The sequence below is a fragment of the Pseudomonas gessardii genome (genome assembly GCF_001983165.1).
GTDB classification, from domain to species: Bacteria; Pseudomonadota; Gammaproteobacteria; order Pseudomonadales; family Pseudomonadaceae; genus Aquipseudomonas; species Aquipseudomonas gessardii.
On record NZ_MNPU01000004.1, the window covers coordinates 115,344 to 230,686 of the forward strand.

The window sequence follows — 115,343 nt, forward strand, 5'->3', positions numbered from 1 at the left end:
CCCTGGGCAGCATGCGCTACGACATCGAAGACACCGGCGGTATCGACCGCCTGTTCAAGTTGATCGAACAACGCGCCGGGCACTGGCTGGCCATGGAAGTGGAAGAGACCAAGATCCACCTCACCCACGACGACAGCCGCCATGTGCCGCTGGACCGGGTAGAACCGGGCCTGAGCGTGGAACTGAGCCGCGCCTTGTTCGAGTCGTCCATCGACAACCTGCTGGAACGGGTGCGCAATAGCGTGACCCAACTGCTCGACGACGCCTCGGTGGACGTGGTCCAGGTCGACACGGTGTTCTTCACCGGTGGCTCCAGCGGCATCCCGGCCCTGCGCCAGAGTGTTTCGGCGATGCTGCCCAATGCCCGGCATGTAGAAGGCAACATCTTCGGCAGCATTGGTAGCGGGTTGGCGATCGAGGCAAGCAAGCGTTACGGCTACTGAGTATTAGCTGAAACCGCGGCGCGCTCTTTCGCGAGCAAGCCCATACACATTTGGACCGCATTCCCAAGGCGGAACTCGGTCGAAATGTGGGAGCGGGCTTGCCCGCGATAGGGCCAGCCTAGATGCTCTCAATCTTCAGACCATCCCACCCAGCTTCAACTCACTCTTCAAATACGCATAGTAAATCGGCCCTGCCACCACCCCAGGCAGGCCGAATGCGGCTTCAAACACCAGCATCGCCAACAACAATTCCCACGATTTGGCGCTGATCTGCCCACCGACAATGCGTGCATTGAGGAAGTACTCGACCTTGTGGATCACGATCAGGTAGCCCAGCGCCGCCACGGCCACCCAGATCGACAGCGACAGGGCGACGATGGTGATCAGGGTGTTGGACATCAGGTTGCCGATCACCGGCAGCAGGCCCAGCAGGAAGGTCAGGACAATCAGGGTCTTGGTCAGCGGCAGGTGGATCCCCATCAGCGGCAGCACCACCGCGAGGAAGATCCCGGTGAAGACGGTGTTGAGGGCGGCGATTTTGATTTGCGCAAAGACAATGTTGCGAAAGGCCTGGACCAGCAGGTGCAGGCGGTCGAACAGCGCGGCGGCCAGGGGTTTGCGCTTGGTCAGGTCGGGCACCCGTTGCAGGGCGATGATCGCCCCCAGGACCATGCCGATCAGCAGGGTCACGAACATATGGGCCGCGTCCTTGCCCACCAGTTGCAATTCGCTCAGGTGCTTGCTCAGCCACTCGCCGATGGCCACGCGAAACTCGGCGGCGCTGGCTGGCAGGTAGGCGTCGAGGAAAGGCGGCAACTGGCCGCGTGCGCGGTCGACCACGCCCATGAATTTATCGAGGGAGGCCCCGGGGTTTTCCGCTTCGTGCAGCAAAAAGCTGATGGCGCCGGCGAAGATCAGGGCCAGTGCGCTGACGATCACAGTGCCGAGCAACGCCACTGCCAGCCAGCGCGCGCGCCGGCCTTCGATCAAGCGCTGCAGTTGTGGGGTGAGCATGTTGACCAGTTCAAAGACCAACAGGCCGGCCAACAGGCTGGGCAACAGCTTCAACGGCAGAACCAGCAACAACCCGCCGAAAATGATGATGTAGCTGGCCAGCAACAACACATGACGCTGAGAAAACGTTGGCATACAGCCTCTAAACGAACGGCGTTAAAGGATGGGCAGTCTGCCAGCCTTGGGGCAATCAAGCGAGAAGTCTGATGGCTGTGAACACCGCAAAATGTGGGGGCGGGCTTGCCCGCGATAGCGCAGGTTCAGTCAATATCTCGCGGGCTGACACACCGCAATCGCGGGCAAGCCCGCTCCCACAGGGGTATTTAAGCGGCTCAGCCTTTGAGGCAGGTGCTCATAAAGGTTTTGCGCGCATCGCCGGTCAGCGCCTTGGTTTTTGCCGACGCGTTGCAGTCCTTCATTTTTTGCTGCTGCGGGGTCAGGGTCTTGGCGTCGTTGGCGGCCGGGGCCGAGAGGCAGGTTTTCATGAAGGCCTTGCGCTCGTCGCCCTTCAAGGTCTTGGTGGAAGCTTCGGCATTGCAGCTGGTCATTTTGTTTTGCTGGGCAGTGGCCGCAAACCCTTGGGAACAGAGCAGCAGACCGATCATCAACAACGGAATACGCAACATCTTCATGGAGTTTTCTCCCTGTTACCACGCCGATGGGCGCGGCCTCCCCTGCAGTGTAGACAAAGCTTGTTACACCTTCACCTGTTACGTAGGTTCGTCCGTCGGTACTGCTCCGGTGTACAGCCGGCCTGGCGCTGGAACATCGCAATAAACGCCGAGGCAGTGCTGTAGCCCAGGTCAAACGCCACTTCCTGCACGCTGCGAATACTTTCCAGCGCCTCAATGGCCGCCAAAAAACGCAGGCGCTGGCGCCACTCGCCAAAGCTCATGCCCAGTTCGCGCACAAATTGCCGGGCCAGGGTGCGCTCGCTGACATGCACCTGCTGCGCCCACTGCGCCAGCGCGCGGTTGTCCCCAGGCTCGGCCTGCATGCCTTCAAGCACGCTGAGCAGGCCGGGGCTGCTGGCATACGGCAGGAAACACTCATGCTCCGGCGCCTGGCGCAGTTGGTCCACCAGCACCTGGGCCAGGCGCACGTCGGCCTCGTTGGCCGGGATATTCACGTCGCGCTCGGCAAAATCACTGAGGATGGCCTTGAGGATGTCGCTGATGGTCAAGGTGCAGGGCTGTGCGGGCAATTGCTCGCACAAAGACGGCGCCAGGTACACCGAACGGTAGACAATCGCCTGGGCGTTGTAGGAGCTGTGCTGGGTATTGGGTGGGATCCACACCGCGTATTGCGGCGGCGACATAAACCGCTTGCCGCCCACTTCAAAGCGCATCACGCCACGGGCCGAGTAATCCAGGGAACCCCAGGCATGCTGATGGCGGGAGGCACGGCTGTCGGCGGCAAATTCCGAGTAGCGAAAATACACCGGGGCCGGCAGTACATCGAAATCGGGCAGGTTGATATAGGCTTGGGACATAGTTGTCTGGATGTAACGGCGGTTTGTCTGGATCGAAGTATAGGCTTCGATCCAGACAAAGGATAATCAAGCCTCACTAACGTTCTCGGTTCCTTGCGATGCAATACGCTTATCCCCTGCTGGCCATTTTTATCTGGGCTGGCAATACCGTGGTCAACAAACTCGCCGTGGGCTCGATATTCCCGGCCGAAATCGGCTTTTATCGCTGGTTGCTGGCGGCCATCCTGTTTACCCCGTTCATGCTCAAGCCGGTGATTGCCAACTGGGCGCTGATCCGCCCCAACCTGGGCAAGATCGCTGTACTCGGCGTGCTTGGCATGGCGGTCTACCAGAGCCTGGCGTACTACGCCGCGAGCCTGACCAGCGCCACCAACATGGGGATCATCCTGTCGCTGATGCCCTTGATGGCCCTGACCGCGGCCATTATCAGCCTGGGCCAGCGCCTGACCTTCGGCGCCCTGACCGGTGCGCTGCTGTCGTTTGCCGGGGTGGCGGTGGTGGTGTCGGCCGGCAGCCTCGGCGCGCTGCTACAACATGGGGTGAACCTGGGTGACGCGATGATGCTGGTGGCCACCCTGGCCTATGCGATCTACAGCACCCTGCTGAAAAAATGGCAACTGCGCCTGCCGCCCCTGGTGTTGCTGTATTTGCAGGTGCTGGTGGCGGTGGTGGTGCTGTTCCCGCTGTTCCTGGCCTCGGACAAGGTCGGCCTGGGCCCGTCGAATATTGGCCTGGTGGTGTACGCCTGCCTGCTGGCCTCGATGATCGCGCCGCTGGCGTGGATGCATTCGGTCAAACAGTTGGGGCCAAGCCGCACCACGCTGTTTTTCAACCTGCTGCCGTTGATCACCGCACTGATTGCCGCGGTGGTGCTCAAGGAACAGTTGGCGCTGTATCACCTGGTCGGCGGCGTGCTGACATTGGGTGGGGTGATTTTGTCGGAGCGCTGGACGACGCCGGTAAGACGTTAAAGCCCGGCCGCCTTCAACCGCTGCGCATGCTCGACAAACAGGCGAATCGGCTCGGCGCCCTTGCCCACCAGGCCCAGTGACTGGTTGACGATATCGAAATGGTCCAGCGCATAGTCATCGCCGATCACCGTGCCCAGGTGTGAGCTGTAGCGCCCGACCATGCCGTCGCACTGCCCCTTCTCCTTGACGAAGGTGCGCGCAAACAACCGGCAACTGCGGTTTGTACCGTCCAGCAGGTTGCGCCCGCGATCGGTCTTGCCCGGCTGCAGGGTGCCGGACCAGGAGTAATAGCGCACACCATTCACTTCCTCGGCGCCCTGCCCGCCCCAGGTGTCTGGCAAGCCTTGGGGGTATTGGCGATTGAACAGCGCCACGCCCTCGCAGGTCAGCGACTGATGGGACGCGTGGATATCCACCGCAAAGCGCGGGCCGCGATAGCCGGTTTCCAGAAGGCCCATCAGCATGCCCACCAGACGCAGCAGCGCGCTCATGATCCGGCCCTTGGCGCTGTCGGCCGGGTAGTGGGTGTGCAGGTAGTCTGCCAATTCCGAACCGTGGTTGGGCCCCGCCACCGAGGTCACCGAAGCCACCCATTCCGGGCGTTTGGCCGCCGCATAACGAGCGGTGAGCGAGCCCTGGCTATGGCCGATCAGGTTGACCTTATCGGCGCCGGTCTGGCGGCGTATCTGCTCGATCTGCTCCAGCAACTGCTCGCCGCGCACCTCACTGGAGTTGAGCGGCGCCACCTGCACCGCAAACACCTGCGCCCCACCGGCACGCAGGGCCGGGACAATGCCGTACCAGTACGAGTACAGCACCAGCCGTACAAACCCGAGCATGCCCGGCACCAGGACCAGGGGATAACGTGTAGCCAATGTCTGGGCCATGGTGGCGAACATCCTTGAAGGGGCGATTGGGCTGATCCTAGACCAGCCCTATGGCAATCGATATGACACCCGGCAATATCCAATAAAACGTTCTCAACGGCCTGTAGGCCTTTTAGCGCGCGAACTAATGTGGGAGCGGGCTTGCCCGCGAAGACGTCGGCCCAGCAAACATTGATGTTGACTGACCCACTGCTATCGCGGGCAAGCCCGCTCCCACACAAGCCCGCTCCCACATTGGGTTGTGGGTTTCTTCAGTCAGCCTTTCACCGTTTTCGGTGCCTTGCCTTCCTTCATCTGCTGCAACAGCGGCACACACTGGTTCGGTACATCACCGCTCGGCGCCACCAGTGCCAGCAGGCCTGCCGCAGGTGCAACGATCACACCCAGCGCCACCATCCCCGCGCCACGCAATAACAGCGGCACGGTCTTGACCCCGGCATTGGGTTTGATAAACGGCCCGTTGACGTACAACGGCGAGCGCAGCGAGAACAGGCGGAACCCCTTGGACTCTGGGGTAATCGTCAGGTCCAGTTGTTCGCTGGCCATGTTTACGGTGCCGTCGATGTAGATGATCGCGTTCTCGGTGTCGAACACAAACAGCCGGCTGGTGGCCAGGCCGGTCTTGATGCCGAAGTCCGCCGCCGCACAGTTGATCTTCACGTCCTTGTCGCCAAACAGCTTGCCGATCACGTAGTTGCCGACATTCAACCCGGCGATTTCCATCAGGCCACGGCTGATGGCGCCGTCGTTGATAAGCATTTTCAGATCGCCATTGGCACTGCCCAAGAGCGCCGCCACCGAGTTACCGCGCCCGGCGATATCGGCATCGCCGTTGAGCTCGCCAAAGCTGGTCTTCATCGGTTCAAAGGTGGGGAACAGTTGCTTGAGCTTGAAGTTGCGCGCCGTCAGTTTCGCCCGGCCTTCCAGCGGGGTAATGCGGCCATTGAGGCGGATCTGCGCATCCAGCTTGCCGCCCGCCACGCCGAAGCGCAGGGGTTCGAGGCTCAGTTGGCCGTCGTTGAGTACCAGGTGCGTATAAAGGTCGGTGAACGGCAGGTCGGTGCTGTGGACAATGCGCTTGCCGGTAAACTCGACATCGGCGTCCATATCGCGCCAGCGCTCGGTGCGGAACTCTTCCACCGGCAGCACCTTGGTCGCCGGTTGCTTGCTCGCCCCGCCACGGGCCTTTTGCTTGGCATTGGAGTCAGCACCGATCAGCGGCGCCAGGTCGGCCAGCAGCAGTTGGTTGGACACCAGTGCGCCACTGAGCTTGGGCCGTGGCTGGCTGGCGACGTAGGCCAGGTCGCCGTGAATATCACTGTTGCCGATCTTGCCGTTGAACTGCTCATAGCGGAACGACGCACCGCCGGCTTCATGCAGCTTGGCAATCAGGCGACCGTCGGTGGAGTAGGCCGGCGAGTCCGGTAGGGTCACGCCGGTCAGTGGGTAAAGATTGCCCAGGCTGGTGCCGGACAGTTTCAGGCGCAGGTCCAGGGCGCCGAGGTTCAGGGGGTCGGTCAGGGTGCCGGCCAGGGCGATGCGGGTATCGCCGATCTTCGCCTGGGCTTGCAGGGGGAATGGCCTGGCCGCGTCTTGCAGGGCCAGCAACCCGCCGATCTTGCCGCTGCCCGCGAGTTTCTGGCCGTGGTACTGGCCGCTGACCTTGAGGCCGAAGGCATAGTCCTGGGGTGTCGCGCCCTGCTCCAGGGCCTTTTTGGCATCGCGCTCGCCGACGATTTCGCTGAATGCGATGGGTTTGCCCAGGAGGTCGATCAGCACATCGAGGCGGGTCTTGAGGGTCTGGTCGTCGAGGGTCACGTGGCCCTTGTCAAAGCCGATGGCACCGATATCCACCACCCAGTTGGACGGTTCGGCATTCGGGTCCTTGGGGTCAAAGGTGAAGGTCCAGTTGGCGCGGCCATCGGCCAGGCGCTGCAACTCGGCACTCGGTTCGGTCAGGTCGATGCGCGGGATCACCACGCGCTGGGCCAGTAAGGCCAAGGGCGAGATGCGCAATTCGACGCGTTTGAGGGTGACCATCTGCGGTTTTTTCGACCACTCGGGGTTGCCCAGACTCAGGTCTTCGGCCACCACATGGGGCCACGGCACCCAGGCGCGCCAACCGCCTTCGTCTGGCTCGCGCTGCCAGACCACAGCCAGGTTGCCATTGATGGCAAAGGCGCGATGCAGCTCTTCGGAGACTTTGGCATTGAGTGGCGGCTTGATCCGGTTCCAGTCGAAGAACACCAGGATCAGTACGACGGCGGCGATCAGCAGAACGAAGCAAGCACTGCTCCAGGCGAGAATTTTACGAGTGCGCGTCATTGCACAGGGCTCCTGATTACGACTGCGCGTGCCACTGGCAACGCGCGCAAGGGCTAAAGCTTATATGGCTACGACTGGCAAATGGCCTGGGGGTTTAACCGCAGCGGGGAATTAGCGGTGAAAAGTACTTTTTCTGACTAATCCGACAGCTTCTTTCATCGATCGCGCACTGTTGTTACCCACGCCCGTGTCGAAAATACCCACCCCGGTGCAAAAGCGCGTGCTTGAGAGGTACGGTCTAGAGCCTCGGCGCAGAACAATCAATTCCGTTGATTATTACCATTGTGTTTATGAACTTTTATATCGAGATATCGAGAGTAGCATGAGCCCTGTACCCACTTTATCGCCCTCCCAAGGAGCAACTCATCATGAAACGCCAATTACTGCTCAGTGTTGCACTCTCTGTCCTGGCCACCAGTGCTTTTGCCCTGCCAGCAACAGAGCAAACCATCCCACAAGCCAAGGCCGACGCCTCGCACATCAGCCAGACCGTTGCCGAAGGTGGTCGTGATCGCCTGGAGCAGAAAGGCCTGGTCGAAGGTGGCTCGGACCGTCTGCAAGAGCGTAACGCCGTAGCCGAAGGCGGCCGTGATCGCCTGGAACAGAAAGGCCTGGTCGAAGGTGGTTCGGACCGTCTGCAAAAACGCGAATTTGTCGCCGAGGGCGGCCGTGATCGCCTGGAGGAGAAAGGTCTGGTTGAAGGTGGCTCGGACCGTCTGCAACAACGCGAATTTGTCGCCGAGGGCGGTTCCGACCGTCTGGCTGAAATGCATAAAGCCACGAGCTAAGCCCGTGCCGGCCCTGAAAAAAGCCCGATCCCCAGTGATCGGGCTTTGACTTTGTGTGACCCGCGCCACCTTTGTCCTGTTTCAAGTTCGACGCCGGTAAAGTTGTTTTGCTAGAGTGCGTCGCTGTCCTTGTCTACAAAGCCCACCCGCCAATGCTCCCCCGCGCCGAACAGAAGCAACAGACCCGCCTTGCCTTGATGGACGCAGCCCGCCATCTGATGGAGGGTGGCCGAGGGTTTGGCAGCCTGAGCCTGCGGGAAGTGGCCAAGAGCGCCGGCATCGTGCCCACCGGTTTTTACCGTCACTTTGCCGATATGGACCAACTGGGCCTGGTGCTCGTCAGTGAGGTCGGCCAGACCTTCCGCGCTACCATCCGCCTGGTACGCCACAACGAATTCGTCATGGGCGGCATCATCGATGCCTCGGTGCGGATCTTTCTCGATGTGGTGGCAGCCAACCGTTCACAGTTTTTATTCCTGGCCCGCGAGCAGTACGGTGGTTGCCTGGCCGTGCGCCAAGCCATCGGCGCGCTGCGCGAAGACATCACCTCGGACCTGGCGGCCGACCTGACCCTGATGCCCAAGCTCCAGCACCTGGATGCCGACGGCCTGCATGTGATGGCCGACCTGATCGTCAAGAGTGTGTTCGCCACCCTGCCCGACATCATCGACCCACCCGCCGCCGCCCTGCCGGCGCACCTCACGCCCCAGGCCAAGATCACCCAGCAACTGCGCTTTATCTTTATTGGCCTCAAGCACTGGCAAGGCCTGGGCAGCACCGAGTAGAGCGATCAACGCACCGCATGGAAACGCTTGGCGGTGGTGTAGTTCTTCTTCCAGTAGGCGTTGGCCAGGGAGTCGATGCGGATATTCTTGCCCTGGCGCGGCGAGTGAATGAACTTGCCCTCGCCGACATACAGGCCGACATGGCCGATCTGGCTGCTGCCATTGGCCTTGAAAAACACCGCATCGCCGGGTTGCAGTGCATCCGCCTTGATCGTCGCCGCCGTTGAGCGGTGCATCGCCGCCGTGGTGCGCGGGATAACAATATTGGCTTCGGTCTTGAACAGATAGACCAGCAGCCCGCTGCAATCGAACCCCTGCTCCAGCGATGTGCCGCCCGATTTATAAGGTTTGCCCAGCAACTCATGGGCGCGGTCGACCACATTGGCGATGGTCGGTTGTGGCAGGGCCTGTAACGCTGAACTGAACGGAGCCGGTGAAACGTAACGCTGGCTGAAACTGGCCGAGGCAGATGGCGCCATGCCAAAAAAACCGGCCATGACCACACATAAAAAAGACTTGAACATGATGAACGTCGCACTGGATTAAAGACGGTGCGAAATCCTAGAGAAACAACGCGTGGCGAGATGAGCGGGAAATCTATGGTGTGAGTAGGATGATTCCCAAAATGCATTACAGATAAATAACCGAAGGCAAGCACCTACAAAATATCGTGGGACGCCCGCCAAAATCGCCCAATTCAGGTGCCAGAACGACCCATGGCGCACCATAATGGGTCAAGTCGTCTCCGCGCCTGCGGCCTGTTTAGTGGCGAAACATCCTACATCCACGGTGTTTTCCTACACCACGCCTGATTGGCAAGCCCCTTGCTCTAGCCTGTTTATCGCTCATAGCTGGAAGCTTCCCGATGCTGGTGATCCACCGCCGAATTGCGCCCCAACCCATCTGGGCTGCGGAGTTGCTGCTGAACTTCGACGCCCGCAGCAAAAGCCGCCTGCGCTGTTTCAGTGCCGAGGGTGAAGACGTCGGCCTGTTTCTGGAGCGCGGCCAGCCGCCGCTGTACGACGGCGAATGCCTACAGGCTGAAGACGGACGTGTCGTACGCGTCTGCGCACGCCCTGAACAACTGCTGCACGTGACCTGCAGCAGCGCCTTTGAACTGACCCGTGCGGCCTATCACCTGGGCAACCGCCATGTGGCCCTGCAAGTGGGGGATGGCTGGCTGCGCCTGCTCGATGACTACGTGCTCAAGGCCATGCTGGAGCAGTTGGGGGCCCACACCCAAACCCTCGAAGCACCGTTCCAGCCCGAACACGGCGCCTACGGTGGCGGTCACCATCACTCGCGCCACGGGGATGAAGACTTCAACTACCCGCCCAAACTGCATCAGTTCGGCGTGCGCCTGTGAACCCGGCCTGGGCGCTGCTGCGTCTGGCCAGTCCGCAATTGCCGATTGGCGGCTACAGCTATTCCCAGGGCCTGGAAATGGCCGTGGACAATGCCCGTGTCCGCGATGCCGACAGCGCCCGCCGCTGGATCAGCGACCAACTGCTGCTCAACCTCGCACGCTTCGAGGCGCCACTGTTGCTTGCCCATTGCCAGGCCGCTGCGGACCAGGATTGGGAACGCCTGCGCCAATGGTGTGAAGAACACCGCGCCAGCCGCGAAACCCGCGAACTGTTCCAGGAGAGCCGGCAAATGGGCTACTCCCTGCAACAACTGCTCAACGGCCTGCCGGAATTGGATGACGCGGCACGGCGTTTTCTCGACGCCACCCACGAACCCCATCTGGCCCTGGGCTGGGCACTGGCGGCCCGTGCCTGGGCGATTAGCCCCGACGACGCCCTGGCCGCCTGGCTGTGGAGCTGGCTGGAAAACCAATTGGCGGTGTTGATGAAAACCCTGCCCCTGGGCCAGCAAGCCGCCCAACGCCTGACCAGCGAACTGCTGCCCTTGCTGCAACAGGCCCAGCAGGATGCCAGCCAGCGCGCCCCTCATCACTTTGGCAGCGCCGCCTTCGGCCTGTCCCTGGCATGCATGGCCCATGAGCGCCAGTACAGCCGCCTGTTCCGTTCCTAGGAGAACCCCATGAACACACAACCTTTGCGCGTCGGCATCGGCGGCCCCGTCGGCTCCGGCAAGACCGCCCTGACCCTGGCGCTGTGCCTGGCCCTGCGCGATCGCTACAACCTGGCGGTGGTCACCAACGATATCTATACCCGCGAAGACGCCGACTTCCTGGTGCGCAACCAGGCCCTGGCGCCCGAGCGCATTATCGGTGTGGAAACCGGCGGCTGCCCGCACACGGCGATTCGCGAAGATGCCTCGATCAACCTCGAAGCGGTGGATCAACTGAACCGGCGTTTTCCCGGCCTCGACCTGATCCTGGTGGAGTCCGGCGGCGACAACCTGTCGGCCACCTTCAGCCCCGAGCTGTCGGACCTGACGATCTACGTGATCGATGTGTCGGCCGGCGACAAGCTGCCGCGCAAAGGTGGGCCGGGGATCTGCAAATCGGACCTGCTGGTGATCAACAAGATCGACCTGGCGCCGCTGGTCGGCGCCTCGCTGGAACTGATGAACAGCGACACCCAGCGCATGCGTGGCGGCAAGCCGTTTGTGTTCAGTAACCAGAAAACCGGCGTTGGCCTGGAAGCAATCGTCGCCTTTATCGAACGCCAGGGCCTGCTGACCGCAGCCTGAGCCCTCTTACCAAGGAGCTGTTTATGAGCCTCAACACCCTGTTTGCCGCCGCCCTCCTGCTACTGGCCCCGACCCTGGCCCTGGCCCACCCGGGTCATGGCGACAATGGCCTGGTGGCCGGTATCAGCCATCCCCTCGGCGGGCTGGACCATTTGCTGGCGATGCTGGCCGTCGGCCTGTGGGCGGCGCAGCAACAAGGCGCGGCGCGCTGGGTGCTGCCGTGTACGTTTGTCGGCACCATGCTGCTGGGTGGCGTGCTGGGTTTTGAAGGGTTGGCCTTGCCGGCCCTGGAAAGCGGGATTGCCGCGTCGGTATTGGCCCTGGGCCTGGCGGTGGCCTTGGCGATTCGCCCACCGCTGGCGGTGGCCGTGGCCGCAACAGCCGTGTTTGCGCTGTTCCATGGCGTGGCCCATGGCCTGGAGCTGCCGGATATGACCAGCCCGTGGGCGTATGCGGCCGGGTTTGTCGGGGCGACGGCGGTGCTGCATGCGGCCGGGTATGCACTGGTGCGTTGCCTGCCGGCTGCGGCGGCGCCGCTGGTGCGGGTGGCGGGGGCGGCTTCGGCGGCGACTGGAGTCTGGTTGCTGGCAGGCTGAGTGATGCAGTGCTGTTGAGGGCCTCATCGCGAGCAAGCCCGCTCCCACATTTGACCGAGTTGTACCTTTGGAATGGGGTCGAATGTGGGAGCGGGCTTGCTCGCGATAGCGGTAGCAAAACCACCGCAGCCCCCAAGCCTGCTAACATGCGCGGCAAACACCCCTGCCGTGACGACGCCAGCCGATGCCCATCGCTCCAAGCTCTGCCCTCAAACCTCAATTGAACGCGGTGCTCGCGCACTTCAACGACCTGATCGTGCCGCTCTGGCAGGGCCCGGGCTGGAATGCCGAGTTGGCGCTGCCCTATGAGGCGCTGGACGCCGACCATCGCCCTTTGCCCCCACAACGCTACCGCGCCATGGCCTGTGCCCGGCAGTTGTATGTGTTTGCCAGCCTGATCGGCGAGCCAGGCAAAGAGTTTGCGCAAGAACGCGCCGCAGCGTTGTTTCGCTCGCTGCAACGGCACTTCCACGACGCCGAACACGGTGGCTGGTTCTACAGCATCGACCCCCACGGCAATCCGCTGGACCAGCGCAAAGACCTGTATACCCACGCCTTTATCATCTTCGCCTGCGCCCATTACTGGGCCAAGGTCCGCGAGCCGTTGGTGGAGTCGGTGCTCAATGCCGCCCTGGAGGTGGTCGCCGAGCGCTTTGCCACGGGTGACGGCCTGTATGAGGCGGTACTGGAGCGCAACTGGTCGTCCCTCAAGTCCGGCCCGCTGCAGAACCCGCTGATGCATCTGGCCGAAGGCTTGCTTGCCACCCTCGCCGTGCGGGAAGACGCGGCGGTGCAACAGGCCCTGCTGGCACTGGCGACGGCCATGCAGCAGCGCTTTATCGAACGCCAGCATGGGGTGATGATGGAAAAGCCCCTGGGCGCTGTGGATAACTGGTTCGAGCCGGGGCATCAGTTTGAATGGTTTTTCCTGCTGGAATCCTCGCCCGTACTGCGTGGCACGCCCCTGCATACGTCGCTGAGCCGGGCCTTTGCCTATGCCGAGCAGACGGGTGTGGATAACCTGAGCGGTGCGGTCAGTGGCATGTTGGCGCTGGACGGCAGCGTGCGTGACGCCACCCAGCGGATCTGGGCCCAGGCCGAGTACCTGCGGGCATTGACCTTGCGCCCGGGCAGCGCGGCGGTGCTGGAGCGCCAGTTGCTGGCGTTGCAGCAACATTTTTTGCATGCCAGGGGCTGGAATGAATGCCTGGATGCCAAGGGTGAGGTGAGCCGGCGGGATATGCCGTCGACGACGCCCTACCATTTGGCGACCTGCTATCAGGGGTTGAGCGAGTTTCTCGGCTGATCTTTCCGGCCCCATCGCAGGCAAGCCCGCTCCCACATTTTTGAATGTGTGAACCCATTCAACTGTGGGAGCTGGCTTGCCTGCGATAGCCTCACCTCGGTCTACCTGACTATCAGGCAATCCACTTGCGATCCCCCGTAAAGCTGATCGTCAACCACCGTGCCTTGTCCGCCGCGCCCAGCCCTGTGGATATCTCTTCACGCAGCCCGTCGAGCGTCGCGACCTTATCCACCGGGTAATCGGCCGGCAGCACCACATGAATCTCGATAAACCGCGCCCGCCCGTGTTTCTGCACGTAGGACACGTAGTCCTCGAAACCATGCCGGGCCTGGGCCGCGTCCATCACTTCGCGCACCTTGTCGTCCAACTGGTCCGGGGCAATCCCCAGCACATCGCGCAAGGCCGGGCGCAGGATCTTCAAGGCCGGCGCCAGCATGCTCAGGGCCAGCAGGATCAGGATCAAGGGGTCGACATACACCGCCCACTCGCCATAGCCCTGGGACTTGAGCAGCAGCGCGGCGAGGAAGCTCACCAGCAGGCCCACAGAGAGCATCGCGTCTACCAGCCAACTGATGTTGTCGAACTGGATCAGCGACGACTGCAGCGTGCGGTTGCGGTAGCGCACATAGAAGAAGTAGGCGAACTCGACCACGGTAAACACCGCAGCGTAGATGATCACCAGCCCCAACTCGATTTCACGCCCGCCATTGATAATGCCGAACACCCCGTTGAGAAACGCGTAGATGGCGATCAACAGCAGGAAACTGCCTTCGATCAGCAACACCATCGGTTCCAGGTGCCAGTAGCCGAACTGGAAACGGTCGTTGCTTTTCTTGGCGATCAGCTTGGCCGTGATCAGCATCAGCACCTTGATAAAGGTCGCGATCAGCGAGAAAAAGCCGTCGAATAAAATGGATTGGGCGCCTGATATCACACCCGTGACAATCCCGGCGATCGCCACGGCGAACATCAGGATCGTCGATTGTTTGAGCAGTGCCTGCTCACCTCGGTTACTCACATATCCTCCTGTCAAAACCTTTAAACCGCTGGGTGCGGTGGGGTTTCCAGGAGGAGAGTGTACCTTATGCCCTGTTTTGACCGATTTGACGCCTTTGCGAGCCTTACTTGGCCCCACGCTCAATCGCAAACCCAGCCCAGGTCTGGCTCACCGGCATCAGCTCCAGGCGGTTGATGTTCACGTGCGCCGGGGTGTTCAGCACCCAGAAGATGGTGTCGGCAATGTCCTGCGGCTGGATCGGCTCGGCGCCGGCGTAGGTGGCGTCGTAACGCGCCTGGTCACCGCCGAAGCGCACCAGGGAGAACTCGCTCTCGCACAGGCCCGGTTCGATGTTGGTCACACGCACGCCGGTGCCTTGCAGGTCACAGCGCAGGTTCAGGGAGAACTGTTTGACGAACGCCTTGGAGCCGCCATACACGTGGCTGCCCGGGTACGGGTAGTTGCCGGCGATGGAGCCCAGGTTGACGATCCCGGCGCCACGGCCATGGGCGATCAGGCGCGGCAGCAACAGGCTGGTGGTGGTCAGCAGGCCCTTGATGTTGGTGTCGACCATGGTCTCCCAATCGTCGAGGCTGCACTTGGGCGCCGGGTCGGTGCCCACGGCCAGGCCCGCGTTGTTGATCAGCCCGCGCAGCTTGCTGAACGACGCCGGCAGGTTGGCAATCGCCTCTTCCATGCCCTTGCGGTCACGCACGTCCACCACCAGGCCATGCACCTCGGTTTGCTTGGAAAGCTCTTCGACCAGGGCATTCAAGCGCTCGGCACGTCGACCGGTGAGCACCAGTTTCCAGCCAGCCTCGGCAAAGCGACGGGCACAGGCTTCGCCGAAACCTGAGGTGGCGCCAGTAATAAACAGCGTGTCGGACATGGTGTTCTCCTTGTGGGCATCGGGAAAAATCAGCCAGCAGGATGCCCTTACGCCGCCGCCGCGGCAACCGCTATGCACACCCGCCACCCCATACCTGATCATTTTTTAACCGCTTGACGTAGAGCCTTATGAACCGTGACTTGCAGCCATGTGCGCGCAGGTTATCCACAGCTGCGCCCACAGTCTTTGGGGGCAAGTACAAAACCCTCCAGGCCGCTGTGTACAAGGCTTTCAGGGCGATTCAAAAAGTTTTTTGCTTGACCTTGGGCGGGGCATATGTAGGCCCATGCAGGAGGGCACGCCAGGAGGCATGGCTCCAGGCCAGTAAATCCGGCCCCTACACAGGTCTTTCCAGAGTTTAACCACAGACTTATCCACAGGCCTGGAGGTCATGTTTCGGTCATATACCTGTGTCTATGAACAGGTTGACAAAACCTGCGACACCTCATGAAAAAGCCCCTGATCAAAAAACAACCACCATGCTGCAAGCCACGTAAATAAAGGCTTTCAGCCAGCTACTCCCATGTTACCCACAGCCGGTTCCACAGTGGATGGGGACAAGTCATTTGCGTGACAAAACAGGGATTTGCGGCGGCTATATGTCGCGCTTTGGAGGGTGTGTGGATTTGTTTTCCACAATTTGCCGGAAGGCCTGTGGACGATGATCGTTCCCACGCCCCGCGTGGGAATGCCGCCAAGGACGCTCTGCGTCCCAAAGCGTGATGCGCAGCGTCACAGGATGCGCTCCCACGCAGAGCGTGGGAGCGATCAGCGCGGGTTAGTGCCCACCGAGGTAGGCGTTGCGCACTTCCTCGTTCACCAGCAGCTCCTTGCCCGTACCGGTCAGGCGGATTTCGCCGTTGACCATCACATACGCCCGGTCAGACAGGCGCAACGCATGGTTGGCGTTCTGCTCCACCAGAAAGATGGTCATCCCGGTAGCCGCCAGTTCGCGCAAGGTGGCGAAGATCTGCTTCACCACGATCGGCGCCAACCCCAGGCTCGGTTCATCGAGCAGCAACAGCTTGGGCCGGCTCATCAACGCCCGGGCGATGGCGAGCATTTGCTGCTCGCCACCGGACATGGTCATCGCCCGCTGGTTACGCCGCTCCTTGAGCCGTGGAAACAGCTCGAACATGCGCTGCATATCCTCGCTGGCGTGCTTGTCGCCAATGGGGATGGTGCCCATCAGCAGGTTTTCCTCGACGGTCATGTCAGGGAACACCCGCCGCCCTTCCGGGGACTGGGCGATGCCGTTGGAGGCGATGTAGTGGGACGACTTGTGGGTAATGTCCACGCCCTGGTAGAGGATCTGCCCGGACTCGGCCCGTGGCTGGCCGAAGATCGACATCAGCAGCGTGGACTTGCCCGCGCCGTTGGAGCCGATCAGGCTCACGGTCTCGCCCTCGTCGATGTGCAGCGAGACTTTTTTCAGGGCCTGGATCGGGCCATAAAACACATCCAGGTCCTTCATTTCGAGGATAGGCGTACTCATACCAACTCCTCTTCATCGGCGCCCAGGTAGGCCGCGATCACTTTCGGGTCGTTGCGGATCGCTTCCGGCCCGCCCTCGGCGATGACGTTGCCGTGGTCCAGCACCACAATATGGTCGGAAATACTCATCACCATGCCCATGTCATGTTCAATCAGCACCACGGTGAGGTCGTGTTCATCGCGCAGCAGGCGAATCATTGCACTGAGGGCTTCGGTTTCCTGGGGGTTGAGGCCCGCCGCCGGTTCGTCCAGGCAAATGATCTGCGGCCGGGTGCACATGGCGCGGGCGATTTCCAGGCGGCGCTGCTGGCCGTAGGACAGCTCGCCAGCCAGGCGGTTGGCGCAGTCCACCAGGTCCACCACTTCCAGCCAGTAAAAGGCGTGGTCCAGCGCATCGCTTTCTGCCTTGCGGTAGCCCTTGGTGTTGAGGATGCCCGCCAGCATGTTGCGGTTGACCCACATGTGCTGGGCCACCAGCAGGTTTTCCACCACTGACATTTCCTTGAACAGGCGAATGTTCTGGAACGTACGGGCCAGGCCGGCGCGGTTCACCAGGTGGGTGCCGCCGAACATCTTGTAGTACACCCGGCTGAAAAAGCTTTTGGGCGATACGAAGTCGGTAGGCTTGAAGCGCTCGCCAAGCAACTGGATCACGTTGGTCTGCTTGCCACGGATGTTGAGTTCGATCTTGCCGCCGCTGGCCGTGTAGAAGCCGGTCAGGCAGTTGAACACCGTGGTCTTGCCCGCGCCGTTGGGGCCGATCAGAGCGAAGATCGAGTTGCGTTCGACCTTGAGGCTCACATCGCTCAAGGCCTTGATGCCACCGAAGTGCATCATCAGGTGTTCCACGTTGAGGACCACTTCCTTGCTCATGGCGCCACCCCCTTGCGTGGTGTCACACCGCTACGGCTGATCCGGATCAGGCCCCGTGGCCGCCAGATCATCATCACCACCATCAACACGCCAAACAGCAGCACCCGGTACTCGGAGAAGCTGCGCAGCAACTCAGGCGCCACGGTCAGCACGAACGCGGCAATCACCACGCCCACCGTCGAGCCCATGCCGCCCAGTACCACGATGGCCAGGATCAACGCCGACTCGAAGAAGGTGAACGAAGACGGATTGACGAAGCCCTGGTAGCTGGCAAAGAACACCCCGGCCAGGCCGGCCGTCGAGGCGCCGATGGTGAAGGCCGAGAGCTTGACCAACACATGGTTCAGGCCCATGGAGCGGCAGGCGATCTCATCCTCACGCAGGGCTTCCCAGGCGCGGCCCACCGGCATGCGGGTCAGGCGGTGCTTGATGTACAGCACGGCCAGCACCACCAGGAACAGCACGATGTAGATAAACAGGAACTTCACGTTGGGGTTGTAGGCAATGCCAAAGAACTCATGGAACGGCACCCCGCCTTCCTTGGCGCGCCGGCCAAATTCCAGGCCGAGGAAGGTCGGCGATGGCACCGGCATGCCATTGGGCCCACCGGTAAACGACAGCCAGTTATTGAGCACCAGGCGGATGATTTCACCAAAGCCCAGGGTCACGATGGCCAGGTAGTCACCGTGCATGCGTAACACCGGGAATCCGAGAATACATCCGGCCAACGCCGCCGCGATGGCCGCCAGTGGCAGCACCGTCCAGAACCCCAGCCCGAGGTACTGGTAACCCAGGGCCAGGCCATAGGCGCCGATGGCGTAGAACGCCACGTAGCCCAGGTCGAGCAGCCCGGCCAGGCCGACCACGATGTTCAGGCCCAGCCCGAGCAACACGTAGATCAGCCCGAGGATCACCACGGTCAGCAGGTACTTGTTGGCGAAAAACGGAAAGACAATGGCGATCACGATCAGCGCCGGGATGATCCAGCGCAGCCGTGACTTGTAGTCCGGCGCCAGCACATGCACCCCGGAGCCCGAGCTTTCAAAACCCTGGAGGATCTTCAAGCCCTTGGGGGTTTGCAGGAACAGGCTCATGACCAGGCGCCCGGCCATGACAATGGCCACCAGCAAGCCGACGCGGGCCGGTTCCAGGTTGAAGCTGTAGCCGTCCAGGACCACACCGACGATGGGCCCGAACACGATCAGCGAAATCAGCCCGGCAAGGACCGCATCGACCACACTTTTCTTGATATCGATAGATTTGGCAGCAGACATGTTTACACCTTCGCCACGAGCGGGCGACCAAGCAGGCCCTGGGGACGGAAAATCAGAATCACCACCAGCAGGGAGAAACTGAACACGTCTTTGTAGTCAGAGTTGATCAACCCCGAGAACAGCGACTCGGAAATCCCCAGGATGATCCCGCCCAGCATCGCCCCAGGCAGGGAGCCGATGCCGCCGAGTACCGCTGCGGTAAATGCCTTGATGCCGATGATAAAGCCGGCATAGAAGTCGAACGTGCCGTAGTTGAGGGTGATCAGCACACCGGCCAGGGCCGCCATGGCAGCACCGATGACAAACACGTAGGAGATCACGCGGTCGGTGTTGATCCCCAGGATCGAGGCCATCTTGCGGTCTTGCTGGGTCGCGCGGCACATGCGGCCCAGCTTGGTGTACTTGATGATGTAGGTCAGCAGCGCCATGCCGGCAAAGGCCGCGACCAGGATGAAGACCTTGGTGTAGGTCAACTGCACGAACCCGGTGCCGATATCGACGCGCCAGGCGCCGGCCAGTAGGGTGGGAATACCTTGTTGCTTGGCGCCCTGGGCGATCTGCGCGTAGTTCTGCAGGATCAGCGAAATGCCGATGGCGCTGATCAGCGGGGCCAGGCGCGTGGAGTTACGCAACGGTTTGTAGGCGACACGCTCGATGACCCAACCATAGACGCCGGTGACGACGACGGTAAATATCAGAGTGCCGAGAATGAGCAGCGGGAAGGATTCGAGGCCGAAGTAAGCCAGCAGTGCCAGACTGATCGCCGCGAGGTAAGCGGAAATCATATAAACCTCGCCGTGGGCGAAGTTGATCATGCCAATGATGCCATAGACCATTGTGTAGCCGATGGCGATCAGGCCATAGACCGACCCGAGGGTCAGGCCGTTGACCAGTTGCTGCAGGAAAATACCATCCATAACGCAATCTCACGCGGTGAGAACCTGCACACCCTTGGGCGTGCGGCCCTTCTGGAGGAAAAGACAGATTGGGTGCCGAACGCAATGGCCCGGGCAACCGCGATCCAGTGTGGGAGCTGGCTTGCCGGCGATAGCGGTCTCACATTCAACACAGGTGCTGGCTGTCAGTCCGTCATCGCGGGCAAGCCCGGCTCCCACAAGGGGTCGGTGGTGGCTGGTTGATTACTTCTGCTTTTCCAACTGGTGGTATTTGCCGTTCTTGTCCCACTGGTAAACCACGTAGTCGGAGACTTTCAGGTCACCCTTGGCATCCCATTCCTTCTTGCCCATCACGGTTTGCACCGGGTTGGCCTTGAGCCACTTGGCCGCGTCTTCGCCCTTGTTGGACTTGGCGCCGTTGAAGCCGGCCGCCAGGGCCTGGATCGAGGCGTAGGCGTACAGGGTGTAGCCTTCAGGCTCGGTGCCGTTCTTGCGGAACTCTTCCACCACGGCCTTGCTGTCTGGCAGCAGGCGCGGGTCGGCGCCGAAGGTCATGTAGACGCCATCGACATACTGCGCACCGCCGGCGGTCGCCACCAGTTCGTCGGTCACCACACCATCGTCGGACATGAACTTGACGTCGTTGAGGCCGGCTTCACGGATCTGGCGTACCAGTGGACCGGCTTCCGGGTGCAGGCCGCCGAAGTACACAACGTCGGCCCCCAGCGAACGGATCTTGGTGACCAGGGCGCTGAAGTCTTTCTCGCCACGGGTCAGGCCTTCTTCCAGCACCGGCTTGACGCCGCGCTTGGTCAACTGGGTTGCGGTGGCATCGGCCAGGCCTTTGCCGTAGGTGTCCTTGTCGTTGATGACCGCGACTTTCTTGCCCTTGAGCACATCGACGATATAGTCGCCGGCCACGATGCCCTGCTGGTCGTCACGCCCGCACATGCGGAACATGGCGCCCAGGCCACGCTCGGTCACTTGTGGGTTGGTAGAGCCTGGAGTGATGGCGATGATGCCCGCTTCGTCGTACACCTCGGAGGCTGGAATGGTGTTCGATGAGCAGAAGTGCCCGACCACGCCGATCACTTTGTCCTGGTCAGCCAGGCGGTTGGCCACGGCCACGGCCTGCTTGGGTTCGCACGCATCGTCACCGGCTACCAGGACGATTTTCTCGCCGTTGATCCCACCGGCCTTGTTGATCACATCGGCTGCCGCCTGGGCACCCTTCATGTACTGCTCACCGAAGGCCGCGTTGGCACCGGTCATGGGACCTGCCACGCCAATCTTCACATCAGCCTGAACAAACGTAGAAACACCCAGCGCGGCAGCTACCGCGAGGGCCAGGAAACCTTTCTTGTAAAACGTCTGGGACATGAGTGGTGCTCCGAGTTTTTTATTGAATGGGCACTGCAATTTCACTGCAAACTTTCACTTGAAACCTTTACTGGAAAGCTGAGAGCAAGCGGCGTGCCATTGCGTTTTTATATTTCAAAAAGACACGGTGTCATTGTTATTACAGGTGTTTCGGGGCCTTTTTGCCGGGACGTGCAACCCTCTGCAACGCAGAGGTGCAACCTGAGACCCGAAAGAGTGAAACCCGCCCATTGGACTGATGTCAGCCAGCCATCAAGCGCCCCTTCAGGCATCTGTAACCACGGGCGTAACGGAAGTGCACATTTACAGTGCGTCACTGCTACGACTCGCACCAATACAGATTAGTAGCCGGCTAAGAAAATGCCGGCTTTTGAGGGGTATTTCGCTGATCAGATGACAATTCGCAGGCATTGGCCGGCGTGATACAGGGAAAACCCGGCTTCATACAGGCAACTGCGCAGGCCCGCTCCGGCCAGCGGCTGCATGGGGGCGAATGGAATCGGCAGGGCCTGGGGATTGTGGTGACACAGGTAGTCGGCAAACGCCTTGCCCACCACCGTCCCGGTGGTCACGCCGCGCCCGTTGTAGCCGGTGACGGCCACCAAACCGGGCGCCGGCTCGAACAGGCGCATCAGGTGGTCCGGGGTGAAGGCGATGCAGCCGGTCCAGGTGTATTCCCAGTCCACCGCCTTGAGGAACGGGAAATAGTGTTGCTGTACGCGATCGGCCCAGGCCTTGAGGAACCAGGTGGGTTTCTGGCTGCCGTTGCCCAGGCTGCCCAGCAATAACCGCCCCTCGGCATCGCGGCGGATGCTGCTCAGCACCTGGCGGGTATCCCAGGAGCCCTGGCCGCCCGGCAGGATCTGTTGCGCGGCAGCATCGCTCAAGGGCGCGGAGGCCACCTGATAGTAATAACCGGGGAAAAAATTGCGCCGCAGCTCGGTCCACTCACCTTCGGTGTAGGCGTTGGAAGCAATCACCACTTGGGCCGCCTGCACCGCGCCCTGGGCCGTTTGCACAGACCAGTACTGGCCCTGGCGCTCCAGTTGGGTCACCGGCGAATGATCGAACAACTGCCCGCCCAGGCCCACCGCGGCATTGGCCAGGCCACTGGTGTAGGCCATCGGGTTCAAGGTGCCGGCACGCCGGTCGAGCAAGGCGGCGGCAATCTTTTGGGTGCCGGTGGCCTGCGCGCACGCGGCACCGGTCAGCAGTTCCACGGGCGCGCCACGGCGCTTCCATTGTTCCTCGCGGCTGCGCAGGTCGGCTTCGCCACGGGCGTTGTGCGCCATGTGCAACGTGCCCTCGCGACGCAGCTGGCAATCAATCTGGTACTGGTCGATCAGGCTAAACACCAGGGACGGCGCTGCGCCAAGCATGCGGTTGAGCTGGCTGCCCACCGCCGTGCCGAAACCCGCTTCGATCTCGTCCGGGGGGATCCACATCCCGGCGTTGACCAGGCCAACGTTACGCCCCGAGCCACCATGGCCGGTGCGATGGGCCTCCAGCACGCACACGCTTTTACCTTGCTCCAGCAGATGGATGGCCGCTGACAAACCGGTGATACCGGCGCCGATCACGCACACATCGGCTTTTACTTCGCCCGTGAGCGCGGCGCGATCCGGCCGGCCAGGGGTCAGGTGTTCCCACAAACACGCTTCGCGTAATGGCATTGCCAGACTCCGGGATGAGACCTAACAAACAATTGATCAACTGTGGGAGCTGGCTTGCCTGCGATAGCGGTATTGGATTCGCCATCGCCATCGCAGGCAAGCCAGCTCCCACATTGACCGCATTTCGGCTGGAGGATCAGTCGAAGGTAATGCCCTGGGCCAACGGCAGCTCCAGCGAATAGTTCACGGTATTGGTCTGCCGACGCATATACCCACGCCACGCATCCGAACCCGATTCACGCCCGCCACCGGTTTCTTTCTCGCCGCCAAACGCGCCGCCAATCTCCGCGCCACTCGGCCCGATATTGACGTTGGCAATCCCGCAATCACTGCCCACCGCCGACATGAACTGCTCGGCCTCGCGCACATCGGTAGTAAAGATGCACGACGACAGGCCTTGCGGCACGGCGTTGTTCAAACGCAGCGCCTCGGTGAAGTCCTTGTAACCCACCACATACAGAATCGGCGCAAACGTCTCGCTGCACACCACATCGCTCTGCTCGGGCATTTCCACAATGGCCGGCGACACGTAGTAAGCATTGGGGAACTGCTCCTGCAACTGGCGCTTGCCGCCAAACACCTTGCCGCCTTCGCTCAAGGCCTGCTCCAGGGCGTCTTGCATGTTTTCAAAGCTGTGTTTGTCGATCAGCGGGCCGACCAGGTTGCCTTGCAGTGGGTGACCGATGCGCACCTTGGCATAGGCAGCCTTGAGGCGCGTGACGAGGTCTTCCTTGACCGACTCGTGGGCGATCAGCCGGCGCAAGGTGGTGCAGCGCTGGCCAGCCGTGCCGACCGCGCTGAACAGGATGGCGCGCACAGCCATGTCCAGGTCGGCGCTGGGGCCGAGGATCATCGCGTTATTGCCGCCCAACTCCAGAATGCTGCGGGCAAACCGTGCGGCGACCTTGGGCGCCACTTCGCGGCCCATGCGCGTGCTGCCAGTGGCGCTGATCAGCGCCACACGTGGGTCGTCCACCAGGGCCGCGCCGGCATCGCGCCCGCCGATGACCACCTGGCTGAGATAGGGCGGCGCGTCGCTGAAGTTCTTCGCTACCCGCTCGAACAAGGCCTGGCAGGCCAGGGCGGTGAGCGGGGTCTTTTCCGAGGGTTTCCAGATCACCGCATTGCCGCACACCAGGGCCAGCGCGGTGTTCCACGCCCACACCGCCACGGGGAAGTTGAAGGCACTGATCACGCCCACCACGCCCAGCGGGTGCCAGGTTTCACGCATATGGTGGCCAGGGCGCTCGGAGGCGATGGTCAAGCCGTACAGTTGGCGCGACAGGCCCACGGCGAAATCGCAGATATCGATCATTTCCTGCACTTCACCCAGGCCTTCCTGGGTGATCTTGCCGGCTTCCCAGGACACCAGCTCACCCAGATCGGCCTTGTACTTGCGCAGCAGGTCGCCGAACTGGCGCACCAGCTCACCGCGACGGGGTGCCGGCACTTTGCGCCAGGTATCGAATGCATGCTCGGCGCGACTGACCTGCTGTTCGACCTCGGCCGCGCCCTCCCAGTGCACACTGGCAATGCGGCTGCCATCGATAGGGGAATGCACGGGCTGTTTCCCCGCCTGGTACAACGCCGGGTCTACCCCCAGACGATCAAGCAATGCGGCAACCATGGGTCACTCCTTCAATCCATCAACAAAAAAATGCGCCGCGCCCCGCACGACGATCCAGGCCTTATTTGTAGCTGGCCCCAGGCTTGCCAACAAACGACGATTAGGCGAGATATCATTCCGTTTACTCATGCAAAACCCAAAGAGGCGTGCCGTGCTCAATAAAAGACATTTGCCCTCGATCACCGCCCTGCAATGCTTCGAGGCCGTGACCCGCCACCTGAGCTTCACCCGCGCCGCCGAGGAGTTGAACCTCACCCAGAGCGCCGTCAGCAAGCAGGTCGCGCAATTGGAAGAGTTGCTGCAGCACCTGCTGTTTCGCCGGGTGCGTCGGCGCTTGCAGATGACCCCGGCGGGCGACCTGTACCTGGTGGAAGTGCGCAAGATCCTGAGCCAGGTGGAGATGTCGACCCACTACCTGCGCTCCTACGGCGGCGAAACCGAAGTGCTGCGCGTATCGACGCCCTACACCTTTGGCGCGCGCTGGCTGGTGCCACGGCTCAAGGGCTGGCGCCTGCGCCACCCGCAGATCCACCTGGACCTGTGCAACGAGCAGACGCCGGACGAGTTGCTGCAAGGCAAGGCCGACCTGGCCTTCTACTTCGGCACAGGCGCAAGGCCAGGCACCGAGAGCCTGAAGCTGTTCAGCGAGGAACTGGTGCCGGTGTGCGCGCCCGACAGCCTGCCGGCCCAGCCCTTTAGCGACCCCACGCAACTGAGCGAGTTGGTGCTGCTGCAAAATGCCTCGCGCCCCCAGGGCTGGCACGACTGGTTCGCCAGCCTCGGCTACCAGACCGAGCACAGCTACCATGGGCCGCGCTTTGACACCTTCTATATGTGCATCCGCGCCGCCCAGGTGGGCTGTGGCGTGGCGCTGTTGCCGCGTTTCCTGGTGGAGGAAGAGCTGGCCGACGGCAAGCTGGTGATCCCCTGGCAGCATGCAATGCCCAGCCAGGATGCGTACTACCTGGCGTACCCGGAGCATTCGGCCGAGGTGCCCAAGGTGCGGGACTTTGTGAAGTGGATGATGGAGCAGGCTGTTTAGCGCCGGGAATACCGCCATCGCTGGCAAGCCAGCTCCCACATTTGGCATGCATTCTCCTGTGGGAGCTGGCTTGCCTGGGATGACGCCAGAGGCCACGACAAAAAAACCTCTGGCAAAACAACACAGGTCTATGCGCCACTAGCGCCATTCTTGTTTGGAGATTCCCGTTATGAGCGAGAGTGTGTTTGCCGATCGCATCGTGCAGAACCTGCTCGACACCGACTTCTACAAGCTGACCATGATGCAGGCGGTGCTGCACAACTACCCCAACGTGGAAGTTGAATGGGAATTCCGTTGCCGTAACAGCGAAGACCTGCGCCCCTATCTGGCAGAAATCCGCTACCAGATCGAGCGCCTGGCCGAGTTGAGCCTGAGCCCCGACCAGTTGGGCTTCCTGGAACGCATCAGCTTTATGAAGCCGGACTTCCTGCGCTTCCTCGGCCTGTTCCGCTTCAACCTGCGCTATGTGCAGACCGGCATCGAGAACGGCGAGTTGTTTATCCGCCTGCGTGGCCCGTGGCTGCATGTGATCCTGTTTGAAGTGCCGCTGCTGGCCATCGTCAGCGAAGTGCGCAACCGCTATCGCTACCAGAGCATCATCCTGGAGCAGGCCCGCGAGCAGCTGTATCGCAAGTTCGACTGGCTGACCGCCAACGCCAGCAGCGACGAGCTGGCCGAGTTGCAGGTCGCGGACTTCGGCACCCGCCGGCGTTTCTCCTACCGCGTGCAAGAGGAAGTGGTGAATGTGCTCAAGCATGACTTCCCCGGGCGTTTCGTCGGCACCAGCAACGTGCACCTGGCCCGCGAGCTGGACATGAAGCCTTTGGGCACCATGGCCCACGAATGGATCATGGCCCACCAGCAACTGGGCCCGCGGCTGATCGACAGCCAGATTGCCGCCCTCGACTGCTGGGTCCGCGAGTACCGGGGCCTCTTGGGGATCGCCCTGACCGACTGCATCACCACCGATGCCTTCCTCAGCGATTTCGATCTGTACTTCGCCAAGCTGTTCGATGGCCTGCGCCATGACTCCGGCGACCCGGTGCAGTGGGCCGAAAAAGCCATCGCCCATTACCACAAGCTGGGCATCGAGCCGATGAGCAAGACCCTGGTGTTCTCCGACAGCCTGACGCTGCCCAAGGCCCTGGAGATTTTCCGCGCGCTGCGGGGGCGGATCAATGTCAGCTTTGGCATCGGCACCAACCTGACCTGTGACATTCCAGGTGTGGAACCGATGAGCATCGTGCTTAAAATGACTGCCTGCAATGGCCAGCCCGTGGCGAAGATCTCTGATGAAGCGGGCAAGACCCACTGCACAGATCCGAACTTCGTCGCCTATCTGCGCCACGTTTTCAAAGTACCTGCCATCTCTAGCGAGGAGTGAATCATGCAAGCCGTACAGCGTGAGATTGCCCAACAGCTCAAGGTCCAACCACCGTTCCAGGACCACGCCGCCCTTGAAGCCGAAGTGGCCAGGCGGATTACCTTTATCCAGGACTGCCTGCTCAACTCGGGGCTCAAGAGCCTGGTGCTGGGCATCAGCGGCGGCGTCGACTCCCTGACCGCCGGCCTCTTGGCCCAACGGGCAATGAAAGAGCTGCGTGCCCTCAAAGGCGATGAGGCCTACCGTTTTATTGCGGTGCGCCTGCCTTACGAGACCCAGTTCGACGAACACGATGCCCAGGCCAGCGTCGACTTTATCAACCCCGACGAGCGCCACACGGTCAATATCGGCCCGGCGGTCAAGGCCCTGGCCAATGAAGTGGCGGCCTTTGAAGGCAAGGCGGCGATGTCCCGCGATTTTGTGCTGGGCAATACCAAGGCGCGGATGCGCATGGTCGCGCAATACACCATCGCCGGCGCGGCGAGCGGCCTGGTGATCGGCACCGACCATGCGGCGGAAGCGGTGATGGGCTTTTTCACCAAGTTTGGGGATGGCGCCTGCGACCTGGCACCGCTGAGCGGGCTGGTGAAAAACCAGGTACGCGCGATTGCGCGGTACTTTGGTGCGCCGGAGTCGCTGGTGGAGAAGATCCCGACGGCCGACCTGGAAGACCTGTCACCGGGCAAGCCGGATGAAGCGTCCCATGGCGTGACCTATACCGAGATCGATGCGTTCCTGCACGGCGAAGCGGTGCGCGAGGAAGCGTTCAGGATTATCTGCGAGACCTATCGCAAGACTGGGCACAAGCGGGTGATGCCGTTTGCGCCTTGAGGTGGGCCTGGTGGTTGTGTATTGATTGTCAGGCCGCTATCGCAGGCAAGCCCTAATGCCGATCAGTTAAGCGCAGATCCCCTGTGGGAGCGGGCTTGCTCGCGATAGCGGCGGGTCAGTTAATGCAACTCTGACTGACACACCGTCATCGCGAGCAAGCCCGCTCCCACATTTGATCTTCGTTGCTTTGAGCATTGCGTTCACTTAACTGAACGGCATTAGGGCAAGCCCGCGATGCACGATAACGCGGTCTGTGGCCTTACTTCAGGGTCACAGTGCCTTTCATCATCGAGATGTGGCCTGGGAACGAACAGAAGAACATGTACTTGCCGTCAGCCTTGAGCTTGGACACGTCGAAAGTCACCGAGTCGGTCTCGCCGGCGCCGATAATCTTGGTATGGGCGATGATGCGGGCGTCGTCTTTTTTCAGATAATCGTTGTCGATACCGGCGGCCATGCCCTCGGTTGCAACCGGCTGCATATCGGCTTCGGTGGTCAGTACCCAGTTATGGCCCATGACGTTCTTTGGCAGCTTGCCGGAGTGCTTCAGCTCAACGGTGAACGTCTTGCAGCTCTTATCGATTTCAATGGCCTTGGTGTCGAAGGACATTTGGTCGGTGGAGTCGACAGTGACCTTGCACTCTGCAGCAAGCAACTGGCCGCTAGCCAGAGTCAGCAGGGAAACAGCAACGATTTTGGCAAACATGTGAATCTCCAAGGCAGGGTTTAGAAAACGCATAGGCGACAAGGGTGCCTGAGGCAGGCAGATGTTCCAATGATCTGAATCAACAAATTGTATACAACTTTAGGCTATCAGACTGATCGACAGAATCAACCGGCCAAAGTGCCGCACGCTGCTTATGATCGGCCCATCACCCCCCTTCTGGAGTCCGAGCCATGCACCTCAATAGCCTGTTATGCAGCCTGCTTGCCGCTTACGCCTGTGGCGCCAGTGGTACTTACGAAACGGTTAATCTGGACTAACGTTTAAGCAGCAGAGGCGATTCTGAAACCCGATTAACCCTTGGGGCACGTTTAAAGGCAGAATACCCGCCGCTCAACCTCACCTTCGACCCCAGAGGATCGCCCATGGCAAAACCTAATTACTCCTTCGCCAAACGTCAAAGAGACTTGGCCAAGGAACAGAAGAAAGAGGAAAAGCTGCAACGCAAGAAAGCTGCGGCCGACGAAGAAGCAGGCGCACTGAACCCGGATGCCGAAGGTGCAGTGGTGGCTGACGATACCCAAACACCGAAAGACCAGGCACCCGAGGCCTGAGCAACAAGCCCAATGAATACCTGACCTGTGGCAAACGCGCGCCACATACAGCGCGTTCGCCACGGGTGCATTGGCCCTACCGCATCGGTTATTCCAGCGGCATCACCGTCACCCGCACTTCCGGGTCATGGCTGCCCCCTCCCAGGATCACCCCGCGCAACGGCGAGACATCGGAAAAATCCCGGCCCCAGGCCAGGGTGATGTGCTCCAGCGCCGGCTGCACATTGTTGGTCGGATCAAAATCCACCCAGCCCGACAGCGGGCAAAACACCGAGACCCATGCGTGCGACGCATCGGCGCCGATCAGCCGTGGCTGGCCGGGTGGCGGCTGGGTCAGCAGGTAACCACTGATATAGCGCGCCGCCAGGCCCCGTGAGCGCAGGCAGGCGAGCATCAGGTGGGCAAAGTCCTGGCACACACCCCTTCGGCGCTCCAGCACCTCCACCAGCGGCGTGGCGACCTGGGTGGCTTCGGCATCGAAGGTGAACTCGCTGAAAATCTTCTCCATCAACGCCTGCACCCCCAGCAACAGCGGGCGGCCAGCGGGAAAGCAGCTCTCGGAGAACGCGACGAAGTTTTTCTTCAAATGCACGTAGGGCGACTCGAAACGATAGCGGCACGCCTCGATCGCCTGCGCCGGCAACGGCTGGCCACTGTAGCTCAGGCTGTTGCGGGTCTGGTCCCAGGGCGGTGACTGGCTGAAGTCCAGCACGGGCCGGGCCAGCACTTCCACGGTCAACCCGGCGTTGACCAGCAGTTCGTCATGGGGCCGCTCGAATGCCAGCCGGGTGATCGGGTTGCCAAACACGTCCAGCTCATCGCGGCGCGCCGTCGGCTCGGGGCTGATCTCCAGTTGCCGCGAGGTGCAGTGCTGCCAGGCACACGGGCGCGGCCACAAGTGCGCCAGTTGCTGGGCCAGGGACACCGGGCTGTCGTAGTGGTAATGGGTATCGTGGAAAATCTGGTAGCGCGCGCTCATCACACAGACACCGTTTGCTGGCTGACATCATCCACATGGGCAAAATGGCGCAGGGCCAGGCGATCGGAGACCTGCCCGCTCTCATCGGCGACCGCCTGCAACAGGTCCGCCAGGCCATCGAGGGCCGCGCGCACGCTGGCATCGCCAAACAACGGGTTTTCCAGGCAGCCCAGGTCAAAGCGCGACAGGCGCTCCACCAGCGGCGCCAGCCCGGTCTCGCGGGGCACGCCGAAGTCATCGTTGAGGCGGCGCAGGGTGCGGCTCACCAGCTTGAGCTGGAACAGCACCGCATGGGGGTTCTGTTCATCCAGCAGCAACAGGTCCAGCACCGGAATCAATTGCGGCACCGCCAGGTAGCGCGAACGGTAGGTGATACTGCTGTTGCCCAGCTCCAGCAACCACTCCAGCCCCGCCTGGTCGAACACCGCCACGCCGCGCAGGAAGGCCGCGAGGCTGCTGCTGAGAAACTGCAGGCGCTCGATGCGCCGGCCCATCATCAAAAAGCGCCAGCCTTCGTCGCGGGTCATGTCGTCGAGGGCAAAGCCGGACAAGGCCGCCAGGGACATCACCAGGCGGTTGAGGAAGTCCAGCAATTGGCCGAAGTCCGGGGCCTCGCTTTCCAGCTCCAGGGCTTCGCGCTGCAACTCCACCAGGGCCTGCCAGTTCTCCCGGGACAGCTTGCCGCGCACCTGGGACGCCGCCCACTGCAAACGCTGCAGGTTGGCGCGCAGGCTTGACGGCCAGTCATCACCGAGCAGGGCCTCCAGCAGCCGTTCAGGCAACTCGCCCTCCTCCGGCAGCAGGCGCAGGCTCTCACCGAGTTCTACGGCTGCCTGCAGGGCCAGCGGGTCGTCACCATCGACATAGCGGGCGAGCACGATGCGCAGCCAGCGCGCACTGTTATCGCAGCGCTCGCAGTAACGGCCGAACCAGAACAGGTTCTCCACCACCCGCGAAGGCAGGTACGGATCGCGGCGCACCAGGTCATGGGTGCCGATCACCCGTTGCGCGCGCCATTGCTCGCCACCGGGGGCACGCTCACCCAGCACCCAGGTGTCCTTGCTCGCCCCACCCCGCTGCATCGACACCACTTCGGCATCCGCCTGCGCCGCCACGCGGGTCAGGCCGCCCGGCAACACCCGGTAGCCGTCTTCACTGGCTACCGCATACATGCGCATGCCGATGGCGCGATGTTGCAGATGATCATCCACGGTGTGCCAGACCGGCGCCTGGGACAGTTGCGCCAGCTCCTGGGCCACGTAGGCGTATGGACGCGCCTGCATGCGTACGGCCAGGGCCTGGCGCTGTTCGTCGTTCAGGTCGCGGCCAAACACCGGGGCAAAACTTTGCGAGGGGAACGCCGGCTTGATCAGCAGCTCCGGTAGTTTTTCCAGGGCTTCGGCCAGTACTGGGGCCTCGCCGCACCACCATGTAGCGATGGACGGCAGGATCAGTGCTTCGCCAAACAAAAATTGATTGATCTTCGGCAGGAAACCCAACAGCCCAGGGGACTCCAGCACACCGGCGCCCAGGGCATTGGCCACCAGCACATTGCCCTGGCGCACCGCGCCCAGCAGGCCGGGCACGCCCAGGGCCGAGTCGGTGCGCAGTTCCAGGGGGTCGCAGAAGTCATCGTCCAGCCGGCGCATGATCGCGTGCACGCGGCGCAGGCCGCTGAGGGTTTTCAGGTACACAGTGCTGTCGCGCACGGTCAGGTCACCGCCCTCTACCAGGGGGTAGCCAAGCTGGCGGGCCAGGTACAGGTGCTCGAAATAGCTTTCATTGAAGCGCCCCGGAGTCAGCAGCACGATCAGCGGCGGCTGGTCATCGCCGGGGGCCTGGCGGGCCAGGGTTTCCTGCAGGGTGCGGAAGAACCCGGTGAGGTGCTGCACCTGCAAGTCGCGATACAAATCCGGGAAGGCACGGGAAACAATGGTGCGGTTTTCCAGGGCATACCCGGCGCCGGACGGGGCCTGGGTACGGTCCGCCGTGACCCACCAGCGGCCATCCGGGGTGCGCGCCAGGTCCACCGCGTATAGGTGCAGGAACACCCCATCGGGCGGCTGGATACCCTGGCAAGGCCACAGGAAGTTGTTATGCCCAAACACCAGCTCTGCCGGCAGCAAGCCTTCGGCAATCAGGCGTTGCGGGCCATACAGGTCGGCCAGCACCGCATTGAGCAACCGTGCGCGCTGGGCAATGCCCGCCGACAACTGCGCCCACTCATCCGCCGCCAGCACATGGGGCAGCAAGTCCAGCTCCCAGGGGCGGTCGGCGCCCTTGGGGTCGGCGTAGACGTTGTAGGTCACGCCGTTTTCCTGGATCTGCCGGGTCAGCAGGGCCTGGCGCTGGGCCAGTTGCGCCGGGGTGCTGCGTTGCAGATGGTCGAGCAAACGCCGCCAATGGGCGCGCACTGCACCGCTGTCATCCAGCAGTTCGTGATAAGTGCCCGCAGTCAGCGGGTAACGGTCGAGCAAGTCGGACATGGAACGCTCGGCAGGGGCAAGGGAAGTCAGATTAACCTAACAAACACTGCAAATCCTCTGTGGAAACTGGCCGTGTGTGGGAGCGGGCTTGCTCGCGATAGCAGTGCGTCAGCCAATGCCTGTACTGGCTGATACTCGGTCATCGCGGGCAAGCCCGCTCCCACATAAGCCCGCTCCTATAGGTGGAGTTGTGTTTAGTCATTTTTATTGGGGAAGCGCCGCAGATCCAGGGTCATCGGCAGTTCATCGTTGATCACCAGCGCCGGCACCGGCAATTTGCCCGGGCTGTGGCCCAAACGGAAGAACCGTGCCATGCGCCGGCTCTCCGCTTCGTTGGCATTGACCGGCAAGCTGTCGTAATTGCGCCCGCCCGGATGGGCCACGTGGTACTGGCAACCGCCCAGGGAGCGCTGCATCCAGGTATCCAGCAGATCAAAGACCAACGGCGCATGCACGGCGATGGTCGGCTGCAGGCAATTAGCCGGTTGCCAGGCGCGATAGCGCACACCCGCGACGAACTCGCCCACCCGGCCGGTGGCATGCAGCGGCACGGCCACGCCATTGCAGGTCAGCACATAGCGCTGCGGCGGCAGGCCGCTGAGCTTGACCTGCAAGCGTTCAAGGGAGGAATCCACATAGCGCACCGTGCCCCCCGCCGCGCCCTCTTCGCCCAGCACATGCCAGGGTTCCAGGGCCTGGCGCAACTCCAGCTCGATACCGCTGACGGCATAGTCGCCAACCTTGGGAAAACGGAATTCCAGGTGCGCCGCGAACCACTCGGCGCGCAGCGGGTAACCGGCGGCGTTGAGCTCGACGATCACGTCGGCAAAGTCCTGCTCGATAAAGTGCGGCAGCAGGAAGCGGTCGTGCAGTTCCGTGCCCCAGCGCGCCAGCTTTGGCGGTGCATAAGGCTCGCGCCAGAAGCGCGCCACCAGGGCGCGCAGCAGCAACTGTTGGGTCAGGCTCATGCGCGCATGGGGCGGCATTTCAAAGGCGCGCAGTTCCAGCAGGCCCAGGCGCCCGGTGGCGCCATCCGGCGAGTAGAGCTTGTCGATGCAGAATTCGGCGCGGTGGGTATTGCCGGTGACGTCGATCAGCAGGTTGCGCAGCAAGCGGTCCACCCGCCATGGCGGGCATTCCTCGCCCGGCGCGGGCATCTGCGCGAAGGCGATTTCCAGTTCATACAGCGCGTCGTTGCGCGCCTCATCCACCCGTGGTGCCTGGGAGGTCGGGCCGATAAACAGCCCGGAAAACAGGTACGACAACGACGGATGGTTATGCCAGTAGCTGATCAGGCTGCGCAGCAGGTCCGGGCGGCGCAGGAACGGCGAGTCCTTGGGCGTGGCCCCACCCAACACGAAGTGGTTGCCGCCGCCGGTGCCGGTGTGGCGCCCGTCGATCATGAATTTTTCAGTGGTCAGGCGGGTTTGCCGGGCCTCTTCATAGAGGAACTCGGTGCGTTCCACCAGTTCGTCCCAGGTCGCCGATGGCTGTACGTTGACTTCGATCACACCCGGGTCGGGCGTCACACGGAAGTTGCTCAGGCGTGGATCACTCGGCGGCTCGTAGCCTTCCAGCAACACCGGGCAATACAACTCCTGGGCAGTGGCCTCGATGACGCTTACCAGTTCCAGGTAATCCTCGACCCGCTCCAGAGGCGGCATAAACAGGTAGAGCCGCCCCCCTCGCGCTTCGGCGCACAAGGCGGTGCGGGTCAGCCAGTCGGCAGACTCGTCGACCTTGGGCACACGCTCGTCGCTGGGGGCCGGCTCGCCCGGGCCTGACGCGCTGATGGCTAGCGCCGGCAGATCCTGATTGGGATCGGTGGGGTGCACAAAGGGATAATCTGCCGCCGTCACCCAGGGCTGCGAAGCCAGGGGCAGGCGATAGCCCAGCGGCGAATCACCCGGCACCAGCCGGCAGTGGGTGTCGCGCAGGTACCAACGGCCACTCTGCCAGCGGTCGTTGGCCGCCGTGCGCGCCAGGGGCAGCACATGGCCGATAACTGTATCCAAGCCCTGGCTGAACACCTTGCGCAGGCGTTCGCGCTCCAGTTCATCGTCCAGGCGCGAATCCAGGGCGCTGACATTCTGCGGCAAGGCACCTTCGCGCCACAGGTAGTAGAAATTGTCCTCGAAGGCCGGGAACACAAAGCGCGCCGGCAACTGCAGGCGCTCGGCAATGCTCGCCAGGAAACGCCCGGCCATCACCTCATCAGTGCCGTAGTCCTGCTGCTCATCGGCGATCAGTGCGTCGTTGTGCCAGACCGGCACACCATCGCGACGCCAATGGCAGTTGAGGGACCAGCGCGGCAGTTGCTCGCCCGGGTACCACTTGCCCTGGCCGAAATGCACCAGGCCCTTGGGCGCATAGTGCTTGCGCATGCGCTGGAACAGCTCGGCAGACAGCCGGCGCTTGTCCGGGCCCAAGGCCGCGGTGTTCCACTCGGCACCGTCGGGGTCGTCGATGGACACAAAGGTCGGCTCGCCGCCCATGGTCAGGCGCACATCGTCCTTGAGCAGGTCACCATCGATCTGCCGGCCCAGGGCCTGGATCGCCAGCCATTGTTCTTCGGTGTAGGGCTTGGTGACGCGCGGCGCTTCCCAGATGCGCTCCACCGACATCTCGTGGGTAAATTCGCACTCGCACGGCTGCACCAGCCCACTGATCGGAGCGGCAGACGATGGATCGGGACTACAGGCCAGCGGGATATGGCCTTCACCGGCGAACAGGCCGGAGGTGGCATCCAGGCCGATCCAGCCGGCGCCGGGCAAATACACTTCGCACCAGGCATGCAGGTCGGTGAAATCCACTTCGGTGCCGGACGGGCCGTCGAGGGCCTTGACGTCGGCGGTCAGCTGGATCAGATAGCCGGAGACAAAGCGCGCCGCCAACCCCAGGTTGCGCAGCAATTGCACCAGCAGCCAGGCCGAGTCGCGGCAGGAACCGGAGGCGTTTTCCAGGGTGCACTCCGGGGTTTGTACACCGGGCTCCATACGGATCAGGTAGCCGATATCGGCCGCTAGGCGCTGGTTGAGGCCAACCAGGAAATCCACGGCCGGCAGCGGCGTACGGTCAATACCGGCCAGGTACGCAGCGAATTTTGGCGTCAGCGGCAGGGTTTCCAGGTACGGCGCCAGCTCACGCTGCTCGTCGGCGGCGTAGCGCAAGGGGATTTTTTCGGCGTAGGGCTCAAGGAAAAAGTCGAACGGATTGAACACTGCCATCTCGGCCACCAGGTCGACTTCGATGCGCAACTCGTCGGTCTTTTCCGGGAACACCAGGCGCGCCAGGTAATTGCCCTGGGGGTCTTGCTGCCAATTGATGAAATGCTGCTCGGGCAGCACCTTCAACGCGTAGGACAGGATCCGCGTGCGGCTATGGGCCGCCGGGCGCAGACGCACAATCTGCGGGCCAAGCTCCACAGCGCGGTCGTAGCGGTAATGCGTAACGTGGTGCAACGCGACATGAATCGACACGGCGGCCTCCTGCAAGCCAGGGCATGGAAACAAAGCGCGCAAGACTTATGCCAGAGCAGCGGTCATTGCGCTTTATCGAGGGACCCGGTGCAGTACAGCACCAAAACGGCGCGAGAGTGACCGCCGTGGTGCGAGGGTTGCACATATTTGTGGCGCCCGTGCGGGGCACAGTGGTGAATCTACCCAATCAGCGCTTTTTGCGCGTTGCGATGACGGCTTGGCGCAGGTGGCGTATTTCGAGCAGCCGCTGGCGCATTTCGCGATGGCGCTTGCTATTGAGCAGCAGCAAGCCCAGCAGCGGGAACAGTACGGTGGAGCCATAAACCAGGCCATTGACGTCGTATTGAATCATCGGCAACACGAACAGCAGACAACTGCCCAGGTATCCCGCCACCAGCCTCGTAGCCCAAGAGTACCCACGCGCAATCATCACATTGCCAAACACCAGCACTGCCACCAGCACCAGGATCGCGCCCCCCGTATAGCTGGACTTGAGCGCAGGATCAACGCCGCGTAAATACGTCACGCCCGCCATGGACATCGCAGCCGACCCGGAAAAGATCGCCATGAAGATGGTGCCCATGAATACGGGGAAATAACGGGCCAGGAAACGGCCCATGTCGGGAAAGCCGCTCACTGCGTTAACTCCTCGTACAGGCCGCTCGCGTTGAGGCAGGGCTAGTGAACATAAACAATCAAAGGTTTTTGTACTTTGCAGTCGCAGCCTGGCGCAGATGGCGCAGCTCGACGAGTTTCTGTCGCATTTCCCGATGACGCTGACTATTGAGCAACAGCAACCCCGCCAACGGAAACAGCAGCCCTATTACATACGCAGCCATATGTGGCCGATAGCTATAGGCTGGCAACACGACCAGCAAACATACAACGTAGAAGGCAGCGATGACCCAAGCTCCCCACTCTCGCCCTCTGATCATGACGAAATGGCTGAACGCCAAGAGCAAACCCAAGAAAACTGCCGCCAGAAAAGAGTAACGCGCCCGTTCTGGGTCACTGCGAAAAAATGTACTGGATGCCAATGAAATAGCGGCAGAGAGAGAGAAGCAGGCAAGAAAGAATGCGCATATAAACGTTGGAAAATATTGCGTTAAAAAAGCTCTCAATGAAGCTTGGCGATCCATCACTCAAGCTCCTCATATAGGCCAACTGCAATCGTTCGGATATTGCCTGATATAGCGCTCCCGGTAAAACCAATGGCAGCCCCGAGGGAATCTCTGATCTGCGTCAACGTAGCGTGATTGATCTCGCTCGCTGAATAGCGCTTGGCCAGCTCACCGGAGCGCTGGCGCAGTTTCAAGAGCTTATTGCTCAGGCTTGGATCTTTCAGGCTCAGCAACTCTTTGGTGAGTGCCTTGCGTTGCTGGCGGGTCAACCCCTTGGACAACTCGTACCAACTTCTGCCAGTGGTCACCTTTCGAGCCTGCAGCAGCCGAAGAGTGGTCAGAGTAGAGGCGCCGGCCCCCAGCAGTGACGCGGCGTCCAATACCGGCATTGCATAGCGATACCAGTCCTCGCTATCCATATCGTCGTTGGCTGCCGGGTCATTGAGTTCGTTGATAGTTCTCATACCCCCGACGACACATTGCGCAGTACTGGCCGCTGCAGCCGTCGCACCGATGCCTGCCACCACCAGGCTCGCGCCACCAGTGAAAGGCACGGCGACTGTACCGCTGAACACAACAATCCAACCGAGGATTGCGCCCGCACAAGACAGGGTCGTATTGACTGCTTCGCCCACCAACCGGGACTCACGCGGGTTGTTAGCCACCTGATTGGCAAACTGCGCCGGCGAAATATACTTCTGCGCCTCACGCAAAATAATGCGCTTGGGCTTGATGCTGCAAATGGGCTTGAACTCGCGCAGGGTAATGACATTGAAGTCAGCATCGATATACACCACCCCCGCGCCGACGATGCCGGGGTCGGCGTCGATGGCGGCGAACAGGCGGGGCAGGTTGATCTGGCTTTCGATGCGCTGGCGCGCCATGAACTGGGAGCGGTTGGAGTCCATGCCGATGTTGAGCAGGGGGTTGCTCATGGGGAGTGCTCTTCCTTGAAAATGATAGCGACCTGACTGGCCTCATCGCGGGCAAGCCCGGCTCCCACCTTGATCAGCTTCGTTGCGAATGTGGGAGCTGGCTTGCCTGCGATGGCGATTCAACGGGCGCCACCTTAACAAACAGGCTAACCACCCGCTAGAAAGCAAAACGCCAGCACGAGGCTGGCGTTTTGCATGTTCAGGCTGCGCTCAACGCGGCACAACCGGCTTGCGCGCAGGCTTCTTGCCTTTGCCCTTGGCCGCGTCGGTGCGTTCTTTAGCCGCCTGTTTGTTGCGCGCCATGGCCGCGGCCTTGGCTTGTTCGCGCTTGTCCCACGGGTTGCTGCCGTCGCTGCCACGGGGTGGCAGGCCGGTGTGCTGGGTGAGGATCTTGGTGGTGGTTTCCTTGGCGACCTTATGGCTGCCCACCGGCGTCGAGTTCTTGCGACGGGCGCTCTGGTAGCTGTCGGTGGACGGCTGGTGCAGCGGAATCAACTGATCCTTGCCCGGCCCGATCAGGTCGGCGCGGCCCATGCGGGTCAGGGCTTCACGCAGCATCGGCCAGCCTTTGGGGTCGTGGTAGCGCAGGAACGCCTTGTGCAGGCGCCGCTGATCTTCGCTCTTGACGATGGTCACCGCGTCGCTCTTGTAGGTGACCTTGCGCAGCGGGTTCTTGCCCGAGTGGTACATCGCGGTGGCGGTGGCCATGGGCGAGGGGTAGAACGCCTGCACCTGGTCGGCACGGAAGCCATTGCCCTTGAGCCACAGGGCCAGGTTCATCATGTCTTCATCGGTGGTGCCCGGGTGGGCGGCGATGAAGTACGGGATCAGGTACTGCTCCTTGCCCGCTTCCTTGGTGTACTTCTCGAACATGCGCTTGAACTTGTCATAGCTGCCGATGCCCGGTTTCATCATCTGGTTGAGCGGACCTTCCTCGGTGTGTTCCGGGGCGATCTTCAGGTAGCCACCGACGTGGTGGGTCACCAGTTCCTTGACATATTCCGGCGACTCCACGGCCAGGTCGTAGCGCAGGCCGGAAGCGATCAGAATCTTCTTCACACCTGGCAACGCACGGGCGCTGCGGTACAGCTGGATCAACGACGAGTGATCGGTGTTCAGGTTCGGGCAGATCCCCGGGAACACGCAGGACGGCTTGCGGCACGCGGATTCGATTTCCGGGCTCTTGCAGGCGATGCGGTACATGTTCGCGGTCGGCCCGCCGAGGTCGGAGATCACCCCGGTAAAGCCCGGGACCTTGTCGCGGATCTCTTCGATCTCGCGAATGATCGACTCTTCGGAACGGTTCTGGATGATCCGGCCTTCGTGCTCGGTGATCGAGCAGAAGGTGCAGCCGCCAAAGCAGCCACGCATGATGTTCACCGAGAAACGGATCATGTCGTAGGCCGGGATTTTTTCCTTGCCGTACACCGGGTGCGGGACACGGGCGTAAGGCATGCCGAATACGTAGTCCATTTCTTCGGTGGTCATGGGAATCGGCGGCGGGTTGAACCACACGTCCACTTCGCCATGCTTCTGCACCAGGGCACGGGCGTTGCCGGGGTTGGTTTCCAGGTGCAGCACACGGTTGGCGTGGGCATACAGCACCGCGTCGCCACGCACCTTCTCTACCGATGGCAGGCGGATCACGGTCTTGTCGCGGGTCATGCGCGGGCTGGCGAGGATCTGTACGACCTTGGCTTCTTCCGGGTCATCCACCGGGCCTTTCTCTTGCTCGATGGCGCAGGCCTGGGTGTCCTGGGTGTTCACGTAGGGGTTGATGATCTTGTCGACCTTGCCCGGGCGGTCGATACGGGTGGAGTCCACTTCGTACCAGCCGGCTGGCGTGTCACGGCGAATGAACGCGGTGCCGCGCACGTCGGTGATGTCTTCGATCTTGTGGCCCCACGACAGGCGCTGGGCAACTTCAACAATCGCCCGCTCGGCGTTGCCGTACAGCAGGATATCGGCAGTGGCATCGATCAGGATCGAGTTGCGCACCCGGTCCTGCCAGTAGTCGTAGTGGGCGATGCGGCGCAGGGAGGCCTCGATGCCACCGAGCACGATCGGCACGTTCTTGTAGGCTTCCTTGCAGCGCTGGCTGTACACCAGGCTCGCCCGGTCCGGGCGCTTGCCGGCCATGCCGCCGGGGGTGTAGGCGTCGTCGGAACGGATTTTCTTGTCGGCGGTGTAGCGGTTGATCATCGAGTCCATGTTGCCGGCCGCGACGCCGAAGAACAGGTTCGGCTCGCCGAGCTTCATAAAGTCGTCTTTGGACTGCCAGTTGGGTTGGGCAATGATCCCGACGCGAAAGCCCTGGGACTCCAGCAGCCGGCCGATGATTGCCATGCCGAACGACGGATGGTCAACGTAGGCATCACCGGTAACGATGATGATGTCGCATGAATCCCAGCCAAGCTGATCCATCTCCTCCCTGCTCATGGGCAGGAATGGCGCGGGGCCGAAACATTCGGCCCAGTACTTGGGATAGTCAAATAACGGCTTGGCTGTTTGCATGACGGTGACCGGTGTTGAGATGAAAAATCGCGGGCGCGGAATATAGCACAAATTTTGACCAATTCCGACGGCAATGGTCGGCTTTTACCGCGCGGGTCTGAATGGCGGATCCGTCGTGCATTTTTTCGCCGGCCAGGGGCTATTGCGCTAACCCATTATCAAAAAAACCATCGGTAGGCTGGGGTCGATCAACCACAGCCCATCATGGTGCGATCAATGAACACCCGCTCCTCTCAACAGCCACCACAAGCACCGCCCGCCTCGCCGCTGCTTCCCCATCGAACCCTCATCAAGCAACAACTGCCTGCCTGGCTGATCCAGGCGCCTTCTTCATTGCGCGAGGCGTTTCGCGCGAGCATGACCGCCAGCAATCAAGCCAGGCACGACCTCAAGGCGTTGCTGGACGAGCTGCAAAGTCCCGAGGACTTCGCCCGCCCTCTGCTGCGCGCGTCTCTGCAGTCCTGGTTTTTCGGTTTTATCACGGATGAGAACGCCCTTTTGGTACGCGAATGGAAAAATCATCATTTGCTCGGTTTGATCAAAACCCACGCCAAGACCACACGCCAGACACTGCTCGAGGCGGCCCTGCAGAATTTTGAAGCGGCCGAAGCCGAGCCCGGCGGGATGGAAGACGGCACCGCCCTGCACAACATGACAAACGCCGGCGAGGTCTTGACCAGCGCCTCCCCTGCGGCGTTCGCACGCTTGTGTCGAGAACTGGACCTGGGCGCAAAGTACCTCACGCATATCAGCAGCATTCTGGAACCCTCTGCGGGCAGCGCACGTACCGCCGCCCAGGTGCTCAGGATATTCCGTGCCCAGGCACAGCACGCCATGGGGGTTGCCTTGCATATCGCCTACATGCGCCGGCAGATAAGCCCCCGGCAACACCTGCAACTGCATAGCCTGCAACGCTCGGCCAATCACCTGGACATAAAGTACAGCCACCTGACCCTTGATAACGTGGTGCTGCCCAGTGTCCTGGTGATTGAGGCATCGCTCATCGACCTCCCCTACATCCTGTACGTCCCAGATGACCCCGTGGCCCCCCTCAGCCCACACCGTACCTGGGAGGACCTCCAGCAGCACCTCGCCGAACGGCTGTTGAATCCTGCCTACCAGGCATTCTTCAAGCAACTTGTCCCGTTACAGCAGCAAGCCAGCCTGCTGAGCGTGACGCCGGCTTATACCAGCACACACGAATTGGTCAGGGCCACCGCTGTCTACCGCGCCACGCTCGAGGCCTCGGTCAGCCTGACGCCCATCCAGGGGGACCTGTTCCTGGCCATCGCCCGCCAACGCATTGCCCAGATCAAGAGCGACGCCAGCACGCTGGTTGTCTCCACGGCCGAGGCCGACATGGTCAGCCGGCAAAAACGCTTGCAGAGCTGGATCGAGGCCGGGGAGTTTCTGTTGTTTTTCGCCGCCTCATTTATTCCAATCGTGGGGCAAGCCCTGCTGGTCGTCAGCGCTGCCCAAGTGATAGGAACGGTGTATGAGGGCTTTGCGGCCTGGAGCCGCGGCGACAGCGATGAGGCCTTGAATGATTTGCTGGACCTGGTGGACACCCTTGCACAGGCCGCTGTCACCGCGGGCGCCATCAAGACGGCAGGCTTCACGGCCAACCTGGTAAAGGTCAGGGTCCGCAACAAGGGTTGGCGCCTATGGCACAGCGATCTAACACCTTACCGCCACCCCAAGCCGCTGCCCGCACACGTGAGCGCAAACAAGCAAGGCCTGTTCCGGCACGAGCAACAGCACTACCTGAAGCTGGATGATCATGTTCACTCGGTTCAACGCTCGCCGGACGGCACACAATGGGAGCTGTCCCACCCCAACGACCCGGACGCCTATCGACCGCCGCTGCTGAGCAATGGGGTGGGTGGCTGGCGCCAGGCCCACGAATCGCCCCGGGACTGGGACGACCTTAAACTGATCAAACGCCTGGGACCCGAGGCCGCCAACATCAGGCAACCGGACGTCGAGCCCATCCTGCTGCTCAGTGGCGTGGACCACTCGAGCCTGCGCCAGGCCCACCAGGATATGGAACCCCCTGCGCCCTTATTGCGTGACACGGTCAAACACTTCGACCTGGAACAGGAGATCAATGATTTCAATCTGGCCCGGGCCGAAGGTAAATCGGTCACAGCCCATTCGCCGTTGATTCAATTCCACCTGCTCAGCAGGCTGCCCGAATGGCCCGCCGACCACACCTTGAAAATCGTCGATGGCCAACAACAGATCCTGTTGAGCCATGGGAGCGGCCCCACTGAAATAAAGATCAGCGCGGCGAGGTTCAAAAAGGGCGAGCTGCTGCATGCCGTGGAGGAGCAAATGGCACAAGCGTCATTTAACGAGCTGTTGCCCACACCATCCATCGACGCGCTGACCAAAACCGAAAACCTGGCCCTGCGCCTGCAAAGCGAAGGCATGCAGCAAAAGCAACGGCTGCTGGCCCTACTCAGCGAGCCCGGCGAGCGCGCCGTCACGCCCACGGAACACAACATTCGCGCAATCATGCCGCAACTGTCCAAGAGCCATCTTGAGGCCATGGAGTCGACGCTGACTGAGCAAGAAAAACAGCGCCTGCAACAGGAAAAAAGCCTGACTGCCTCCCAACGCTGGGAGGCGCAACAGTACATTCAGACACAGCAAGCAACGCGTTCACAGGAAGCGCTTTTCCTCGACGGCATCAGTGACCGCCATAGCGTGCCGCTGACGCTATACAACCTGGAGCAGTTACCCTCATGGCCGGACGCATTGCGGATCGAGATTTATGCACAGCGCCAAGACGGCCCGCTGCTGGGTCGCATCGGCCCAGCACAGGCCAGTCACCGCCATGTCTTGATCCGCCTGGGCGAGCAGTACTCAAGCCTTGATGCCCAAGGTTCCCCCCAGGCGCCCCCCAGCCACCTGGCCGATGCCCTTGAAAGTACGCTGGCGGCCCCCGAACGCCGGGCCATCCTGGACGCATCGGGCACCGCAACCCTCAAGCAGGCCATCCAGAAACTCAGTCTGTCGCGCCTGACCCAGCTCCCCACCATCCGGGCCATGCCTCCCCTGGGCACACTAGCGGAGACTGCCGGGCGGCCCCTGGATCCGCTATTCGCCGACCCCAACCCTCCGGCCGGGCTGACGCTGCGTGAGGACGGCACCTACCAATCGCCTCCTCAGCCCGACGCAAGCTACCGCTATTACATACAGGACAACCACAAATACTATCCCCTGCGATACGACCCCCTGGGCTGGCGGCTGGCGGATGCCCGCAATCGCTTCCGGGCCTATCAACCCTACCTGCGCCAAAAGCCCCAGGCCGGCTGGGAAATCGATCCGGCCAAAGGTACGTTGCTGGGAGGGGACGAGGAGGCGCTCAAGCTCCATGAGATGGAGTCCAGTGACGAATTTGAGCCGGCACACTCTTCCAGCGAGTATGAGTCGGCCGAAGAGGGCGTTGTGACAACACGATACACCGCACAGGAACTGGCCCATATGCGCACAGGGCAAGGCTATCAGTTCAGCCAGAACTATCGACGCCTCTATGACCGGGCCAACAATGGTCGATACCCGTTGCGCGACGAAGACGGCCTGCCCCTGCGCATCCGGCAAATACAGTCACAAAGCAAATCGCTGACGTCCGAAGCCATATTTGACAGTCGGCTGATCCGGCCCTACTTCCAGTGGGAAGGCTACGAACAGGTGGCACGGCTGTATGAAGACAACCTGGAGGTCACCCCCTTTACGGCGGCCCATCAAAAATTTGCGCAAGAAGCCGCACTCATCGGCGAGGCCACCGTCATTACGCGGCGACCGATCAAGCGAGGGGCGGCACTGGGTGTCTATGGCGGGGAAATACTGCCGCTCTATATTGCAATGGCTCGACAAGACCCCTACCTGCTGCCCGTCAAGAACATCAGGCCGACCACGCCCCATGCCTACAACACGCAACCCATATTGTCGGGTGACAACGTGCTTTCGAGGATCAATACCATTTTCGAGTACGACGCAGGGCTGCCGATCAGGCAGGCCCGCAGCGGCTATAACGTAGAAGCATCACAGTTTCGTGTCGAAGTCGAAACCGCCAGCGGGGCACGCGAACCCATGATACTCACCGCATTTTTTGCCAGCGATCACATACCGGCCGGCGCGGAACTGCGCTGGAACTACCTCTACAATGAAATAACCATCAGGCGATTGTTCCCCAGGCCTGAAAGCCGCTGATTACTCATCGTCGTCGAAGTTGTAGCTACCCGGCGCCAGGTTCTCGAACCGCGTGTACTTACCGATAAACGCCAGGCGGATAAAGCCGATCGGCCCGTTCCGCTGCTTGCCGATGATGATTTCGGCAATACCCTTGTGCTCGGTTTCCGGGTGATACACCTCGTCGCGGTACACGAACATGATCACGTCGGCGTCCTGCTCGATGGCTCCGGATTCCCGCAAGTCGGAGTTCACCGGGCGCTTGTTGGGACGTTGTTCCAGGGAACGGTTGAGCTGGGACAGCGCCACCACCGGGCAGTTGAACTCCTTGGCCAGGGCTTTGAGGGACCGGGAGATTTCGGAAATCTCGTTGGTCCGGTTGTCGCCGCTGGAGCCGGGGATCTGCATCAACTGCAGGTAGTCGATCATGATCAGGGCGATATCGCCGTGTTCACGCACCAGGCGCCGGGTACGCGCTCGCATCTCGGACGGGCTGATACCGGCGGTGTCGTCGATAAACAGCTTGCGGTCGTTGAGCAGGTTGACCGCCGAGGTCAGGCGCGGCCAGTCGTCGTCTTCCAGGCGACCGGCACGCACCTTGGTCTGGTCGATCCGGCCGAGCGACGAGAGCATACGCATGATCAGCGATTCGCCTGGCATCTCCAGGGAGTACACCAGCACGGCCTTGTCGCTGCGCAACACGGCGTTTTCCACCAGGTTCATCGCAAAGGTGGTCTTACCCATGGATGGACGACCGGCGACGATAATCAGGTCGGACGGCTGCAGACCGCTGGTCTTCTCGTCGAGGTCGGTGTAGCCAGTGGAAATACCAGTGATGGCGTTGTCAGTGTTGAACAAGGTGTCGATACGGTCGATGGCCTTGGTCAACAGGTCGTTGACGCTGACCGGGCCGCCGGTTTTCGGGCGGGCTTCGGCGATCTGGAAGATCTGGCGCTCGGCTTCGTCGAGGATCTCGGCGGCGGTGCGGCCTTCGGGGTTGAAGGCGCTGTCGGCGATTTCGGTGCTGATGCCGATCAATTGGCGCAGGGTCGCCCGCTCGCGAACAATCTGGGCATAGGCTTTGATGTTGGCGACGGACGGCGTGTTTTTCGCCAGCTCGCCCAGGTAGCCCAGGCCGCCGACTTGTGAGGTCTGGCCTTCCTTGTCCAATTGTTCGGCCAGGGTCACCACGTCGATCGGTGAGTTCTGGTCGGCCAGCTTGGCAATGGCGCGGAAGATCAGGCGGTGGTCATGCCGATAGAAATCACCGTCCGAGACTTGATCGAGCACGCGTTCCCAGGCGTTGTTGTCCAGCATCAAGCCACCGAGCACGGCCTGTTCGGCCTCGATGGAATGCGGCGGCACCTTCAGGGCAGCGGTTTGCAGATCGTATTGCTCAGGAGCTGAAATATCGTTCATGGCCACTTGAAATTAGGGGTGTGTAGAAAAACAAAAGGCACGACCTGTAAACAGGATCGTGCCCGATGTTAACTGGCTGACACGCGAGGTGCCAGTCAGTTAGGTGCTTCTTAAGCTGCTACCACGACAACGCGTACGGTGGCTTCAACTTCAGCGTGCAGGTGCACGGCTACGTCGAATTCGCCTACGTTGCGGATGGTGCCGTTCGGCAGACGAACTTCGCTCTTCTGCACTTCAACGCCGGAGGCGGTCAGTGCGTCAGCGATGTCGTGAGTACCGATCGAACCGAACAGCTTGCCTTCGTCGCCAGCGGTGGCAGTGATAGTCACTTCCAGCTCGGCCAGTTGGGCAGCACGGGTTTCAGCCGAAGCTTTCTTGTCTGCTGCGGCTTTTTCCAGCTCAGCGCGACGCTCTTCAAACGCAGCCAGGTTGGCAGCGGTTGCAGCGGTGGCTTTGCCGTATGGCAGCAGGTAGTTACGACCGTAGCCGGCCTTAACGTTTACTTTGTCGCCCAGGTTGCCCAGGTTGGCGACTTTTTCCAGAAGGATCAGTTGCATGTGAAAATCCTCTAACTTTTAACCTTCACCGTTCGCGTTATCGGCGTCTTTCGGCGCCAGACGACCGCGAAAATCAATCAGGCCGTCGACAATGGCCAAGACCACGAGTAACGGATAGATCAGTTGCATAAACAGCAACAGCGTCACGTACAACCCCACCAGCCAGAACTTGGCCAGGCGCTTTTGCGCCACCAGCCCGTGCATCAGGGCCAGCCCGGCAATCACCAGCGGTACGCTGCACAACGGCGTCAACATGGCCATTTGCGGACCGAAGTTCGGCCCTACAAGCATGCACGCCAGCAGCAACATCGCTGGGCCTGCGGGGATTCTGATACTGCGAAACTCGCGACCAAAACCACCCGGGTTATACAACAACGCCTGCCAGTAGCGCCCAAGAATCAGGCTCAGCACACTGACGATCTGCAACAGTGCCGCTATCAGGCCGGTAAGGACCGGAGCAATCAGTGTGGCCATGCGCGCTCGCTCATCTACCGACAACTGCTGGTAGAGATCCCCGAGGGCCAATGGCAGGATTTTTACCAACTCCTGCGACAGCGCCTCGATTTGCGGGCGGAAAGCCGCGCCAAGCACCACTGAATACACCACTCCCAAAGCCACGCTGACCAGCAGCGTACGGACCCAGGACTCACTTGCGCGCAGAACCAACGCAAGGCTCGAAGACCCCAGCAGTACCAGAAGTACCCGTGGATCGTCGAATTGCAGCCACCAGATCAAGGCCGGCAGCAATCCCAGGGCAAGGACGCCCAGGGCGTCCTTCAAACCGCGCCGCAGCAGCACAAGGCTTCCCGCGGCAGCACCCAACCAATACAACAGCGGCAATGCAGCACATCCAGCCACTACCAGAGTGGCCTGCACACGACCGCGCATGATGAACTCAGCTAAGGCGCGCATGCATTCAATCCCTTACTACTTGTCGACTGCCCGGTCTCAGCGGCCGTGGCTGTCGGTGTAGGCCAGCAGGGCCAGGAAGCGGGCGCGCTTGATAGCGGTGGCCAGCTGACGCTGATAACGAGCTTTGGTACCGGTGATACGGCTTGGAACAATTTTGCCGGTCTCGGATACGTAGGCTTTCAGAGTGTTGAGATCTTTGTAGTCGATCTCCTTCACTTCTTCAGCGGTGAAGCGGCAAAACTTACGACGACGGAAGAAACGTGCCATTTGATAGGCTCCTTAATAAGGTCCGTGGATTACTCGTCAGCGTTATCGCTGTTGTCGCTGTCATCACTATCAGCGCTTTCAGCGCCTTCGTGCTCAGGACGGTCGCGACGCTCACGGCGCTCACTGCGGTTTTCTTCAGCCTTGAGCATCTCGGATTGGCCGGTAACGGCTTCTTCGCGACGGATGACCAGGTTACGGATCACTGCATCGTTGTAGCGGAAGTTGTCTTCCAGCTCGGCCAGGGCCTTGCCAGTGCACTCAACGTTCAGCATCACGTAGTGAGCCTTGTGAACATTGTTGATTGCGTAGGCCAGTTGACGACGGCCCCAATCTTCCAGACGGTGGATTTTGCCGCCGTCTTCTTCGATCAGCTTGGTGTAACGCTCTACCATGCCGCCGACTTGCTCGCTTTGATCCGGGTGGACCAAAAAGATGATTTCGTAATGACGCATGAATGCTCCTTACGGGTTGTAGCCTGCCGCTCAAAAACGGTCAGACAAGGAGTGAATGACACTTAGGAATCTTGCCGCAGGGAGGCACATCGGTGCCCGCCAGGAAGGCAAGGGGCGCAATTGTAGAGAAGGGGGAGAACGGGCGCAAGGCAATTGGTGATTATTTGACCAAAAACCAATGTGGGAACAGGCTTGTGTAGGAGCTGGCTTGCCTGCGATGCAGACACCTCGGTACATCAGTTGTATTGAGGTGATGCTATCGCAGGCAAGCCAGCTCCCACACAAGCCCGCTCCCACATTTGGACCTGCGCCAGACCTGATTACTTCTTGGTCTTGGCCTTGGCACCGCGCTGGCGCTGGGCCTCGAACAGGCACACACCGGTCGCCACGGATACGTTGAGGCTGCTGACGCTACCGGCCATCGGCAAATGCACCAGGTAGTCGCAATGCTCACGGGTCAGGCGACGCATGCCCTTGCCTTCGGCACCCATGATCAGGATGGTCGGGCCAGTGAGGTCCTGGTCATAGATGCTGACCTCGGCCTCCCCCGCCGCGCCCACGACCCACAAGCCGCGCTGCTGGAGTTTCTCCAGGGTACGCGCCAGGTTGGTCACGGCCACCAGCGGAATCACTTCCGCCGCGCCGCAGGCGACTTTACGCACAACCGGCGTCAACGTGGCCGACTTGTCTTTGGGCACGATCACCGCCAGCGCACCGGCGGCATCCGCCGAACGCAGGCAGGCGCCGAGGTTGTGCGGGTCGGTCACGCCGTCCAGCACCAGCAACAGCGGCGCACCTTCGGTGCGGTCGAGCAGCTCGTCGAGCATGGCCTCGCCCCAGACCTGGCTCGGGCTCACGTCCGCGACCACGCCCTGGTGCACGCCTTCGACCCACACGTCCATTTCGCGACGCTCGGCCTGGCCGATGGCAACCTTGTTCTGGTTGGCCAGCTCCACCAGCGCCTGAACGCGTGGCTCACTGCGGCCTTCGGCCAGCCACACCTGCTTGACGCGCTTGGGATGGTGACGCAGCAACGCTTCTACGGCATGTACGCCGTAGATTTTTTCCAGACTCATGACTTGGCCTTAGGTTTGCGCGACCCGCCGCTCTTGGCAGGGGCCGAACCCGCTTTGGGCGGGCCTTTACGGTGTTTACTCGGTTTGCTCGACGGCTTGTCGGCGGCCTGGGACTTTCCCCCAGACGCCGCTTTACCACCGCTTTTGGCTTCGTTGAGCAACTGCTGCTTCAACTCGCGGCTCTTGCGCAGCTCGGCGTTTTTCGCCGCCGCATCACTGGGGCGGTAGGCGTCGCTGACCTTTTCCTTGGTCGACGAGCGACGAGCAGGCTTGGCTGCTGGCTCGGCGGCAGCGGCAGCTTTCGCCGGAGCACCTTTCTTCGCCGGCGCTGCTGTTTCGGCACCGCGCTTTTTACGGCCAATCGGCGCTTCGAGGGTTTTTTCGGCCATCTCGAAGTCGATCTTGCGCTCGTCGAGGTCGACGCGCATGACCCGCACTTCCACGGTATCGCCCAAACGGAAGCTGCGACCGGTGCGCTCGCCCGCCAGGCGGTGATGCACAGGGTCGAAGTGGTAGTAGTCACCCGGCAAGGCGGTGACGTGCACCAGGCCTTCGACGTAGATATCGGTCAACTCGACGAACAGACCAAAGCCGGTCACGGCAGTGATCACGCCCGGGAACGACTCGCCCACGCGGTCTTTCATGAACTCGCACTTGAGCCAGTTCACCACATCGCGGGTGGCTTCGTCGGCACGGCGCTCGCTCATGGAGCACTGCTCGCCCAACTGCTCCAGGGCCGCTTCGTCGTACGGGTAGATCCGTGCCTTCGGAATGCTCATGGCACCGGCGCGCTTGACGTGCGGGGTGTTCTGCTTGGAATGGATCACGCTGCGGATGGCGCGGTGCGTGAGCAGGTCCGGGTAACGGCGGATCGGCGAGGTGAAGTGGGTATACGCCTCGTAATTCAGGCCGAAGTGGCCCTGGTTGTCGGCGCTGTACACCGCCTGGCTGAGGGAGCGCAGCATCACGGTCTGGATCAGGTGGAAGTCTGGACGGTCCTTGATACTGGCCAGCAGTGCCTGGTAATCCTTGGGCGACGGGCCATCCTTGCCTTTGTGCAGGGACAGGCCAAGTTCGCCAAGGAAGGCGCGCAGTTTTTCCAGGCGCTCCGGCGGCGGACCATCGTGGACCCGGTACAACGCAGGAATCTCGTGCTTTTTCAGGAACTCGGCGGTGGCCACGTTGGCCGCCAGCATGCATTCCTCGATCAGCTTGTGCGCGTCATTACGGGTAGTCGGGGTGATTTCGGCGATTTTGCGCTCGGAACCGAAGATGATCCGGGTTTCCTGGGTTTCAAAATCGATCGCGCCACGCACATGACGTGCGCCCAGCAGCACCTTGTACAGCGAGTAGAGCTGCTTGAGGTGCGGCACGACGTCGGCATACTGGCTGCGCAAAGCCTTGGCTTCGCTGGTTTTTGGCGTTTCCAGGATGGTGCTGACCTTGTTGTAGGTCAGGCGCGCCTGGGAGTGGATCACCGCTTCATAGAACTGGTAGTCGGTCATTTCGCCGGTTTTCGAGATAGTCATCTCGCACACCATGGCCAAACGGTCGACTTTCGGGTTCAGGGAGCACAAGCCGTTGGACAACTGCTCAGGCAGCATCGGGATCACGCGCTCAGGGAAGTACACGGAGTTGCCGCGCACCTGGGCTTCGTTATCCAGGGCCGAACCGATCTTCACGTAGCTGGATACGTCGGCAATCGCGACAAACAACTTCCAGCCGCCGGAGAACAGGCGCAGCTTGCCGGGCTTGGCTTCGCAGTAGACCGCATCGTCGAAGTCGCGGGCATCTTCGCCGTCAATGGTGACGAACGGCAGATGGCGCAGGTCGATGCGTTTCTCTTTGTCTTTTTCTTCGACTTCCGGCTTGAGCTTGGCGGCTTCTTTGAGCACTGCCTCAGGCCAGACGTGAGGAATATCGTAGGTGCGCAGCGCAACGTCGATTTCCATGCCCGGCGCCATGTAGTTGCCGACCACTTCGACGATATCGCCCTGTGGCTGGAAGCGTGGGGTTGGCCAGTGGGTGATTTTCACCTCGACGAACTGACCGACCTTGGCAGCGCCATTGCGGCCCGGGGTCACCAGCACTTCCTGCTGGACCTTGGGGTTGTCCGGAATCACGAAGCCGATGCCGCCTTCTTCGAAGTAACGGCCGACGATGGACTCGTGGGCACGGGACACTACTTCGACGATCACGCCTTCGCGCCGACCGCGACGATCCAGGCCCGACACACGCGCCAGGGCACGGTCGCCATCGAACACCAGGCGCATTTGCGCCGGGCTCATGAACAGGTCATCGCTGCCATCATCAGGGATCAGGAAGCCGAAGCCGTCACGGTGACCGGCAATGCGGCCAAGGATCAGGTCGAGCTTGTCCACCGGTGCGTAAGTGCCGCGGCGGGTGTAGATCAACTGTGCATCGCGCTCCATGGCGCGCAGGCGGCGGCGCAGCGCTTCGAGTTGGTCTTCGGTGGTCAGACCGAATTCTTCAACCAGCTGCTCGCGGCTAGCAGGCGAACCCCGATCGGCGAGATGCGCCAGGATCAGTTCGCGGCTAGGAATAGGGTTTTCATATTTTTCCGCTTCACGAGCGGCCTCGGGATCGAGGGACTGCCAATCGGCCATTAGAGAGTTTTCACCTTGTCTATATGTGGGTTAGTTTGGCATACGCGTATTGAAACGGGAAATTTCCAGCAATAACTAGCCGGGAAATGCGTTTTATAGCCCCGCAAAACCACCTTGCGCGACCGCCCGCGAAATTTTCCAGGCTTTTTTGATGACGGGGGTTTACAGCTCAAAAGTCACTCCGTATAGTGCGCGCCATCGACGACGGCAACGTTGAAGATACTGCCCAGATGGTGAAATTGGTAGACACGCCAGCTTCAGGTGCTGGTGACCGCAAGGTCGTGGAAGTTCGAGTCTTCTTCTGGGCACCAATTCAAAACTTGAGGTTTGCGCCTTGAGTCTCACAAAAACCCGCGAAAGCGGGTTTTTGCGTTACAGGCCTTTGATTCTTAACCGAAAAATTGATTTATAAAATCAAATCAGGGGTTTACAGATCAAAAAGCCCGCCGTATAGTTCGCCCCATCAACAGCGGCAACGTTGCTTGATAATGCCCAGGTGGTGAAATTGGTAGACACGCCAGCTTCAGGTGCTGGTGATCGCAAGGTCGTGGAAGTTCGAGTCTTCTCCTGGGCACCAAATTCAGATCAAACCCGCGAAAGCGGGTTTTTTCGTTTCTGGGGTTTAAAAACTCCCACTGCATTGCTCCCCTGTCCGCACTTGAGAAGTTTTATCGTTTATCCTTGCAATGATTTGTTGCACTCAAGTGAGGAAAACCCCGGATGATGATCCGCGATACCCGTCTCAAGACATCCCTTCTGCGTGGCCTGACCATCACTCTGCTCGGCCTGACCCTGCTCTCTCCCGCCGCCTACGCCGCCGACAAGTTTGAACTGACCCTGTACAACGGCCAGCACAAGGAAGTCGGCGACGAACTCGCCAAGGCCTTCGAAGCCAAGACCGGCATTCATGTGAATGTGCGCAAGGGCAGCAGCAACCAACTGGCCAGCCAGGTCGTCGAAGAGGGTGAGCGCTCCCCCGCCGACGTGATCTACACCGAAGAATCCCCACCGCTCAACAAGCTCGGCGAACAAGGCCTGCTGGCCACTATCGACGCCAGCACCCTGGATGTCTTGCCCAAGGAATACGTAGCTGCCAACGGCGCCTGGATGGGCGTGACCGCCCGCACGCGGGTCGTGGCCTTCAACCCGAAATTGATCAAGGAAGAAGAACTGCCCAAGTCGGTACTGGATTTCGCCAACCCCGAGTGGCAGGGCAAAGTGGGCTTCGTCCCCACCAGCGGCGCCTTCCAGGAACAGGCCGTGGCAATCATCAAATTGCATGGTCGCGATGCCGCCGAAGAATGGCTAACCGGGCTGCGCGCCTTCGGCAAGGTCTACAGCAACAACATGGTCGCCCTCAAGGCCGTGGAAAACGGCGAAGTGGCGACGGTGCTGGTGAACAACTACTACTGGTTTGCCCTGAAAAAGGAAAAAACCAACCTGGATTCGCAACTGCACTACTTCACCGATGGCGATGCCGGCGGCCTGATCACCGTATCGGCGGCGGCCGCCCTCAAATCCAGCAAGCACCCCCAAGAAGCCCAGCAATTGCTGGCATTCATGGCCAGCGAAGAAGGCCAGCGGGTGATCACCAACACCTCCGCCGAGTACCCGCTGCGCAAGGGCATGCAATCCAATCGCGGCCTCAAGCCGTTCAGCGAGCTGCAACCACCAAAAGTCACTCCCGCCGACCTGGGCAATGCCGAAGAAGCCCTGGAGCTGGAACGTGACGTTGGCTTGAACTGATGACCCCATCGCAATCCGCCGCCTTGCACGGGGGTTTTAGCCCCCGGCGCAAACGCCCGTCAATCTGGCTGCTGCTGCCGGTCTTGTTGCTGGTGGGCCTGAGCCTGCTGCCCTTGGTGTACGTGGGCCTCAAGGCCTGGCAAGCTGGCTGGGCCGAAGCGGTGCACCTGCTGTGGCGCCCGTATGTGTTCGGCCTGCTGCGCAACACGTTGGCCCTGATGGTCGGCGTGACCGTGGCCTGCGCAGTGATTGGCCTATCCCTGGCCTGGCTGCTGGAACGCAGCAACCTGCCGGGCCGGCGCATCTGGGGGGTGATCCTGTGCCTGCCGTTTGCCGTACCGGCGTTTGTCAGCAGCTTTACCTGGGTATCGCTGAGCGCCCAGTTTGAAGGCCTGGGCGGGGCAATCCTGGTGATGACCCTGTCCAAGTACCCCCTGGTGTTCCTGCCGGTGGCGGCGACCCTGCGCAACCTGGATCCGTCCCTGGAAGAGTCGGCCCGCACCCTGGGGCTCAATCGCTGGGGCGTGTTCTTTCGCATCACCCTGCCGCTGCTGTGGCCGTCGCTACTGGCCGGCGCGCTGTTGATCGCCTTGCATATGCTGGTGGAGTTCGGCGCCTTGTCGATCATTGGCCTGCAAACCTTTACTACGGCGATCTACCAACAGTTCGAGCTGGAGTTCAGCAATGCCAACGCGGCGATGCTGTCTGCGGTACTGCTGGTGATGTGCCTAACCCTGCTATGGCTGGAGTTGCGCGTGCGCGGCAAGGGCCGGCATGTGCGCACCGGGCAAGGCGCGGCGCGGCATGCCGAGCAGGTTCGACTGGGCAAATGGGCGCCATTGGGCCAGCTGTATTGCTTGATGCTGGCGATCATTGGCAGTGGCATTCCATTGGGGATGCTCGGTTACTGGCTGGCCGTGGGCTCTTCGGCGGCCTTCCCGGTAGCTGAAATCAGCGAGGCGCTGCTGTCCTCCCTGGCCCTGTCCCTGGGCGGCGCCGCACTCTGCCTGGCGCTGGCTGTGCCGGTGGGCCTTTTGGTGGTGCGCTACAAGGGCCAACTGGCACTGTGGGCCGAACGCCTGCCCTACCTGCTGCACGCCCTGCCCGGCCTGGTGATTGCCCTGACCCTGGTGTACTTCGCCCTGCATTATGTGCCGGCGCTGTATCAGACCTCGGCGCTGCTGTTGATCGCCTATGCATTGCTGTTCTTGCCCCTGGCCCAGGCGCCGATCCGTACCGCGCTGAACAAGGCCGCGCCGCAGCTGGAAGAGGCGGCGCGCACCCTGGGCGCATCGTCGTTCAGCGCGTTTTGCCGGGTGACCCTGCCGATTATCTTCCCGGCATTGGGGGCGGCGTTTGCCTTGGTGTTTCTCGATGCGATGAAGGAGCTGACCGCGACTTTGCTGCTCAGCCCGACGGGGCTTAATACCTTGGCCACGGCAGTGTGGGCGCACACCTCGAATGTGGAATTTGCGGCGGCGGCGCCTTATGCGGCGTTGTTGATTCTGGTGTCGGGGTTGCCGGTGTATCTGCTGACGACGCGGATGTATCTGAGTCGCTGAAATCGCTATCGCGGGCAAGCCCGCCCCCACACTGGAACGCGATCACCTGTGGGAGCGGGCTTGCCCGCGATAAGGCCCAAGCAGCCAACCTTAAGCCCGGAATTGCCCCAGGCTGGCCTTCAACTGCGCCGCCAACCCATCCAGTACCTTGCCGCTGGCCGTAGTCTCCAGCACCGCCTGCGCCGCCCGCTCGGCCTGAGCATGGATCACCTCGACCCGTCCCCGTACCGCGTGCGCACCCAGGGCCTGATGCTCGGCAGCCCGGGTCGCCAGGCCAATCGCCGTATGCACCTGCTCCACCGAGTCTTGCACCGTTTGTTGCAAACGCACACTTTCGCGCAGCACCAGCAGCCCCTCACTGGCCTGGCGGCCGGCCTTGCCGATGGTTTCCACCGCCTCACGCGCACCTTGCTGCAACGCCACGATATGCGCCTGGATATCGCCGGTGGAGCTTTGAGTCTTGCTGGCCAGCGCCCGCACTTCGTCCGCCACCACCGCAAAGCCCCGTCCGGTTTCACCGGCACGCGCGGCTTCGATGGCCGCATTCAGGGCCAGCAGGTTGGTTTGCTCGGCAATGCCGTGGATCACCGTCAGCACCACTTCAATCTGCTCACTTTGCTGGGCCAGGCGCTCGATCACCTTGGAGCCGGCCTGCACCTGCCCGGCCAGCGCCTCGATCAAACTGCCGACCTCAGCTGAAGTACGCGAATTCTCATCGGTGGCCTGGCGGATCTCCACCACCTGCTGCAACGCAGCCTGCATGGCCTGGCTTTCGGCCTGGGCCTCGTCGGCCATTTGCGACAGCGCCCGCAGGCTCTCGGCCACTTCATCGCGCTGCAAGCCCGCCGCCGCATCGGCACCGGCATTGCGCAAGGTCATCGCGCCGATTTCCACACCCGTACGCTGGGCCACATCGCCCGCCTCGCGCACGATGGGCTGCAACTTATCCACAAACCGATTGACCGCCGAAGCCATGGCGCCGATTTCATCCTGGCTGTTGATCTGCACACGCTTGGTCAGGTCACCCTCGCCAGCGGCCAAGTCATCCATGGCCGCGATCAGCAACTTCAGGCGATTGACCACCCGCCGCCCCAGCACCACGGCAATCAGCAACAGCACGCCCAGGCCCACCACCGCCAGGCCCAGGCCGATACGCCAGCGCAGGGCCTGCGCGGCCTCTTGCACGGCACTGGAGGTGTTAGCCGTCATTTCGGTGGCCGTGGCCTGCGCCGACTGCAGCCGTGCGCCCATGGCCGTCGCACTGTCCGCTGCCGCGCCCTTGAGGCTGTCGCCCACCAATTGCCCACCGCTGGCGATCAATGCGGCAAAGCGCTGGTCCAGGGCCGCCAGGTCCGCCTCAACCGCCGCGGTGGAAACCCCCATGAGCACCTTGCCGATCTCCACGCCATTGGGGCTGATGGAGGCTTCGACGTAGTACACCGACGGGTCGTTTTTCGCGGCATTCAACACCTTGTCCAGCGCACGGTCGCCTTCACCCTTTTCCAATAGCGCCTTGTTGATCGGGTTTTCCCGGTTCAGATAACGGGTCAGGTGCTGGCCAGTGGCATCGTCATACACCACAAACAGCACATTGGGGTTGCGCTGGGCACGCCGGGCAAACTCCGACAACGCTGGAACATCGCTGTCCCACATCGCGCGCGGGGCAACCGAGGCCAGTAACTGCGCCATGTCATTGGCGGAGTCCTTCAGGTCTTTTTCCAGGGTCTCACGCAGTTGCTGCTGCTCTTGCTTCAGGCGCGCAGAAAGGCCTGCGGTCAGGCGGTCACTGGTACTGGCCGACAGGCTGTCCAGGCCGGAGGTCACTTCCTTGCCGGCCTGGGTCAATTCGCCCGACAGCTTCTGGCTGTCCACGCCCAGGCGCTTGCCCAAATCGGCCTCCAGGGCCGTGACGGTGCTCCGGGTCAGAGCGACCGCCACCAGCACTTGCACCAAAAGAGCGATACCAAGGGTAACGAACACCGGCCGCAACAGCCGGCTTTGTAACAATGAGAGAACGGCAGACATCGGGAATCCCTCCACCACGGGTGCCATTAAATTGATAGCACCGCGAAAGAGAGAAATATAGCAAGGGTCGTGCCGTGCGCACCGCAGAAACGACAAAGGGCCCCCAATGGGGCCCTTTGCTTTTTACATCAACAGCTTATTAAGCGAACGGATGACGCAGAACGATGGTCTCGTTGCGGTCCGGGCCCGTCGAAATAATGTCGATCGGCGCGCCGATCAACTCTTCAACGCGCTTGATGTAGGCACGGGCGTTAGCTGGCAGTTCTTCCAGGGTTTTGGCACCCACGGTCGATTCGGTCCAGCCCGGCACTTCTTCGTACACAGGCTGCAGGCCCACGTAGCTGTCAGCGTCGGTCGGGGCAACCTCATTACCTTCTGCATCCTTGTAGCCGATGCAGATGTTGATGGTTTGCAGGCCGTCGAGTACGTCCAGCTTGGTCAGGCAGATGCCCGAGATGCTGTTCACATCGATAGCGCGACGCAGGATAACCGCGTCGAACCAGCCACAACGACGGGCACGCCCGGTAGTGGCGCCGAACTCATGGCCTTGCTTGGCCAGGTGCGCGCCGACATCGTCGAACAGTTCAGTCGGGAAAGGCCCCGAACCTACGCGCGTGGTGTAGGCCTTGGTGATGCCCAGGATGTAGTCCAGGAACATCGGGCCAACGCCCGAACCCGTCGCCACGCCACCAGCAGTGGTGTTGGAGCTGGTCACGTACGGGTAGGTGCCGTGGTCGATGTCCAGCAACGAACCCTGGGCGCCTTCAAACATGATGTCTTTACCGGCGCGACGCAGGTCGTGCAGCTCGGCCGTCACGTCGAGCATCAGCGGCTTGAGCAGTTCAGCGTACTCTTTGCACTCGGCCAGGGTCTTGTCGAATTCAATGGCTGGCTCTTTGTAGTAACCAACCAGCATGAAGTTGTGGTAATCCACCAGTTCACGCAGCTTGTCTTCAAAGCGCGGCATGTTGAGCAGGTCGCCCACACGCAGGCCACGACGTGCAACCTTGTCTTCGTAGGCCGGGCCGATGCCGCGACCGGTAGTACCGATCTTCAGCTCGCCACGGGCCTTTTCACGGGCCTGGTCCAGCGCAACGTGGAAGGACAGGATCAGCGGGCAGGACGGGCTGATACGCAGGCGCTCGCGCACCGGTACGCCTTTCTCTTCCAGCTTGGTGATCTCGCGCAGCAGGGCGTCAGGTGCAACCACCACGCCGTTGCCGATCAGGCACTGCACGCCTTCGCGCAGCACGCCCGACGGGATCAGGTGCAAGACGGTTTTTTCGCCATCGATGACCAGGGTGTGGCCAGCGTTGTGGCCACCTTGGTAGCGCACTACGGCGGCAGCATGTTCGGTCAGCAGATCAACGATCTTGCCTTTGCCCTCATCACCCCATTGGGTGCCCAGGACTACGACATTCTTACCCATAACACTTGTCCTCATTCGCGCAAACTTGGTGCCGGCGTTGGCCGGCAGGAAAACTCAAGAAGCCAGTGGCGATACTTGCCAAAGCCCGTTCTGCTGAATCAATTGCCGGTCGCAGTCCGCTTCACGGGCGGCGGCCAATGGCTGCCCAGGCAAGGCCTGGACGACACGCTGACCCTCACTGCGCAACTGGCAGACCTGCTGCCAGAGTGCCGCGTCCGTACTGTCTGGCATCCAGATACCGCCAGACGGTAGCTCGACTTCAGCACGCCCCAGGGTCACCAGGGTTTTCAAATCGGTAGAAAAGCCAGTCGCCGGACGGGCACGACCGAAGTCGGCGCCGATATCGTCATAACGACCGCCCTGGGCAATGGCTTGGCCAACGCCCGGAACAAACACGGCGAACACCACACCGGTGTGGTAGTGGTAGCCGCGCAACTCACCCAGGTCGAAATACAACGGCAGTTGCGGGAAGCGCGCCGACAACTGCTCGGCAATCGCCAGCACATCGTCCAGGGCCGCCAGCACCGGGGCCGGCGCGTTGGCCAGGCGCTCGCGGGCGGCGGTCAGCACTTCGCGACCACCACACAGGTCCACCAGCGCACGCAACATGCCGGCCAGGTCGGCTGGCACGCCTTCAGTCAGGGCGATCACTTCGTCGATGGCCTTGCGCTGCAGGGCATCGAACAACTGTTGCTCCACTTCGCCGGACAAACCGGCCGCACGGGCCAGGCCACGGTAGATACCGACATGCCCCAGGTCCATGTGCACATCCGGCACATCCGCCAGTTGCAGCATCGCCAGCATCAGGCTGATGACTTCAACGTCGCTGCTCGGGCTTGCATCGCCATACAACTCGGCGCCCAGCTGGATCGGGCTACGGGACGATGACAAGGCGCGCGGCTGCGCGTGCAGCACACTGCCGGCATAGCACAGGCGGCTCGGCCCTTCACGGCGCAGGGTATGCGCATCGATGCGCGCCACTTGCGGCGTAATATCGGCGCGAAAACCCATTTGCCGGCCCGATTGCGGGTCGATGACCTTGAAGGTGCGCAGATCCAGGTCCTGGCCCGCGCCGGTCAGCAGGGATTCCAGGTACTCGATATGGGGAGTCACGACAAACTCGTAACCCCAGCTCTGGAACAGATCCAACACCTGGCGGCGCGCGATTTCAATACGCGCCGCCTCTGGTGGCAGTACTTCTTCGATGCCATCTGGCAGCAGCCAGCGGTCTACCGTTGCCATTACGCCATTCCCCTATGACCCGGCCTGCCCTTGGGCGAGCCTTGAGTGAAGCAGAAAATACCCGGCCCCTGCATAAACCACGCGCAAGAGCGACGTGACGAATGACCTGTAAACGGCCTCGTCGGGCACTTTCCTCGAAAAACCTGTCACGCCTGCAGCGCACAACAACAATCAAACATGCAGACGCAAAAAAGCCGGGAATTTCCCGGCTGCCGCATCATACACCCGTTTTCCGAAAGGATCACCCCGCCGAGCGTTTTAGCCGCCCGACGGAGTGGTTCCAGACAGTCAGCGGGTTACTTGGACTTTTCCAGGTAGCGGAAGAAATCGCTACTTGGGTCCAGCACCATGACGTCGGTTTTGTTCGCAAAGCTTTCACGGTAGGCGCGCAGGCTACGGTAGAACGCGTAGAACTCCTGGTCCTGGCCATAAGCCTTGGCGTAGATCGCCGCGGCTTGAGCATCACCATCACCGCGGGCCTCTTCAGACTCACGATAGGCTTCTGCCAACAGTACGCGACGCTGACGGTCGGCATCCGCACGGATACCTTCAGCCAGTTCGTTACCCTTGGCACGGTGCTCACGCGCCTCACGCTCACGCTCGGTGCTCATGCGCTCGAACACGCTGCGGTTCACTTCCTTGGGCAGGTCGATAGCCTTGACCCGGACATCGACCACTTCGATACCCAGCTCTTTTTCTGCCATGGTGTTCAACGAACGGGTGATGTCAGCCATCAGCGCATCACGTTCACCGGATACCACCTCATGCAGGGTGCGCTTACCAAACTGGTCACGCAGGCCCGATTCCAGACGACGGGACAAACGCTCGTCGGCAATCTGCTTGAGGCCGGAAGTCGCGGTGTAGAAGCGCTCGGCATCCTTGACGCGCCACTTGGCGTAGGCGTCAACCATCACGGCTTTCTTTTCCAGGGTCAGGAAACGCTGTGTCGGTGCATCCAGGGTCATCAGGCGGGCGTCGAACTTGCGCACCTGGTTGACGTAGGGGACTTTCACATGCAGGCCCGGCTGGACATCCGCCTGGACCACACGCCCGAATTGCAGCAACACCGCACGCTCGGTCTGAGCCACGATGTAGAAGCAGTTCCAGGCAGCGATGACCACGACGACACCCACAATCAGGGCGGTCAGCGATTTATTGCTCATCAACGACTCTCCCTGGAACGTGTTTGCTGTTGCTGCAAGTCAGCGGCCGCACGGGCGCTCGCTTCGTTGGCAGCGGCAGTCGAACTGGCGGAAGACGAAGTACTGCCGGCACTACGACCACCTTCGATCATCTTGTCCAGCGGCAGGTACAGCAGGTTGTTCTGCCCACCCTTGTTGCCGGTCACGAGAACCTTGCTGGTGTTGCTGAAGACTTCCTGCATGGTGTCCAGATACAGACGCTCGCGGGTGACTTCCGGTGCCTTGCGGTACTCGGCCACCAGCTTGGTGAAGCGGTCGGCCTCACCCTTGGCGCGGGACACGACTTCGTCGCGGTAACCGTTGGCATCTTCAAGGATGCGCTGGGCCTGACCACGGGCTTCCGGCACGACGCCGTTGGCGTAGGTTTCAGCCTGGTTGCGCGAACGCTGTTCGTCTTCACGGGCGCGGATCACGTCATCGAAGGCTTCCTGCACTTCACGCGGTGCCGCTGCGCTCTGTACGTTGACCTGGGTCACGGTGATACCGGTGCGATAGGTATCGAGGAACCGTTGCAGGCGCTCCTTGATCTCGCTGGCCATCAGTTCACGGCCTTCGGTCAGCACCTGGTCCATCGCGGTGGAACCCACTACGTGGCGCAGGGCGCTTTCGGTCGCATGCTGCAAGCTGACTTCCGGCTGGTCGACGTTAAGCACGAAGTCCTGCAGGTTGCTGATCTTGTACTGCACGGTCAGCGGAACTTCGACGATGTTCTCGTCTTCGGTCAGCATCTGGCCCTGCTTGGTGTAGGCACGCTCACGCGTGACGTTCTCCATGTACTTCTTGTCGATCGGCGGGAAGTAGATATTCAGGCCGGGGCCGACAGTCTCGTAGTACTTGCCGAAGCGCAGCACCACGGCTTGCTCCTGCTCGTCCACCACATAGACCGCGCTGTACAGCCAGACAGCCGCCAGCGCCACGAGGCCCAGGCCCAGCAGGCCGTAGCCGCCACCCTTGCTCGTGCGGCCGCCGTCGTCACCACCACGTTTTTTTCCACCACCGAACAACCCATTCAGGCTTTCCTGCAGCTTTCGGAAGGCCTCGTCGAGATCTGGTGGCCCCTTGCGGTCGCCATTATTGCGGCGTTTACCACCCCAAGGATCCTGATTATTCGAGTTGCCACCCGGCTCATTCCAAGCCATAGCGCTCTCCATCTGATAAAGCAAAGACGCACCCACGGCGCGCCGACCAATGCTACAGAATGCCTGCCACAGCGGCACAACCGCTTTCTCAGGCTTTTATTGCAAAGTGTGTTGTTCGAGGAACTCCATCGGCACAACGCCCTCACGACTCACCAGCCGATTGAGCTCCGAACGGGGCAAACGAACCGCCAGCAGGCTGACACCTTCTTCGTCGTGTTCTTCTTTCTGTACCGCGCCCAGCTCAAAGAACTGAGCACGCAGTCGAGCAAAACGCTGCGGCAAGCGCAAGGTGCCGACGAACAAATCGCCACCGAGCAACTCGGCAATCGCCTGCTCAAGCAGTTCCAGGCCGCTACCGTCCCGCGCCGACAGCCAGACCCGCTGGGGCCTGCCGTTCTCGTCGCGCTGGATTTGCGGCTCGACGCCTTCAAGCAAATCGAGTTTGTTATAGACCTCGAGGATCGGCAAGTCCTGGGCACCAATCTCACCCAGTACGACCATGACCTGCTCGATCTGCAACATCCGGTCAGGCTCGGCCGCATCGATGACGTGCAGCAGCAGGTCGGAGTTGCTCGACTCTTCCAGCGTAGACCGGAATGCCTCGACCAGCTTGTGCGGCAAGTGGCGGATAAAGCCCACGGTATCGGCCAGCACAATCGGCCCCAGGTCGTCGAGTTCCAGACGGCGCAAGGTCGGGTCAAGGGTGGCAAACAGCTGGTCCGCCGCGTACACGTCCGACTGCGTCACGTTGTTGAACAACGTGGATTTGCCGGCGTTGGTATAGCCCACCAGGGACACGGTAGGGATATCTGCACGCGAACGGCCACGTCGCGATTGCTCGCGCTGGCTGCGTACTTTTTCCAGGCGGCCCTTGATCTGGCGCAGGCGCACCCGCAACAGGCGCCGGTCGGTTTCAAGCTGGGTTTCACCCGGGCCACGCATGCCGATACCGCCACCCTGGCGTTCAAGGTGCGTCCAGCCGCGAACCAGGCGGGTGCTCATGTGGTCAAGCTGGGCCAGTTCGACCTGGAGCTTGCCTTCATGGGTACGGGCGCGCTGGGCGAAAATATCGAGAATCAGACCGGTGCGGTCAATCACGCGACACTCGAAGACTCGTTCGAGGTTACGTTCCTGACTGGGCGTGAGGATGTGATTGAAGATCACCAGATCGGCTTCTTCGGCATGGACCAGGTCGCGTAGCTCCTCGACCTTGCCGCTGCCAATCAGAAATTTGGCGGTTGGCCGATGACGCGGCACGTTAAAAAACGCGACGGTCTCGGCGCCGGCCGAATTTGCCAGCTCCTGAAACTCCTGCGGATCTTCGCGCGCCTCAGGGTCCTGTCCATCCAAGTGAACGAGGATCACTCGCTCACCACCACCGTGGCGCTCAAAGAACAAAGGAGACTCCTATCAGGCGTTACCTGGCTCAGCGTCACCCTGTTCGGATTCGGTTGCGCTAGGCAGACGAATTGGACGAACCGGCACTACTGTCGAGATAGCGTGCTTGTAGACCATCTGGCTGACGGTGTTTTTCAGCAGGATGACGAACTGGTCGAAAGACTCGATCGTACCTTGCAGCTTGATGCCGTTGACCAGATAGATGGAAACCCCAACTTTCTCTTTACGTAAAGTATTCAAGTAAGGGTCTTGTAGCGAATGCCCTTTTGACATGTGCCGCACTCCTTTAAGGATCAATAATAAAAAATCGGAAAAATAAATAGTTTGTAACCGTCACACCCCCAAGGATAGACGGCAATTGCAAGGACTCAGCTCAATATGGAGACCGTTCCCAAGTATTTCAAGGCGCGTGACAGATTGTCGCAATCCAGACTGTCCAGCCAATGCAAGTCAGTCCAGCTGCGCAGCCAAGTGAACTGGCGCTTCGCCAATTGGCGCGTGGCAATAATGCCGCGCTCCTGCATTTCGGCTGACGTCAGCTTGCCATCCAGATGATCCCAGACTTGGCGATAGCCTACAGCACGTATCGAAGGCAATCCCGGATGCAGATCACCTCTTGAACGCAGTGCTACGACCTCCTCTACGAACCCCTGTTCCAACATAATTGTGAATCTTTGTGCAATTCGTTCATGCAACACCTGGCGATTCGCCGGAGCGATGGCCAGATTGGCGACAGTATAGGGCAATTGTCCCGATCCAGAGGTGCCTGCATCAGTACTTTGCGCAGATTGTCTGAGGCGATGGGCCGTCATCGTCTGGCCACTCACCCGCCAGACTTCCAGGGCCCGGCTCAGGCGCTGGGGGTCGTTGGGGTGAATACGTGCGGCAGACACCGGGTCAATTGCCGCCAACTGCTCGTGCAGAGCCTGCCAGCCAAGGCGCGCAGCCTCTTCTTCGATCTCGGCGCGCACCTGTGGATCGGCCGGCGGCATATCTGCCAGGCCGTCCTGCAACGCCTTGTAATAGAGCATCGTGCCGCCCACCAGCAGCGGGATCTTGCCCCGTGCGGTGATCTGCGCCATGGCGGCGAGGGCATCGGTACGGAAATCCGCCGCCGAGTAGCTTTGCGACGGATCGATAATGTCGATCAGACGATGGGGGTGGGCGGCCAACAGTTCTTTGGACGGCTTGGCCGTGCCAATGTCCATGCCCCGATAAACCAGGGCCGAATCGACGCTGATCAGCTCACAGGGCAAGACCTTGGTCAGCTCGATTGCCAGGTCGGTCTTGCCGGCGGCCGTCGGGCCCATCAGGAAGATGGCGGGAGGTAGGGCGCTCATCAGCGGCCGCGCAGGAATAGTTTGTCCAGATCATCCAGGCCCATCTGGGTCCAGGTCGGTCGGCCATGGTTGCACTGGCCACTGCGCTCGGTGTTTTCCATGTCCCGCAGCAGGCCGTTCATTTCCGGCAGGGCCAGGCGCCGGTTGGCGCGGATCGCGCCGTGGCAGGCCATGGTGCCGAGCAGTTCGTTGATATGCGCCTGGATCCGGTCACTGGTACCGTACTCCATCAGGTCCGCCAGCACGTCAGCCACCAGCCGGTTGGCCTCGGCCTGCTTGAGCAAGGCGGGAATCTGCCGGATGGCCAGGGTTTCCGGGCCCAGGCGCTGCAATTCAAAACCCAGTTTCTGGAACACCGCCAGGTGCTCCTCGGCGCAATCGGCTTCGCGCTGGCTCACCGCCAGGGACTCCGGCACCAGCAATGGCTGGCCGCTCAGGCCTTCGCTGGCCATGGCGATCTTCAGGCGCTCGTACATGATCCGCTCATGGGCCGCGTGCATGTCCACCAGCACCAGGCCATGGGCGTTTTCTGCGAGGATATAGATGCCCTTGAGCTGGGCCAGGGCATACCCCAGGGGCGGGATATCGCCGCCACCTTCCGGCAGCGCCACTGCACCCGGCTCGGCACCGGGCAGCGGCGCAAAGAATTCACGATAGGCCGCCTGGGCCTCGGCCACCGGCACCGCCGATTGCGGTCGCGGGGTGTATTGATACTGATAGCCCGCCCCCGCGCCGGAACCCGGCGCCGGGTAACTTGGCTGGGCTTGCGGCGATTGCAGCAGGTTGGCCGCCAGGCTCATTTCGCCCTGGGGCCCGAACTCGCCGGCCTCCGGCCCTGTAGGGCGGACGATGGCGGTGACAATCGGCGCCGCCAGTTGATCATCCGGGCGCACATCACCCAGGGCACGGTGCAAAGTGCCATAGAGGAAATCGTGGACCATGCGCCCATCACGGAAGCGCACCTCGTGCTTGGTCGGGTGCACGTTGACATCGACCACCGCCGGGTCCACTTCAAAGAACAGTACAAAGGTCGGATGCCGGCCATTGAACAGCACGTCGCGATAGGCCTGGCGCACCGCATGGGCCACCAGTTTGTCGCGCACTGCCCGGCCATTCACAAAGAAATACTGCAAGTCGGCCTGGCTGCGGGAGAATGTCGGCAAACCGACCCAGCCCCACAAATGCAGGCCGTTACGCTCGATTTCAATCGGCAGCGCCTGCTCCAGGAACCCCGCGCCACAGATCGCCGACACACGTCGGGCGCGGGCGGTATCGTCGTTGGCCTCGTGCAGGCTGAGGATGGTCTTGCCGTTGTGGCGCAGATGGAAAGCCACGTCGAAACGGGCCAGGGCCAGGCGCTTGATGACTTCTTGCAGGTGATCGAATTCGGTTTTTTCGGCCTTGAGGAATTTGCGCCGTGCCGGGGTATTGAAGAACAGGTCGCGCACTTCCACCGAGGTGCCCACCGGATGGGCCGCCGGCTGGACCCGAGGCGCCATGTCGCGGCCCTCGGTCTCGACCTGCCAGGCCTGTTCGGCGCCACGGGTGCGGGAAGTCAGGGTCAGGCGCGCCACGGAGCTGATCGACGCCAGCGCCTCACCGCGAAAGCCCAGGCTCATCACCCGCTCAAGGTCTTCCAGGTCACGGATCTTGCTGGTGGCATGGCGCGCCAGCGCCAGCGGCAGGTCATCGGAGGAAATCCCGCTGCCGTCGTCGCGCACCCGTAGCAGCTTGACCCCACCCTGCTCCACATCCACGTCAATGCGCCTGGCGCCGGAGTCGAGGCTGTTTTCCAGCAGTTCCTTGATCACCGAGGCCGGGCGCTCGACCACCTCGCCCGCCGCGATCTGGTTGGCCAGCCGCGGGCTGAGCAGTTCGATGCGCGAGGCGCTGTTCAATACCGATTCGCTCATTGCTGTGCTGCCAATTCAGTGCCGGGGATGGTCAACACCTGGCCGACTTTCAGTTCATCGGTCTTCAGGCTGTTGGCGCTGCGCAATGCAGCGGCCGACACCTGAAAGCGTACGGCCAGCATGGCCAGGGTGTCGCCAGGCTGCACCCGGTGATCACGCGGGCCCTGGGCGATCTTCCCGGAATCGCGCAGCCAGGCGATATAGGTGCCCGGTGGCGGGTTCTGCTGGAAGAACTGGCGCACGCCGGAACTGATGGAGCGCGCCAGCGCCTGCTGGTGGCTGGCGCTGGCCAGTTTGTTGGCTTCGTTGGCGTTGGAGATAAAGCCGGTTTCCACCAGGATCGACGGGATATCCGGCGACTTGAGCACCATAAACCCAGCCTGCTCCACCCGCTGCTTGTGCAGCGGCGTGACCCGGCCCATGTTGCTCAACACCTTCTGCCCGACGTTAAGGCTGGAGGTCAGCGAGGCGGTCATCGACAAGTCCAGCAATACACCGGCGAGCATGCGGTCTTTGTCGTCCAAAGACACGTTGCCGGCGCCGCCGATCAAGTCGGAACGGTTTTCGCTGTCGGCCAGCCAGCGCGCGGTCTCGGACGTGGCGCCGCGATCCGACAGGGCAAACACCGAGGCACCGAAGGCCGCCTTCGATGGCGCGGCGTCGGCGTGGATCGACACGAACAGGTCGGCGCCCTTCTTGCGCGCGATTTCAGTACGCCCACGCAATGGGATGAAGTAGTCGCCGGTACGGGTCAGTTCGGCACGATAGCCCTTCATCCCGTTGATCTGGCGCTGCAGCTCCCGGGCGATGGCCAGGACCACGTCTTTTTCGTGCTGGCCACGGGAGCCCGAAGCGCCCGGGTCTTCACCGCCGTGGCCGGCGTCGATCACGACGATGACGTCACGCTTGCCGGCCGGCGCTGGCGGCAGTGGTGGCAACTTGACCTGGGGCTGCGCAGGGTTGACCGGCACCGCCGGTGTGGTAGCAACGGCAGGGGTCGGCGCCGGGGCTGGCGCAGCGTCGGCCGGGTTGTCAAAGAGGTCGACCACCAGGCGGTTGCCATACTGGGCGTTCGGCGCGAGGGAAAAGCTCTTGGGCGTGACGACCTTCTTCAGGTCGATGACCACCCGCAGGTCGGTCGGCGTGCGCTGGGCCGAGCGCATGGCGGTAATCGGCGTGTTGGCGGTGGAGACCTTCAGGGGCGCGGCCAGGGTCGCACCGTTGATGTCGATCACCAGGCGATCAGGCGCCGTCAGGGTAAAGACACTGTGCTGGACCGGGCCAGACAGGTCGAACACCAGTCGCGTGTTATCCGGCGCTCGCCACAGGCGCACACTTTTTACCTGTGAAGCGGCCAGAGCATTGACAGTCATTGCCGCAAGCAACACCCCCACGACAGCAACCAACGCGCGAAAGCGCATACCTAACCCACCCATTATTAGAATTCCAAAGCCAAAGCGGCACACCAGGACTCACTGCGTGCGCTCTGGGACAACAATTTCAACTGACGTCCATGGTTATGCGGGGTAATGGTAATGGTCAGGTCGGGCTTTGGCAAAAAGCCTGTGCCCTTGTCCGGCCACTCGATCAGGCATAAGGCGTCGCCATCGAAGTAATCGCGGATGCCCATGTACTCCAATTCCTCGGGATCCACCAGGCGATACAGGTCGAAATGGAACGCCCGCACGTCACCGATCTCGTAAGGCTCTACCAGGGTGAACGTCGGACTTTTCACCGCGCCGACGTGCCCAAGCCCGCGAATGATGCCGCGTGACAGCGTGGTTTTGCCGGCGCCCAGGTCACCCTGCAGGAAAATCAGGCCCACGCCCTGGGTAATCTCCGCAATGCGTTTGCCAAAAACCACCATGGCCTCTTCATCCGCGATAAACAGCGTTACTTCAGACACGGTGACTGCTCCTCCAACAACTGACGAATGGCCGGAATCAGATCGCTGGCCGCCAAGCCGCGACCCAAGGCGCCCTGGCGCTCGCCCGCCATGGCGTGCAACCACACCGCCAGGCTGGCGGCCTCGAACGCCGGCATACCCTGGGCCAGCAGCGCGCCGAGCAAACCTGCGAGCACATCGCCCAGGCCCGCCGAGGCCATGGCCGGATGCCCCTGGTCACAACGCGCTACCCGCCCATCCGGGCTGGCAATCAAGCTCCCCGCGCCCTTGAGTACCGTGACGGCGTTGAATTTCTGGCTCAGCGCGCGCGCTACCTTAAGCCGGTCGGCCTGAACCGCGGCTGTCGAGATGCCCATCAGCCGCGCCGCCTCCCCCGGGTGCGGCGTGATCACGCAATCGGCCGGCAACGTGACATGGCCGGCGGCCAGCAGGTTCAGGGCGTCAGCATCCCAGACCTGGGGTTGCCGGGCATTGGCGGCCACCGACAGCAGGCTTTTGCCCCAGGCCATGTCGCCCAGGCCCGGGCCGATCACGATCACCGAGACTTTTTCCAACAAGCCCATCAACTGATTGGCCGAATGCACGCCCCGCGCCATGACTTCCGGCAAACGGGTCAAGGCGGCCGGCACATGTTCGCTGCGGGTCGCCAGGGACACCAGGCCAGCACCACTGCGCAGCGCACTTTCGGCACTCAGCAGCGCCGCGCCGCCAAAGCCATGGTCGCCGCCGATCACCAGTACATGACCAAACCGGCCCTTATGGGCCCCTGGAGAACGCGCAGCCAGTTGCGGCAAATAGCCGGGCAACAGGGGCTGAACGTCGGTTATTTCGTGTTTTGTCTGCGGCATGCGTCTTCAAGCTCCGATGTCTGGCAGAATTATACGCATCTAACCTGCGGTTTCTCTCGTCTCATGCCTGCTATTACCACCGATCTGCCCGCCCTCGCCCAATCGATCAAAGACTGGGGCCGCGAGCTGGGCTTTCAGCAAGTCGGCATCAGCGGCCTGGACCTGGCCGAGCATGAACAGCACCTGCAGCGCTGGCTCGACGCGGGCTATCACGGCGAGATGGACTACATGGGCGCCCATGGCAGCAAACGCTCGCACCCGGACGAACTGGTGCCCGGCACCTTGCGCGTGGTGTCCCTGCGCATGGATTACCTACCCGGCGACACGCACATGGCGCAACGGCTGGCCCAACCCGAAAAAGCCTACATCTCCCGTTATGCCCTGGGCCGCGACTACCACAAGCTGATCCGCAAGCGCGTGCAGCAACTGGCCGACCGCATCCAGGCGCAGATCGGCCCGTTTGGTTTCCGCGCCTTTGTCGACAGCGCCCCGGTGCTGGAAAAAGCCATCGCCGAACAGGCCGGTCTAGGCTGGATCGGCAAAAACACCCTGGTCCTCAACCGCAAGGCCGGCAGCTACTTCTTCCTCAGCGAGTTGTTTGTCGACCTGCCGCTGCCCGTCGACCCGCCCCACAGCACAGAACATTGCGGGCGCTGCACCGCCTGCCTGGACATCTGCCCGACCAATGCCTTCGTCGGGCCTTATGTACTGGATGCCCGGCGCTGCATTTCCTACCTGACCATCGAACTCAAGAGCGCGATCCCCGAGGATCTGCGACCGCTGATTGGCAACCGGGTGTTCGGCTGCGATGACTGTCAGATCGTTTGCCCGTGGAATCGTTTCGCCAGGCCTTCAGCCGAAAGCGATTTCAAACCGCGCCATAATCTGGATAACGCCGAACTGGCCGAGTTATTTATGTGGGATGAGGATAAATTCCTCAGCAGCACCGAAGGCTCGCCCCTGCGCCGCGCCGGCTATGAGCGCTGGCTGCGCAACCTGGCCGTGGGCCTGGGCAACGCGCCCTCCAGCATTCCAGTGCTGGAAGCCTTGAAGGCGCGGCGGGACTACCCCTCCGAACTGGTCCGCGAACATGTGGAATGGGCGCTGAACCAGCACGCAACACGCTAGTGTTCGTCGTTGTAGACGAACTTGGGCATTTCCCAATGAAAGCGGATCGCCAGCAGGCGCAATAGAAAGCCGCTGAACAGGGTGAGCAGGATCGCCTGCTCGCTGGGCAGTTCCAGATAGAGACACAGCATGTAGCACCAGGCGGCGAGGAACGACACACTGGCATACAGTTCGCGACGGAAGATCAGCGGGATATCGTTACAGAAGATATCCCGCAGGATCCCGCCAAACACCCCGGTGATCACCCCGCTGACCGAGGCCACCAGCATGCCGTGGCCCATTTCCAGGGCCGTCATGCAGCCGATCAGGGTGAAGGCCACCAGGCCTACGGCATCCAGCGCCAGGAACAGCGAGCGCAGATGGCGCATCAAGGGCGCGATAAAGATCGTGACCAATGCCGCGACAGAGGTCAGCACCAGGTATTCCGGGTGCTTGACCCAGGTCAGCGGGTAGTGGCCAAGCAACACATCGCGCACCGAACCGCCACCCAGCGCCGTCACGCAGGCGATCAACACCACGCCAAACCAATCCATGCCGCGCCGACCGGCGGACAGGGCGCCGGTCATGGCTTCGGCGGTGATGGCGATGAGGTAGAGCATCAACAGCATGATGGCGATCCTTGCAAAGAGGCGCGCAGTCTAATCATTTGGCGGGGGCACCAAAAGGGGGCGCTCGGCGAAAGACCGAGCATGCCCACACTTGGAATGCGATCAAATGTGTGGCTTGCCTACGATAGCGGTAGGTCAGTCGAGACATCCTTGCTTGATCCACCGCCATCGCGGGCAAGCCCGCTCCCACAGGGGATCTGGGCAGGGCCACACAGCAACTGTGGGAGCGGGCTTGCCCGCAATGGCACCGGCCCTGGCGCCACGAACTCAAGCCTTGATGAAATGCTTGCGGTAATGCTGCAACTCGGCAATCGACTCGCGGATATCATCCAGTGCCAGGTGGGTACTGCCCTTGTGGAAGCTGTCTTTAACCTCCGGTGCCCAGCGCGCGGCCAGTTCTTTCAAGGTCGACACATCCAGGTTGCGGTAGTGGAAGTAGCTTTCCAGCTCCTTCATATGGGTATAAAGGAAGCGGCGGTCCTGGCAGATACTGTTGCCACAGATCGGCGACTTGCCCTTGGGCACCCACTGCTCCAGGAAGGCAATCGTCTGGGCCTGCGCCTCGGCCATGCTGATGCGGCTGTCGCGCACGCGCTGGGTCAGGCCCGAGTTGCCGTGGGTGCGGGTGTTCCACTCGTCCATGGTGGCCAGCACCGCGTCGCTGTGGTGGATGGCGATCACCGGACCTTCGGCCAAGGTGTTGAGGTTGCTGTCGGTGACAATGGTCGCCATCTCGATGATGACGTCGGTGTCAGGGTTCAGACCGGTCATTTCCAGATCGATCCAAATCAGGTTCTGTGGGTTTTGCATGTCGTGGTTCCTTGGCACCTTGGCGTAGCTGCGCAGTTTAGCAGGCCGGGCGTGCTAGACTCGCGACCGTTTTATCCAACCTTATGCATTATCGACACGGAACACCAATGGCCAAACGCCAGCTCAACCGCCGCCAAAACTGGCGCATCGAAAAGATCCAGGGTGAACGCGCTGCCCGCGCCGCCAAACGTGAATCCTCTGCCGTGGAAGCGCTGGAGGGTGGCGACCTGGGCCCCGAGCAAACGGGCCTGGTGATCGCGCACTTTGGGGTGCAGGTCGAAGTCGAAGCCCTGGAAGGCGAGCTGGCCGGTGCAGTGTTCCGCTGCCACCTGCGCGCCAACCTGCCGGCGCTGGTCACCGGCGACAAGGTGGTGTGGCGCGCCGGCAACCAGGGCATCGGGGTGATTGTCGCGCAACTGCCGCGCACCACCGAACTGCGTCGCCCGGACAGCCGTGGCCAACTCAAGCCGGTGGCGGCCAACGTCGACATGATTGTCATCGTCTTCGCGCCATTGCCCGAGCCCCACGCCAACCTGATCGACCGCTACCTGGTGGCCGCCGAACACGCCGGCATCCGCCCGCTGTTGCTGCTGAACAAATTCGACCTGATCGACGAACAGAACGCCCCGGCGCTCAATGCCTTGCTCTCGGTGTATCGGCAGTTGGGCTACCCGGTGCTGGAAGTCTCGGCGCACCATGGCAATGGCATGGAACAGCTGCAACAGCAGTTGGACGGGCGCATCAGCGTGTTCGTCGGCCAGTCGGGCGTGGGCAAGTCGTCGCTGGTCAACAGCCTGTTGCCGGAAGTCGAGACCCGCGTCGGCCCGTTGTCGGAACTGTCCGGCCAGGGTACGCACACCACCACCACTGCCCGCCTGTTCCACTTCCCAGGCGGTGGCGAACTGATCGACTCCCCCGGCATCCGTGAATTCGGCCTGGGCCACGTCAGCCGTGCCGATGTAGAAGCGGGGTTCATCGAGTTCAACGACCTGATCGGCACCTGCCGCTTCCGCGACTGCAAGCATGACCGCGAGCCAGGCTGCGCCTTGCTCAAGGCCCTGGAAGACGGGCGCGTGCAGCAGCAGCGGATGAACAGCTATCGCTCGATCATCGCCAGCTTGCCGGAGAGCAGTTACTGAGTGGCCACGCCTTGATACACATAAAGTGCAGCCTGCAACCCCCTACTCCATTGATTTAATAGGGGCCGGCATCAAGAATTCAGGACAACTGGGTGGCTCGTCGACACAAGCCAGCTTGAATTCGGAATTCCTGATGCCCATAATCACTCCGTTACCGGCGAAAGTCGGCAGGAGTCTGGATCCTTCCCGGAGTTGATCCAGCGGCGCAGAAGGGGCGAAGCAAGCTCCACTGCGTGTCGAATGAAGCCGCCTTCGGGCGGCTTTGCTTTTTACGGGACATTCGATTGACTCTCTACTATCACCCCAAACAAGGCGATATTCTTCTCTGCGATTTCACACGAGGCTTTGTCGCCCCTGAAATGCTGAAGATCCGCAAAGTCGTGGTGATATCCCCTACCGCCACCCACAATCGCAAGCTCTGCACTGTGGTACCTATTTCCTCTACCGCCCCCACAGTCCAGCATGACGGGCACCACCTACTGCACCTCAACCCACTTCAATCCGATGGCTACAAAGAGCTGTGGGTAAAGTGCGACATGATTTATACCGTGAGTTTCGAGCGCCTCGACAAACTCCATAGAAAGACCCGCTCCAAAGGTCGGGAGTACTTCGTACCCCGCCTGCAGACCGATGATATGAAAGGTGTGATCAGTGGCGTCAAAGCCTACCTCCCACTCTGAGCCTAAATAGGAAACGCCCCGACAGATCGGGGCGCTTTCATTGAGACGGTACACTTACGACCCTGTCGCAGGCACCGTAGGATCCTTCACCCCACCCTCATCAAACAGATTCAGCTTCTGCCGCAACTCATGGGCCGGCAACGGCTGCTGCTCTGGCGGCAACGCGTTCGGGTCCACCGGTACTTCACCCGGTGCGCCATCGCCCTGGGTCGGCACCGGCGGCGTGGCGCCCTGCTCACCCTCAATGGCGCGCTGGGCCTTTTTGGTCAGCACCACAATATCGATGCGTCGGTTGATCGGGTTGAACGGGTCCTGGGCATCAAACAGCTGCGATGAAGCAAACCCCACCACGCGCGCCACCTGGGTATCCGGATAGCTGCCGGCCACCAGGGCACGGCGGGCGGCGTTGGCGCGGTTGGCAGACAGCTCCCAGTTACCGAAATCACCCAGGCCCGAATATGGCTTGGCATCGGTGTGGCCGCTGACGCTGATCTTGTTCGGCACCGCCTTGATGGTGTCGGCCATGGCCAGCAGGATGTCTTCAAAGTAAGGCTTCAGGCGCGCACTGCCAGAGTCGAACATCGGTCGATTGGCAGCATCCATGATCTGGATACGCAAGCCGTCTGCGCTGATCTCGAAGTGGATCTGATCCTTGAATTTTTGCAGTTGCGGGTTCTCATCGACCTTGTTCTGCAATTCTTGCAGCAACAACTCCAGGCGCTCCTGCTCGACCTGCTCGGCCATGCTCTCGACGGTCTGGCGCTCGATCGGGATATTTTCCTGAGGCGCTTCGGTCTGCACCTCCGGGTTGATGGTGCGCTCGGGGGCCAACTCTGGCGAGCCGCCCAGGTCAATCACAAACGGCGTGCCGCTCTCGGAAAAGCCGATGGGATCCTTGAAATAGCCGGCAATGGCGATCTTTTGTTCCGGCGTCGCGGTGGACATCAGCCACAGCACCAAAAAGAACGCCATCATCGCCGTCGCAAAGTCGGCGAAGGCAATTTTCCAGGCGCCGCCGTGGTGCCCGGCAGCGAAGCGCTTGACGCGCTTGATGATGATTGGCTGGTTGTTTTCCATGGCTTAGCGACCGCGAACTGCTTGTTCCAGCTCGGCAAAGCTTGGACGGTGCTTCGGGTACAGGACCTTGCGCCCGAACTCAACCGCCAGGGACGGTGGCATGCCGGAGGCCGATGCCACCAGGGAAGCCTTGATCGCCTCGTAGACGTTCAGCTCTTCCTTGGCATCGTGGGCCAGGGAGGTGGCGAGCGGTCCAAAGAAGCCATAAGCCGCGAGAATACCGAAGAAGGTCCCCACCAAGGCGGCACCGACGTGCATGCCGATCGCCGCCTGGTCGCCTTCGCCCAGGGAGGCCATCGTCACCACGATACCCAGCACCGCCGCGACAATACCGAAACCGGGCATGCCGTCGGCGATACCGGTCACAGCATGGGCGGGGTGTTCGAGTTCTTCCTTGAGGCTGAACAGCTCCATGTCGAACAGGCCTTCGAGTTCATGCGGGGCCATGTTGCCGGAGGACATGATGCGCAGGTAGTCACAGACGTATGCGGTCATGCGGTCGTCCTTGAGCACGGTCGGGTACTTGGCGAAGATCGGGCTCGCCGCAGCGTCCTCGATATCGGCCTCGATGGCCATCATGCCTTCGCGGCGGCTCTTGTTGAGGATCTCGTAGACCAGGCCCAGCACTTCCAGGTAGAAGGTGTGGGAAAAGCGCGAGCTGAACATGCCCAGCGACTTTTTGACCACGTGCATGGTCATGTAGCCTGGGTTAGCCTGCAGGAAAGCGCCAAACGCCGCACCACCGATGATCAGCACTTCAAAGGGCTGGATCAGCGCAGCAATTTTACCGTGGGACAGAACATATCCGCCGAGCACACTTGCGATGACGACGATGATGCCGATAATTTTAGCCATAGGGGATGAGTACTTGCGCCGTCGGGTTCATGGACATATTCGGAAGATCTAAAAACTCTTCTTCTACTTATCGGCAAAACTGCGCCAGACTATAGCCCGTTAAGGCGAAAAGCCAGTTCGGCCCACTCCGGGCGTGTTGACCGCAAGTGATGATCGCGCCCCAATCATGGCAAACGAAACGACCGTTCCAACCTCCACACCCAACTCCCTGGCCGGCTGGATCAAGCGCCTGGACGGGGTTCACCTGCCCGTCCCGCAAGCGAGCCATGTTGCCGTGTGCAGAGCGATCGGCGACAGCCGCCGTTCGTTGCGAGATATTGCAGAGCTGATGCAAGACAGCCCGGCGCTGGTTTTGAGCGTTATGCGCGAAGCCAACAACCAGGCCCACGGCAGCCTGGCAGAACCTGCAGAAAACCTTGAAGTGGCGATCAACCGCCTCGGCTTGAAGCGCACCGAAGAACTGCTCGCGCGCCTGCCGTCAGTGCCGCTCAATGAAATCCCCGTGGCCCTGCGCCAACTGCAATTGATCAGCCAGCATGCCTCGCAACAGGCCAATGGCCTGTTCGCCAGCCGCCTGGCGCGGCTGTGGCAGGATATTCATTGGGGCAGCCTGCTGTTTCTCTCGCCGCTGTGGCCGATGGCCGTGGCCTACCCAAAGCTTTTGGAGGAATGGGAACTGCGGGTGATCCACAAGGGCCAATCAGCACGCAAGGTCGAACAGGAACTGTTCGGCGTGCGCCTGCTGGAGCTGTGCCTGGGGCTGACCGAGACCTGGCGCCTGCCGATCTGGGTGTCCCAGGGCTACCAACTGCTGCTCAAGGAACAACGCTTGCTGGTCAAGGCCCTGCACATCGCCCGCGATGAAGCGCCCTTGAGCCAGCAGCAAAAGCTCGATGACGACCCGACACTGCGCCGCTGGCTGAACCAGCCGGCCAACACCGTGTTGCTGGCCAACGGCATGGCACTGGCGGCCCAGGAGTCCTGGACCTGCCCGCACACCCAGCGCTGGCAATACCTCACCGCGCTGTATCTGCAACAACCGCTGGCCGACGTGCAGCAACAGGTGCACCAACAGGCCGTCATCAGCGCCCGCCATACCTTGACTGCCGGTCTCTGGCACCCGGCGTTGGCGCTGATCTGGCCGTGGCATGTGCAACGGGTGCACCGCGGCCTGCTGCCAGCACCGCCACCGACGGCCGAAGCCCTGGCGGTGTGGCGCAAGCGTTGCAGCGAGCTGTTGCTGGAACCCAGCCGCTTCGCCAATGCCATGCACCTGACCACTTGCGCCAAGGAGGCCCTGGTGGCCAGTGGCATGCAGCGTGTGATGCTGCTGATGGCGGACAAAGCGCTGGCCACTTTACGCGTACATCAGGTCGATGGCCTGCCCAGGGACGCCGCCAACCTGAGCCTTGAGGCCGCACACAGTACGCTGCTGCAACGCTTGCTGGAAAAATCTGCGCAAGTGCGCCTGACCCCGGACAACCACGCGCAATTTGCGGCGCTGCTGCCCGCTTCATTGCAGCGCCTGTTCGTCGGCGAGCACCTGCTGTTGCGCTCCCTGAGCTGTAACGGCCGGGTGGTGATGCTGATGATTGCCGACCAGGGTGGCGGGCCGTTCTCCGAAACCACTGTGCAGGCCTTCGGCAAAACCGCCCAATGCATCGAGAAAGCCCTGCACTGCTTTACCAACCGCACCACCTGATGCTTGCGTTACAATCGCCTTCTTTATATCGCCCAACCGCGTGCCCGGGAGACCTCATATGCCTGACTTTTCTGGCTTGCCGCTGGTAATCGAACCCAGCGACCTGCTTGGCCGCCTCGCCGCCGAGCCGTTGATTCTGGTAGACCTCACCAGCGCCGCCCGTTATGCCCAGGGGCATATCCCCGGCGCGCACTTCGTTGACCCCAAGCGCACCCAACTGGGCCAACCTCCGGCACCGGGGCTGCTGCCGGCCAAGGCCGACCTGGAGAAGCTGTTCGGCGAACTGGGTCACACCCCGGACGCCACCTACGTGGTGTACGACGACGAAGGCGGCGGCTGGGCCGGGCGGTTTATCTGGTTGCTCGACGTGATCGGCCACAAAAAATATCACTACCTTGATGGCGGCCTGCTGGCATGGCTGGATGAACAGCACCCCGTGTCCAGCGAGGCCACCGCAACCGTCGGCGGCCCAGTCAGCCTGACCCTGCACGACGAGCCCACCGCCACCCGCGAGTACCTGCAAAGCCGCCTCGGCGCTGCCGACCTGGGCATCTGGGATGCCCGTGGCCCGCTGGAGTACAGCGGCGAAAAAGTCCTCGCCGCCAAGGGCGGGCACATTCCCGGCGCAGTCAACTTTGAATGGACCGCCGGCATGGACAAGGCACGCAACCTGCGGATCCGCCGCGACATGCCGCAGATCCTCGAAGACCTGGGCCTGACCAAAGACAAAGAAATCATTACCCACTGCCAGACTCACCACCGTTCTGGCTTCACCTACCTGGTGGCCAAGGCGCTCGGTTATCCGCGAGTCAAAGGTTATGCCGGTTCCTGGGGCGAATGGGGCAACCACCCCGACACCCCCGTCGAGATTTAAGGTTTAAGGACAGTTCATGAAAAAGCGTTTGTTTATCCTCAGCCAGCACCTGCTGCCCCATCACCTGCTGTCGCGCCTGGCCGGCTGCATTGCCGAATGCCGCGTGCGCTGGTTCAAGAATGCCTTCACCACCTGGTTCGCCAAGCGCTACCAGGTGGATATGTCCCAGGCCCTGGTCGAGGATGTGACAGCTTACGAGCACTTCAACGCCTTCTTCACCCGTGCCCTGAAAGACGGCGCGCGCCCACTGGACCCAACCCCGGGCGCGGTGTTGAGCCCGGCAGACGGCGCCGTCAGCCAGCTCGGCCCGATCGAGCACGGTCGTGTGTTCCAGGCCAAGGGCCACAGTTTCAGTGTGCTGGAATTGCTCGGTGGCGACGCCGCCGTTGCCGCACCGTTCATGGGCGGCGACTTTGCCACCATCTACCTGTCGCCGAAGGACTACCACCGCGTGCACATGCCACTGGCCGGCACCCTGCGGGAAATGGTCTATGTGCCTGGGCGGATTTTCTCGGTCAACCAGACCACCGCCGAAAACGTGCCGGAGCTGTTTGCGCGTAACGAGCGTGTTGTCTGCCTGTTCGATACCGAACGCGGCCCGATGGCCGTGGTATTGGTGGGCGCGATGATTGTGGCGTCGATTGAAACCGTATGGGCCGGGCTGGTGACGCCGCCCAAGCGCGAGCTGAAAACCGTACGCTACGACGAAGCCGCCCGTGCACCGATCTTTCTGGAAAAAGGTGCGGAACTGGGGCGCTTCAAGCTGGGTTCGACGGCTATCGTGCTGTTTGGGCCGGATCAGGTGAAGTGGGATGAAGAACTGGTGGCGGGAACGCCAGTGCAGATGGGCCAGGGTATCGCGCTGCCAAAAGCCTGATCCCCCAAAAACCTGAAGCTGGAACCCAATCAATGTGGGAGCTGGCTTGCCTGCGATAGCGATGGTGAATCCAACACCGCTATCGCAGGCAAGCCAGCTCCCACATTTTTAAACGCATTTCAACACTAGGGTCGGATTGTTACAGCTGGCCGTCGCGGTCGCGAAAGCCCAACAGATACAACACACCGTCCAGCCCCAAGGTCGAAATCGCCTGCTTGGCCGACTGCTTGACCAGCGGCTTGGCACGGAACGCCACGCCCAGCCCGGCGATAGCCAGCATCGGCAAGTCATTGGCGCCGTCGCCGACCGCAATGGTTTGCTCCAGACGCAAGCCTTCCTTGTGCGCCAACTCCCGTAGCAGATCAGCTTTGCGCTGCGCATCGACAATCGGCTCGACCGCCACGCCCGTCACCTTGCCATCCACCACTTCCAGCTCGTTGGCGAATACATAGTCGATGCCCAGCTTGGCCTGCAATTGCTTGGCAAAGTAGGTAAAGCCGCCCGAGAGGATCGCGGTCTTGTAGCCCAGGCGCTTGAGCTCGGCGAACAGGGTCTCGGCACCTTCGGTCAAGCGCAGGGAGGCGCCGATGGCGTCGAGGACGCTGACGTCCAGGCCCTTGAGCAGCGCCAGGCGCTCCTTGAAGCTGGCGCGAAAGTCCAACTCACCCGACATCGCGCGCTCGGTGATCGCAGAAACTTGCTCGCCAACGCCCGCAGCCTTGGCCAACTCATCGATGACTTCGGCTTCGATCAGGGTCGAGTCCATGTCGAATACCGCCAGGCGCCGGTTACGGCGGAACAACGAGTCTTCCTGGAAGGCGATATCCACGTTCAGTTCCTGGGCCACGCTGAGGAACTCGGCGCGCAAGGCCTGGGGATCGGCCGGTTCACCGCGCACAGAGAACTCGATGCAGCCCTTGCCCTGGTCCGCCGGCATGTCCAGCGGCATACGGCCCGACAAACGGTCGATATGATCGATATTCAGGCCATATTGCGCAGTGATCGAGCTGACCCGCTGCAATTGTTCAGCAGTCACCCGGCGCGTCAATAGCGTGACGATATGGCGCTTTTTACCTTGGCCAGCGACCCAATGCTGGTAATCCTCCTCGGAAACCGGGGTGAAACGTACCTGCTGATCCAGCTTATAGGCCGTAAACAGGATGTCCTTGAGCACGGACGAGGCCTGTTCGGTACTCGGGATCTCGACCAGGATGCCAAACGACAAGGTGTCGTGGATCACGGCCTGGCCAATATCGAGGATGGTCACGCCACCCTGGGCCAGGACACCGGTAATGGCTGCGGTAAGACCCGGACGATCTTCGCCGGTGATGTTAATCAGGACAATTTCGCGCAAAGCGCACCCCCGAGCTGGAAAAAAACCGCATTCTACCCACTTTCAGTGACCATCGGGCACAGCCAGCGCTTTGCCGGTCTTGGGCCTGTCGCTATACTGCGCGTCAACTTCACGGACCAAGAGCCGAGCGCAAGTGAACCGGCCCACGCCAGTAAAAACCGATAACTTCTTCCTGCTGATCTTCCGGGCACTGCGCCATCGCCGTGTACCGATCGCATTACGCATTGCCAGCCATAACGTGATCCTGGTCGCCCTGGCCCTGGTGATCTACGCCTGCGTGATGGGTTTGCAGTTCAAACAGGCCATGCACGAGCAAGCCGACGCCCTGGGCGAGAGTTTGACGACCCAGACCGCCACCTCGGCGACCGAGCTGTTGGTGTCCAATGACATTCTCAGCCTCAACGTGCTGCTCAATAACCTGACCAAGAACCCGCTGGTGGCCCACGCCGCCATCTACAGCGTGGACAACCGGATCATGGCCGAAGCCGGGCAACGCCCGAAAAACGGCCTGCTGGGTGAGGCCGAAGGCCTGTACCAGAGCAATATCACGTTTCAGGATGTGAAGGCCGGCCAATTGCGCATCAGCCTGGACATGCAACAGTTCCAGCAGCCGATGACCATCAGCCTGCAAAGCATGGGCATCCTCAGCGCGATCCTGCTGGCCTTGGCCCTGGCCTTGAGCCTGCGCCTGGGCCGGCATATCTCCACGCCCCTGATGCAACTGCGTATCTGGCTGCGCGACATCGACGAACACACCCCGGCCACCGACCGCCAGGATGAGATCGGCGACCTTGCCCGCCAGCTGCACACCAGCTTTGCCCCGGAGCCGGTCGTGCCCGAAGCCAAGCCTGAGCCGGAGTTCGACGACACCGACTACGATGACGAACCCGAGTTCGAGGTGCGCAACCTGCGCGACCCGGGTTTCGACGAGCCGGCACCGGTGGCGGGCCTCAAGCCCGTAGCGCGCACAGCCATCAAGGCCGACGAAGACAGCCTGGACGATGACGACCCGTTTGCCGACCTGCGTGACGAGTCGGCGCCAAGCCCGGTGGTCGCGCCCAAGCCTGCCGCAGTCCACAACAGCCAGCCCCAGCACAGCGCGGTACTGGCCGTGCAACTGGGCGCCCAGGAGCAATTGCGCCGCCTGCCACGGGCCCGCCTGACCGAGCTGCTGGAACGCTATCGCGACTGCCTCGACCAGGCAGCCTCGCTGTACCAGAGCGAGCTGCACACCCTCAACGATGGCAGCACGCTGATGCTGTTCCACAGCGAAGACAGCGGCGAAGACTACCTGACCAATGCCATTTGCTGCGGTGAGCTGCTGCGCGCCCTGGGCCATGCCTTGCAGATCGAAGTCGCCGACAGCGGCATCACCCTGCAACTGCAACTGGGCCTGACCTTGGGCGACGATCTGTATGGCATGAGCCAGATCGACCTGCTGCTCACCGAAAACGCCCAGGACGCCCTGGCCTTGTCGCAACACAGCCGCAACCTGTTGCTGGTGGAGCGCAAGATCAGCGACGACGCCTTGATCCGCCAACGAGCACGCATCCGCCCGATTGCCAGCCCGGAAGGCGCGTGCTGTGTAGAGCGGTTGATGGAGCCTTACCCGTCGATGCTGGAGCGCCAGTTGGCGCGGATGCATGAGACCCGGAACAAGCCCTAAACAACACGGCGGGCTTGTGTGGGAGCGGGCTTGTCGGGTCGCCGCATCGCCGCGATGGCGGCGAATCAGTCAACCAAGATGTCGACTGACACACCCCTATCGCGGGCAAGCCCGCTCCCACATTTGATCTGCGCCAAACAAAAAGGCCCGCTTACTCAGCGGGCCTTTTATTTGGCTACGATCCAGGTCAGAACCTGAACACTTCCATGTCCGTGCGAATCGGCGAAGCCATCGGGATCTTCGGCTTTTCCGGGGCCGCCGGCTTGGCCGGCGCCGGGGCCTGCTTACGGGGGGCCTCGGCAATCGGTGGCTGGTTGGCCAACGGCTTGAGGGCTACCGACAACTGTTCTGCCAAACGCTGCAACAACACACCCTGGGCCTGGACCTGGGACGCAGTGCTGCCGGCATGTTGCTCCTGCAGATGCACGATGCGGTTGTCCCGCACCTGGCCGCGGCGGTCGATCAAGCGCCATTGCGCGTCCAGGATCGCCGGCTGCGAAGCCCCGGAATCCAGGCGCGTGATGGTCAGCAACACCTGCACATCGGGGGAGAAGCTGGTAGGCGCTGGCGACAGCACCACACGCTGGCTGTCCAGATGGCCGGCCACCTGGCGCAGCATCAACTGGTTGATATCCGACGACAGGCTACCGGCCCAACGGCCGTCGATGGAGCCTTGCAGGCTGCCATCGTCCTGGCGTTGCAGCAGGGTTTCGCGTTGCAGGTAATCGGCAACCACGACTGGCCCGAGCAAGACGGCCATGCCAGCACTTTGCGCTGGCTGCGCCGGATTCCCGCTATCTAGCTGGTACAGCGACACCGGTTGGTGCGTCGTGCAACCCGCCAACCCCAAAAGGCCAGCGAGCATCAGAAATAAAGGAAGGCGTGGAGCAGTCATCATCCCATCCAGGTGGCTGCCACAAGGCAAACCACAATGTAATACTAAAAATAACCTATACGCGCTCAGCCACGCCGGCGCTGGAAAGGCCATATCATCCGTGAATATGCGCCATGACTCCAGCGCGAAAGCGCCGATCTACACGTTAAATCGTAGATCGGGCGCTCTATATCGCCTTAAGCGGGTGTCTCTACCAACAATGCATCCACCCGCTGGAAGCCACGGGGCAATTTGTTCCCGCGTCGTCCACGCTCGCCCTTGTAATGCTCAAGGTCGTCAGGACGCAGCGACAGCGTGCGTTTGCCGGCCTGCAGCACCAGGGTCGAGCCCTCCGGGATCACGGCGATGTCGGTCACATACTCTTCGCGACTGGCCACCCGTTCCCCGGGAATCCCAATGATCTTGTTGCCCTTGCCCTTGCCCAGTTGCGGCAGGTCGCTGATCTTGAACACCAGCAAGCGCCCTTCGGTGGTCACCGAGGCCAGCCAATTGCCCTCGCGGTCCTCGACCGGACGCGGCAGGATCACCTTGGCGTTGTTCGGCAGGCTCAGCAACGCCTTGCCCGCCTTGTTCTTGGCCTGCAAGTCCTCGCCCTTGACCACAAACCCGTAGCCGGCGTCGGAGGCGATGACGTACAGCGAGTCATCATCGGGCAGCAAGACACATTCAAAACTCGCCCCTGGCGGCGGTGTCAGGCGGCCGGTCAGCGGTTCGCCCTGGCCCCGCGCAGACGGCAAGGTATGGGCCGGCACCGAATAACTACGCCCGGTGGAGTCGATAAACACCGCAAACTGGTTGGAACGCCCGGCTGCGGCGGTCTTGAACCCATCGCCGGCTTTGTACGACAAGCCAGTGGCATCGATATCATGCCCCTTGGCGGAGCGAACCCAACCCTTTTCCGACAGAACGACGGTAATTTTCTCGTTGGGCAACAGCTCGGTTTCTGTCAGGGCCTTGGCTTCCGCGCGCTCGACAATCGGCGAACGGCGGTCGTCGCCATAGGTCTCGGCATCTTTGATCAGTTCGCTGCGCACCAGCTTCTTGAGCTTGGCTTCGCTGCCCAGCAGGGCTTGCAGCTTGGCTTGCTCCTTGAGCAACGCGTCCTGTTCGTCGCGCAGCTTCATCTCTTCCAGGCGGGCCAACTGGCGCAGGCGGGTATCGAGGATGTAGTCGGCCTGGATCTCGCTCAGTTCGAAACGCGCGATCAACTCGGCTTTCGGGTGCTCGGCGGTACGGATGATGTGGATCACTTCATCCAGGTTGAGGTAGGCGATCAGCAAGCCGTCCAACAGGTGCAGGCGGCGCTCGACCTTGTCCAGGCGGAACTGCAGGCGGCGGCGCACGGTATTGACCCGGAACTCCAACCACTCCACCAGCAGGTTGCGCAGGTTTTTCAGCTGCGGCTTACCATCCAGGCCGATGATGTTGACGTTGACCCGGTAGCTGGACTCCAGCTCGGTGCTGGCAAACAGATGCTGCATCAGCACTTCGTGATCGACCCGGCTATTGGTCGGGATAATCACAATGCGGCAAGGGTTCTCATGGTCGGACTCATCACGCAGGTCCGCCACTTGCGGCAGCTTCGAGGGCTTGGCCTGCATCAGCGCGGCAATCTGTTCCAGCACCTTGGCGCCGGAGACCTGGTGCGGCAAGGCGGTGACGATGATGTCGCCATCTTCGATGTGGTACACCGCGCGCATGCGCACCGAGCCCTTGCCGGTCTCGTACATCTTCAGCAGGTCGGCACGCGGGGTGATGATTTCTGCTTCGGTCGGGTAGTCCGGGCCCTGGATATGCTCGCACAGTTGCTCAACGGTGGCCTTGGGCTCATCGAGCAGGCGCACGCAGGCGGTGGCCACTTCACGCAGATTGTGCGGCGGCACGTCGGTGGCCATGCCCACGGCGATGCCGGTGGTGCCGTTGAGCAGGATATTGGGCAGGCGCGCCGGCAATACCAGTGGCTCGTCGAGGGTGCCGTCGAAGTTCGGGCCCCAGTCTGCCGTGCCCTGGCCCAGCTCGCTGAGCAGCACTTCGGAGTAGCGCGACAGCCGCGCCTCGGTGTAACGCATGGCGGCGAAGGACTTGGGATCATCCGGCGCACCCCAGTTGCCCTGGCCATCGACCAGGGTATAGCGGTAGCTGAACGGCTGGGCCATCAGCACCATGGCTTCGTAGCACGCCGAGTCGCCGTGGGGGTGGAACTTGCCGAGCACGTCACCGACGGTACGCGCCGACTTCTTGTGCTTGGAGTCCGCGTCCAGGCCCAACTCACTCATGGCGTAGATAATGCGCCGCTGTACCGGTTTCAGGCCGTCGCCGATATGCGGCAAGGCACGGTCCATGATCACGTACATGGAGTAGTTGAGGTAGGCATTTTCGGTGAAGTCAGCCAGCGACCGGCGCTCTACGCCGTCTAAGCTGTCTGCAAGGATGTCACTCATGCGGGCCTCATCATTGTCTGGTCTGGCGCAGCAGCAAGGTGCCGCCACGCTGGGTAAATTCAAGTTGTTTCAATGCACTCATGCCCAACAGCACTTGCTCGCCACCCAGGCCCGGCGCCACCAGGGCGCGCACATCCTGCAGGACGATATCCCCCAACTGCAGGCGGTCGAGGTGGGTGCGGTAGCCCTGGCTACGGCCGTTGGCGGTGCTCAAGGTCACCGGCAAACCGCGCTTGAGCCCCAGGCGTTCGGCCAACTCGGCCGGCACCGCCACGTCGGTGGCGCCGGTGTCGAGCATGAACTCCACCGGTTGGCCGTTGATCTGGCCAGTGGCGACAAAATGCCCCTGGCCGTTGCCGACCAGTTTCACTTCGATATAACCCTCGTGTTGCTGTGAGACGACCACGGCATTGGGGTTTTCCTGCCGCGCCTCCCATTGCCCGAAAAACCGCGTGGCCAGAAACAGCCCCGCGCCCCAGGCCACGAACATCAACACCCGCCCGGCACGCTTGCCCGGTGGTTGTGCACTCATGGCTGGGCACCCCAGCCACCGGCCGGGGCGGCGAAACGATAGACCATCGGGCGTTTTTCACCATCGGCCCGGGCGCCGAAATTATTGTCGATGCCAATCCAGGCCCCCTCGGCGTCAATCAGCAAAGCTTCCGCCAGGCCGTAGCTCTGGGGGTAACGTCGATGCGGCACCAGGGCGTCATCGGCGTAGGACCAGCACTGCTCGATCTTGGCCGTCACGCTGTCGCGCCGGCAAATCTGGAACACGTTGCGCTCCAGGGTAAACAGCTTGCCATTGAACAACGCCAGGTCGGAAAAGTCCTTGGACACCGCCTTGGCCCCCGGAAACTGCGCCGGCTGCATTTCCTGGCCGGCCTCGCTCAGCAGCACGCACGGGCCATCACAGTCCCACACGCTTTGCCCGCGCTTGATCGAGATCAGCCCACGCCGCTCACGCTCGGCCGCCAGCCAGATCTGATTGCCCTCGGGGTTGATCGCCAAGCCCTCAAATAACGCATTGAAGTGCAGCAACAGGCCACTGGCCCGGGCCTCGCGGACCATGCCGGGGGCGATCTTCAACCACTGCGGTGCACCCGTGGCCGGCACTTGCAGCACCGCCGCATGGGCTTCGCTGACGATATAGCGATTACCCGCAGCGTCACAGCTGATGCCTTCAAAGTCCAGGTCGCCGCCACGAATCACCGACGCCGCCGTGGTGCGCGCACGCAAGCCCCAGGGCAGGCCCGATTCGGGCACCGGCGGCACGTCGAGCTTTACCGCCTCGGCCTGCCAGGTATCGGCGCGGGTATCGAGGCGGTAGATCTGGTCGTCGTCGCGGTCAGAGACCGTCCACAACTCTTTGCCGCACAAGGCCAGGCCCGACAGATTGCCGCCGCGCATGCCGTCTACCGGATGTTCGGACAGCAATTTGAGCTCGACCGCGGGCTGGGCAACCACCGGGGTCGCTGCCAACCCGCTCAACAACAGAATCGCCAGGGCGAAACCGCTGCGCATCAGCCCAAGACCTCGGCCAGGTTGCCTTTGGATTCCAGCCAGGCCTTGCGGTCGCCGGCGCGCTTCTTGGCCAGCAACATGTCCATCATTTCCGAGGTGGCGGCGTAGTCTTCCAGGGTCAACTGCACCAGGCGCCGGGTGTTCGGGTCCATGGTGGTTTCGCGCAGTTGCGGCGGGTTCATTTCACCCAGGCCCTTGAATCGGGTGACTTGTGGTTTGCCGCGCTTTTTCTCGGCCACCAGGCGGTCGAGGATGCCGTCGCGCTCGGCTTCGTCCAGGGCGTAGTAGATTTCTTTGCCCAGGTCGATACGGTACAGCGGCGGCATGGCCACGTAGACGTGACCGGCATCCACCAGCGGGCGGAAATGCTGGACGAACAGGGCGCAAAGCAACGTGGCGATGTGCAGGCCGTCGGAGTCGGCGTCGGCGAGGATGCAGATCTTGCCGTAGCGCAACTGGCTCATGTCCTCGGCGCCCGGATCGACGCCAATGGCCACGGCGATGTTGTGCACTTCCTGGCTGGCCAGCACTTCGCTGCCATCGACTTCCCAGGTATTGAGGATCTTGCCGCGCAGCGGCAGGATCGCCTGGAATTCCTTGTCCCGCGCCTGCTTGGCCGAACCGCCGGCGGAATCACCTTCGACCAGGAACAGTTCGGAGCGCATCGGGTCCTGGCCGGCGCAGTCCGCCAGCTTGCCCGGCAGTGCCGGGCCCTGAGTGATGCGCTTGCGCTCGACCTTTTTACTGGCCTTGAGGCGCCGCCCGGCGTTGTTGATCGCCAGTTCCGCCAGGGCCAGGCCCAGTTCCGGGTGCTCGTTGAGCCACAGGCTGAACGCGTCCTTGACCACGCCCGAGACAAACGCCGCCGCCTCGCGGGACGACAGGCGCTCCTTGGTCTGGCCGGAGAATTGCGGCTCCTGCATCTTCATCGACAGCACAAAGGCGATGCGTTCCCAGACGTCTTCCGGCGCCAGCTTCACCCCACGCGGCAACAGGCTGCGGTATTCGCAGAATTCGCGCATGGCATCCAGCAAGCCCTGGCGCAGACCATTGACGTGGGTCCCGCCCTGGGCGGTGGGGATCAGGTTGACGTAGCTTTCCTGCACACTGTCGCCGCCCTCGGGCAACCACAGCAAGGCCCAGTCCACGGCCTCCTTGTTACCGGCCAGGCTGCCGCAGAACGGCTCGTTGGGCAGGCGCTCGAACTCGCTGACCGAGTCTTCGAGGTAGGAGCGCAGGCCGTCTTCGTAGTGCCACTCGACCTTTTCGCCGGTGCCTTTGTCTTCAAAGCTGACCAGCAAACCCGGGCACAACACGGCCTTGGCCTTGAGTACGTGCTTGAGGCGGCTGATGGAGAACTTGGGGGAGTCGAAATATTTCGGGTCCGGCGCAAAGTACACACTGGTGCCGGTGTTGCGCTTGCCGACCGTGCCGACCACTTCCAGCTCGGTGGCCTTGTAGCCATCGGCGAAGGTCATCTGGTATTCGTTGCCGTCGCGCTTGACCTTGACCCGCACCTGCGTGGACAGGGCGTTGACCACGGAAATACCCACACCGTGCAAGCCGCCGGAAAACTGGTAGTTCTTGTTGGAGAACTTGCCGCCGGCGTGGAGCTTGGTGAGGATCAGCTCGACACCCGACACGCCCTCTTCGGGGTGGATGTCCACCGGCATGCCGCGCCCGTCGTCGGACACTTCCAGGGAGTGGTCGGCATGCAGGATGACCTGGACCGACTTGGCGTGCCCGGCCAAGGCTTCGTCGACGCTGTTGTCGATGACTTCCTGGGCAAGGTGATTCGGCCGACTGGTGTCGGTGTACATGCCGGGGCGTTTGCGCACCGGGTCGAGGCCCGAGAGGACTTCGATGGCGTCGGCGTTATAAGAGCTAGCGCTGGGAGTGGCCATGGGGTCTCGTCGTGAGTCGTTCGATTAAAAAGTAACCTGCGGTTTCACAATGCGGTGAAATCGAAGGATTGGTACTGATCTGCGCCAATGCCGGCAAAACTCAACAGCGCCGGCAACTGTCGGCCAAAGCCCTGGTAACTGTGGTCGCCGCCGGCCTGGATACGCAAGGCGCAGGCCCGGTAATACTGCTCGGCGAGGCGATAATCCAGTGTTTCGTCCCCGGTCTGCAACCACACCTGATAACGCTGGGCATCCTGGGGCGCTGCAACCTCAAGCGCAGCCAGGGCCGCGACGTGATCGAGGGTCAGTTCCCAGGTTTCACCGGTGTAGAGGTTCTGCTGGGGGCCCAGGTAACCGTCGAACATGCGATGGGGGCTGACCGCCGGGTTGACCAGCAGGGCCTTGAGGCCATGGCGTTCGGCAAGATGGGTTGCATAGTAGCCGCCGAGTGAGCTGCCGACCAGCAGCGGCCGCCCCAGCTCGCTGATCGCCTGCTCCAGCTGGGCAATCGCCTGGCGTGGGTGGTGATGCAAGGCCGGCACCCGCAGTTGGCCAGCCAGACCGAGGCTGTCCATCACGCCCATCAGTTGGCTGGCCTTGGTCGAGGCCGGCGCACTGTTGAAACCGTGGATATACAAGATCGAAGCGGACATGCCGGGCTCTCCGTGCGTTATCAGCCAAAGGGGCGCAGTTTACAGGGAACGGGGGGGTTGTGGGTGCAGCCCATCGCCGCTGGCGGTACTATCGGTTGCGCCGCGTTGATGAGCCGCCAGGCAGGAAAACCGCATGCAACTTGAATGGCTTGAGGATTTTATCGAACTGGCCCGCACCCGCAGCCTGTCGCGGGCCGCCGAAAATCGCTGTGTCACGCACCCGGCGTTCGGCCGACGGATCCGGGCGCTGGAGGAATGGGTCGGCACGCCATTGATCGAGCGCAAACAGCCCCTGTCACTGACGCCTTGCGGCGTGCTGTTCCTGGATGCCGCCACGCAATCCCTGCAATTGCTGAACACCGTCAGGGCGCAATTCAAAGGCAGCCCCCTGAGCCGCGACGAGCCTGTACGGATCGCCACCGGCCGGACCCTGGCCAGTGATTTTTTCCCGGACTGGTACGAGTCACTGCACCAGCGCCTGGGCAACTTTGCGGTGTCATTGGTCACCAGCGGGGCGCAAGAAGCGATCAGCAAGTTGGCCGCCGGCGACGTCGACCTGCTGTTGAGCTTTTCCAGCCCATTGACCCAGACGCTGTTGGACCCGGAGCGTTTCGACTCCCGGGTACTGGCCCGTGAGGAACTGCTGCCGGTCAGCGCGCCGGACGCCAAAGGTCAAGCGCGGCAGCACATATCCGCCAGCCACAGCGCCCTGAGCATCCCCTGGCTGGCCTTCTCGCCCTCCCTGGCCCTGCGCGGCGTGCTGGCCCAACACCTTGAGCGGCTGCCCCAGCACCTGGCATTGCGCATGGTCTACCAGGCTGATTCCTATGACGCCATTCTGGAAATGGCCAAGCGCGGCAGAGGCCTGGCGTGGCTGCCGCGCATGGTGGTCAAGGCTGCGCTGGCCTGCGGCGAGCTGGTGATTGCAGGCGGCCCCGAGTTTCACGTCGGCTTCGACGTCTCGCTGCATCGCCTGCGCACCAACCAGAGCGAAATGGTCATGAGGATCTGGGAAGGCCTGTGACGCGGTCGTGGCCTCAACGTCAAGATGCGTAAAACCCAACGCCTACCGGCCCCGTGCCAAAACAGCTCAAACCTGTGCCGAAACGGCAATTGCCGTTCGTGCGCACTTGATTCACTTTCATCCGGGCTTTCACCCATAACAATTAATGCCTTCGATCTCGCCAGGCCGCGCTGCGGTTCGGCGAATCCGAATGCCAACAGTGAAACAGACCTGGTGCACACTCATGACAGTCCCATCATCCGCCCTATCATCGGCACAGGCTCCAACCCAGCGAGGCCCATGGAAAGAGATCATCGCTGCCAGTGTCGGCAACGCGTTGGAGTTTTATGATTTATTGATCTACGGCTACTTCGCGGTGGTCATCGGCAAACTGTTTTTCCCGTCGGATAACGAAACCACTTCATTGTTGCTGGCCGTAGGTTCGTTCGGCATTTCCTTCCTGATGCGCCCGCTGGGCGCCATTGTGCTCGGCGCCTACACCGACCGGGCCGGGCGAAAGGCCTCGTTAACGATGTCGATCATGATCATGCTGATCGGCACCGCAATAATTACCTTCGCCCCGACCTACGAGCAGATCGGCCTGGCCGCGCCGCTGTTGATCATCGTTGCGCGCATGCTCCAGGGGTTTTCTACGGGCGGTGAGTTTGGGGCGGCGACTGCGTTTATGGTCGAGCACGCCGATACCAAGCGCCGGGGGTTCTTTGCCAGCTGGCAGTTGTCGACCCAGGGACTGGCGACGGTTTTGGCCGCGGGTGTCAGTGCACTCCTCAGTTATGTGCTGTCGGACGTGCAGTTGAACGACTGGGGGTGGCGTGTGGCATTCGGCTTCGGCCTGCTGATCGGGCCCGTGGGTTTCTATATTCGTACGCAAATCGATGAAACCCCGGACTTCAAGAAAAGCGCCGCCAGCACAGCGCTCAAGACACCGCTGCGAGACGTGCTGGTCAAAGGGCACGTCAGCCTGTTGCTGGCTATCGGCGTGGTGGCCGGAGCGACCGCATTCAACTATGTACACAAGCTGTACATGCCGATCTATGCCTTTAAACAACTGAATATCACGGCCACTTCGTCGTATCTCGGCGCCCTGATGACCGGCATCACGCTGATGCTCATGGCCCCGGTATTTGGCGGTTTATCCGATCGCCATGGACGGTTTCGGGTACTGACCATCGCCTTGCTGATTACCGGGCTGTCGTCTTATCCGATGTTCGCACTGCTCAATGCCTTCCCCAGTTTTTCTACATTGCTGGTCGTGCAAGCGCTTGTCGGGTTGTTGATCGCCGCCTGCCTGGGACCGATCCCGGCGATGCTGGCCGATATCTTCCCCACCAGCATTCGCGGGACCGGCCTGGCGCTGAGCTACAACTTTTCCGTCACCCTGTTTGGTGGTTTCGCACCGTTGATCGTGACCTGGATGATCGACGCCAGCGGCAGCAAGCTGGCCCCCAGTTTTTATGTGATGACGACCATTTTGATCAGCGTACTGGCGATTGTCTGCCTGGGCCGACGCATGCGCGGCACCCAGCCAAGCGCCAATTAAGCCAATGCTTGCTGCTTGTCGCGCCCTAATCCCGCGCGACAAGTGCCCCCACCGGTCAGTTGGAGACTGAAATGAAAACCCTTGAGCAGGTTCGTGCAGCACTCAAACCCTACCCCGTGGAAGTCCGGTTCCCTGACCTGAGCCAATGGAAAACCGGCAACGCTGGAATCGACTATATCCACAGCTTCGACAGCGGCAAGCCAGGGCCCCATGTGCTGATCATGGCGCTGACCCATGGCAATGAAGTCAGCGGAGCAATCGCGGTGGACACCCTGTTGCGCAGCGGGGTGCGCCCGCGCCAGGGGCGATTGTCGCTGGGGTTCGCCAATATAGAGGCCTATCAACGCTTCGACCCACAGGACATCGATGCGGCCCGCTTTATTGACGAGGACATGAACCGCGTCTGGCTGCCCGCAACCCTCGACGGCCCGCGCGACTCCGCCGAATTGCGCCGCGCACGGGAGTTGCGACCGCTGATCGACAGTGTGGATTTGCTGCTCGATATCCACTCAATGCACGAAGAATCCCCGCCGCTGATGATGTGCGGCGCCTGCGCCAAAGGCCTGGCGTTCGCCCAATCATTAGGTGTACCGGCAACCATCGTCGCGGACGCCGGCCATGCCAACGGCCAGCGCATGCGGGACTACGGCGGGTTTGGCGATGCCGCCAGCCACAAAAATGCGCTGCTGATCGAGACCGGCCAGCATTTTTCGAAAAAAAGCGAATACGTCGCCCACGATGTGGCGGCACGTTTCCTGATCGCGACTGAAACAGTCGCCGAAACCGACGTGTCGAGGTTTCTGCGCCAGGAAAACCCCGCGCCCCAGCAATGCCTGCAAGTCACCGAGCCCGTCGTCGCCCTCGGTATGGACTTCCGTTTCACCGATGACTTCCGTGGCCTGGAACGGATCACTCACGCAGGAACGGTGATCGCCCGGGACGCTCAGCGCGAAATTGTCACGCCGTACGACAACTGCGTGCTGATCCAGCCTTCGCTGCGGCATCTGGGGCCAGGCGTTACGGTGGTGAGGTTAGCGCGGGACTACCCTCAATAGATCAGTAGCCATTGCTACCGTAATCGACGGTGAATACAAACCCCTGGACCCGCTCCACGCCGGTTTCCAACCGGCCATCGGCATGCAAACGCAGCCAGCGATAGCCGGGGGCCTGTTCGCTGACCTGGAAATCCTCACTGCCCGGGGCGAACTGGATGCAGGTCGACGGCGACGCCAACAGGCGCACGCCCTGGCGCTCCCGGTCGATTTCCTGGTGCACATGCCCCCACAGCACCGCCCGCACCTGGGGAAAGCGGTCGAGCACGGCAAACAGCGCCTCGGGATTGCGCAGGCCGATCGGCTCCATCCAGGCGCAACCAATGGACACCGGGTGATGGTGGAAGCACACCAGGTGATGGCGGCCCGGTGCTTCGCTCAAGGCCTGGGCCAAGCGTTGCAATTGCACATCCGCCAGATAACCCGGCACCGAGCCCGGCACGGCGGAGTCCAGCAAAATGACCCGCCAGTTGCCCACATCCACCACCGGCTCCAGCAGCGCGCTGCCCATGGTCGCCTGGGCCATGACCTGCGGTTCATCGTGGTTGCCCGGAATCCAGCGCGCCGGGGCGCCGATCTGCTGGCTCAGGTCGCGAAACTGTTGGTAGGACTCAAGTGTGCCGTCCTGGGACAGGTCGCCGGTGGCCAGCAGCAAATCAATCTGCGGCTGCTGGGCCAGGACCAGGTCAATCACCCGTTGCAGGCTGTCGCGGGTATTCATGCCCAGCAGCGTGCCGCCGGCCTCGGCAAACAGGTGGCTGTCGGACAGTTGCACCAGCAACACCGGCACATCAGGGTTCACGGTGGATACGCTCGGCAAGGCGTTCTCCCAGGGCAATCACGAAAAAGGGACAATAGGCGCAATTATGCTGGGGCAGGACACAAAGAGGAAACCCGTGAAGCGCACGCCGTTCACCTCTAGCGCACGACTTCAAACTCATGGCCCAGGGCCAGGCAATGGCTCAACCATTCGCCGAGAAACACATTGAGCTGGGCTTTCTCATCGGGCTGGTGCATGAACACATTGGGGTAAGGATAGATGCTGCGAAAGCGCCGCGCATGTTCGGCGCTGACCACTTCGGCCATCCGCGCATCGTGGTACACCTGCACTTCCAGCTGCGGCACCGGCAGCCACGGCAGGCTGTGTTCCTGGCGCACGCGCAGGGTGCTGGTGTACGGGCAGGTGAGGATGACTTCCAGGTTCAGCACGCCGAGCATCTGGTCGCCGTGGGTCACGGCGATCCGTCGCGCTTCGGGCGTGTGGCGCATGTCCGGCAACAGGCGCATCAGCCGTGCATAGTTGGCCTCGCAAGCAGCTTGCAAGCCGATCAGGTCGACCCGGTAGCGTTCCCGTGCCTTTACTGCCATAACCCCCTCACTTCCGCGCGATTAAGCGCAAGCCATTGCAGGGCGATAATGCTGGCTGCGTTGGAAATCTTACCGTCGCGTACCGCTTGCAGGGCGTCTTCAAAGGCCCAGACGGTGACGCGGATATCTTCTGCTTCTTCGGCCAGGCCATGGATCCCGCCGGCACCGGTACTGTCACAACGCCCCAGGAACAGGTGGACGAATTCGGTGCTGCCACCCGGCGAGGGAAAATATTGGGTGATTGGCCACAGCGCAGAGAAGGTCAGCCCAGCTTCCTCCTCGGCTTCGCGGTGCGCAACCTCCTCTGGTTGCTCGTCCTTGTCGATCAGGCCGGCCACCATCTCCACCAGCCAGGGGTTGTCGGTGCGACCCATGGCGCCCACGCGGAACTGTTCGATCAACACCACTTCATCGCGTTGCGCATCGTAGGGCAGGACACAGACGGCATCGTGGCGCACAAAAATCTCGCGGTTGATCACCGGGCTCATGCCGCCGTCGAACAGCTCGTGGCGCAGCTGTACACGATCAAGCTTGTAGAAGCCCTGGTAGGCATTGTCGCGCTGAACCTCTTCAAACCTGGTCGGCGTCGATTTCGCACTGTCGGTCATATCAACCCTCGTTTATTGCGGTGTGTGTCTTGGCATCGCGCCATCCTACAGCGCACGCGCCCGTCGGTGCAGCCCCTTTCCTGTTGCCGGGACAGGCGGCGGCGGTCAAACTCACTGTAATCAGCTTAGTGGCGAACTGACTGGGATGCCGACAGTCGAAGCCCCATATCTTTCGCTCTTCTCCGCTTTATGAAGGACGCCCATGTCGCTGTTAAAAGTCGCCTCCGTGGCCTGTATTGCCCTGACCCTCGGCGCTTGCCAGAGCCTGTTCCAACCCAGCTACCGTGCACCGCTGGAAGCCACCCGCGATGCCTCCGAGGTGGTGCAACCCGGCTGCACCGCCGCCGATTGCCCACTGGTGAACATCGATACGGTGCATTTCGCCAACGAGCCCAAGCTCGATGCCCTGATCGAGCAACGCTTGCTGGAAATGACCCGCACCGCCCCCGGCGTGCCACTGCCAGCCTCGCTGAATGCCTATCGGGAAAAATTCCTACGCGAGTCCGGCCCGCGCAACAGTATGTATTTGCAGGCCAAGGTACGGGAGCAGCATGACGGCTTGGTGATCATCGAACTGTCCAGCTACCTGGACACCGGCGGCGCCCATGGCGAACCCGGTCGTGGCTTTATCAACTACTCGCGCCAGCAGCAGAAAAACCTGACCCTGACGGACATGTTGCGCCCCGGCAAGGAAGATGCGTTCTGGAAAGCCGCCCAGGTGGCCCACAACAGCTGGCTGATCAGCACCCGCCTGAGCCTGGAGCCGGAGTACGTGAAAAGCTGGCCCTTCCAGAAAACCCCGAACGTGGCGCTGACCTACGGCGCGGTGGTGCTCAAGTACCCCACCACCACCATTGCGCCCTACGCCATGGGCCACGTCGAGTTGCAGATTCCTTACGCGCGCCTCGACGGCATCATCAAGCCTGAGCTAGTGCCTGCACGCCGCTGAAGATTGATCGTTCCCACGTTCCGCGTGGGAATGCCGCGTTGGACGCTCTGCGTCCGCGTTGTGACGCGAAGCGTCACGGGATGCATTCCCACGCAGAGCGTGGGAACGATCATTGGGGTCAGACCTTTTTGTAGAGCTGACTGCCCTCCTGCTTGAACCGCTGCGCCTGTTCGGCCAAGCCCTTGGCCACATCCACGTCCACCGCTTCGATGCGCTGGTTGGCCGCGTATTCGCGCACTTCCTGGGTGATTTTCATCGAGCAGAATTTCGGCCCGCACATCGAGCAGAAATGCGCGACCTTGGCCGAGTCCTTGGGCAGGGTTTCATCGTGATAGGAGCGTGCGGTGTCCGGGTCCAGGCCGAGATTGAACTGGTCTTCCCAGCGGAACTCGAACCGTGCCTTGCTCAAGGCGTTGTCGCGGATCTGCGCGCCGGGATGGCCCTTGGCCAAATCCGCCGCGTGGGCCGCGATTTTGTAGGTGATGATCCCGGTCTTCACGTCATCCTTGTTCGGCAGGCCCAGGTGTTCCTTGGGCGTGACGTAGCACAGCATGGCGCAACCGAACCAGCCGATCATCGCCGCGCCGATCCCCGAGGTAATGTGGTCGTAGCCGGGCGCGATATCGGTGGTCAGCGGGCCCAGGGTGTAGAACGGCGCTTCGTCGCAGCACTCCAGCTGTTTGTCCATGTTCTCCTTGATCAACTGCATCGGCACATGGCCAGGGCCTTCGATCATGGTTTGCACGTCGTGCTTCCAGGCAATCTTGGTCAACTCGCCAAGGGTTTCCAGCTCACCGAACTGCGCCGCATCGTTGGCGTCGGCAATCGAGCCCGGACGCAGGCCATCGCCGAGGGAGAAGCTGACGTCATAGGCCTTCATGATTTCGCAGATTTCGTCGAAATGCGTGTAGGTAAAGTTCTCTTTATGGTGCGCCAGGCACCACTTGGCCATGATCGAGCCGCCCCGGGACACAATGCCGGTGACGCGCTTGGCGGTCAGCGGTACATAGCGCAGCAACACGCCGGCGTGGATGGTGAAGTAATCGACGCCCTGCTCGGCCTGTTCGATCAAGGTGTCGCGGAACAGCTCCCAGGTCAGGTCTTCGGCGGCGCCGCCGACTTTTTCCAGGGCCTGGTAGATCGGCACGGTGCCGATCGGCACCGGCGAGTTGCGGATGATCCACTCGCGGGTTTCGTGGATGTGCTTGCCGGTGGACAGGTCCATCACCGTGTCCGACCCCCAGCGAATGCCCCAGGTGAGTTTCGCCACTTCTTCTTCGATGGACGAACCCAGGGCGCTGTTGCCGATATTGCCGTTGATCTTCACCAGGAAGTTACGGCCGATGATCATCGGTTCCAGTTCGGTGTGGTTGATGTTGGCCGGAATGATGGCGCGGCCACGGGCGATTTCTTCGCGCACGAACTCCGGGGTGATGATTTTCGGCACGCTGGCACCAAAGCTGTGCCCGGCGTGCTGCTGCTCGAGCAGGCCACTGGCGCGGGCTTCTTCGAGCTTCATGTTTTCGCGGATGGCGACGTATTCCATCTCGGCGGTGATGATGCCCTGGCGCGCGTAGTGCATCTGCGTGACGTTGGCCCCGGCCTTGGCGCGGCGTGGGTTTTTTACGTGGGCAAAACGCAGGGCGGTCAGTTCGGCATCGCTCAGGCGCTGTTGGCCAAAGTGCGAACTGAGGCCCGGCAGGCGCTCGGTGTCGCCACGGGACTCGATCCATGGCGAGCGCACATCGCCCAGGCCTTTGCGCACGTCGATGATGACATTCGGGTCGGTGTACGGGCCGGAGGTGTCGTAGACCACCACCGGTGCATTGATCTCACCGCCGAAGTCGGTGGGGGTCACGTCCAGGCTGACTTCGCGCATCGGCACGCGGATATCCGGGCGAGTGCCCTGCACATAGACTTTTTGCGAGCGGGTAAAGGGCTGCACAGATCCCGAGTCAACCTTGGCCGACTCACTCAAATGCACGGTGTTTTTTAGTTTTGTACTCATCACGGGCTCTCCAGACACATCCAGGCAGTGGATTTTTGTCGGAGCGAACCTGTGACGGATGGACGCACTGGAGGCAGTGCTGTGCTTGGTGCACGAGGGCTGTTCGATTGTCGAACAACATCCCGGACGAAGCACAAGAGGACTCGCCGGGTGACGAGAAATCTTGTTCCCTACGCAGGCGCTAACCTGATCAGGTTCAACGGGATCCGGTATTGACCGATCTCAGCCTCATAGCAAGGCACCCCGACAAGAACGCGGCCAGTCTAGACCATGGAGCAGGCAAATTGCCAATAGCGGTGCATTCAGCATGATGAATGGCGCAATTACAGGATTGTTGTGCCGGGGTGCGACCACTACACTCGGCTCCTGCCTCAGCGGCTTGACGCTATGGATTGCTCGTCGTAGCCTTGGGCGCTAAATTATTGTCGTAATATTTATCTAGGGATCGCCTCATGCTGCGCAAACTTTCACTGGCTCTTGCCGTGTCTTGTGCGACCAATGGACTGGTCTGGGCAGCAGAAGCGCCCTTGTCGACCAAAACCGACCTGGTCAGCGTCTACCAGGAAGCGGTGGACAACAACGCCGACCTGGCTGCCGCCCGCGCCCAATATGGCGCGCAGAAAGAAGTGGTGCCCCAGGCCCGCGCCGGCTTGCTGCCCAACCTTTCGGCCGGGGCCGACGTGAACAACGTGCGCACCCAGATCGATACCCCGTCGGCCACCGCCAATCGCGACGCCCATACCTGGCGCGCGACCCTGAGCCAGCCACTGTTCCGTGCCGACCGCTGGTTCCAGTTGCAAGCCGCCGAAGCCGTCAATGAACAAGCCGCCCTGCAACTGTCGGCCACCGAGCAGGAATTGATCCTGCAAAGTGCCGAAAACTATTTCGCCGTGTTGCGTGCCCAGGACAACCTGGCCTCGACCAAGGCCGAAGAAGCCGCCTTCAAGCGCCAACTGGACCAGTCCAACGAGCGTTTCGACGTGGGCCTGTCGGACAAGACCGACGTGCTGCAATCCCAGGCCAGCTATGACACCGCGCGAGCCAACCGGATCCTCGCCCAGCGCCAGGTGGATGATGCGTTTGAAGCGCTGATCACCCTGACCAACCGCCAATACAATTCGATCCAGGGCATCGTCCATACCTTGCCGGTGTTACCACCGGCACCGAACGATGCCAAGGCCTGGGTCGACACCGCCGGGCGGCAGAACCTGAACCTGCTGGCCAGCAACTATGCGGTCACCGCCGCCGAAGAAACCCTCAAGCAACGCAAGGCCGGCCACGCGCCGACCCTGGACGCGGTGGCGCAATACGAGAAAGGCGACAATGACGCCCTCGGTTTACGCAACCCCAATGCCTTCGGTCAGCCTTATGGCGGTGATGTCGAGCAGCGCACCATCGGCCTGCGCCTGAACATCCCGTTGTACAGCGGCGGCCTCACCAGCTCCCAGGTGCGCGAATCCTATTCGCGCCTGGGCCAGACCGAACAGCAACGCGAAGGCCTGCGCCGCCAGGTGGTGGAAAACACCCGCAACCTGCACCGCGCGGTCAACACCGACGTCGAACAGGTGCAGGCGCGCCGCCAGTCGATCATCTCCAACCAGAGCGCAGTGGAAGCCACGGAAATCGGTTACCAGGTGGGCACGCGCAATATCGTCGATGTGCTGGATTCGCAGCGCCAGCTCTACGCGTCGGTGCGCAACTACAACAACAGCCGCTATGACTACATCCTCGACAACCTGCGCTTGAAGCAGGCGGCGGGGACATTGAACCCGGGGGACTTGCAGGACCTGGCGCGGTACCTGAAGGCCGACTACAACCCGGACAAGGACTTCCTGCCGCCGGATCTGGCCAAGGCTGCGGCCGAACAACTGAAGGCCCGCCCTGGTAACTAAACCCACCACATAAGCCAGCTCCCACAGGTCAGGCTTTGAGCAGTCTGTCCAAGCCATCGAGCAAGCGCTTCAACGCACCCTGGTTGGCCTGCATCACCTTGAGCCCCGCCTGCGCCATCTTCTGGGCATCCTGCGGCAGTTCAAACAACTGCCGCACCGCCTCGGCCAACCCTTCAGCATCATCCACTGCCTGCAACGCCCCGGCCTCGCGCATCAGCGCGGCGATTTCGAGGAAGTTGAACAGGTGCGGACCGCTGATCACCGGCTTGGCCAGCGCCGCCGGCTCCAGCAGGTTATGCCCGCCATTGGGCACCAGGCTGCCGCCGACGAAAGCGCTATCGGCCAAGGCGTAGAGAAACAGCAACTCGCCCATGGTGTCGCCCAGCAACACCGAGGTCTCGGCATCGACCGGCGCGTCGCTGGAGCGCTGCACCGTGGCAAAACCCTGCTGTTGGCACAGCTCCAGCACTGCGTTGAACCGCTCTGGATGACGGGGCACCAGGATCAGCAGCGCATTGGGGTAGCTGGCCAACAGTTGCCGATGCGCAGCCAGCACCACGGCATCTTCACCCTCATGGGTACTGGCGGCGATCCACACCGGGCGCTCGCTGGCCTGCCACTGTTCGCGCAAGGCCGCGGCACGCGCCAGCAGTTGCGGGTCGATGCTCAGGTCAAACTTGATCGAGCCGGTGACTTCAACCGTTTCGGCGCGCGCACCCAGGCTGCGAAAGCGCTCGGCCTCGGTGGCGGTCTGCACGGCAAACAGGCTCATTTCTGCCAGCATCGGCGCCGTCAGCTTGGCGAAACGTGCATAGCCCTTGGCCGAGCGTGCTGACAGCCGCGCATTGGCCAGGGCCACGGGAATCCCGCGCTTGGCACATTGGTGGATATGGTTGGGCCACAACTCGGTTTCCATGATGACCGCAAGCTTAGGCTGCACCCGGTCCAGAAAACGCTTGGCGGCACACGGTAAATCGTAGGGCAGGTAGCAATGCTGGATGCGCGGCTCATGGGCGAACAGTGCCTGGATCCGCTCGGAACCGGTGGGCGTCATGCAGGTGACGGTGATCGGCAACTCAGGATGACGCTCCAGCAAGCCACGGATCATCGGCGCGGCCGCGATGCTCTCGCCCACCGACACCGCATGCACCCAGATCCCGCCGGGCTTGAGCACCGGCAAGCCGTAGGAAAAGCGCTCGCTGACGCGCTTGGCGTAGGCCGGCGCCTTGCGGGCCCGTAGCCAAAGTCGTAAGGCCACCAACGGCAGCGCCAGGTAAAACACACAGCTGTAGAGAGTTCTATTCATGGCGGCGGAGTTTATCGGCTTTTTCAGCCGATCGCCTGCAAACACGCGGTAAAACGTTCGGCCAGAAAACGCGCCGCCGGGCCCAGGGGCTCATCGCGCCGCCACACCAGTTCCACCACCAGGGCCGGCGGGGTCCATTCGCTGTCCAGCTCGACCATCTGCCCCTGATACGTGGGGTATTGCACCACATGCCGGGGCAACCAGGCCCAGCCCAGGCCCCGGGCCAGCCACTCGGCCAGCACGTAGAAACTGTCGGCGCGCCACACCTGCGGGCTGGCCGCCTCGCTGCCGGGGTAGACGCTGGTCTGGGTCGACATCAGCAACTGGCGAAACTGCGCCAGGCGCTGGCAATCGACAAACCCACCCCGGGCCAGCGGATGGCCGACGCCGCACACCGTGACCATCTCCACACTGCCGACCACCCGCCGCTCCAGGGCTTCGGGGATCTGGTCGTGATAGAACAGCAACCCCAGGTCGGCCTTGCGCTCCACCAGCTTGCGTGCGACATCACCTTGGGCTGTGCTGGACAATTGCACTTCCAGGCTGGGAAATTTCCCGGCCAGCGCCTCAAGGCTGTCGAGCACCGGCTGATACAGCATGGCTTCGTCCTGGGCCAGGCGCAGTCGTGCTTCTTCGCCGCGCATCAGGGACAGGGCGCGGCCATTGAGGCGCTCACACTGGCGCAGCACTTCCCGGGCTTCTTCCAGCAGGACCGCGCCGGCCGCCGTCAAACGGGGCTGGCGACCGCTGCTGCGATCAAACAGGCTCACGCCCAGGTCGGCCTCCAGCAAGGCAATGCCATTACTCACCGCCGACTGCGCCTTGCGCTGGTCCCGCGCCACCGCCGAAAACGAGCGCTGCTCGGCGACGCTGACAAACAGGCGCATCTGCTCCAGGTTCCACTGCACGCTCATTGGCTCAACCCATCTTAAATTCGGATAGGTAATGACTTTACCCCATCTATGAAGTCTCTAGAATGCCGGCCTTGTTACGCGCCCCTATTTCCGAGGAACACCCCCATGAACGCCGCCTACTACTACCTGGCCATTGCCATCTGCTCGGAAGTGATCGCTACCGTTTCCATGAAAGCGATCAAGGGCTGGAGCACGCCGATCCCGCTGCTGCTGGTTATCGTCGGCTATGGCGTGGCGTTCTGGATGCTGACCCTGGTGGTGCGCACCGTGCCGGTGGGCGTGGCCTACGCGGTGTGGGCGGGGCTGGGGATCGTCATGGTCAGCATCGCGGCGCTGTTTATCTATGGGCAGAAGCTCGATCTACCGGCGATGCTGGGAATGGGCCTGATTGTGCTGGGGGTGGTGGTGATTCAGTTGTTTTCAAAAGCAGCGGGCCACTGACCTTCTACAGTTGTTGATCCTGGGCAAAGATCCCGCTGTCGAGTCTGTATACTTGGCCTCTTGTTCTGAACACTGAGGTCGCCCCATGCCATCCGTTATTTCCACCGACGTCCTGATTGTCGGCGCCGGGGTTGCCGGCCTCTGGCTCAATGCGCGCCTGCGCAGCCAGGGGTTTTCCACGCTTGTGGTGGAGAACGCGACCCTGGGTGGTGGGCAGAGCGTGAAGTCTCAGGGGATCATTCACGGTGGTGCAAAATACGCCCTACATGGCGCCCTGACCGGTGCCTCCGAAGCCATTGCCGATATGCCACGACGCTGGCGCGAAGCCCTGGCGGGCACCGGCGAGCTGGACCTGACGGGCGTGCGCCTGCTGTCCCAGGCCCATTACCTGTGGTCGCCGGGCACCCTGGCCGGCAACCTCACCAGTTTCTTCGCCAGCAAGGCGGTGCGGGGCCGCGTCGACCAGGTCAAGGGCGACGATTTGCCGCCGGCCCTGCAAGACCGCCGCTTCAAGGGCAAGGTCTATCGCCTGGCCGAACTGGTGGTGGATGTACCGAGCCTGATCGAACGCCTGGCACAACTGGCTGGCGACGGCCTGCTCGCCGGGCAACAGATCGAGCCGCTGCTGGAAGGTGGCCTGCTGGTCGGCCTGAAAGTCGATGGCCGGGCGATCCGCGCCCAGCGCATCGTGCTGAGTGCCGGCGGCGGCACCGCCGAGCTGCTGACGGCCCTGGGCCTGAGCCAGCCGGCCATGCAAAAGCGCCCGCTGCATATGATCATCGCCAAGGGCCCCGGCCTCAAACCCCTGTATGCGCACTGCCTGGGCGGCGGCACCAAGCCACGGATCACCATCACCACGCACCCGGCCGCCGATGGCAACTGGGTGTGGTACATGGGCGGCGATATTGCCGAGACCGAAGGCGTGCACCGCACGCCCGCCGAACAGATCGCCACGGCGCAAAAGGAGCTGGCACAGCTGCTGCCGTGGATCGATATGAGCCAGGTCCAGTGGGCGACCCTGCGGGTGGATCGCGCCGAACCCCTGCAAACGGGCCTGACCCGGCCAGACAATGCGTTCCTCGCCGAACAGGGCCGCCTGTTGGTGGGCTGGCCAACCAAGCTGGCCCTGGCGCCGGACTTCGCCGACCGCGTGCTGAGCGCCCTGGAACGTGACGGCATCCAGCCAACGCCAAGCGCACCGCTGCCCGAGCTGCCACGCCCGACCATCGCCCAACCTGCCTGGGAGCAATTGTTGCCATGAGCCTGCCGACCCTGCATGACCTTCATCGCCCCCTGGGCAGCACCGGCCTGCTGGTGTCGCCACTGGGCCTGGGCACCGTAAAGCTGGGGCGCGACCAGGGGGTGAAGTACCCCAATGGTTTCCAGATCCCCAACGATGAAGAAGCGCGGATGTTGCTGCGCCAGGCCCGCGAGCTGGGGATCAACCTGATCGACACCGCCCCGGCCTACGGTCACAGTGAAGAACGCCTGGGGCCGCTGCTGCGGGGCCAGCGCCAGGACTGGGTGATTGTCAGCAAGGTCGGCGAAGAGTTTGCCGACGGCGTATCCCACCATGATTTCAGCGCAGCCCACACCCGGCGGTCCGTGGAGCGCAGCCTGAAACGCCTGGAAACGGATTTTATCGACCTGGTGCTGGTGCATTCCGACGGCAACGACTTGCATATCCTCAACGATTGCGAGGTCTACCAGACCCTGGCGCAACTCAAGGCCGAGGGCAAGATTCGCGGTTTCGGTTTCTCGGGCAAAACCGTCGAAGGCGGGGTGAAGGCTCTGGAACAAGGCGATTGCGCGATGGTCACCTACAATCTGAACGAGCAAAACGAAAAAGCCGTGATCGATTACGCCGCCGCCCATGGCAAAGGCATCCTGGTGAAAAAGGCCCTGGCCAGTGGCCATGCATGCCTTGAACCAGGAATGGATCCAATTCATGCCAGTTTCGTCTTGTTGTTTGCGCAAACGGGCGTGGCCAGTGCTATTGTCGGCACCATCAACCCGCTGCACCTTGCCCATAACGTAGCAACCGCTGCCCAGATCATTCGCCAATCCTGATGCCGCCGACGCGGCCGACCCCGACGCAAGAAGGAGCCGACATGCCGCGAACGCTCATAAGAAAAAACCCCAGCAACTTCAAGACTCTGCCGCTGTACGTCGAAGCCACCCCCGAAGGCCTGAGCTACCAGAGCGTGGGCATGCCGCTCAACTTTGCCCAGACCCTGCAACGACGCAAGCCGGTGGAGGTGGCGGATGCCGAGCGCTTTGCCCTGGAGTTGGCCAACCTCGGGGTATCGGTGCGCCTGACCCTGCATTGGCAAAACCGCGATTACTGGGTCTTGGTGCGCCAGCGCCGGCAGGACCGGGGCGATGTGGTGCTCAAGCTGATTTCCGGCTACGTGCCGGCCCACGAACTGAACCTGCCGCTGCACACCGCCATCCAGGAAATCGCCGAGGAATGCCTGCTGGAAACCCCGGAAGGCTGGCTAGGCGGGCGCTTCAACGACACCTGGCTGCCGGCGCCCTACTCCGCCGCCCTGCATTACCGCGAGGCCTTGCCGTTTCGCCTGTCGCCGTTGTCCGGCGCCGCCCGCCCGGTGCGCTGCGCCAATATGCAGTTGATCGAGCGCCCCCGGGCCTATGTGCACCTGCCCACGGCCTCCCTGCAATTGATCTATGACCTGCGCCTGGAAGTGCCCAAGGAAGCCAAGTCCCTGAGCCTGTTCCATGTGGACGAACGCCTGGAGGGCGACCAACTGGTGGCGCGCCTGGACCGCCAGCGCCCGGACTTGTACCTGATGCCCCTCAAGGACGGCCAGCCATGCGCCGAGCTGTATACCCTGAAGAAGGATCAACTGATCCCGGCGAGCACCCGTGGGGTGTACCTGGCCGAGAGTTTTGCCCAGCAGGAAGGCTGGTTGGTACGTGACGAGCGGATCAAGTGGAAGGATTGGCTCCAGCAACAGGGCCTGAGCGCGCCAGAGAAGGAATCGAAGTTGAAACAGCTGACCGGGCGGGCCAGGCAGATCCTGCGCAAGATGGTGCCGAAGAAGGCGGGTCGCTGAAGCAGCCCCGCCTGTGGCGAGCGATGCCTACGGGTTGAGCAGCTTTTCCAGGCCAACCTTCAACGGTGTCGGCTCAGGCAATGTGAAACTCGCCGCCAAGCGCTGGTTATTAGCCCTGGAATGCCGGATATCCCCCGAGCGCGGCGCCGTGTAGCTGACAGCCGGCAACGCGCCGACAATTTCCGACAGTGCCTGCAGCAGCTGCTTGAGGGTGGTGGTGCGGTTCCAGCCGACATTGATCGCGCCCAGAGGCGCATCGGCCATTTCCACGGCTTGCACCAGCACAGCCACCAGGTCCCCGACGTACATGAAGTCACGGGTTTGCTCACCGTCGCCAAACACGGCAATCGGCAGGCCTTTTTGCACGCGCTCGCTGAAGATGCTGATCACCCCGGAATACGGCGATGAAGGGTCCTGGCGCGGGCCAAAGATATTGAAGAAGCGGAAAATCACCGGCTCCAGGCCATGCTGGCGCCGATAGAAGTCAAAGTAGTGCTCGCTGGCCAGCTTGTCCGAGGCATACGGCGTCAACGGGGCCTTGGCGGTTTGCTCGTCGATGGAGTCGCCCTCGCCATTGTTGCCATACACCGCTGCGCTGGAAGCAAACACCACGCGCTTGACCCCAGCCTGGCGCATGGCTTCGCAAACGTTCAGGCTACCCACGAAGTTGCTCTGGTGCGTACTGACCGGGTCATCCACCGACGCCTGCACCGAAGCGACGGCCGCCAGGTGCACCACCGCCGTCGCCCCTACCGCCGCGCGCGCGACCAGCGCCGCATCGGCCACATCGCCTTCGAGCAGTTGCAGGCGCGGGTTATCCAGCGGCAGGTTGCTGCGCTTGCCGGTGGACAGGTTATCCAGCACGCGCACCGCGTAGCCCTTGGCCAGCAGTGCATCGACCAGATTGGAACCGATAAAGCCGGCACCGCCGGTAATCAGTACAAGAGCATCAGACATAGCGGTAAAACCTATTGAGCGGCATCGTTGGTTTGGCGAATTTTTTCGACAATCGCGGTGGTCGAGCTGTTTTCCACCAGCCCCAAGACTTTGACCTTGCCACCATAGGCGTTGACGATATCGGCACCGACCACCTGGTCGACCGAGTAATCCCCCCCCTTGACCAACACGTCCGGCTTGACCTGGGCCAGCAGGTTTTCCGGGGTGCCCTCGGAGAAGCTGATCACCCAGTCCACCGCGCCCAACCCAGCCAGCACCGCCATGCGCCGGTCCACACTGTTGATCGGCCGACCCGGCCCTTTCAGGCGGCTGACCGACGCATCGTCGTTGATCGCCACGATCAGGCGATCACCCTGGGCGCGAGCCTGCTCCAGGTAGGTCACATGGCCAGCATGCAGGATGTCGAAACAACCGTTGGTGAAGACGATGCTTTCGTTATGCGCCCGGGCATCGTCAATCGCCAGCAGCAATTGCTCAAGGCTCAACACGCCACGCTCCGAGCCTTCCTCACGCTGGATCGCGCGACGCAGTTCCGGGGCGCTGATGGACGCAGTACCCAGCTTGCCCACCACGATGCTCGCCGCCAGGTTGGCCAGGGCCACCGCGTGGGGCAATTCCTCGCCGGCCGCGATCGCCGCCGCCAGGGTGGAGATCACCGTGTCGCCGGCGCCGGTGACATCGAATACTTCCCGCGCCCGCGCCGGCAAGTGCATGGCCGGGTGGCCGGGGCGCAGCAGGGTCATGCCGTGTTCGCCACGGGTCACCAGCAAGGCGCCGAGGTCGAGGTCGGCCATCAGGCTGGCGCCTTTGCTCACCAAATCGTGCTCATCGACACAACCGCCGACGATGGTTTCAAATTCGCTGAGGTTCGGCGTGATCAGGCTGGCGCCTCGGTACACCGAGAAGTCCTTGCCCTTGGGATCGGCCAGCACCGGGATACCCCGGGCCTTGGCGGCCTGGATCAGCACCTGGTGGTTTTTCAATGCACCTTTGCCGTAGTCCGACAGCACCAATACCTTGATGCCTTCGAGCAACGCATCGACCTGGTCACTGAGGGCCAGGGCGTCGGTGGCAAAGGGTTCTTCAAAATCGATACGCAGCAATTGCTGGTGACGGCTCATGACCCGCAGCTTGACGATGGTCGGCTGGTGGGCAATACGCTGGAACAGGGCACGCACGCCAGCGCCGCGCAGGCTGTTGGTCAGGCTGTCGGCGGCTTCGTCGTCACCGGTCACGCCGACCAGGGAGGCCGGGGCGCCGAGTGCGGCGATGTTAAGGGCGACGTTGGCAGCGCCGCCTGGGCGGTCTTCGATTTGCTCGACCTTGACTACCGGTACCGGTGCCTCAGGGGAAATCCGTGAGGTACCGCCATGCCAGTAACGGTCGAGCATGACATCGCCGACCACCAAGACAGGGGCTTGATCGAATCGCGGCATGGACAACTTCATGGAGCAACCCACATACAAAATGAACAGGGGCGCGATATTAGCACAGGGAAAAGCATCGACCGCTTCAATCCTGGCGGTCGATCCCGGCCCAGCGGCCATGGCGCCTCAATAGGCATCCGTCACGTGGGTGGGCGCCACCGGGTCGCCCTCTTCAAACTCCTTGGCGTGCAGCCGCGCGTAGTAGCCATTCTTCGCCAGCAGCTCGACATGGGTACCGCGCTCGACAATCTGGCCGTCGTCCATCACCAGGATCAGGTCGGCTTTCTCGATGGTGCTCAGGCGGTGGGCAATCACCAGGGTCGTGCGGTTTTTCACCACATGGTCCAGGGCCGCCTGGATATGGCGCTCGGACTCGGTATCCAGGGCCGAGGTGGCCTCGTCGAGAATCAGCAGCGGCGCATCCTTGAGCAGGGCCCGGGCAATCGCGATGCGCTGGCGCTGGCCGCCGGACAGCAGCACGCCGTTCTCGCCCACCAGGGTTTCATAGCCCTGGGGCATCTTCACGATGAACTCATCGGCATAGGCTTCGCGAGCAGCATGGAGCACCGCATCGGTGGGCGCGCCGGCCAAGTCGCCATAGGCGATGTTGTTGGTCACGGTGTCGTTGAACAAGGTGACCTGCTGGGTCACCAGGGCAATTTGCCGGCGCAGGTTGCGCAGGGTGAAATCCTGCACGCGTACGCCATCGAGCAGAATCTGCCCTTGTTCGTGCTGATAGAAGCGTGGGATCAAGCCCGCCAGGGTGGATTTGCCGCTGCCCGAACGCCCCACCAGCGCAACCATTTGCCCAGGTTCGACGATAAAGCTGATGTCGTTGAGCACCTTCTTGTCGCTATCGGGGTATTGGAAGCTGAGGTTGCGCACTTCGATGCGCCCGGCCAGGCGCTCATGCTCAATCACACCCTGGTCAACTTCTACCGGCTCATCCAACTGCTCGAAAATACTCTCGGCACCCGCCACACCCTTCTGGATGGTGGAGCTGACTTCGGACAGCTGGCGGATCGGCTTGGGCAGCAGGCCGGCCATGGTGATGTAGGCCACCAGGTCGCCGGGCGAGGCATCGCCACGCAAATACAGGACCAGGAACATGACCACGGCCATCGCACTGTAGGTCACCAGTTGCAGCATCGGCGTGTACACCGCGCCGGTCTTGGTCATTGCCAGTTGTTTCTCGGTATTGCTCAGGCTCGCCTGCTCGAAACGCACCTTTTCATAGTGCTCGCCGCCAAAGCTGCGGACTACACGGTAGCCGTGGATCGTCTCGGAGGCCACATGGGTCACATCGCCCATGGACACCTGGATTTTCTTGCTTTGCTTGCGGAATTTACGGCTGGTGCTGTTCACCATCATGCCGATCACCGGCAGGATCGCCAGCATCACCAGGGTCAGTTTCCAGTTCATCCACACCAGGGTGCAGAACAGGAAAATCACGGTCATGCCTTCGCGGATAACCACCTTGATCGCATCGGTGGCCGCGCCGGTGACCATGGTGACGTTGAAGGTAATGCGTGAAATCAGGTGGCCGGAGTTGTTCTTGTCAAAGAAGCGGTTGGGCAGCTCCAACAACTTGTTGAACAGCACCACGCGCAGGTCATGGACCAGCCCCAGGGAAACCCGGGCCAGGAAGAAGTTACCGAGGAACGAACCCACGCCCTGCCAGGCCGCGATCAGCACGATCATCAGTGGCACGGTTTCCAGCAACTGCAACTTGCCCAGATAGGGGTTGCCGGGGAACAGGCTGGCCTCGGGGTTCGCCAAGCCATCGACGAAATATTTGAGAATGTAAGCGAGCATCGGCTGGGTCGATGCGAAGATCAGGAACCCGACGATACTCAGGATGAACAGACCCACATAAGGCCGTACGTAAGTCAGCAGGCGAAAGTAAATCGCCAGCGTCGACTGGGTTTTCGGTTCAGGACTGCTCATGGGAATCCGCGCAAATCAGTAAGGCGCGGATCATATCACAGGCCTCTTCCCCCCAAAAAACATGAGCAGGGGCCAGCCTTGCATCAAGTCGGTTAAGATAACCGGCTATTGATGGGAGTCAGGCATGCAAGTAATCGATCACAACACCTATGAGGCATTGCGTGCTGGCGCGCAGGTGCTGGAAGCCGATGGTTCTGGCGACAAGGTGCTCCGGTTGACCGATGGTTGCATGCTCAAACTGTTCCGGCGCAAACGCCTGCTCAGCTCGGCGTTGTTCTACCCGTATGCCCAGCGTTTCGCCAACAACACCCGCGCCCTGCAGCAACGGGATATCCCCTGCCCTCGCATCATTGCGGTGTATCGCATCCCCAGCATTGCGCGGGATGCGGTGTATTACAGCCCGCTGGCCGGGGAAACCATCCGCCAGCTGAAACTCGCCAAGGCCGAGGCCGACGCCTTGCGTGTGCGCCTGGGCTGTTTTATTGCGCAACTGCATGAGAAGGGCGTGTACTTTCGCTCGCTGCACTTTGGCAACGTGGTGCTGACGCCGGAAAACACCCTGGGGCTGATCGATATTGCCGACCTGAGCTGCCAGAGCGCCCCGCTGAGCCAGAACAAGCGCCTGCGTAACTTCAGCCATCTGCGGCGCTATCCCGAGGATAGGCAATGGCTGCTGGGCGATGATGCCGGGCAAGCCTTCTTCAATGGCTATCGCCAGGGCTTGCCGGCAGGCAGTCAACAGGCGCCGTTGATTGAGCGCCTGCGACAACTACTGGACTGACTTCACTGGGTGATGACCAACACCGTGGCGCCTCGACGATTGGCGAAGCGCTCGACGATGCGCAGGTTGCGCTCGGCCAGCCAGCTGGTGAGCCAGGGCTCGTTACCGCGGGCTTCGATCAGGAAGTAGCGGAATTTATCGGCGTGGGCCGGTGACATGGCAGCCTCACGGGTCAATTGCTTGAGCCGATAACCACGCCCGGCGTAATAGCCGATCCTCCCGTCGTCGAAATACGCAGGGGCGTCCGGCTCGACGTTCGCCGCCATCCAGCGCCCCGCTTCGACGTACTGGACCTTACCCGGTCCGCTGGACACCACATTGGACAGCATCACCAACAGGCATACCGCCACCAGGGCCTTGCCCAGGCGCGGGAACTGTTGGGCAAACATCTGCAGCGCCAAGGCCAGCGCCGGCACAAACAGTAGGTTCAGGAAGCTCATGTAGCGCAAGTTCATGAACTGCTGCTGGATAAAGAACAGCAGCAATATCAACAGGTACAACAGCGCGGCCCAGGCAAAAGGCCGGTATTCATGCCAGTAGCGCTTGATTGCCTGCCAATTGCGTCCGCGCAGAAACGGCACGGCAAAAGGACCGCAAATATTCACAAAGCCGATGGCCATGGCCGCCAGGATGCCAAAAAAGATGATGCGTCCGGCTTCATCCTGGGAGTACTTGTTGATCAGCGAGTTGGCGAACTGCTCGCGCAGCAAATCAAATGACGCCAGCACACTGCTCGGGTTGATCAGGTCCAGATAGTAGGCAACGCGTGCCGATGAAAAACCACCCGTGGCCGAGACCAGCACCATCCCCACGACAACACCCAGCAGCGGCAGTGCGACAAACTGCAGCAGCGCCAGACGCCGCTCGCGCACCCACAGGCCAGGCATCTGCCACAGCCCCAATGCAGGCAACAGTAACAAGGCTTCCAACCGGAAGGCTGCCGCCGCGACAAGTGCCAGGTGGAGGGTTGCCGCCCGCAGCCAGCCCCCGCGTGCCTGCCAACGCATGGCCAGCCAAAGGGTCAGGATGCAGAAGAACCAGAAGCCAAACTCACGCAGGATTTCGCCACGAAACTGGTTGAACGCCGGCATCGCCAACACCACCAGGCAGGCCCAGGGCGCAAGCTGCACCGAGCGCTGGCGCACGCAGTCAACCAGCAGCGCGCAGGTCCCGGCAGCGAACAGCGCACACCACAAATAAGCACTCAGTTCTATGGGCAGGGCGGAAACCCAATGGGTGCCCGCCAGGAGCAGGGAGAACCAGGGCCAGTTGAATACGGCAAAGGCGGCTTGCGGGCCATCGACTTGAACGTCCTGGGCAATGGTCAGGTAGAAAGCAGCATCACGCCCGACAGTCGCTGCGCCCAACACCGCGATCAGGGACAGCAGCAGGCTCCCAAAAAATGCCACTCGAACAGGACGCTCGACGACAATACTCAACATCCGGGCCCACCACTTGCTGCCTATACCAACCACACCCCCCCCTTAAAACCTGGCGTCACATCATGTGCACAAGATTTGAAAACATATATTCCAGAAAAACCACTGCACCACGAAAACCCGGCGCCAAGTCATTGCAATCAACTCAGGCGCTGCATAGGTCATTCCCGGCGTAGCGTAGCAGGCTATAAAACGCTTACTTGAACATCAGCTGAAGCGCTTTGCGTGTGTACGACCAGCGCGTCAGGGCGCGCCAGTCTGTACGTATCGCCTGGCAGTAAAACTGCTTGGCAAGCGTGTATTCCCCAGCGCTGAAGCAATTGCGAAACAACGACAGGCAGCGCTGCGCGAGAAACGCACTGCGCAGGCCCTGCAACTCTGCAGGCATACGCACCGGCGAAAACACCTCGTCTACCAGGCTCACGCCAGCCGCGACACTGTGGTTGATGTCATGTCGCAAGCTGTCCGCATGCTTGTAGATCAGCGCCAGTGGCTGGTCGATGACCGTGCAAGGTACGCGCGCCAGGGCCTGGGCAAACACCGGGATATCCTCGGCGTTACGCATGCGCTCCGGGTAGTTGCCCACCGCGAAGATGTCACGGTGCATGGCGCAGGCGCCATTGGAGATCGCGATGGTCTTGTCCAGCAAGTATCCGCGCACTCGCTGGTATGGGGTGGCAGGCAGCGGCTTGACGGCATGCAGGCGGCGCTTGCCATCCTCGAACACCGACCAGTGGCCACCGATGATCAAGCGACTGTCCGGGTGAGCGGCAATATGCTGCGCGACCAGGGCCAGTGCACCGGGAGCCATTTCATCATCGGCATCCAGGAACATCAGGTACTGGCCAGTAGACTCTTCAATCCCACGGTTGCGCACCGAGGCCAGGCCGCCATTGGGCTTGCGTAAAACCCGCAAACGCCCCGGGTGCTTGGCCATCAACGCCTCGAGCACCTGCGGCGTCTCGTCGGTAGAACCGTCATCGATCACCATCAACTGCGCATCGGCTTCGTCGAGTTGCGCCAACACCGATTCAACCGCGCGCCCCAGGGTGCGCGCATAGTTATAGGCGGGGATGACGACGCCAATCAGTACCTCAGTCAATGACTTGCCCTTCCACGCCGTCCTTGACTACCAGAATATCTTCCATGATCAGGTACTGCAGGTCGGAGCCGAAGAACATGTTCAGGGCATCGGTCGGCGAGCAGATCATCGCTTCACCACGGCGGTTGAGCGAGGTGTTCAAGGACACGCCGTTGCCGGTCAGCACTTCCAACTCTTTCATCATGTCGTAGTAGCGCGGGTTGTACTCGCGCTTGAGCACCTGGGCGCGGGAGGTGCCATCTTCATGGACCACTTCCGGCACGCGGGTTTTCCATTCTTCGGCCACTTCAAAGGTGAAGGTCATGAACGGAGCCGGGTGATCGACCTTGATCATCTGCGGGGCCACGGTGTCGAGCATCGACGGGCAGAAAGGCCTCCAGCGCTCGCGGAACTTGATCTGGTGGTTGATCCGGTCAGCCACGCCCACGGCGCTCGGGCAACCGATGATCGAACGACCGCCCAAGGCACGCGGACCGAACTCCATGCGGCCCTGGAACCAGGCCACCGGGTTGCCGTCGACCATGATCTGGGCGATGCGCTTGGGCATGTCGTCGATCTGGCGCCACTTTGGCTTGCTCGGGTGCTTGGCGCACGCGGCAATCACTTCTTCGTTGCTGTAGGACGGGCCGAGATAGACGTGCTCCATCTTCTCGACCGGTACACCACGGGCATGGGACACATAGGCCGCCGCACCCACGGCAGTGCCGGCATCGCCGGACGCCGGCTGTACGAACAGCTCCTTGACGTCGTCGCGGGCAATGATCTTCTGGTTCAACTTGACGTTCAGCGCGCAGCCGCCGGCAAAGGCCAGCTTGCCGGTTTCCTTGAGGATATCGCCCAGGTAATGGTCGATCATCTGCAAGGCCAGCTTCTCGAACAGCGCCTGCATGCTGGCGGCATAGTGGATGTACGGCTCGTCGGCGATATCGCCTTCGCGCTTGGGACCCAGCCACTCAATCAGTTTTGGCGAGAAGTAGAAGCCCTTGCCCTTCTCTTTATAACGGCGCAGGCCAATGACGTTGGCGTAGTCGGTGTTGATCACCAGCTCACCGTTCTCAAAGGAAGCCAGGCGCGAGAAGTCGTACTTGCTGGCATCGCCATACGGCGCCATGCCCATGACCTTGAACTCGCCGTCGAGCATCTCGAAGCCGAGGAACTCGGTGATCGCGCCATACAGGCCGCCCAGGGAGTCTGGATCGTAGAACTCCTTGATCTTGTGGATCTTGCCGTTCTCGCCGTAGCCGAAGAAGGTCGTGGCGTACTCGCCTTTACCGTCGATCCCGAGGATCGCGGTCTTTTCCTGGAAGCCCGAGCAGTGATAGGCGCTGGAAGCGTGGGCCAGGTGGTGTTCAACCGGCTCGATCTTGATCTTCTTCGGATCGAAACCCAGTTGCTCCAGGCACCAGACAATCTTGTTGCGGTAGCGCTTGTAGCGCCGGTTGCCCATCAGGATCGCGTCCAGGGCGCGGTCCGGGGCGTACCAGTAACGCTTGGCATAGTGCCAGCGGGCCTCGCCGAACAAGCTGATCGGGGCAAACGGGATCGCCACCACATCAACATCAGAAGGCTTGATGCCAGCCTGCTCCAGGCAGAATTTTGCCGATTCGTAGGGCATGCGGTTCTTTGCATGTTTATCGCGTACGAAGC

General features: G+C 61.8%; 98 protein-coding genes, 2 tRNA genes, 1 pseudogene and 1 riboswitch (2 of these 102 cut by a window edge). Of the genes and pseudogenes, 35 read left to right on the top strand and 66 right to left on the bottom strand.

Annotation, left to right across the window (positions count from 1 at the left end; translation table 11 throughout):
* Positions 1 to 443, top strand: partial view of an Hsp70 family protein gene (locus BLL38_RS04925; RefSeq protein WP_076961534.1) — the 3' portion only. Its footprint begins 826 nt before the window's first position; only the last 443 of its 1,269 coding nucleotides appear in the window; its start codon lies beyond the left edge, outside the window; its stop codon occupies positions 441 to 443.
* 135 nt (positions 444 to 578) lie between these two features.
* Here the strand turns inward: BLL38_RS04925 and BLL38_RS04930 are convergent, their stop codons facing one another.
* From BLL38_RS04930 to BLL38_RS04940, 3 genes are all read right to left on the bottom strand, one after another.
* Positions 579 to 1,592, bottom strand: a complete 1,014-nt coding sequence (locus BLL38_RS04930; protein ID WP_076961535.1) for an AI-2E family transporter — start codon at positions 1,590 to 1,592, stop codon at positions 579 to 581.
* 197 nt (positions 1,593 to 1,789) lie between these two features.
* The gene (locus tag BLL38_RS04935) at positions 1,790 to 2,089 is read right to left on the bottom strand and encodes a PsiF family protein (RefSeq protein ID WP_076961536.1); all 300 of its coding nucleotides are present in this window, start codon (positions 2,087 to 2,089) and stop codon (positions 1,790 to 1,792) included.
* A gap of 71 nt (positions 2,090 to 2,160) precedes the next feature.
* The gene (locus tag BLL38_RS04940) at positions 2,161 to 2,949 is read right to left on the bottom strand and encodes an AraC family transcriptional regulator (RefSeq protein WP_076961537.1); all 789 of its coding nucleotides are present in this window, start codon (positions 2,947 to 2,949) and stop codon (positions 2,161 to 2,163) included.
* Positions 2,950 to 3,047: 98 nt separating this feature from the next.
* On the opposite strand from BLL38_RS04940, the gene BLL38_RS04945 reads away from it, so the two are divergent.
* The gene (locus BLL38_RS04945) at positions 3,048 to 3,920 is read left to right on the top strand and encodes a DMT family transporter (protein WP_076961538.1); all 873 of its coding nucleotides are present in this window, start codon (positions 3,048 to 3,050) and stop codon (positions 3,918 to 3,920) included.
* Here the strand turns inward: BLL38_RS04945 and BLL38_RS04950 are convergent.
* The gene (locus BLL38_RS04950; protein WP_076961623.1) at positions 3,917 to 4,807 is read right to left on the bottom strand and encodes an esterase/lipase family protein; all 891 of its coding nucleotides are present in this window, start codon (positions 4,805 to 4,807) and stop codon (positions 3,917 to 3,919) included. The genes BLL38_RS04945 and BLL38_RS04950 overlap by 4 nt on opposite strands.
* A 255-nt stretch (positions 4,808 to 5,062) precedes the next feature.
* A complete protein-coding gene (locus BLL38_RS04955; protein ID WP_076961539.1) occupies positions 5,063 to 7,132 on the bottom strand; it encodes an AsmA family protein in 2,070 nt (689 codons plus the stop codon).
* 368 nt (positions 7,133 to 7,500) lie between these two features.
* Between BLL38_RS04955 and BLL38_RS04960 the strand changes: the two genes are divergently transcribed.
* Both BLL38_RS04960 and BLL38_RS04965 read left to right on the top strand, forming a co-directional pair.
* The gene (locus tag BLL38_RS04960; RefSeq protein ID WP_076961540.1) at positions 7,501 to 7,920 is read left to right on the top strand and encodes a hypothetical protein; all 420 of its coding nucleotides are present in this window, start codon (positions 7,501 to 7,503) and stop codon (positions 7,918 to 7,920) included.
* Between the two features lie 152 nt (positions 7,921 to 8,072).
* Positions 8,073 to 8,705, top strand: a complete 633-nt coding sequence (locus BLL38_RS04965; RefSeq protein ID WP_076961541.1) for a TetR family transcriptional regulator — start codon at positions 8,073 to 8,075, stop codon at positions 8,703 to 8,705.
* Between the two features lie 5 nt (positions 8,706 to 8,710).
* Here the strand turns inward: BLL38_RS04965 and BLL38_RS04970 are convergent, their stop codons facing one another.
* Positions 8,711 to 9,229 carry a C40 family peptidase gene (locus BLL38_RS04970; RefSeq protein ID WP_076961542.1) on the bottom strand — a complete coding sequence of 173 codons (519 nt, stop codon included), beginning with the start codon at positions 9,227 to 9,229 and terminating at the stop codon, positions 8,711 to 8,713.
* Positions 9,230 to 9,570: 341 nt separating this feature from the next.
* Here BLL38_RS04970 and ureE point away from each other — a divergent pair, with 341 nt between their 5' ends.
* The 5 genes from ureE to BLL38_RS04995 all read left to right on the top strand — a co-directional run bounded on the left by ureE (position 9,571) and on the right by BLL38_RS04995 (position 13,268).
* Positions 9,571 to 10,071, top strand: a complete 501-nt coding sequence (ureE, locus tag BLL38_RS04975; RefSeq protein ID WP_076961543.1) for an urease accessory protein UreE — start codon at positions 9,571 to 9,573, stop codon at positions 10,069 to 10,071.
* A complete protein-coding gene (locus BLL38_RS04980) occupies positions 10,068 to 10,742 on the top strand; it encodes an urease accessory protein UreF (RefSeq protein ID WP_076961544.1) in 675 nt (224 codons plus the stop codon). Before ureE ends, BLL38_RS04980 begins: the two co-directional genes overlap by 4 nt.
* 9 nt (positions 10,743 to 10,751) lie before the next feature.
* The gene (gene ureG / locus BLL38_RS04985) at positions 10,752 to 11,366 is read left to right on the top strand and encodes an urease accessory protein UreG (protein ID WP_076961545.1); all 615 of its coding nucleotides are present in this window, start codon (positions 10,752 to 10,754) and stop codon (positions 11,364 to 11,366) included.
* Positions 11,367 to 11,389: 23 nt separating this feature from the next.
* Entirely contained in the window at positions 11,390 to 11,962 is a 573-nt protein-coding gene (locus BLL38_RS04990) for a HupE/UreJ family protein (protein WP_076961546.1), read from the top strand.
* 184 nt (positions 11,963 to 12,146) lie between these two features.
* Positions 12,147 to 13,268, top strand: a complete 1,122-nt coding sequence (locus BLL38_RS04995) for an AGE family epimerase/isomerase (protein WP_076961547.1) — start codon at positions 12,147 to 12,149, stop codon at positions 13,266 to 13,268.
* Positions 13,269 to 13,380: 112 nt separating this feature from the next.
* On the opposite strand, the gene BLL38_RS05000 is transcribed toward BLL38_RS04995, so the two are convergent.
* The 9 genes from BLL38_RS05000 to amaB form a co-directional block, all read right to left on the bottom strand.
* Positions 13,381 to 14,286, bottom strand: coding sequence for a cation diffusion facilitator family transporter (locus tag BLL38_RS05000; protein WP_076961548.1), 906 nt, complete (start codon positions 14,284 to 14,286; stop codon positions 13,381 to 13,383).
* 103 nt (positions 14,287 to 14,389) lie between these two features.
* Complete coding sequence (locus tag BLL38_RS05005) at positions 14,390 to 15,154, bottom strand: SDR family oxidoreductase (RefSeq protein ID WP_076961549.1); 765 nt, start codon at positions 15,152 to 15,154, stop codon at positions 14,390 to 14,392.
* Positions 15,155 to 15,932: 778 nt separating this feature from the next.
* On the bottom strand, positions 15,933 to 16,649 hold the full coding sequence (locus BLL38_RS05015; protein WP_057437450.1) for an ABC transporter ATP-binding protein: 717 nt from the start codon (positions 16,647 to 16,649) through the stop codon (positions 15,933 to 15,935).
* Complete coding sequence (locus BLL38_RS05020) at positions 16,646 to 17,521, bottom strand: ABC transporter ATP-binding protein (protein ID WP_029300504.1); 876 nt, start codon at positions 17,519 to 17,521, stop codon at positions 16,646 to 16,648. Before BLL38_RS05020 ends, BLL38_RS05015 begins: the two co-directional genes overlap by 4 nt.
* Entirely contained in the window at positions 17,518 to 18,795 is a 1,278-nt protein-coding gene (gene livM / locus BLL38_RS05025; RefSeq protein ID WP_057958171.1) for a high-affinity branched-chain amino acid ABC transporter permease LivM, read from the bottom strand. Before livM ends, BLL38_RS05020 begins: the two co-directional genes overlap by 4 nt.
* Before the next feature lie 2 nt (positions 18,796 to 18,797).
* Positions 18,798 to 19,712: an ABC transporter permease subunit gene (locus tag BLL38_RS05030; protein ID WP_029300506.1), complete on the bottom strand. Its 915-nt coding sequence runs from the start codon at positions 19,710 to 19,712 to the stop codon at positions 18,798 to 18,800.
* 222 nt (positions 19,713 to 19,934) lie between these two features.
* Complete coding sequence (locus BLL38_RS05035; protein WP_076961551.1) at positions 19,935 to 21,071, bottom strand: branched-chain amino acid ABC transporter substrate-binding protein; 1,137 nt, start codon at positions 21,069 to 21,071, stop codon at positions 19,935 to 19,937.
* 389 nt (positions 21,072 to 21,460) lie between these two features.
* Positions 21,461 to 22,744, bottom strand: a complete 1,284-nt coding sequence (amaA, locus tag BLL38_RS05040) for an L-pipecolate oxidase (RefSeq protein WP_076961552.1) — start codon at positions 22,742 to 22,744, stop codon at positions 21,461 to 21,463.
* Between the two features lie 136 nt (positions 22,745 to 22,880).
* Complete coding sequence (gene amaB, locus BLL38_RS05045) at positions 22,881 to 24,371, bottom strand: L-piperidine-6-carboxylate dehydrogenase (RefSeq protein WP_076961553.1); 1,491 nt, start codon at positions 24,369 to 24,371, stop codon at positions 22,881 to 22,883.
* A 151-nt stretch (positions 24,372 to 24,522) separates the two neighbouring features.
* On the opposite strand from amaB, the gene BLL38_RS05050 reads away from it, so the two are divergent.
* From BLL38_RS05050 to nadE, 3 genes are all read left to right on the top strand, one after another.
* Positions 24,523 to 25,413 carry a LysR family transcriptional regulator gene (locus BLL38_RS05050; RefSeq protein WP_076961554.1) on the top strand — a complete coding sequence of 297 codons (891 nt, stop codon included), beginning with the start codon at positions 24,523 to 24,525 and terminating at the stop codon, positions 25,411 to 25,413.
* A 169-nt stretch (positions 25,414 to 25,582) separates the two neighbouring features.
* On the top strand, positions 25,583 to 26,797 hold the full coding sequence (gene pncB / locus BLL38_RS05055; RefSeq protein ID WP_076961555.1) for a nicotinate phosphoribosyltransferase: 1,215 nt from the start codon (positions 25,583 to 25,585) through the stop codon (positions 26,795 to 26,797).
* A 3-nt stretch (positions 26,798 to 26,800) separates the two neighbouring features.
* Entirely contained in the window at positions 26,801 to 27,628 is an 828-nt protein-coding gene (gene nadE, locus BLL38_RS05060; RefSeq protein WP_076961556.1) for an NAD(+) synthase, read from the top strand.
* A gap of 259 nt (positions 27,629 to 27,887) precedes the next feature.
* On the opposite strand, the gene azu is transcribed toward nadE, so the two are convergent.
* Positions 27,888 to 28,334 (bottom strand): azurin, encoded by a 447-nt coding sequence (gene azu, locus BLL38_RS05065; RefSeq protein WP_076961557.1) that lies wholly within the window; start codon positions 28,332 to 28,334, stop codon positions 27,888 to 27,890.
* A gap of 383 nt (positions 28,335 to 28,717) precedes the next feature.
* On the opposite strand from azu, the gene BLL38_RS05070 reads away from it, so the two are divergent.
* Positions 28,718 to 28,906: a hypothetical protein gene (locus BLL38_RS05070; RefSeq protein ID WP_076961558.1), complete on the top strand. Its 189-nt coding sequence runs from the start codon at positions 28,718 to 28,720 to the stop codon at positions 28,904 to 28,906.
* An 88-nt stretch (positions 28,907 to 28,994) separates the two neighbouring features.
* On the opposite strand, the gene BLL38_RS05075 is transcribed toward BLL38_RS05070, so the two are convergent.
* The 7 genes from BLL38_RS05075 to BLL38_RS05105 all read right to left on the bottom strand — a co-directional run bounded on the left by BLL38_RS05075 (position 28,995) and on the right by BLL38_RS05105 (position 40,420).
* On the bottom strand, positions 28,995 to 29,885 hold the full coding sequence (locus BLL38_RS05075; RefSeq protein WP_076961559.1) for a transglutaminase family protein: 891 nt from the start codon (positions 29,883 to 29,885) through the stop codon (positions 28,995 to 28,997).
* The gene (locus BLL38_RS05080) at positions 29,885 to 32,371 is read right to left on the bottom strand and encodes a circularly permuted type 2 ATP-grasp protein (protein ID WP_076961560.1); all 2,487 of its coding nucleotides are present in this window, start codon (positions 32,369 to 32,371) and stop codon (positions 29,885 to 29,887) included. The genes BLL38_RS05075 and BLL38_RS05080 overlap by 1 nt, the downstream gene beginning before the upstream one ends.
* Before the next feature lie 194 nt (positions 32,372 to 32,565).
* Positions 32,566 to 35,850: a transglutaminase family protein gene (locus BLL38_RS05085; RefSeq protein WP_076961561.1), complete on the bottom strand. Its 3,285-nt coding sequence runs from the start codon at positions 35,848 to 35,850 to the stop codon at positions 32,566 to 32,568.
* Positions 35,851 to 36,037: 187 nt separating this feature from the next.
* Positions 36,038 to 36,487: a hypothetical protein gene (locus BLL38_RS05090; protein ID WP_083743035.1), complete on the bottom strand. Its 450-nt coding sequence runs from the start codon at positions 36,485 to 36,487 to the stop codon at positions 36,038 to 36,040.
* 58 nt (positions 36,488 to 36,545) lie between these two features.
* A complete protein-coding gene (locus BLL38_RS05095; RefSeq protein ID WP_076961562.1) occupies positions 36,546 to 36,989 on the bottom strand; it encodes a hypothetical protein in 444 nt (147 codons plus the stop codon).
* On the bottom strand, positions 36,989 to 37,906 hold the full coding sequence (ssp4, locus tag BLL38_RS05100) for an Ssp4 family T6SS effector (protein ID WP_076961563.1): 918 nt from the start codon (positions 37,904 to 37,906) through the stop codon (positions 36,989 to 36,991). The genes BLL38_RS05095 and ssp4 overlap by 1 nt, the downstream gene beginning before the upstream one ends.
* Before the next feature lie 210 nt (positions 37,907 to 38,116).
* Entirely contained in the window at positions 38,117 to 40,420 is a 2,304-nt protein-coding gene (locus BLL38_RS05105) for a YgiQ family radical SAM protein (protein ID WP_076961564.1), read from the bottom strand.
* 216 nt (positions 40,421 to 40,636) lie between these two features.
* Here BLL38_RS05105 and BLL38_RS05110 point away from each other — a divergent pair, with 216 nt between their 5' ends.
* A complete protein-coding gene (locus BLL38_RS05110) occupies positions 40,637 to 44,638 on the top strand; it encodes a dermonecrotic toxin domain-containing protein (protein ID WP_242627599.1) in 4,002 nt (1,333 codons plus the stop codon).
* On the opposite strand, the gene dnaB is transcribed toward BLL38_RS05110, so the two are convergent.
* The 7 genes from dnaB to rnr all read right to left on the bottom strand — a co-directional run bounded on the left by dnaB (position 44,639) and on the right by rnr (position 51,927).
* Positions 44,639 to 46,036 (bottom strand): replicative DNA helicase, encoded by a 1,398-nt coding sequence (dnaB, locus tag BLL38_RS05115; RefSeq protein WP_017138451.1) that lies wholly within the window; start codon positions 46,034 to 46,036, stop codon positions 44,639 to 44,641.
* A gap of 110 nt (positions 46,037 to 46,146) precedes the next feature.
* Complete coding sequence (rplI, locus tag BLL38_RS05120; RefSeq protein WP_003171376.1) at positions 46,147 to 46,593, bottom strand: 50S ribosomal protein L9; 447 nt, start codon at positions 46,591 to 46,593, stop codon at positions 46,147 to 46,149.
* Positions 46,594 to 46,611: 18 nt separating this feature from the next.
* Complete coding sequence (locus BLL38_RS05125; protein ID WP_057437422.1) at positions 46,612 to 47,505, bottom strand: YybS family protein; 894 nt, start codon at positions 47,503 to 47,505, stop codon at positions 46,612 to 46,614.
* A 36-nt stretch (positions 47,506 to 47,541) separates the two neighbouring features.
* The gene (gene rpsR / locus BLL38_RS05130) at positions 47,542 to 47,772 is read right to left on the bottom strand and encodes a 30S ribosomal protein S18 (RefSeq protein WP_003171373.1); all 231 of its coding nucleotides are present in this window, start codon (positions 47,770 to 47,772) and stop codon (positions 47,542 to 47,544) included.
* Between the two features lie 29 nt (positions 47,773 to 47,801).
* On the bottom strand, positions 47,802 to 48,224 hold the full coding sequence (rpsF, locus tag BLL38_RS05135) for a 30S ribosomal protein S6 (protein ID WP_003217491.1): 423 nt from the start codon (positions 48,222 to 48,224) through the stop codon (positions 47,802 to 47,804).
* A gap of 320 nt (positions 48,225 to 48,544) precedes the next feature.
* Complete coding sequence (rlmB, locus tag BLL38_RS05145; RefSeq protein ID WP_076961567.1) at positions 48,545 to 49,300, bottom strand: 23S rRNA (guanosine(2251)-2'-O)-methyltransferase RlmB; 756 nt, start codon at positions 49,298 to 49,300, stop codon at positions 48,545 to 48,547.
* The gene (rnr, locus tag BLL38_RS05150; protein WP_076961568.1) at positions 49,297 to 51,927 is read right to left on the bottom strand and encodes a ribonuclease R; all 2,631 of its coding nucleotides are present in this window, start codon (positions 51,925 to 51,927) and stop codon (positions 49,297 to 49,299) included. The genes rlmB and rnr overlap by 4 nt, the downstream gene beginning before the upstream one ends.
* Positions 51,928 to 52,151: 224 nt before the next feature.
* Between rnr and BLL38_RS05155 the strand changes: the two genes are divergently transcribed.
* From BLL38_RS05155 to BLL38_RS05170, 4 genes are all read left to right on the top strand, one after another.
* Positions 52,152 to 52,238, top strand: a tRNA-Leu gene (locus BLL38_RS05155).
* Between the two features lie 179 nt (positions 52,239 to 52,417).
* A tRNA-Leu gene (locus tag BLL38_RS05160) sits at positions 52,418 to 52,504 on the top strand.
* Between the two features lie 143 nt (positions 52,505 to 52,647).
* Positions 52,648 to 53,673, top strand: a complete 1,026-nt coding sequence (locus BLL38_RS05165; protein ID WP_076961569.1) for an extracellular solute-binding protein — start codon at positions 52,648 to 52,650, stop codon at positions 53,671 to 53,673.
* A complete protein-coding gene (locus tag BLL38_RS05170; protein WP_076961570.1) occupies positions 53,673 to 55,235 on the top strand; it encodes an ABC transporter permease in 1,563 nt (520 codons plus the stop codon). Before BLL38_RS05165 ends, BLL38_RS05170 begins: the two co-directional genes overlap by 1 nt.
* Positions 55,236 to 55,325: 90 nt before the next feature.
* Here the strand turns inward: BLL38_RS05170 and BLL38_RS31795 are convergent, their stop codons facing one another.
* The 13 genes and pseudogenes from BLL38_RS31795 to BLL38_RS05230 form a co-directional block, all read right to left on the bottom strand.
* The gene (locus BLL38_RS31795; protein WP_423213043.1) at positions 55,326 to 56,210 is read right to left on the bottom strand and encodes a methyl-accepting chemotaxis protein; all 885 of its coding nucleotides are present in this window, start codon (positions 56,208 to 56,210) and stop codon (positions 55,326 to 55,328) included.
* Positions 56,211 to 56,231: 21 nt separating this feature from the next.
* Positions 56,232 to 57,287: pseudogene (locus BLL38_RS31800) on the bottom strand (methyl-accepting chemotaxis protein); the annotation flags it as partial.
* A 112-nt stretch (positions 57,288 to 57,399) separates the two neighbouring features.
* A complete protein-coding gene (locus BLL38_RS05180; RefSeq protein WP_076961572.1) occupies positions 57,400 to 58,689 on the bottom strand; it encodes an adenylosuccinate synthase in 1,290 nt (429 codons plus the stop codon).
* Between the two features lie 54 nt (positions 58,690 to 58,743).
* The gene (locus BLL38_RS05185) at positions 58,744 to 59,931 is read right to left on the bottom strand and encodes an ATP phosphoribosyltransferase regulatory subunit (protein WP_076961573.1); all 1,188 of its coding nucleotides are present in this window, start codon (positions 59,929 to 59,931) and stop codon (positions 58,744 to 58,746) included.
* 296 nt (positions 59,932 to 60,227) lie between these two features.
* Positions 60,228 to 61,094, bottom strand: a complete 867-nt coding sequence (gene hflC, locus BLL38_RS05190; RefSeq protein ID WP_010213607.1) for a protease modulator HflC — start codon at positions 61,092 to 61,094, stop codon at positions 60,228 to 60,230.
* Positions 61,094 to 62,272: an FtsH protease activity modulator HflK gene (gene hflK / locus BLL38_RS05195; RefSeq protein ID WP_076961574.1), complete on the bottom strand. Its 1,179-nt coding sequence runs from the start codon at positions 62,270 to 62,272 to the stop codon at positions 61,094 to 61,096. Before hflK ends, hflC begins: the two co-directional genes overlap by 1 nt.
* A 96-nt stretch (positions 62,273 to 62,368) precedes the next feature.
* The gene (gene hflX / locus BLL38_RS05200; protein WP_076961575.1) at positions 62,369 to 63,670 is read right to left on the bottom strand and encodes a ribosome rescue GTPase HflX; all 1,302 of its coding nucleotides are present in this window, start codon (positions 63,668 to 63,670) and stop codon (positions 62,369 to 62,371) included.
* 12 nt (positions 63,671 to 63,682) lie between these two features.
* Entirely contained in the window at positions 63,683 to 63,943 is a 261-nt protein-coding gene (hfq, locus tag BLL38_RS05205; RefSeq protein WP_010221594.1) for an RNA chaperone Hfq, read from the bottom strand.
* Positions 63,944 to 64,038: 95 nt separating this feature from the next.
* Positions 64,039 to 65,010, bottom strand: coding sequence for a tRNA (adenosine(37)-N6)-dimethylallyltransferase MiaA (miaA, locus tag BLL38_RS05210; RefSeq protein WP_076961576.1), 972 nt, complete (start codon positions 65,008 to 65,010; stop codon positions 64,039 to 64,041).
* Entirely contained in the window at positions 65,010 to 66,908 is a 1,899-nt protein-coding gene (gene mutL, locus BLL38_RS05215; RefSeq protein ID WP_162493906.1) for a DNA mismatch repair endonuclease MutL, read from the bottom strand. Before mutL ends, miaA begins: the two co-directional genes overlap by 1 nt.
* 11 nt (positions 66,909 to 66,919) lie before the next feature.
* Positions 66,920 to 68,344, bottom strand: coding sequence for an N-acetylmuramoyl-L-alanine amidase (locus BLL38_RS05220; protein WP_076961625.1), 1,425 nt, complete (start codon positions 68,342 to 68,344; stop codon positions 66,920 to 66,922).
* Between the two features lie 17 nt (positions 68,345 to 68,361).
* Complete coding sequence (gene tsaE, locus BLL38_RS05225) at positions 68,362 to 68,829, bottom strand: tRNA (adenosine(37)-N6)-threonylcarbamoyltransferase complex ATPase subunit type 1 TsaE (protein WP_076961578.1); 468 nt, start codon at positions 68,827 to 68,829, stop codon at positions 68,362 to 68,364.
* Positions 68,817 to 69,677 carry an NAD(P)H-hydrate dehydratase gene (locus tag BLL38_RS05230; RefSeq protein ID WP_076961579.1) on the bottom strand — a complete coding sequence of 287 codons (861 nt, stop codon included), beginning with the start codon at positions 69,675 to 69,677 and terminating at the stop codon, positions 68,817 to 68,819. The genes tsaE and BLL38_RS05230 overlap by 13 nt, the downstream gene beginning before the upstream one ends.
* 63 nt (positions 69,678 to 69,740) lie before the next feature.
* On the opposite strand from BLL38_RS05230, the gene queG reads away from it, so the two are divergent.
* Positions 69,741 to 70,805, top strand: a complete 1,065-nt coding sequence (queG, locus tag BLL38_RS05235) for a tRNA epoxyqueuosine(34) reductase QueG (protein WP_076961580.1) — start codon at positions 69,741 to 69,743, stop codon at positions 70,803 to 70,805.
* Here queG and BLL38_RS05240 read toward each other — a convergent pair.
* Positions 70,802 to 71,416 (bottom strand): trimeric intracellular cation channel family protein, encoded by a 615-nt coding sequence (locus BLL38_RS05240; RefSeq protein ID WP_169863991.1) that lies wholly within the window; start codon positions 71,414 to 71,416, stop codon positions 70,802 to 70,804. The genes queG and BLL38_RS05240 overlap by 4 nt on opposite strands.
* Before the next feature lie 264 nt (positions 71,417 to 71,680).
* The gene (gene orn, locus BLL38_RS05245; RefSeq protein WP_076961582.1) at positions 71,681 to 72,223 is read right to left on the bottom strand and encodes an oligoribonuclease; all 543 of its coding nucleotides are present in this window, start codon (positions 72,221 to 72,223) and stop codon (positions 71,681 to 71,683) included.
* Positions 72,224 to 72,330: 107 nt separating this feature from the next.
* Here orn and rsgA point away from each other — a divergent pair, with 107 nt between their 5' ends.
* Entirely contained in the window at positions 72,331 to 73,362 is a 1,032-nt protein-coding gene (gene rsgA / locus BLL38_RS05250; protein WP_076961583.1) for a small ribosomal subunit biogenesis GTPase RsgA, read from the top strand.
* Between the two features lie 233 nt (positions 73,363 to 73,595).
* Positions 73,596 to 74,042 (top strand): type II toxin-antitoxin system PemK/MazF family toxin, encoded by a 447-nt coding sequence (locus BLL38_RS05255; RefSeq protein ID WP_242627600.1) that lies wholly within the window; start codon positions 73,596 to 73,598, stop codon positions 74,040 to 74,042.
* Between the two features lie 54 nt (positions 74,043 to 74,096).
* Here BLL38_RS05255 and motB read toward each other — a convergent pair whose 3' ends face one another.
* Together motB and motA are read right to left on the bottom strand one after the other, a co-directional pair.
* On the bottom strand, positions 74,097 to 75,119 hold the full coding sequence (gene motB, locus BLL38_RS05260; RefSeq protein ID WP_076961584.1) for a flagellar motor protein MotB: 1,023 nt from the start codon (positions 75,117 to 75,119) through the stop codon (positions 74,097 to 74,099).
* 3 nt (positions 75,120 to 75,122) lie between these two features.
* Positions 75,123 to 75,974 carry a flagellar motor stator protein MotA gene (motA, locus tag BLL38_RS05265; RefSeq protein WP_076961585.1) on the bottom strand — a complete coding sequence of 284 codons (852 nt, stop codon included), beginning with the start codon at positions 75,972 to 75,974 and terminating at the stop codon, positions 75,123 to 75,125.
* Positions 75,975 to 76,140: 166 nt separating this feature from the next.
* Here motA and BLL38_RS05270 point away from each other — a divergent pair, with 166 nt between their 5' ends.
* Genes BLL38_RS05270 through asd form a run of 3 tightly spaced genes read left to right on the top strand, consistent with a single transcriptional unit; the run spans position 76,141 to position 79,427 of the window.
* The gene (locus BLL38_RS05270) at positions 76,141 to 77,676 is read left to right on the top strand and encodes an HDOD domain-containing protein (protein ID WP_076961586.1); all 1,536 of its coding nucleotides are present in this window, start codon (positions 76,141 to 76,143) and stop codon (positions 77,674 to 77,676) included.
* Positions 77,677 to 77,734: 58 nt separating this feature from the next.
* Positions 77,735 to 78,550 carry a thiosulfate sulfurtransferase gene (rhdA, locus tag BLL38_RS05275; protein WP_076961587.1) on the top strand — a complete coding sequence of 272 codons (816 nt, stop codon included), beginning with the start codon at positions 77,735 to 77,737 and terminating at the stop codon, positions 78,548 to 78,550.
* 16 nt (positions 78,551 to 78,566) lie between these two features.
* Positions 78,567 to 79,427, top strand: a complete 861-nt coding sequence (gene asd, locus BLL38_RS05280) for an archaetidylserine decarboxylase (protein ID WP_076961588.1) — start codon at positions 78,567 to 78,569, stop codon at positions 79,425 to 79,427.
* A 139-nt stretch (positions 79,428 to 79,566) separates the two neighbouring features.
* Here asd and serB read toward each other — a convergent pair whose 3' ends face one another.
* Positions 79,567 to 80,781 carry a phosphoserine phosphatase SerB gene (serB, locus tag BLL38_RS05285; protein WP_076961589.1) on the bottom strand — a complete coding sequence of 405 codons (1,215 nt, stop codon included), beginning with the start codon at positions 80,779 to 80,781 and terminating at the stop codon, positions 79,567 to 79,569.
* A gap of 133 nt (positions 80,782 to 80,914) precedes the next feature.
* Here serB and BLL38_RS05290 point away from each other — a divergent pair, with 133 nt between their 5' ends.
* Positions 80,915 to 82,447, top strand: coding sequence for an AhpA/YtjB family protein (locus BLL38_RS05290; RefSeq protein WP_076961590.1), 1,533 nt, complete (start codon positions 80,915 to 80,917; stop codon positions 82,445 to 82,447).
* 187 nt (positions 82,448 to 82,634) lie between these two features.
* Here the strand turns inward: BLL38_RS05290 and BLL38_RS05295 are convergent, their stop codons facing one another.
* From BLL38_RS05295 to BLL38_RS05320, 6 genes are all read right to left on the bottom strand, one after another.
* On the bottom strand, positions 82,635 to 83,342 hold the full coding sequence (locus BLL38_RS05295) for a PqiC family protein (RefSeq protein ID WP_029299146.1): 708 nt from the start codon (positions 83,340 to 83,342) through the stop codon (positions 82,635 to 82,637).
* 176 nt (positions 83,343 to 83,518) lie between these two features.
* Positions 83,519 to 85,783 (bottom strand): DNA topoisomerase IV subunit A, encoded by a 2,265-nt coding sequence (parC, locus tag BLL38_RS05300; RefSeq protein WP_076961591.1) that lies wholly within the window; start codon positions 85,781 to 85,783, stop codon positions 83,519 to 83,521.
* A 10-nt stretch (positions 85,784 to 85,793) separates the two neighbouring features.
* Positions 85,794 to 86,315 (bottom strand): retropepsin-like aspartic protease family protein, encoded by a 522-nt coding sequence (locus tag BLL38_RS05305; protein ID WP_076961592.1) that lies wholly within the window; start codon positions 86,313 to 86,315, stop codon positions 85,794 to 85,796.
* A complete protein-coding gene (locus tag BLL38_RS05310; RefSeq protein WP_076961593.1) occupies positions 86,312 to 87,307 on the bottom strand; it encodes an esterase-like activity of phytase family protein in 996 nt (331 codons plus the stop codon). Before BLL38_RS05310 ends, BLL38_RS05305 begins: the two co-directional genes overlap by 4 nt.
* Positions 87,307 to 89,211, bottom strand: a complete 1,905-nt coding sequence (gene parE, locus BLL38_RS05315) for a DNA topoisomerase IV subunit B (RefSeq protein ID WP_076961594.1) — start codon at positions 89,209 to 89,211, stop codon at positions 87,307 to 87,309. The genes BLL38_RS05310 and parE overlap by 1 nt, the downstream gene beginning before the upstream one ends.
* A gap of 44 nt (positions 89,212 to 89,255) precedes the next feature.
* Entirely contained in the window at positions 89,256 to 89,864 is a 609-nt protein-coding gene (locus BLL38_RS05320) for a YqiA/YcfP family alpha/beta fold hydrolase (RefSeq protein ID WP_076961595.1), read from the bottom strand.
* A 133-nt stretch (positions 89,865 to 89,997) separates the two neighbouring features.
* Between BLL38_RS05320 and BLL38_RS05325 the strand changes: the two genes are divergently transcribed.
* The 3 genes from BLL38_RS05325 (at position 89,998) to BLL38_RS05335 (ending at position 93,483) form a co-directional block, all read left to right on the top strand.
* Entirely contained in the window at positions 89,998 to 90,888 is an 891-nt protein-coding gene (locus BLL38_RS05325) for a LysR family transcriptional regulator (RefSeq protein ID WP_076961596.1), read from the top strand.
* Positions 90,889 to 91,111: 223 nt separating this feature from the next.
* Complete coding sequence (locus BLL38_RS05330) at positions 91,112 to 92,428, top strand: MFS transporter (protein ID WP_076961597.1); 1,317 nt, start codon at positions 91,112 to 91,114, stop codon at positions 92,426 to 92,428.
* Between the two features lie 71 nt (positions 92,429 to 92,499).
* Entirely contained in the window at positions 92,500 to 93,483 is a 984-nt protein-coding gene (locus tag BLL38_RS05335; protein ID WP_076961598.1) for a M14 family metallopeptidase, read from the top strand.
* Between the two features lies 1 nt (position 93,484).
* On the opposite strand, the gene cpdA is transcribed toward BLL38_RS05335, so the two are convergent.
* The 3 genes from cpdA to BLL38_RS05350 form a co-directional block, all read right to left on the bottom strand.
* Positions 93,485 to 94,300 (bottom strand): 3',5'-cyclic-AMP phosphodiesterase, encoded by an 816-nt coding sequence (gene cpdA / locus BLL38_RS05340; protein WP_076961599.1) that lies wholly within the window; start codon positions 94,298 to 94,300, stop codon positions 93,485 to 93,487.
* Between the two features lie 98 nt (positions 94,301 to 94,398).
* Positions 94,399 to 94,848: a DUF1249 domain-containing protein gene (locus tag BLL38_RS05345; RefSeq protein ID WP_076961600.1), complete on the bottom strand. Its 450-nt coding sequence runs from the start codon at positions 94,846 to 94,848 to the stop codon at positions 94,399 to 94,401.
* Positions 94,839 to 95,456, bottom strand: coding sequence for an NUDIX domain-containing protein (locus BLL38_RS05350; RefSeq protein WP_076961601.1), 618 nt, complete (start codon positions 95,454 to 95,456; stop codon positions 94,839 to 94,841). The genes BLL38_RS05345 and BLL38_RS05350 overlap by 10 nt, the downstream gene beginning before the upstream one ends.
* 202 nt (positions 95,457 to 95,658) lie before the next feature.
* Here BLL38_RS05350 and BLL38_RS05355 point away from each other — a divergent pair, with 202 nt between their 5' ends.
* Complete coding sequence (locus tag BLL38_RS05355) at positions 95,659 to 96,405, top strand: RsiV family protein (protein ID WP_076961602.1); 747 nt, start codon at positions 95,659 to 95,661, stop codon at positions 96,403 to 96,405.
* 118 nt (positions 96,406 to 96,523) lie between these two features.
* Here the strand turns inward: BLL38_RS05355 and thiC are convergent, their stop codons facing one another.
* Positions 96,524 to 98,413, bottom strand: a complete 1,890-nt coding sequence (gene thiC, locus BLL38_RS05360; RefSeq protein ID WP_076961603.1) for a phosphomethylpyrimidine synthase ThiC — start codon at positions 98,411 to 98,413, stop codon at positions 96,524 to 96,526.
* A gap of 150 nt (positions 98,414 to 98,563) precedes the next feature.
* Positions 98,564 to 98,669: riboswitch (TPP riboswitch) on the bottom strand.
* 196 nt (positions 98,670 to 98,865) lie between these two features.
* Here thiC and BLL38_RS05365 point away from each other — a divergent pair.
* Complete coding sequence (locus BLL38_RS05365) at positions 98,866 to 100,305, top strand: TolC family outer membrane protein (RefSeq protein ID WP_076961604.1); 1,440 nt, start codon at positions 98,866 to 98,868, stop codon at positions 100,303 to 100,305.
* A gap of 28 nt (positions 100,306 to 100,333) precedes the next feature.
* Here BLL38_RS05365 and waaA read toward each other — a convergent pair whose 3' ends face one another.
* Positions 100,334 to 101,611 (bottom strand): lipid IV(A) 3-deoxy-D-manno-octulosonic acid transferase, encoded by a 1,278-nt coding sequence (gene waaA / locus BLL38_RS05370; RefSeq protein ID WP_076961605.1) that lies wholly within the window; start codon positions 101,609 to 101,611, stop codon positions 100,334 to 100,336.
* A gap of 23 nt (positions 101,612 to 101,634) precedes the next feature.
* Complete coding sequence (locus BLL38_RS05375; protein WP_076961606.1) at positions 101,635 to 102,525, bottom strand: LysR family transcriptional regulator; 891 nt, start codon at positions 102,523 to 102,525, stop codon at positions 101,635 to 101,637.
* A gap of 105 nt (positions 102,526 to 102,630) precedes the next feature.
* Here BLL38_RS05375 and BLL38_RS05380 point away from each other — a divergent pair, with 105 nt between their 5' ends.
* The 4 genes from BLL38_RS05380 to BLL38_RS05395 all read left to right on the top strand — a co-directional run bounded on the left by BLL38_RS05380 (position 102,631) and on the right by BLL38_RS05395 (position 106,043).
* Positions 102,631 to 102,966 (top strand): DMT family transporter, encoded by a 336-nt coding sequence (locus tag BLL38_RS05380; RefSeq protein WP_076961607.1) that lies wholly within the window; start codon positions 102,631 to 102,633, stop codon positions 102,964 to 102,966.
* An 85-nt stretch (positions 102,967 to 103,051) separates the two neighbouring features.
* Positions 103,052 to 104,227 (top strand): NAD(P)/FAD-dependent oxidoreductase, encoded by a 1,176-nt coding sequence (locus BLL38_RS05385; protein WP_076961608.1) that lies wholly within the window; start codon positions 103,052 to 103,054, stop codon positions 104,225 to 104,227.
* Positions 104,224 to 105,036: an aldo/keto reductase gene (locus BLL38_RS05390; protein ID WP_076961609.1), complete on the top strand. Its 813-nt coding sequence runs from the start codon at positions 104,224 to 104,226 to the stop codon at positions 105,034 to 105,036. The genes BLL38_RS05385 and BLL38_RS05390 overlap by 4 nt, the downstream gene beginning before the upstream one ends.
* 41 nt (positions 105,037 to 105,077) lie before the next feature.
* Positions 105,078 to 106,043, top strand: a complete 966-nt coding sequence (locus tag BLL38_RS05395) for a metal ABC transporter ATPase (protein ID WP_076961610.1) — start codon at positions 105,078 to 105,080, stop codon at positions 106,041 to 106,043.
* Between the two features lie 27 nt (positions 106,044 to 106,070).
* Here the strand turns inward: BLL38_RS05395 and BLL38_RS05400 are convergent, their stop codons facing one another.
* From BLL38_RS05400 to msbA, 3 genes are all read right to left on the bottom strand, one after another.
* The gene (locus BLL38_RS05400; RefSeq protein WP_076961611.1) at positions 106,071 to 107,000 is read right to left on the bottom strand and encodes an NAD-dependent epimerase/dehydratase family protein; all 930 of its coding nucleotides are present in this window, start codon (positions 106,998 to 107,000) and stop codon (positions 106,071 to 106,073) included.
* A gap of 11 nt (positions 107,001 to 107,011) precedes the next feature.
* Positions 107,012 to 108,448: a bifunctional D-glycero-beta-D-manno-heptose-7-phosphate kinase/D-glycero-beta-D-manno-heptose 1-phosphate adenylyltransferase HldE gene (hldE, locus tag BLL38_RS05405; protein WP_076961627.1), complete on the bottom strand. Its 1,437-nt coding sequence runs from the start codon at positions 108,446 to 108,448 to the stop codon at positions 107,012 to 107,014.
* A gap of 105 nt (positions 108,449 to 108,553) precedes the next feature.
* Positions 108,554 to 110,374 (bottom strand): lipid A export permease/ATP-binding protein MsbA, encoded by a 1,821-nt coding sequence (msbA, locus tag BLL38_RS05410; protein WP_076961612.1) that lies wholly within the window; start codon positions 110,372 to 110,374, stop codon positions 108,554 to 108,556.
* 124 nt (positions 110,375 to 110,498) lie between these two features.
* Between msbA and BLL38_RS05415 the strand changes: the two genes are divergently transcribed.
* On the top strand, positions 110,499 to 111,155 hold the full coding sequence (locus BLL38_RS05415; protein WP_076961613.1) for a phosphotransferase: 657 nt from the start codon (positions 110,499 to 110,501) through the stop codon (positions 111,153 to 111,155).
* Positions 111,156 to 111,157: 2 nt separating this feature from the next.
* Here the strand turns inward: BLL38_RS05415 and BLL38_RS05420 are convergent, their stop codons facing one another.
* The 3 genes from BLL38_RS05420 to BLL38_RS05430 form a co-directional block, all read right to left on the bottom strand.
* Positions 111,158 to 112,597, bottom strand: a complete 1,440-nt coding sequence (locus BLL38_RS05420; protein ID WP_090412814.1) for a hypothetical protein — start codon at positions 112,595 to 112,597, stop codon at positions 111,158 to 111,160.
* Between the two features lie 193 nt (positions 112,598 to 112,790).
* Positions 112,791 to 113,696 carry a glycosyltransferase family 2 protein gene (locus BLL38_RS05425; protein WP_076961615.1) on the bottom strand — a complete coding sequence of 302 codons (906 nt, stop codon included), beginning with the start codon at positions 113,694 to 113,696 and terminating at the stop codon, positions 112,791 to 112,793.
* On the bottom strand, positions 113,689 to 115,343 hold the 3' portion of the coding sequence (locus BLL38_RS05430) for a carbamoyltransferase family protein (RefSeq protein ID WP_065942896.1). The gene runs 100 nt beyond the window's last position; the window shows 1,655 of its 1,755 coding nt (coding positions 101-1,755); its start codon lies off the right edge, out of view; the stop codon is at positions 113,689 to 113,691. The genes BLL38_RS05425 and BLL38_RS05430 overlap by 8 nt, the downstream gene beginning before the upstream one ends.

Bases quoted from the DNA above. Each gene is read 5' to 3' on its own strand.
- BLL38_RS04930 (WP_076961535.1), bottom strand. From the start codon at position 1,592: ATGCCAACGTTTTCTCAGCGTCATGTGTTGTTGCTGGCCAGCTACATC.
- BLL38_RS04935 (WP_076961536.1), bottom strand. From the start codon at position 2,089: ATGAAGATGTTGCGTATTCCGTTGTTGATGATCGGTCTGCTGCTCTGT.
- BLL38_RS04940 (WP_076961537.1), bottom strand. From the start codon at position 2,949: ATGTCCCAAGCCTATATCAACCTGCCCGATTTCGATGTACTGCCGGCC.
- BLL38_RS04945 (WP_076961538.1), top strand. From the start codon at position 3,048: ATGCAATACGCTTATCCCCTGCTGGCCATTTTTATCTGGGCTGGCAAT.
- BLL38_RS04950 (WP_076961623.1), bottom strand. From the start codon at position 4,807: ATGGCCCAGACATTGGCTACACGTTATCCCCTGGTCCTGGTGCCGGGC.
- BLL38_RS04955 (WP_076961539.1), bottom strand. From the start codon at position 7,132: ATGACGCGCACTCGTAAAATTCTCGCCTGGAGCAGTGCTTGCTTCGTT.
- BLL38_RS04960 (WP_076961540.1), top strand. From the start codon at position 7,501: ATGAAACGCCAATTACTGCTCAGTGTTGCACTCTCTGTCCTGGCCACC.
- BLL38_RS04965 (WP_076961541.1), top strand. From the start codon at position 8,073: ATGCTCCCCCGCGCCGAACAGAAGCAACAGACCCGCCTTGCCTTGATG.
- BLL38_RS04970 (WP_076961542.1), bottom strand. From the start codon at position 9,229: ATGTTCAAGTCTTTTTTATGTGTGGTCATGGCCGGTTTTTTTGGCATG.
- ureE (WP_076961543.1), top strand. From the start codon at position 9,571: ATGCTGGTGATCCACCGCCGAATTGCGCCCCAACCCATCTGGGCTGCG.
- ureG (WP_076961545.1), top strand. From the start codon at position 10,752: ATGAACACACAACCTTTGCGCGTCGGCATCGGCGGCCCCGTCGGCTCC.
- BLL38_RS04990 (WP_076961546.1), top strand. From the start codon at position 11,390: ATGAGCCTCAACACCCTGTTTGCCGCCGCCCTCCTGCTACTGGCCCCG.
- BLL38_RS04995 (WP_076961547.1), top strand. From the start codon at position 12,147: ATGCCCATCGCTCCAAGCTCTGCCCTCAAACCTCAATTGAACGCGGTG.
- BLL38_RS05005 (WP_076961549.1), bottom strand. From the start codon at position 15,154: ATGTCCGACACGCTGTTTATTACTGGCGCCACCTCAGGTTTCGGCGAA.
- BLL38_RS05015 (WP_057437450.1), bottom strand. From the start codon at position 16,649: ATGAGTACGCCTATCCTCGAAATGAAGGACCTGGATGTGTTTTATGGC.
- BLL38_RS05020 (WP_029300504.1), bottom strand. From the start codon at position 17,521: ATGAGCAAGGAAGTGGTCCTCAACGTGGAACACCTGATGATGCACTTC.
- livM (WP_057958171.1), bottom strand. From the start codon at position 18,795: ATGTCTGCTGCCAAATCTATCGATATCAAGAAAAGTGTGGTCGATGCG.
- BLL38_RS05030 (WP_029300506.1), bottom strand. From the start codon at position 19,712: ATGGATGGTATTTTCCTGCAGCAACTGGTCAACGGCCTGACCCTCGGG.
- BLL38_RS05035 (WP_076961551.1), bottom strand. From the start codon at position 21,071: ATGTCCCAGACGTTTTACAAGAAAGGTTTCCTGGCCCTCGCGGTAGCT.
- amaA (WP_076961552.1), bottom strand. From the start codon at position 22,744: ATGCCATTACGCGAAGCGTGTTTGTGGGAACACCTGACCCCTGGCCGG.
- amaB (WP_076961553.1), bottom strand. From the start codon at position 24,371: ATGGTTGCCGCATTGCTTGATCGTCTGGGGGTAGACCCGGCGTTGTAC.
- pncB (WP_076961555.1), top strand. From the start codon at position 25,583: ATGAGCGAGAGTGTGTTTGCCGATCGCATCGTGCAGAACCTGCTCGAC.
- nadE (WP_076961556.1), top strand. From the start codon at position 26,801: ATGCAAGCCGTACAGCGTGAGATTGCCCAACAGCTCAAGGTCCAACCA.
- azu (WP_076961557.1), bottom strand. From the start codon at position 28,334: ATGTTTGCCAAAATCGTTGCTGTTTCCCTGCTGACTCTGGCTAGCGGC.
- BLL38_RS05070 (WP_076961558.1), top strand. From the start codon at position 28,718: ATGGCAAAACCTAATTACTCCTTCGCCAAACGTCAAAGAGACTTGGCC.
- BLL38_RS05075 (WP_076961559.1), bottom strand. From the start codon at position 29,885: ATGAGCGCGCGCTACCAGATTTTCCACGATACCCATTACCACTACGAC.
- BLL38_RS05080 (WP_076961560.1), bottom strand. From the start codon at position 32,371: ATGTCCGACTTGCTCGACCGTTACCCGCTGACTGCGGGCACTTATCAC.
- BLL38_RS05095 (WP_076961562.1), bottom strand. From the start codon at position 36,989: ATGGATCGCCAAGCTTCATTGAGAGCTTTTTTAACGCAATATTTTCCA.
- ssp4 (WP_076961563.1), bottom strand. From the start codon at position 37,906: ATGAGCAACCCCCTGCTCAACATCGGCATGGACTCCAACCGCTCCCAG.
- BLL38_RS05105 (WP_076961564.1), bottom strand. From the start codon at position 40,420: ATGCAAACAGCCAAGCCGTTATTTGACTATCCCAAGTACTGGGCCGAA.
- BLL38_RS05110 (WP_242627599.1), top strand. From the start codon at position 40,637: ATGAACACCCGCTCCTCTCAACAGCCACCACAAGCACCGCCCGCCTCG.
- dnaB (WP_017138451.1), bottom strand. From the start codon at position 46,036: ATGAACGATATTTCAGCTCCTGAGCAATACGATCTGCAAACCGCTGCC.
- rplI (WP_003171376.1), bottom strand. From the start codon at position 46,593: ATGCAACTGATCCTTCTGGAAAAAGTCGCCAACCTGGGCAACCTGGGC.
- BLL38_RS05125 (WP_057437422.1), bottom strand. From the start codon at position 47,505: ATGCGCGCCTTAGCTGAGTTCATCATGCGCGGTCGTGTGCAGGCCACT.
- rpsR (WP_003171373.1), bottom strand. From the start codon at position 47,772: ATGGCACGTTTCTTCCGTCGTCGTAAGTTTTGCCGCTTCACCGCTGAA.
- rpsF (WP_003217491.1), bottom strand. From the start codon at position 48,224: ATGCGTCATTACGAAATCATCTTTTTGGTCCACCCGGATCAAAGCGAG.
- rlmB (WP_076961567.1), bottom strand. From the start codon at position 49,300: ATGAGTCTGGAAAAAATCTACGGCGTACATGCCGTAGAAGCGTTGCTG.
- rnr (WP_076961568.1), bottom strand. From the start codon at position 51,927: ATGGCCGATTGGCAGTCCCTCGATCCCGAGGCCGCTCGTGAAGCGGAA.
- BLL38_RS05165 (WP_076961569.1), top strand. From the start codon at position 52,648: ATGATGATCCGCGATACCCGTCTCAAGACATCCCTTCTGCGTGGCCTG.
- BLL38_RS05170 (WP_076961570.1), top strand. From the start codon at position 53,673: ATGACCCCATCGCAATCCGCCGCCTTGCACGGGGGTTTTAGCCCCCGG.
- BLL38_RS31795 (WP_423213043.1), bottom strand. From the start codon at position 56,210: ATGGCTTCGGCGGTCAATCGGTTTGTGGATAAGTTGCAGCCCATCGTG.
- BLL38_RS05180 (WP_076961572.1), bottom strand. From the start codon at position 58,689: ATGGGTAAGAATGTCGTAGTCCTGGGCACCCAATGGGGTGATGAGGGC.
- BLL38_RS05185 (WP_076961573.1), bottom strand. From the start codon at position 59,931: ATGGCAACGGTAGACCGCTGGCTGCTGCCAGATGGCATCGAAGAAGTA.
- hflC (WP_010213607.1), bottom strand. From the start codon at position 61,094: ATGAGCAATAAATCGCTGACCGCCCTGATTGTGGGTGTCGTCGTGGTC.
- hflK (WP_076961574.1), bottom strand. From the start codon at position 62,272: ATGGCTTGGAATGAGCCGGGTGGCAACTCGAATAATCAGGATCCTTGG.
- hfq (WP_010221594.1), bottom strand. From the start codon at position 63,943: ATGTCAAAAGGGCATTCGCTACAAGACCCTTACTTGAATACTTTACGT.
- miaA (WP_076961576.1), bottom strand. From the start codon at position 65,010: ATGAGCGCCCTACCTCCCGCCATCTTCCTGATGGGCCCGACGGCCGCC.
- BLL38_RS05220 (WP_076961625.1), bottom strand. From the start codon at position 68,344: ATGCGCTTTCGCGCGTTGGTTGCTGTCGTGGGGGTGTTGCTTGCGGCA.
- BLL38_RS05230 (WP_076961579.1), bottom strand. From the start codon at position 69,677: ATGCCGCAGACAAAACACGAAATAACCGACGTTCAGCCCCTGTTGCCC.
- queG (WP_076961580.1), top strand. From the start codon at position 69,741: ATGCCTGCTATTACCACCGATCTGCCCGCCCTCGCCCAATCGATCAAA.
- orn (WP_076961582.1), bottom strand. From the start codon at position 72,223: ATGCAAAACCCACAGAACCTGATTTGGATCGATCTGGAAATGACCGGT.
- rsgA (WP_076961583.1), top strand. From the start codon at position 72,331: ATGGCCAAACGCCAGCTCAACCGCCGCCAAAACTGGCGCATCGAAAAG.
- motB (WP_076961584.1), bottom strand. From the start codon at position 75,119: ATGGAAAACAACCAGCCAATCATCATCAAGCGCGTCAAGCGCTTCGCT.
- motA (WP_076961585.1), bottom strand. From the start codon at position 75,974: ATGGCTAAAATTATCGGCATCATCGTCGTCATCGCAAGTGTGCTCGGC.
- BLL38_RS05270 (WP_076961586.1), top strand. From the start codon at position 76,141: ATGGCAAACGAAACGACCGTTCCAACCTCCACACCCAACTCCCTGGCC.
- rhdA (WP_076961587.1), top strand. From the start codon at position 77,735: ATGCCTGACTTTTCTGGCTTGCCGCTGGTAATCGAACCCAGCGACCTG.
- asd (WP_076961588.1), top strand. From the start codon at position 78,567: ATGAAAAAGCGTTTGTTTATCCTCAGCCAGCACCTGCTGCCCCATCAC.
- BLL38_RS05295 (WP_029299146.1), bottom strand. From the start codon at position 83,342: ATGACTGCTCCACGCCTTCCTTTATTTCTGATGCTCGCTGGCCTTTTG.
- parC (WP_076961591.1), bottom strand. From the start codon at position 85,783: ATGAGTGACATCCTTGCAGACAGCTTAGACGGCGTAGAGCGCCGGTCG.
- BLL38_RS05305 (WP_076961592.1), bottom strand. From the start codon at position 86,315: ATGAGTGCACAACCACCGGGCAAGCGTGCCGGGCGGGTGTTGATGTTC.
- BLL38_RS05310 (WP_076961593.1), bottom strand. From the start codon at position 87,307: ATGCGCAGCGGTTTCGCCCTGGCGATTCTGTTGTTGAGCGGGTTGGCA.
- parE (WP_076961594.1), bottom strand. From the start codon at position 89,211: ATGGCCACTCCCAGCGCTAGCTCTTATAACGCCGACGCCATCGAAGTC.
- BLL38_RS05320 (WP_076961595.1), bottom strand. From the start codon at position 89,864: ATGTCCGCTTCGATCTTGTATATCCACGGTTTCAACAGTGCGCCGGCC.
- BLL38_RS05325 (WP_076961596.1), top strand. From the start codon at position 89,998: ATGCAACTTGAATGGCTTGAGGATTTTATCGAACTGGCCCGCACCCGC.
- BLL38_RS05330 (WP_076961597.1), top strand. From the start codon at position 91,112: ATGACAGTCCCATCATCCGCCCTATCATCGGCACAGGCTCCAACCCAG.
- BLL38_RS05335 (WP_076961598.1), top strand. From the start codon at position 92,500: ATGAAAACCCTTGAGCAGGTTCGTGCAGCACTCAAACCCTACCCCGTG.
- BLL38_RS05345 (WP_076961600.1), bottom strand. From the start codon at position 94,848: ATGGCAGTAAAGGCACGGGAACGCTACCGGGTCGACCTGATCGGCTTG.
- BLL38_RS05350 (WP_076961601.1), bottom strand. From the start codon at position 95,456: ATGACCGACAGTGCGAAATCGACGCCGACCAGGTTTGAAGAGGTTCAG.
- BLL38_RS05355 (WP_076961602.1), top strand. From the start codon at position 95,659: ATGTCGCTGTTAAAAGTCGCCTCCGTGGCCTGTATTGCCCTGACCCTC.
- thiC (WP_076961603.1), bottom strand. From the start codon at position 98,413: ATGAGTACAAAACTAAAAAACACCGTGCATTTGAGTGAGTCGGCCAAG.
- BLL38_RS05365 (WP_076961604.1), top strand. From the start codon at position 98,866: ATGCTGCGCAAACTTTCACTGGCTCTTGCCGTGTCTTGTGCGACCAAT.
- waaA (WP_076961605.1), bottom strand. From the start codon at position 101,611: ATGAATAGAACTCTCTACAGCTGTGTGTTTTACCTGGCGCTGCCGTTG.
- BLL38_RS05375 (WP_076961606.1), bottom strand. From the start codon at position 102,525: ATGAGCGTGCAGTGGAACCTGGAGCAGATGCGCCTGTTTGTCAGCGTC.
- BLL38_RS05380 (WP_076961607.1), top strand. From the start codon at position 102,631: ATGAACGCCGCCTACTACTACCTGGCCATTGCCATCTGCTCGGAAGTG.
- BLL38_RS05385 (WP_076961608.1), top strand. From the start codon at position 103,052: ATGCCATCCGTTATTTCCACCGACGTCCTGATTGTCGGCGCCGGGGTT.
- BLL38_RS05390 (WP_076961609.1), top strand. From the start codon at position 104,224: ATGAGCCTGCCGACCCTGCATGACCTTCATCGCCCCCTGGGCAGCACC.
- BLL38_RS05395 (WP_076961610.1), top strand. From the start codon at position 105,078: ATGCCGCGAACGCTCATAAGAAAAAACCCCAGCAACTTCAAGACTCTG.
- BLL38_RS05400 (WP_076961611.1), bottom strand. From the start codon at position 107,000: ATGTCTGATGCTCTTGTACTGATTACCGGCGGTGCCGGCTTTATCGGT.
- hldE (WP_076961627.1), bottom strand. From the start codon at position 108,448: ATGAAGTTGTCCATGCCGCGATTCGATCAAGCCCCTGTCTTGGTGGTC.
- msbA (WP_076961612.1), bottom strand. From the start codon at position 110,374: ATGAGCAGTCCTGAACCGAAAACCCAGTCGACGCTGGCGATTTACTTT.
- BLL38_RS05415 (WP_076961613.1), top strand. From the start codon at position 110,499: ATGCAAGTAATCGATCACAACACCTATGAGGCATTGCGTGCTGGCGCG.
- BLL38_RS05420 (WP_090412814.1), bottom strand. From the start codon at position 112,597: ATGTTGAGTATTGTCGTCGAGCGTCCTGTTCGAGTGGCATTTTTTGGG.